Annotated in this window: 76 protein-coding genes and 1 tRNA gene (1 of these 77 running past the window's edge); 33 read left to right on the forward strand and 44 right to left on the reverse strand. The window is 40.4% G+C overall.

Going from position 1 to position 115343, the window contains the following annotated elements:
- Positions 1-363: 363 nt before the first annotated feature.
- The 12 genes from WJR50_RS16135 to WJR50_RS16190 form a co-directional block, all read right to left on the reverse strand.
- Positions 364-516 carry a hypothetical protein gene (locus tag WJR50_RS16135; RefSeq protein ID WP_341294341.1) on the reverse strand — a complete coding sequence of 51 codons (153 nt, stop codon included), beginning with the start codon at positions 514-516 and terminating at the stop codon, positions 364-366.
- A 1552-nt stretch (positions 517-2068) separates the two neighbouring features.
- Positions 2069-3061: a DUF6371 domain-containing protein gene (locus WJR50_RS16140; protein ID WP_341294342.1), complete on the reverse strand. Its 993-nt coding sequence runs from the start codon at positions 3059-3061 to the stop codon at positions 2069-2071.
- 85 nt (positions 3062-3146) lie between these two features.
- Complete coding sequence (locus tag WJR50_RS16145; RefSeq protein ID WP_341294343.1) at positions 3147-4697, reverse strand: YfjI family protein; 1551 nt, start codon at positions 4695-4697, stop codon at positions 3147-3149.
- Between the two features lie 179 nt (positions 4698-4876).
- Positions 4877-5149 (reverse strand): helix-turn-helix domain-containing protein, encoded by a 273-nt coding sequence (locus tag WJR50_RS16150; RefSeq protein WP_341294344.1) that lies wholly within the window; start codon positions 5147-5149, stop codon positions 4877-4879.
- A gap of 248 nt (positions 5150-5397) precedes the next feature.
- Positions 5398-6672, reverse strand: a complete 1275-nt coding sequence (locus WJR50_RS16155; protein ID WP_341294345.1) for a site-specific integrase — start codon at positions 6670-6672, stop codon at positions 5398-5400.
- A gap of 336 nt (positions 6673-7008) precedes the next feature.
- Positions 7009-8127, reverse strand: coding sequence for an ABC transporter permease (locus WJR50_RS16160; protein ID WP_341294346.1), 1119 nt, complete (start codon positions 8125-8127; stop codon positions 7009-7011).
- A complete protein-coding gene (locus tag WJR50_RS16165; RefSeq protein ID WP_341294347.1) occupies positions 8124-9236 on the reverse strand; it encodes an ABC transporter permease in 1113 nt (370 codons plus the stop codon). Before WJR50_RS16165 ends, WJR50_RS16160 begins: the two co-directional genes overlap by 4 nt.
- Positions 9233-9961 carry an ABC transporter ATP-binding protein gene (locus WJR50_RS16170; RefSeq protein ID WP_341294348.1) on the reverse strand — a complete coding sequence of 243 codons (729 nt, stop codon included), beginning with the start codon at positions 9959-9961 and terminating at the stop codon, positions 9233-9235. The genes WJR50_RS16165 and WJR50_RS16170 overlap by 4 nt, the downstream gene beginning before the upstream one ends.
- Positions 9958-10878 (reverse strand): ABC transporter ATP-binding protein, encoded by a 921-nt coding sequence (locus tag WJR50_RS16175; RefSeq protein WP_341294349.1) that lies wholly within the window; start codon positions 10876-10878, stop codon positions 9958-9960. The genes WJR50_RS16170 and WJR50_RS16175 overlap by 4 nt, the downstream gene beginning before the upstream one ends.
- Positions 10875-11774 (reverse strand): HlyD family secretion protein, encoded by a 900-nt coding sequence (locus WJR50_RS16180; RefSeq protein ID WP_341294350.1) that lies wholly within the window; start codon positions 11772-11774, stop codon positions 10875-10877. The genes WJR50_RS16175 and WJR50_RS16180 overlap by 4 nt, the downstream gene beginning before the upstream one ends.
- A complete protein-coding gene (locus WJR50_RS16185) occupies positions 11774-13036 on the reverse strand; it encodes a TolC family protein (protein ID WP_341294351.1) in 1263 nt (420 codons plus the stop codon). Before WJR50_RS16185 ends, WJR50_RS16180 begins: the two co-directional genes overlap by 1 nt.
- Before the next feature lie 73 nt (positions 13037-13109).
- Positions 13110-13718 (reverse strand): TetR/AcrR family transcriptional regulator, encoded by a 609-nt coding sequence (locus WJR50_RS16190; protein WP_341294352.1) that lies wholly within the window; start codon positions 13716-13718, stop codon positions 13110-13112.
- Between the two features lie 231 nt (positions 13719-13949).
- On the opposite strand from WJR50_RS16190, the gene WJR50_RS16195 reads away from it, so the two are divergent.
- A complete protein-coding gene (locus WJR50_RS16195) occupies positions 13950-15479 on the forward strand; it encodes a GH3 family acyl-acid amido synthetase (RefSeq protein WP_341294353.1) in 1530 nt (509 codons plus the stop codon).
- A 3-nt stretch (positions 15480-15482) separates the two neighbouring features.
- Here WJR50_RS16195 and WJR50_RS16200 read toward each other — a convergent pair whose 3' ends face one another.
- The 3 genes from WJR50_RS16200 to WJR50_RS16210 form a co-directional block, all read right to left on the reverse strand.
- The gene (locus WJR50_RS16200; RefSeq protein ID WP_341294354.1) at positions 15483-16214 is read right to left on the reverse strand and encodes a hypothetical protein; all 732 of its coding nucleotides are present in this window, start codon (positions 16212-16214) and stop codon (positions 15483-15485) included.
- Positions 16215-16463: 249 nt separating this feature from the next.
- Positions 16464-40769, reverse strand: coding sequence for a malectin domain-containing carbohydrate-binding protein (locus WJR50_RS16205; RefSeq protein WP_341294355.1), 24306 nt, complete (start codon positions 40767-40769; stop codon positions 16464-16466).
- Between the two features lie 976 nt (positions 40770-41745).
- Positions 41746-43209, reverse strand: a complete 1464-nt coding sequence (locus tag WJR50_RS16210) for a sulfatase family protein (RefSeq protein WP_341294356.1) — start codon at positions 43207-43209, stop codon at positions 41746-41748.
- Between the two features lie 439 nt (positions 43210-43648).
- Between WJR50_RS16210 and WJR50_RS16215 the strand changes: the two genes are divergently transcribed.
- The 3 genes from WJR50_RS16215 (at position 43649) to WJR50_RS16225 (ending at position 46307) form a co-directional block, all read left to right on the forward strand.
- Positions 43649-44368 (forward strand): EcsC family protein, encoded by a 720-nt coding sequence (locus WJR50_RS16215; RefSeq protein ID WP_341294457.1) that lies wholly within the window; start codon positions 43649-43651, stop codon positions 44366-44368.
- Between the two features lie 636 nt (positions 44369-45004).
- Positions 45005-45619, forward strand: a complete 615-nt coding sequence (locus tag WJR50_RS16220) for a hypothetical protein (protein WP_341294357.1) — start codon at positions 45005-45007, stop codon at positions 45617-45619.
- Positions 45606-46307, forward strand: coding sequence for a DUF2490 domain-containing protein (locus tag WJR50_RS16225; protein WP_341294358.1), 702 nt, complete (start codon positions 45606-45608; stop codon positions 46305-46307). The genes WJR50_RS16220 and WJR50_RS16225 overlap by 14 nt, the downstream gene beginning before the upstream one ends.
- Positions 46308-47153: 846 nt before the next feature.
- Here WJR50_RS16225 and WJR50_RS16230 read toward each other — a convergent pair.
- From WJR50_RS16230 to porW, 13 genes are all read right to left on the reverse strand, one after another.
- Positions 47154-49574 carry a TonB-dependent receptor gene (locus tag WJR50_RS16230; protein ID WP_341294359.1) on the reverse strand — a complete coding sequence of 807 codons (2421 nt, stop codon included), beginning with the start codon at positions 49572-49574 and terminating at the stop codon, positions 47154-47156.
- 176 nt (positions 49575-49750) lie between these two features.
- The gene (locus WJR50_RS16235) at positions 49751-52504 is read right to left on the reverse strand and encodes a glycosyl hydrolase (protein ID WP_341294360.1); all 2754 of its coding nucleotides are present in this window, start codon (positions 52502-52504) and stop codon (positions 49751-49753) included.
- 2 nt (positions 52505-52506) lie between these two features.
- The gene (locus WJR50_RS16240; protein WP_341294361.1) at positions 52507-53310 is read right to left on the reverse strand and encodes a dienelactone hydrolase family protein; all 804 of its coding nucleotides are present in this window, start codon (positions 53308-53310) and stop codon (positions 52507-52509) included.
- 84 nt (positions 53311-53394) lie between these two features.
- Positions 53395-53679, reverse strand: a complete 285-nt coding sequence (locus WJR50_RS16245) for a hypothetical protein (protein ID WP_341294362.1) — start codon at positions 53677-53679, stop codon at positions 53395-53397.
- 37 nt (positions 53680-53716) lie between these two features.
- Entirely contained in the window at positions 53717-53920 is a 204-nt protein-coding gene (locus tag WJR50_RS16250; RefSeq protein ID WP_341294363.1) for a hypothetical protein, read from the reverse strand.
- Between the two features lie 75 nt (positions 53921-53995).
- Positions 53996-55726 (reverse strand): tetratricopeptide repeat protein, encoded by a 1731-nt coding sequence (locus WJR50_RS16255; protein WP_341294364.1) that lies wholly within the window; start codon positions 55724-55726, stop codon positions 53996-53998.
- A 47-nt stretch (positions 55727-55773) separates the two neighbouring features.
- The gene (locus tag WJR50_RS16260; RefSeq protein ID WP_341294365.1) at positions 55774-56754 is read right to left on the reverse strand and encodes an ATP-grasp domain-containing protein; all 981 of its coding nucleotides are present in this window, start codon (positions 56752-56754) and stop codon (positions 55774-55776) included.
- 103 nt (positions 56755-56857) lie between these two features.
- Positions 56858-57598, reverse strand: coding sequence for an NRDE family protein (locus tag WJR50_RS16265; RefSeq protein ID WP_341294366.1), 741 nt, complete (start codon positions 57596-57598; stop codon positions 56858-56860).
- Positions 57586-58089 carry a hypothetical protein gene (locus tag WJR50_RS16270; protein WP_341294367.1) on the reverse strand — a complete coding sequence of 168 codons (504 nt, stop codon included), beginning with the start codon at positions 58087-58089 and terminating at the stop codon, positions 57586-57588. Before WJR50_RS16270 ends, WJR50_RS16265 begins: the two co-directional genes overlap by 13 nt.
- A 130-nt stretch (positions 58090-58219) precedes the next feature.
- Positions 58220-58525, reverse strand: coding sequence for a hypothetical protein (locus tag WJR50_RS16275; protein WP_341294368.1), 306 nt, complete (start codon positions 58523-58525; stop codon positions 58220-58222).
- A gap of 4 nt (positions 58526-58529) precedes the next feature.
- A complete protein-coding gene (locus tag WJR50_RS16280; RefSeq protein WP_341294369.1) occupies positions 58530-59111 on the reverse strand; it encodes an RNA polymerase sigma factor in 582 nt (193 codons plus the stop codon).
- A gap of 188 nt (positions 59112-59299) precedes the next feature.
- Entirely contained in the window at positions 59300-61669 is a 2370-nt protein-coding gene (locus WJR50_RS16285; RefSeq protein WP_341294370.1) for a penicillin-binding protein 1A, read from the reverse strand.
- 100 nt (positions 61670-61769) lie between these two features.
- Positions 61770-64382 carry a type IX secretion system periplasmic lipoprotein PorW/SprE gene (porW, locus tag WJR50_RS16290; protein ID WP_341294371.1) on the reverse strand — a complete coding sequence of 871 codons (2613 nt, stop codon included), beginning with the start codon at positions 64380-64382 and terminating at the stop codon, positions 61770-61772.
- Positions 64383-64636: 254 nt separating this feature from the next.
- Here porW and WJR50_RS16295 point away from each other — a divergent pair, with 254 nt between their 5' ends.
- From WJR50_RS16295 to WJR50_RS16350, 12 genes are all read left to right on the forward strand, one after another.
- Entirely contained in the window at positions 64637-65377 is a 741-nt protein-coding gene (locus WJR50_RS16295; protein ID WP_341294372.1) for a M23 family metallopeptidase, read from the forward strand.
- Positions 65378-65386: 9 nt separating this feature from the next.
- Positions 65387-65869, forward strand: a complete 483-nt coding sequence (locus tag WJR50_RS16300) for a bactofilin family protein (protein WP_341294373.1) — start codon at positions 65387-65389, stop codon at positions 65867-65869.
- Positions 65787-66053, forward strand: a complete 267-nt coding sequence (locus WJR50_RS16305) for an AtpZ/AtpI family protein (RefSeq protein ID WP_341294374.1) — start codon at positions 65787-65789, stop codon at positions 66051-66053. Before WJR50_RS16300 ends, WJR50_RS16305 begins: the two co-directional genes overlap by 83 nt.
- A complete protein-coding gene (locus WJR50_RS16310) occupies positions 66054-66485 on the forward strand; it encodes a hypothetical protein (RefSeq protein WP_341294375.1) in 432 nt (143 codons plus the stop codon).
- Positions 66454-67566, forward strand: coding sequence for a F0F1 ATP synthase subunit A (gene atpB, locus WJR50_RS16315; RefSeq protein ID WP_341294376.1), 1113 nt, complete (start codon positions 66454-66456; stop codon positions 67564-67566). Before WJR50_RS16310 ends, atpB begins: the two co-directional genes overlap by 32 nt.
- A 43-nt stretch (positions 67567-67609) precedes the next feature.
- Positions 67610-67870 carry an ATP synthase F0 subunit C gene (atpE, locus tag WJR50_RS16320; RefSeq protein WP_341294377.1) on the forward strand — a complete coding sequence of 87 codons (261 nt, stop codon included), beginning with the start codon at positions 67610-67612 and terminating at the stop codon, positions 67868-67870.
- 91 nt (positions 67871-67961) lie between these two features.
- On the forward strand, positions 67962-68456 hold the full coding sequence (locus tag WJR50_RS16325; protein ID WP_341294378.1) for a F0F1 ATP synthase subunit B: 495 nt from the start codon (positions 67962-67964) through the stop codon (positions 68454-68456).
- Between the two features lie 37 nt (positions 68457-68493).
- Positions 68494-69051 (forward strand): ATP synthase F1 subunit delta, encoded by a 558-nt coding sequence (gene atpH / locus WJR50_RS16330; protein ID WP_341294379.1) that lies wholly within the window; start codon positions 68494-68496, stop codon positions 69049-69051.
- Between the two features lie 35 nt (positions 69052-69086).
- Positions 69087-70667: a F0F1 ATP synthase subunit alpha gene (gene atpA / locus WJR50_RS16335; RefSeq protein WP_341294380.1), complete on the forward strand. Its 1581-nt coding sequence runs from the start codon at positions 69087-69089 to the stop codon at positions 70665-70667.
- A gap of 63 nt (positions 70668-70730) precedes the next feature.
- Positions 70731-71621, forward strand: coding sequence for an ATP synthase F1 subunit gamma (atpG, locus tag WJR50_RS16340; RefSeq protein ID WP_341294381.1), 891 nt, complete (start codon positions 70731-70733; stop codon positions 71619-71621).
- Positions 71622-71814: 193 nt separating this feature from the next.
- Positions 71815-72651 (forward strand): hypothetical protein, encoded by an 837-nt coding sequence (locus tag WJR50_RS16345; RefSeq protein ID WP_341294382.1) that lies wholly within the window; start codon positions 71815-71817, stop codon positions 72649-72651.
- Positions 72652-73311 carry a class I SAM-dependent methyltransferase gene (locus WJR50_RS16350; protein WP_341294383.1) on the forward strand — a complete coding sequence of 220 codons (660 nt, stop codon included), beginning with the start codon at positions 72652-72654 and terminating at the stop codon, positions 73309-73311.
- On the opposite strand, the gene fbp is transcribed toward WJR50_RS16350, so the two are convergent.
- The 3 genes from fbp to WJR50_RS16365 form a co-directional block, all read right to left on the reverse strand.
- Positions 73286-74293, reverse strand: a complete 1008-nt coding sequence (gene fbp / locus WJR50_RS16355; RefSeq protein WP_341294384.1) for a class 1 fructose-bisphosphatase — start codon at positions 74291-74293, stop codon at positions 73286-73288. The two genes, WJR50_RS16350 and fbp, sit on opposite strands and share 26 nt — an antisense overlap.
- Before the next feature lie 45 nt (positions 74294-74338).
- The gene (locus WJR50_RS16360) at positions 74339-74818 is read right to left on the reverse strand and encodes a low molecular weight protein-tyrosine-phosphatase (RefSeq protein ID WP_341294385.1); all 480 of its coding nucleotides are present in this window, start codon (positions 74816-74818) and stop codon (positions 74339-74341) included.
- A 516-nt stretch (positions 74819-75334) separates the two neighbouring features.
- Positions 75335-77131: an acyl-CoA dehydrogenase FadE gene (locus WJR50_RS16365; protein ID WP_341294386.1), complete on the reverse strand. Its 1797-nt coding sequence runs from the start codon at positions 77129-77131 to the stop codon at positions 75335-75337.
- A 258-nt stretch (positions 77132-77389) separates the two neighbouring features.
- On the opposite strand from WJR50_RS16365, the gene WJR50_RS16370 reads away from it, so the two are divergent.
- A complete protein-coding gene (locus WJR50_RS16370; protein WP_341294387.1) occupies positions 77390-78316 on the forward strand; it encodes a formate/nitrite transporter family protein in 927 nt (308 codons plus the stop codon).
- 36 nt (positions 78317-78352) lie between these two features.
- On the opposite strand, the gene WJR50_RS16375 is transcribed toward WJR50_RS16370, so the two are convergent.
- Both WJR50_RS16375 and WJR50_RS16380 read right to left on the reverse strand, forming a co-directional pair.
- Positions 78353-80788, reverse strand: coding sequence for a PspC domain-containing protein (locus tag WJR50_RS16375; protein ID WP_341294388.1), 2436 nt, complete (start codon positions 80786-80788; stop codon positions 78353-78355).
- 12 nt (positions 80789-80800) lie between these two features.
- Positions 80801-81145 (reverse strand): PadR family transcriptional regulator, encoded by a 345-nt coding sequence (locus WJR50_RS16380; protein ID WP_341294389.1) that lies wholly within the window; start codon positions 81143-81145, stop codon positions 80801-80803.
- A 359-nt stretch (positions 81146-81504) separates the two neighbouring features.
- On the opposite strand from WJR50_RS16380, the gene WJR50_RS16385 reads away from it, so the two are divergent.
- Positions 81505-82104 carry a pyridoxamine 5'-phosphate oxidase family protein gene (locus WJR50_RS16385; protein ID WP_341294390.1) on the forward strand — a complete coding sequence of 200 codons (600 nt, stop codon included), beginning with the start codon at positions 81505-81507 and terminating at the stop codon, positions 82102-82104.
- Between the two features lie 125 nt (positions 82105-82229).
- Here WJR50_RS16385 and WJR50_RS16390 read toward each other — a convergent pair whose 3' ends face one another.
- Positions 82230-82397, reverse strand: coding sequence for a hypothetical protein (locus WJR50_RS16390; protein ID WP_341294391.1), 168 nt, complete (start codon positions 82395-82397; stop codon positions 82230-82232).
- Positions 82398-82643: 246 nt separating this feature from the next.
- Here WJR50_RS16390 and WJR50_RS16395 point away from each other — a divergent pair, with 246 nt between their 5' ends.
- The 9 genes from WJR50_RS16395 (at position 82644) to WJR50_RS16435 (ending at position 91748) form a co-directional block, all read left to right on the forward strand.
- On the forward strand, positions 82644-84476 hold the full coding sequence (locus tag WJR50_RS16395; protein WP_341294392.1) for an ABC transporter ATP-binding protein: 1833 nt from the start codon (positions 82644-82646) through the stop codon (positions 84474-84476).
- A 73-nt stretch (positions 84477-84549) separates the two neighbouring features.
- Positions 84550-84900: a hypothetical protein gene (locus WJR50_RS16400; RefSeq protein WP_341294393.1), complete on the forward strand. Its 351-nt coding sequence runs from the start codon at positions 84550-84552 to the stop codon at positions 84898-84900.
- Positions 84901-85479: a D-sedoheptulose 7-phosphate isomerase gene (lpcA, locus tag WJR50_RS16405; RefSeq protein ID WP_341294394.1), complete on the forward strand. Its 579-nt coding sequence runs from the start codon at positions 84901-84903 to the stop codon at positions 85477-85479.
- Between the two features lie 98 nt (positions 85480-85577).
- Positions 85578-87140 carry a YifB family Mg chelatase-like AAA ATPase gene (locus WJR50_RS16410; RefSeq protein ID WP_341294395.1) on the forward strand — a complete coding sequence of 521 codons (1563 nt, stop codon included), beginning with the start codon at positions 85578-85580 and terminating at the stop codon, positions 87138-87140.
- A gap of 132 nt (positions 87141-87272) precedes the next feature.
- Positions 87273-88322, forward strand: a complete 1050-nt coding sequence (locus tag WJR50_RS16415) for an oxidoreductase (RefSeq protein WP_341294396.1) — start codon at positions 87273-87275, stop codon at positions 88320-88322.
- A gap of 53 nt (positions 88323-88375) precedes the next feature.
- Positions 88376-88915 (forward strand): PepSY domain-containing protein, encoded by a 540-nt coding sequence (locus WJR50_RS16420; RefSeq protein WP_341294397.1) that lies wholly within the window; start codon positions 88376-88378, stop codon positions 88913-88915.
- A gap of 51 nt (positions 88916-88966) precedes the next feature.
- Entirely contained in the window at positions 88967-89521 is a 555-nt protein-coding gene (locus tag WJR50_RS16425) for an SPOR domain-containing protein (RefSeq protein ID WP_341294398.1), read from the forward strand.
- A 26-nt stretch (positions 89522-89547) separates the two neighbouring features.
- Positions 89548-90744 (forward strand): M20 metallopeptidase family protein, encoded by a 1197-nt coding sequence (locus WJR50_RS16430; protein ID WP_341294399.1) that lies wholly within the window; start codon positions 89548-89550, stop codon positions 90742-90744.
- Positions 90745-91583: 839 nt separating this feature from the next.
- Positions 91584-91748: a hypothetical protein gene (locus WJR50_RS16435; RefSeq protein WP_341294400.1), complete on the forward strand. Its 165-nt coding sequence runs from the start codon at positions 91584-91586 to the stop codon at positions 91746-91748.
- Between the two features lie 37 nt (positions 91749-91785).
- Here the strand turns inward: WJR50_RS16435 and WJR50_RS16440 are convergent, their stop codons facing one another.
- Positions 91786-92940 (reverse strand): hypothetical protein, encoded by a 1155-nt coding sequence (locus tag WJR50_RS16440; protein WP_341294401.1) that lies wholly within the window; start codon positions 92938-92940, stop codon positions 91786-91788.
- 284 nt (positions 92941-93224) lie between these two features.
- Here WJR50_RS16440 and WJR50_RS16445 point away from each other — a divergent pair, with 284 nt between their 5' ends.
- Positions 93225-94463 (forward strand): M16 family metallopeptidase, encoded by a 1239-nt coding sequence (locus tag WJR50_RS16445; RefSeq protein ID WP_341294402.1) that lies wholly within the window; start codon positions 93225-93227, stop codon positions 94461-94463.
- A 6-nt stretch (positions 94464-94469) separates the two neighbouring features.
- On the opposite strand, the gene WJR50_RS16450 is transcribed toward WJR50_RS16445, so the two are convergent.
- Together WJR50_RS16450 and WJR50_RS16455 are read right to left on the reverse strand one after the other, a co-directional pair.
- Positions 94470-95225, reverse strand: a complete 756-nt coding sequence (locus WJR50_RS16450; RefSeq protein WP_341294403.1) for a class I SAM-dependent methyltransferase — start codon at positions 95223-95225, stop codon at positions 94470-94472.
- Positions 95222-95554: an MGMT family protein gene (locus WJR50_RS16455; protein WP_341294404.1), complete on the reverse strand. Its 333-nt coding sequence runs from the start codon at positions 95552-95554 to the stop codon at positions 95222-95224. The genes WJR50_RS16450 and WJR50_RS16455 overlap by 4 nt, the downstream gene beginning before the upstream one ends.
- Positions 95555-95660: 106 nt before the next feature.
- Here WJR50_RS16455 and WJR50_RS16460 point away from each other — a divergent pair, with 106 nt between their 5' ends.
- From WJR50_RS16460 to WJR50_RS16470, 3 genes are all read left to right on the forward strand, one after another.
- Positions 95661-96245, forward strand: a complete 585-nt coding sequence (locus tag WJR50_RS16460; RefSeq protein WP_341294405.1) for a C40 family peptidase — start codon at positions 95661-95663, stop codon at positions 96243-96245.
- Positions 96246-96301: 56 nt separating this feature from the next.
- Positions 96302-96375: transfer RNA gene (locus WJR50_RS16465), tRNA-Ala, on the forward strand.
- Between the two features lie 550 nt (positions 96376-96925).
- Positions 96926-100426 carry a PAS domain S-box protein gene (locus tag WJR50_RS16470; RefSeq protein ID WP_341294406.1) on the forward strand — a complete coding sequence of 1167 codons (3501 nt, stop codon included), beginning with the start codon at positions 96926-96928 and terminating at the stop codon, positions 100424-100426.
- 129 nt (positions 100427-100555) lie between these two features.
- Here the strand turns inward: WJR50_RS16470 and WJR50_RS16475 are convergent, their stop codons facing one another.
- The 5 genes from WJR50_RS16475 to WJR50_RS16495 form a co-directional block, all read right to left on the reverse strand.
- On the reverse strand, positions 100556-101989 hold the full coding sequence (locus WJR50_RS16475) for a TolC family protein (RefSeq protein WP_341294407.1): 1434 nt from the start codon (positions 101987-101989) through the stop codon (positions 100556-100558).
- 76 nt (positions 101990-102065) lie between these two features.
- Positions 102066-103478, reverse strand: a complete 1413-nt coding sequence (locus tag WJR50_RS16480) for an HlyD family secretion protein (protein ID WP_341294408.1) — start codon at positions 103476-103478, stop codon at positions 102066-102068.
- Positions 103468-105615, reverse strand: a complete 2148-nt coding sequence (locus tag WJR50_RS16485; RefSeq protein WP_341294409.1) for a peptidase domain-containing ABC transporter — start codon at positions 105613-105615, stop codon at positions 103468-103470. Before WJR50_RS16485 ends, WJR50_RS16480 begins: the two co-directional genes overlap by 11 nt.
- Before the next feature lie 384 nt (positions 105616-105999).
- Positions 106000-106809, reverse strand: a complete 810-nt coding sequence (locus WJR50_RS16490; protein ID WP_341294410.1) for a putative phage abortive infection protein — start codon at positions 106807-106809, stop codon at positions 106000-106002.
- Positions 106810-107014: 205 nt separating this feature from the next.
- Complete coding sequence (locus tag WJR50_RS16495; RefSeq protein WP_341294411.1) at positions 107015-109681, reverse strand: cation-translocating P-type ATPase; 2667 nt, start codon at positions 109679-109681, stop codon at positions 107015-107017.
- A 277-nt stretch (positions 109682-109958) separates the two neighbouring features.
- Here WJR50_RS16495 and WJR50_RS16500 point away from each other — a divergent pair, with 277 nt between their 5' ends.
- Positions 109959-110222, forward strand: coding sequence for a hypothetical protein (locus WJR50_RS16500; protein ID WP_341294412.1), 264 nt, complete (start codon positions 109959-109961; stop codon positions 110220-110222).
- A gap of 1180 nt (positions 110223-111402) precedes the next feature.
- The gene (locus WJR50_RS16505; RefSeq protein WP_341294413.1) at positions 111403-112842 is read left to right on the forward strand and encodes a hypothetical protein; all 1440 of its coding nucleotides are present in this window, start codon (positions 111403-111405) and stop codon (positions 112840-112842) included.
- A gap of 434 nt (positions 112843-113276) precedes the next feature.
- Here WJR50_RS16505 and WJR50_RS16510 read toward each other — a convergent pair whose 3' ends face one another.
- Positions 113277-113690 (reverse strand): response regulator, encoded by a 414-nt coding sequence (locus WJR50_RS16510; protein WP_277481532.1) that lies wholly within the window; start codon positions 113688-113690, stop codon positions 113277-113279.
- 300 nt (positions 113691-113990) lie between these two features.
- Positions 113991-115343, reverse strand: the 3' portion of a protein-coding gene (locus WJR50_RS16515; protein ID WP_341294414.1) for a S1C family serine protease. 126 nt of this gene lie beyond the right edge of the window; 1353 of the gene's 1479 nt are visible here — the last part of the coding sequence; its start codon lies beyond the right edge, outside the window; its stop codon occupies positions 113991-113993.

Genomic DNA, 115343 nt, shown 5'->3' on the forward strand with positions numbered 1-115343 from the left:
CAGAACAGTACGGACAAAATTTGAATCAACTTCAAAAAGCTGCTTAACTTTTTGTCCAGTTTTTTATTGCAAGTTCAAGCTCATCCACAACACAGATAGCATACTCCACCAAAAGAAGGATTAAGACATGTTTACAAGAGCAGTTGAGCAATCGCATGTTATCACCGATCTAATGTTCCATCATAAAAAGGATTAAGACTCCCTTCATCGTGGTAGTGATTTAAGGGTTTAACAAAACCATATAGCGAACTCCATCATAAGAAGGATTAAGACAATTCGGTTATTACCAGATAGTATGCCCATTTTCTCACCGATAGCATACTCCACCAAAAGAAGGATTAAGGCAGTGTGTAAGATGGATAATTATTTTTCTTCTTCAGTCACCGATAGCATACTCCATCCACCAAAAGAAGGATTAAGACTATACATTGCGTCCTCCTGATGGATCAACACGATCAGGCATAGATAGCATACTCCGCCAAAAGAAGGATCACTAGCATGGTAATAAGTGAGCACATTGAGGTCTCGCTATATTCCCGTAACTTTATGTTCGCTATCTTTACGGGAATTCACGCAATAGTTGCAGGACGTTTATTTAGAAATTACTCCATCAAAAGAAGGATTAAGACCCTGAAAATAATTTTCCTCTTCATCTTCATACCAGTCACCGATAGCATACTCCACCAAAAGAAGGATTAAGACTACTCAATCTCAATCTTATAGTGATAATCTGTACTCACCGATAGCATACTCCACCAAAAGAAGGATTAAGACTAGGTTCATGCTCAATTTTAAGTTGTTTAAATACATCACCGATAGCATACTCCACCAAAAGAAGGATTAAGACGGGAATCTGTTTGAGCGAACGTTACTGATCATGTACACCGATAGCATACTCCACCAAAAGAAGGATCACTAGCATGGATGTGAGCAAATGTATCACGCAATATTTCCGTAACTTTAGGTTCGCAGCATTTACGGTAATTCACAGAAAAATTACGGGACATTTATTGATGAAGAACTCCTCCAAAAGAAGGATTAAGACACATTATCTTTGCTCAGCCCTTCATGGAATTGCACACCAAGAGCATACTCCACCAAAAGAAGGATTAAGACTTAAAAAAAGTAGTGCCAGTGTTGAAATGAAAATCACCGATAGCATACTCCACCAAAAGAAGGATTAAGACGCAGTGGCCGGGATGTATTTAGTTTTTTGGGTCATTCACCGATAGCTTACTCCATCAAAAGAAGGATTTCTAGTAGTATAATAATTAAGCAAAATGCAGTCACGCTAAATGCCCGTAACTTTAGGTTCACAGTATCTCGGACCTTCACGCAATGATTACGGGACCGTTTATTAATGAAAAAAATCTACCAAAAGAAGGATTAAGACTCCTGTACTAAATCTTTACAGTATTCAGTATCAAACACCGATAGCATACTCCACCATAAGAAGGATTAAGACCCTATGTTTATTTCCTTAGCGTCAGGTGTTTGGATTCACCGATAACGTTCTCCATAAAAAGAAGGATCACTAGCATGGTAATAAGTGAGCAAAATGAGGTCACGCTACATTCCCGTAACTTTAGGTTCGCAGCATCTCAGAAATTCACGAAATGATTATGGGACGTTTGTTGATAATAAATTCTACCAAAAGAAGGATTAAGACTTTACTTTCTTCTGCACACCAATAAGGAATTCTCTGGCACCAAGAGCATACTCCACCAAAAGAAGGGTTACTATGAGGTTAATAAGTGAGCAAAATGAGGTCACGCTACATTCCCGTAACTTTAGGTTCGCAGCATCTCGTAAATTCACGCAATGATTACTGGGCGTTTATTAATAAAAAATTCCACCAAAAGAAGGATTAAGAATCAAAAAGCATGTTCGCAAAGTATGTCTCATTGTAGCCATACAAGATTCCATCAAAAGAAGGCTTACTATTCGGGTAGAATCTGAGCACAATGCAGTCACGCTAGATCCCCGTAGCTTTAAGTTCGCAGCATTTACGTTGCTTCACGCAACAGTTCCGTGACTTTCTATTACGTACATTAGGGATAATAATTCTTCAATCCCAGTCATCTGGATACCCCAGTTCATTCAGCACATTTCCAAACGTTTTGTCTATAGGTAATTGGTCCAGCAAATGGTCTGCTATATCGGACCCATCATTTATTTCCGCTTTATAGTCAGAAACTGTAGTTTGAATATTGTACTTTTGATTCACCTCCTGAGAAATATGAGTCCACCTCTTTCTTGCTTTCTCTTCCAAATCTGGGAAAAATACTACCTTTCTATTTTGAAGAACTTTACATTTCTCTTCATTTAAAAGAGTTTCTCCACCAGTAGCCAGCCAAATAATGTCTCTGAAAAAATAGCTTGCTATCATAGCAGTCTTTTCTCCTTCCACAATAGCAATTTTTGTATCGTCATCAACTTGAGATAACAAATGCTGGCCAAATAAACACTGTTTTAACTGATAATTGTCAGGACGGTATAGTGAATGAACAAAGTTGAAATGGTATTTACTTCTACGCCCAGAGTCAGGATCGTGGAGCATGATTTTACCAGTACGTATCAGGCCATTCTCATCTACCTGCCAAAAAATGTTTGCCCCTGGCCATTGACGAGAAGTTCCCAAATGATACATATTTGCTATTTTAGAAGCCCAACAATTACCAAATTTGTGCTCCAAAAACAGATAAAAGTAATTATGCTCATAATACTTTAATGTAGCCTTAAATTTATCATGTGGGATAGTTGAAAAAGGTGGTGTATTTATACTTGAAGCATGTATTTTTTTAGGTGGAGCAATGTTATGATTCTTTACAGTATCATAACTTTCATTTTCATATAGAGATTTGAAATAATTACTATCGGGTTTGTTGAAATAGCCACAATTGTTCTCACGGTCACATTTTCCAAACTCATATGGCAAATACTCCATTGTATCAAAGTTGTAGTATCGCACATATCTTTTTTTTCTACAGTGAGGTGAGGGACACTTCCATTTTTTAGGTTTATGGCTTCCAAGACGTTTATCTAATGCAATATTTAACATGCTATGATACTCAAGATAATATTTATTATAGTAGGGTTATTGCATGCTATAAAACCCACAAAATAATTTTATAGGTTTTATAGGTTCAATTATGAGATATATTGTAAATCTTGGGATTGATACGGTAAACTTTGTTCCTTGGCCTACCAGGTCCTTTTGCTTCGGAGATTTTTTTTTCAATAATCCAATCATGCTGCTCTAGAATTGTAAGAGCCTCCCTAACTTCATTAAGTTGTCTAAGGCTACTCCATTTCTTCTGCATAATAATATTACGATTAAACTCGCCAGTCAGCTTTTTTTGCAACAACATTTTAGCAAGTTTTTTAACACTATTTTTTGTAGGATTGCCTGCCAATTCGTAAATCCTGGCTGCATGTGTTTCAAGCACATCACACCATTGAATAGCTAGTTCAGTAGCTTTTTTTGATATGCCTTCTTCAGACTTACCACCATCCGCTAAGTCCAATAAATGAAATATTAATGCCAATGAGGGAACCAGACTACGGTATTTATTCAGATGTTCTCTTAGTAAGGTAGGAATCTCAGCGTTATGAATTTTACTCATAAGACTTTCATAAAATTTAATATACAGAAGTTGAGCATCAGCACTGTAATGAAAGTGGACATAATCATTCTTTGGTTCTTTAATCCCAAAGTGTAATAAGCTGTCACTTGCTAGTTTTTCAACAATCTGAACTGCATTTTTCAACGCAATTCTATCTGGAGATTTATCAACATATTTTTGTTGTACAGAATTATCAGGATAAACTAGTAGCTGAAATCTTTGAGTTAAACCATCATTCTTTGTAGATATATTCTGTATCAAATAATTTATAAGTTTATCCGGTTGTATCCCTCCTGAAATTGACAGGCAATTATTGGGAATTAAAGTAGATCCTCTTTGAATTCTATCTATTAGAAAAGGGCTATCTCCACTCCAACCTTCTAAAAAAAAAGAACGGGCTTGTTCATTACCTTCCTTATCTAACAAGCTTAATAGGCTAGCGATCTCATCCCTAAAAAGTAAAACCCCATTTGGGTTTTCAGTTAAAATATCAGCTAGCTTTTCTGGGGTCACATCATTAACTTGATATCTCTTTAATACAGGCTTTTCAGGTTTATTTCTAAGAGCTTCTTCTAATGCCTTTACAGACTCATTACTCTTATTTTTCTTAATTTCAGTTTTTAGGTTTTTAATAAGCGCAGAATGGGCTTCATTGGCAGCTTCATAAGATACTAGATTTGATTGATAAATTTCACGGGATGAATTTTGTAAATACTGTAAAGGTTGTAGTGTAAGTTTTAAACAAGAGGTCTTATTGGAGGAAGGAGGAGCGACTATCCCTCCCCAAAGATTTGGAGTTACAGCCCAATCATCTTTCTCTTTTGGCATGACTCTGATTTTTGCACCTATCACTGATCCAAGCATACAAATTGCAGAAACTGCGACAAAGTCCAAAGGAACACAAAGCCTTTGAGAAATATCTTTCATCCAGGCTCTAATAGGAAGTGGTAACATAGATTCTGTAAATGATTTAACAGGTAAAAGTGGTGACTCAACTGGTACAGGATCTGGGTAAAGTGCTTCATCAGACAGGTTAGAAAAACTATCTGATATTTTTCTTAATATGGACATGTTTTATTATAGTTTGATACTGGCAATAGAATACTGAGTCAAAGCCCTCATTTTGACTCTGGTTGCTATTGTTTGCATTCCTTCATTACCTAATGGGAAGAAAGCTTACCGCAAGTTTAGATTAGATTATAATTTTTGCGTCGGGGGAATTATGAACTTGTTGCTATAGTCTAATTCCCTTAGGTTTTTCTTTTTTTTGCTTTTATAGCATCTAATACATCTTTCTTTGAAAAAAAGACCCTATGCCCGATTTTAGAATATTCAATAACTCCTCTTTGCATCCAAGAATTTAGGGTACCTAATGATATTTCCAGCAAGCTGGCAACCTCTTCCCTATTGAGAATTTTGTCTTCTTTATCTTCAGATAATACCCCTATCTTATTTTGATTTAACTCTTTTAAACAATCCATTAACTGCTGCTTTGTAGTAATTATTAACATTCTGTCTTCCATAATTATTTTTTATTTAATGTTAGATTCAAGTAAGAAGGATGCTAATTAAAGGTCAAATCCATTTGGGATTATACTGGATCATTTGGGATTAATTGGGATTATCCGTGATTAATCGTAAAATACAATTTCACTTATTTGAATAAAGCTTCCACTTAGAAAATTCATTCAAATAACCCTGGTTAGAAATCAATGGGTTGTAAAAAAGTCTACTTGAATGGAGACATGATTTTGGATGCTATTTACTTTAGTTATACTATCTCAGGCTTATATTTAAGCCACACATCATTAATAGCTTTAGCCTTATCTTTCTCACCTATTTTTAAGTATCTTTTAAAATTTCTATAATCTTTATGGCCTGTTATAGACATGAGTATTTCAGTTCTAACCCCTCCTAAATAATGGATAGTTACAAATGTTTTCCTCCCTACATGTGAGGTGATTAATTCATATTTATTGTAAAGCAGTTCTACCCTTTTTGACCCGCTATTTCTTGTAATAATAATTGGCTCATTTAACTCTGCCATTTGAGCTAGTTCTTTTAAATATGTGTTAAATTTCTGAGCGCTAATTGGATACATATTTCCTTCCAAAAACTCTTTAATAACTTTTTTAGCAGGAGGTGAAATTGGTATTTTTAGCCTATCATTAGTTTTTATAGTAGTAAGATTAATTAGAATTGCATCTTCGTTAATATTATCAGGCTTTAAATTTACGATATCTGAATAGCGTAAAGATGTGTAGCATTCTAATAGAAATAAATTTCTAACATTATTAAGTTTTTTATTTCCAGATAAATCTAACTCTTCAAAAGCTTCAATTTCTTCAATATCTAAGTGAATAATCTCAACATCATCTTCTTTTACTTTAAATTTCTTATAGTTTTTGTTGATAGTTAACTCTTTCTCGGTAGCATAATTCATAAAAGCTCTGAGCCGTACTAAATAACTCTCAATTGTATTATTGGCTAATCCAATTTTTTTATCAGGAATATTAATGATATGATCATCTTTTGTCAGATAATCTGGATGGCTTATCAAATGAGTAATATAATTATCAAAAAAAACATCATTTAAACTTTCAAAAGTAATTTTGTAACCAGTACTCTTTTGAAATTTTTTAAGGGAATTGTATGTGGTATAATGCTTCTTTATTGAACTTTCCTTACTCGTATTTTTCTTAGATTCAATAAATTTTTTGTATTCTGTAAAGAAGTCCAATTTTTCAATTGGCTTAGTAGCCTTTATAATATCATCTTTAGTGAAAACGGTTCTATTTATTTTAGCTTTTCTATGAGCCTTCCTCACCTCTTTTTCAATATTCTCTAAGCGTTTATTCAAATCCTCATAAAATTCTTCAGTAGATATTTTCTCTTTAACTCTTTGTTTTTTGTTATCCCAATTTGATGGTTCAATTGTCTCCCCTATTGGTACCTTAATTCTTTTCCCTTCAAAATGATAATACAGTAAAATTCGTGTTTCTTTTTTGGAGTTCGGCTTATCCAAGTACCAATTTAGCTTTGCCATATACAGGACAGTTTTCAGGACAGTTTTTCTATTTTTATTTGATTTTACTTAATCTTCATTGCTTCAAAAATAAGCTTAATGTTCAGTATATCAAATATTTACATTTAAGTAAATTCAAGTGAAAATAATGTTTGTTCTCCCGCTCCTGGTACATTTAAAGCTGGTCAATATGACCAGCTTTTTTTGTTTACATCCTGTGAACATTAGGTCGTGCCGGTCAACTGGGCAGCATTCCGTTGGAGTGGCGATTCACTCCCACTCCTGGCACTTAAAAAGCCCGTAAATTAAATTTTCTGGGTTTTTAGTGCACTTTATTTCACAATTGTGGATCTGAAATCAGGCAGTGGTCTTCCGATAGTTCCAGATGGCCAGCAGATTAATACCTATTGCATAAAGGGCAATGATGCCGAAAAGATGGGCTACATCAGTGAAAGTACTGCCCTTCAGCAATACCATCCGCATGATCTTGACGAAATAAGCTACCGGATTAAATCGCGTAATCATTTGTGCCCAGTCGGGCATATTTTCTATAGGCGTAAATAGTCCGCTCATCAAGATAAAAATTACCAGAAAAAACCAGGAGACAAACATGGCCTGCTGCTGGGTGTCGGTAATGGTAGAAACAAACATGCCCATGCCTAAAACCAATACCAGATAAATGCTGGCGAACAAATAAATCAAACCCAGGCTGCCTTCAAAACTGATCTGAAAATGATAGTGGGCAATAAGCAGTCCTATGCTAAGTTCTACCAAGGCGATAATGAGAAATGGCAGCAGCTTACCAACAATGAACTGGTATTTTTTGATAGTGGTCACATTCAGTTGCTCAATCGTTCCTATCTCTTTTTCCCGAACGATGTTCATGGCCGACAGGAAAACGGCAATCATGGTGACCAGAAGTACCAGTATGCCCGGCACCATAAAGGTCTGGTAGTTCAACTCAGGATTATACCAATTGCTGCTTTCAACTCTGATTACTGCGCTATTGAACTGCCTACTCTTAAGAGTTTCAGCACCTACATTTTGATTATAATCCTGTAAGACTGTACTGATATAGGAATTAGCTAATCCAGCTTTGGTCCCGTTGATCGCGTTGATCAGAAGCTGAACTGGGGCCTGTTTTTGTTTGTACAAATTCTTTTCAAACTCAGGAGGAATATTGAGCAGCACATCGGCCTGATCGTAATCCAAAGCCTGATAGCCTTCTTCCAGATTTTCTGAGCTGCCTGTTAGCTGAAAATAGTCGGAGCCTTGCAGTTTACCCAGAAGCTGTCCCGAAGCCTGACTTTTGTCATGGTCTACTACAAATACTTTGATATTCTTGATTTCAAAGTTTGCTGCATAAGACAGCAGGAATATCTGCACCACCGGCATCACAAAAAGTATCGGCAGTAAGCTGCGATTACGAAAAATCTGCAGAAATTCTTTTTGTATCAGAAAAAATATCTTTCTCATGACTGACTGAGTCTGACGTTGAACTTAAGAATACTTAACGCTAACAGAAATAGCGTCATCCCTGTCAATACTGCTGTCTCAAAAATTACCGAAGCTAAACCTGTCCCCTTCAACATCACATTTCTGATAATGATGATGAACCACTTGGCAGGAATAATATTACTTATCCACTGTAGTGGGATCGGCATACTCTCAATGGGGAAAATAAAACCCGACAGAATGATGGTAGGCAGCATCAAACCCATGAGTGAAAAAAGGAGAGCGGTCTGTTGAGTCTCAGCAATGGTAGAGATCAGGATGCCAAGCGACAGTGACAATACAATGTAGAGAAAGATCTCCGCGATCAGTAAACCCAGGTTTCCCTCAAGCGGCATTCCAAAAATCGTAGCGCCTATGATGAGTATAGTAGCTGCATTGATTAGTGCCAATACGATATAAGGAATTGACTTACCCAGAATGATGACTGCCGGACGTAAAGGTGAAACCAACAGTAGCTCCATGGTACCGGATTCCTTTTCCCGCGCAATGGTAATAGAAGTCATCATTGCACCAATCAGCAGCAGAATGACTGTAATGAGGCCGGGAACAAACATATAAGTCCCTTCCAACTCAGGATTGTACAGCATACGCAAATCCGGTTGAACTTGAATGATACCAGCCTTATTCTGCATCTGGCTCAACTGATAATCCTGCACAATAGCACGCACATAGCTTGTGAGTGTAGAGGCGGTGTTGGGATCAGTCGCATCGGCAATCAATTGAAGGTTACTGCTACCATTTTTCAGCAGCTTTTTCTGAAAATTATGTTCAAAAATAATGACCAGCTTAATATCCCCTTTCTTAAAAGCCTCCTCAATCTGTGCTTCAGAATGTAATATGCTACTAAGCCGGAAATAACCTGAAGCTAAAAGCTTATCCGTGATTTGCCGCGTAGCACTATCCTTGGATTTATCTAGAATGGCTATGTCCGCATTTCGGATTTCATTGGTGATGGAAAACCCAAAAAGAATAATCTGGATAATTGGCATTCCAAACAGAATGGTCAGGGTACGCCCATCCCGGAATATATGATAAAACTCTTTCTTGACGAAGGACAAAAATCTTTTCATGGTCGGGCAAGTTGTATGAAAACATCGTTCATGCTCTCGGCATGGAATTGCTTCTTCAACTGATTAGGTGTATCCAAAGCTTCTATTTTTCCGGCCACCATCATGGAAATGCGATCGCAATATTCCGCTTCATCCATGTAGTGGGTAGTGATAAAAATGGTAACCCCCTCATCAGCAGCTTCATAAATCATCTCCCAGAATTGTCGGCGGGTGATAGGATCAACACCACTGGTGGGTTCATCCAGAAAAATGATCTGGGGACTGTGCAGGGCAGCTACTGAGAAAGCTAATCTTTGTTTCCACCCAAGCGGTAAAGCTTTTACCAGTTGCTTGCGCATTTCAAATAGTTGTAACTTATGTACAAGACTACTACTCTTCTCTTTGATCTGCTTTCGGGAAAGCCCGTAAATCCCTCCGTAAAAACGGATGTTTTCCTCAATAGTCAGGTCTTCGTACAAACTGAACTTCTGGCTCATATAACCAATGTTCTGCTTGATTTTCTCCGACTCCTGATATACATTAAAGCCTGCCACTTTAGCTTCACCTTCCGAAGGACTAAGCAGCCCCGTAAGCATTCGCATGGCGGTAGTTTTACCCGCGCCATTGGCTCCTAGAAAGCCAAAAATTTCTCCTCTTTTCACCTCAAAACTGATCTGGTCTACCGCCTTAAAACTTCCGAAGTGGCGGCTCAGCTTGTGGGCTTCGATAACAAATTGAGCATTCATGAGCCTTGCGTTTCTTCGGTGGTCATCAGTTCCATGAAACGGTCTTCCACAGTAGCCTGTATCGGATTAATTACCAGACGATGATGTCCCAACTCCTTCAGATACGATTTCAGGGATTCCAATATATGCTTCTGCTTAAGCGTAAGGTGAATATATTCTCCGAAAGCATAAGCTGAAGAAGTTTCCGGGTAGGCTCGCAAATTATTGAGCAGTTTGTACATACTTTGATCAGAACTTACTGCCCACAGAGGTTTACTAAAGGTTTTTCTAATCTTATCCGGCTCATCTACTGTCATAATTTTGCCTTTCTGTATCAGCGCCACTCTTTCACACAGGCTTGCTTCATCCATATAGGGAGTGGATACCAGCAGGGTGATACCTTCGCTTTTAAGCTTACGCAGCATTTCCCACAATTCTTTGCGGGACACTGGATCTATACCGGTAGTAGGTTCGTCCATAAAAAGTACTTTCGGACGGTGTATCAGTGCGCAGGAGAGGGCGAGTTTCTGCTTCATCCCTCCCGACAAAGCACCTGCTTTACGATCTTTAAAAGGCTCAATCTGGCTGTAGATATCTTGGATCAGTGCATAATTTTCCTGAATGCTGCTGCCAAAAACAGTAGCAAAAAATTCCAGATTTTCCTGCACACTCAGATCAGGGTACAGAGAAAATCGTCCGGGCATATAGCCTACATGTTGTCTGATTTTGCGATAGTCTTCTACCACATCCCAGCCAGCAACCTTCGCCTTTCCATTGTCAGCCAGCAGTAAAGTGGTGAGGATGCGGAAAAGTGTGGTTTTGCCTGCACCATCAGGACCTATCAAACCAAATAGCTCTCCTTCTTTGATATCCAGATTCACTTCACTCAGCGCCTGCACATCACCGAAATTTTTGGAAATTTGCTCTGTCTGTATCATGATTCGGCTTCATTTGGATTGAATAATACTTCGCCGGGCATACCGATTTTCAGGCGACCATCATTTTTGACCCGCACTTTTATCGCATATACCAGGTCTACCCTTTCTTCCTTCGTTTGAATAATTTTGGGGGTAAACTCCGCCTCGTCCGATACCCAGCTAAGGGTGCCTCGCAAACGATGAAAACTGTCTGCATCCTGATCAATAAGCACCTCTACTTCCTGACCAATTTTCACATCATCTAACTGGCTACCACTGATGTAGGCTCTCAGCTCCAGATAGTCCAGATCGGCCATGCGTAGCAGAGGCGTCCCTACATTGACCATCTCATGCGCTTCGGCCAGTTTCACCAGTATAGTACCATGAAGGGGAGCATCCACGCGAGCATCTTTGATTTGCTCGTCTAGCTGAGTAATGCGGGATTCCATGGTTTCTATTTCAGCAGCCAACGGTCCAAATTCAGTACGGGCGGAAGCTATTTGTCTTTCCAATACTTCCAGACGGTTTTGCAGATCGTCTACCTGCTTGGTAGTTGCGGCTCCTTCTTCAGCCAGAATCTGAAAGCGTTTCAGTTCGCCGGCAGCGTTTTCCCTCTCTTCCTGCAATACATCAAGGCGGGAGGATACTCCCGGCTGACGGGCTTTGATGGCATTGATACCTGCCTTGAGTTCCTGCTTTTTCAGGTGCAGTTGTGTGGTGTCAAGCTGCGCAATGAATTGACCTTCATAAAATTCCTCTCCTTCTCTTGCATCAAAATTCATTATTTTACCAGCCACCTCAGCAGACAACGTCACTTCAGTAGCTTCAAAATTTCCGTAAGCATCGGCCACATCTGAGTCCTGCTGACAAGCAGTAAACAGTAGGGCAAGGGTGAGTATGGTCATCGGTGTTTTCATCAGTAAAGTCCTTTTTCGGTGAGATAGGCAACTTTTGCCTGAATTAATTGAATGTAGTGCAAACTATGGTTGAGTCGGGCTTTTTGTTCTTCATGTACATCATCCAGATAATCTGTCGGTGTAATGATGCCCTGATCCAACTGACGGGAAGCATATTGTCTGATCTGTTGCATCATGCTGATGATTTCTTCATCCTGCTCCAGCAATTGCTGGTACCGGCTCATGTCAGCCTCCTGTTGTTCCAGTTGAATGCGGATATTTCTTTCCAGGTTTTCCTCCTCAGTGCTGAGAATCTGCTGCTGCAAGCTCACTTCTTCCCGCTTTCTTTTGATGCTTCCCCAGTCCATAAATTTCCATTGCAGCCTGACACCCGCCTGATAATAAGGGCTGGTGTTGATCTCAAAAAAGTTGAGCGGATTAGGATATCCAAAACCACCCTGAGCAAAAGCCGAAAGCATGGGCTTATTCTCTGTACTTATCAGCTGAGATTGTGCCCCAAGGTTTTGGGATTGCAAAGCCAGAAGTTCAAGTTCAGGACGATCAATATTGGTATTGGCAATACTAACTTCAGGCGTACGTAAAGCTGTGGCTTCTGTGATTTCAAATCCGGTCAGTGTGCTAAGGGTGTGCAATGCGGCATTTTCCCGGGCAGTCAGTTCAGCCAATTGCTGTTCCAGCCTGGCAATTTTGGAACGCAGTCGCAATGCATCGGCAGGCAAGGCTACTCCTCCCCTAAGTCCAGCTTCAACAGTTTTTAGCTTATCCTGAAGTAAATCTCTGGTGCCCAGCAAAATTTCTTCAGACTGTCGGGCAAGCAGTATGGAAAAATAGCTCTGCTGCACCATAGGTTTGAGCTGCTGAATATTTACCTCCTGTTGCTGCATGTCAATTGCAAGCTGCTGTTCTTCCAGCAATTGGCGAGCAGCTCTGCCTCCACCACTATAGATCGGCTGATTGATATCCAGTGATACCTGCCAGCGCTCCTTGGGGAGTTCAGGAAGTTCAGCTCCTGGCATACTTAGCGGAAACTGAATCACGTCCGACTGATAAGTAGCCTGTCCGTTTAAGTTGAGCTTGGGCAGGTAATCCGCCTGTATGTTTTCTCTGCGAAGCTGACTTACCTGCTGTAGCAATTCCTGTTGCTTGAGCAGTGGAAAATGAGCGATCGCTTCATCCTGACAGGCCTTCAGGCTAAGCGTATCAGCCATTTGGGCTATACCTGAATGCGTATACAAGAGTAAAATGAATAGGCCATATTTCATGGTATTGGCTATTAAATTGAAAATCCGATTTTTCTATTTTACCTAAATGGGTAAATTATGGGTAAAAAAAATTTCAGGGCCGCAAAGCGCTTTTGACAAAATCTGCTACCAGCACTTTTCGCTCCTTTATCAACTTCTGAAATTCAGAGTTATCTACATCCAGCAGTACCTGTATCATTGGTCGGGCAAGAAAAGGAAACAGACAAAGCCCTATGATATTCATAATCACCTGCTTAGGGTGAAATGGTTTGATATTTCCCTGATCTATTTCGTATTGTATAGCCTCCAGAAATGCCTGAATATTTGGCCTTCGTTTATTGGTAAGTACTCTGTTGATAAACTCATCAGGATGACGGTTGAGCTCATTGATGACAAATAGCGGCAGATGCGGATGCTTGATCAGCATGCCCATATAAGCATCTACCATCAGATCAATTTTATTATCCAGGCTCTGCTGAGTAGTAAGTATGGTGTTCAGGCGGTTAACCATCAAATCAAAGGCTTTGCTGAAAACTGCCTCAAAAAGTTTGTCTTTGGTCTTAAAATAATAGTGCAACAAACCTTTGTTGATTTCAGCCCGATCAGCAATTTCCTGCATGCGTGCTCCGCTAAATCCTTTTTGATGGAATATCTCTTCTGCAGCGTAAAGTATTTTGTCTTCCGTGTTAAAATCTTCAGTCATTTTTTACCTGTTTGGGTAATTCATATTATACTACACGTAAGAAAGCTGATTGTGTTACCCATATGGGTAAATTTTTTTTATGATATATGATAATTTAAGATTTCTAAAATGTGCCGTATTTTTCTATAAGTATATAAGGATAAAAATACTTCTAAACCCGGAGTACGTTTTGACGTTATCTATATGCAAATACCATTTTTTTTAACTAGAACCTATCATAAATTTTTAGCTATGGCCATACTTGGCAATATCATTAAATCCGCTCTGGAACTGACGGATAAGGTAGTTCCTGAGTCTTCACCAGTAGAAGAACAACAAGAAGTGCTACAGCAGCTTCTGAAAAAAGCAAAGAATACTGCTTTTGGAAAATACTATAATTTTGCCTCACTTCTGAACGAAAAAAAAATACCTGAGGCATTTGCAGCTACTGTTCCCTATCACGACTATAACCAAATCTTTGAAGAGTGGTGGCAAAGGCAGTTAGAAGGAGGTGAAGACATCACCTGGCCAGGAAAACCCAATTATTATGCGCTGAGCTCTGGTACCACCGGTGATAGCGCTAAAAGAATTCCTATCACCGATGATATGCTGGATGCGATTCGTAAAACGGGAGTGGCACAGGTACTAGCCCTTTCTAATTTTGATCTACCTCCCGATTTCTTTGAAAAAGAAGTGATGATGCTGGGCAGTTCTACCGACCTTGGTCATAATGGTGATCATCTGGAAGGAGAAATCAGTGGAATCTCCGCCAGTAATATACCCTCATGGTTCAGAGGCTATTATCGCCCCGGACCTGATATTTCCGCGCTGGAAGATTGGGATGAAAGAGTAGAGCAGATTGCCAAAAATGCCAAAGATTGGGACATCGGAGCGTTGAGCGGTATACCTTCCTGGAATGAGCTAATGCTAAAGAAGATCATTGAATATCATAACTTAAATCATATCCATGAAATCTGGCCCAGCTTGAGCGTATTTACTTCTGGCGGTGTAGCGTTTGAGCCTTATCGCAAAAGTTTTGAAGCGCTCCTTGGCCATCCAATCACCATCATTGATACTTATCTGACTTCAGAAGGTTTCATCGCTTTTCAGTCTCGCCCTAATGAACATATGGCCATGAAACTTTCTACCAGCAATGGTATTTACTTTGAATTTGTGCCGTTTAAAGACGAACACATAGATGAAAATGGAGCTATCGTTCAGGGCACCAAAGCTTTGACGCTGGATGAGGTAGAAGAAGGGGTAGATTACGCCCTTATTATTTCAACCGTATCAGGAGCATGGCGATATATGATAGGTGATACCGTGCAATTTACCAATAAAGAAAGAGCCGAAATTATCATTTCTGGCCGCACCAAGCATTTTCTGAACGTGGTAGGTTCTCAGCTTTCTGTACTGAAAATGAATGATGCCATTAAGCACCTGGAAGAAAAGTTTGATATAGGAATTCCCGAATTCACCGTCGCTGCGGTACGCCCTGAGAACGACTATATCCACCATTGGTATCTGGGCATTGATGGCGATGGACAAACTGACGAACAAGTACTGGCTAAGGCATTGGATGATCGACTGAGAAGCGTAAATAAAAACTATAATGTAGCAAGGGACAAAGCCCTGAAAGATGTCAAAGTTACGGTAGTCTCTCCCGGTGCTTTTTATCAGTGGAATGATAAGCAAAAGAAAAAAGGGGGGCAGGTGAAAATGCCAAGAGTGATGAAAGAAGAAGAATTCCAGGAATGGAAAGAGTTTACCAGCAAGCTCTAATTGCTACAACTCGTCATCTTCTATTTCATCTTCAATCGGTAGAAAACTATCATCTGCATCAATAATTTCCATTACCTCTTCAGGCGACATATACAGTCGCCTGATTCTTTCTTTATAAGCGAGAGGTATCTGGGCATGGTCCAGAATAAAATGCTTGGTGCTGAGTATTTCACTACCAAGATGATGGTTGATTGCGTACAGGTCTGCTCTCTGCTCTGCTTTCATCAGATATTTTTCTGAGGTCATATAGCCGATACCAAAACGTAGGAGGGCAAATCCACTTCTATTCTTATAATCCATGATATGCCCCAGCTCATGTCCAAACCAACCTACCAAAGCATCGGTAGGCAGTTCTTCAATAGGTATAGATTTATTTTTTAGTTTAAGGGCCGGTGTGATTTTAACTATATACCTTCTCTTTTTCTTACCCTGGAAAATGCCGTACCACTTGGGTTGAGCCTGCATAAAGGATTTGATAATATCTTTGCGAAATACAAAATCTATGGGAGTCTCGGCAAGTTCAGGATAATGTGATAAAGCCTCAATCACTTCTTTCCTGATAATTTCCGGTATGTTTTTGTTTTGTGTAAAGTCTAATGAGTCAGAATTAACAAATTTATCTGAAAATAGACCGTTTGTAGGCTTGAATGTTTTAGTTTCATCTTCTTTTCCATAAATAACTAACCAACTTACAGAGCATATCAGTAAAGAAACAAGCACTAGGCTTCGTCGCATAAAGTTTTAATAATTCTTGGAGAATGTTTACAACAAAGTATCAACTCTTTTTGAGCCCTGAATTGTTTCAACCGAGCTCACACATTTCTAATCCAACTTCTCAGAATTTGTAAAGTAGTAAGTAGTGCTATATCAACCAAACATGTTTTCTACCACTTCTATACGCAGGTTGCCGCTCTCTTCTTAACAGAAAAAAAAGTAGCTACTACAGAGTAATAGCTACTTTCAAATTTACTATTTAGTCCAACCTTATTGCTTCATGATTTTTCTGTCTATAATAAATTCATCATGTGTTATTCTTAAGATATAAGCTTCACTCGCTAAGGCAGAAAGGTCAATCTCAATATAATCTTCACCATTCATCAGCACATTTTCATTTACAATGGTAGAACCCGTAACAGTTGCGATCAGGATGTTGACTTCTCCATAAACTGATTGATTGAACTTAACATTCAGATAATCAATAACCGGGTTGGGATAAGTGCTTACACTAACTGTAGTCGCTTCTACACTCTCTACCAAATCGGCCTCTGTCAACACCAGTCCCTTATCACCACCAGCTATTTTCAGTGCAGCTACTTCATTTGCAAAACAAGCATTGACAGCAGCTCCTCCTAATCCATCTGGCTGTATACCACTGGTATTTAAGTAAAGTTTATCAAGTTGAGTACCATCTTCTCTGTAGGCAAACTCTATGGTATTTGCGCCATTATTGAGATTAAATGGTGCACCTGTTACATCATTCCAGGCAAAATTGTTACTGATCGTAATTCCCTGCCACCATTGTATCCAGTTTCCTCCATTTATTCTTACCCAGAAAGAATCGTTTCCACTGGAAGTAGCTTTTACTCTGGCAAAAAGGTAGTAGGCTCCAGTTTGCTGTACACTAAAGTTGTACTTCAGTATAGCTTGCTGACCTGTAGGAGCAGCGGTTAAACTATTTCCTGAAAGTTTTACAACATAAGCATTTCCAGAAGCTATATCATCAGCCACTACGTTCCACTGGCTACCCAACTCACTTGCGCACTCAGCTTCCAGCCAAACCTCTTCAGGACTAAGAACCGGAGGTTCGTCACAGAATGTATTCACCTCTACATTAGAAAATTGAGCTGAAGCTAATGAATTGTTATCATGTGCTGTTAGCGCCAAACCTATCAGTACATTGCTTTGCATACCAATTTCTACGCTGCCCAGTACTGCCCACTGCTGAGAAGTATTTTCGCGGTAGTAGCCAGTGAAGACCGAACCTTCTCTAACTATCCGTAACCACTCAGGAGCACTACCCGCAGTATTTGAGAAGGACATAGTACTACCTGTATTGACCCTGTACTGGAAGTTTACACCTTGTCCGGGAGTCACTATCATCATAGCATGTTTAGCGTTTGCAGCAGTACTTTCTCTAATCATTACCCCTGCTTTAGCCCAGCTGTTAACCCCTGCCAAATCACTCACCTGAACTATGATTTCTCCATCACAAGCTAAAGGCTGGTATACGTATCGGAACTGGTCGAAAGTACCCCAGATATCACTACCTGAAGCGGTTACCTCAAATCCACCGGCAGCATAACATGCTTCTCCGCTACTGTTTCCACTTCCTATGTAGGTAGAATTCCAGGCAGAAGGTAGTGGTCCACAATCAGGCGCTTCTTCTACAGTGACGACCACTACATCAGTTGCTGTACCTCCGTCATCATCAGTAACAGTAAGCAGTAAAGTGTGAATACCTGCTGGCAGATTTACTGTAGGGTTCACACCCGTAGCAAGCTGCACCCCGCCTTCTGTCCATACATAACTTTCAATGCTACCATCACTATCTGAAGAAGCACTACCATCTAATTGAACTGTAGCAAAGCCGTTTTCCGCTGCCACTACCAGCTGATCAGGACCTGCTGAGGCTACCGGCGATTCGTTGCTGGTGGTCAATCCAAGTACCTCTATTGCTGCCACAGTAGGTCTATTGACAGAAGCGTCCATCAGTATGGTCAAGACTCCATCTGTAACTTCAACATTCTCAAACTCTAATACCAGGAACTTCTGCTGAGTGGCACCTGGTCCAACACCTTCGGCAAACAAATCCAGATCATTTTGAACCAGATTACCTTCAATAGTAATGTCAAATATTCGCTGTCCTAGCTGTACAGCAGGTCCGTTGTATCCGTAGTACAGTTCAGCATGATGCGTACGGATAGTATAAGTACCGTTTGGCACAGCGATGTTGTAGATGAGTATACCACCATTTGCCTCCGAACCTCTCTCTGTTTGATAAAGCGCAGGCGCATTCAAATTACTGTTCTGGTACGTATGGTTGCTATTGTGGTATGCAGGATTGATACTTGCATCAGCTGTGAAGGGGTCTCCATTAAAGTTCAGAGTAGGTCCTCCGGCATTGATGCGTATCGCACTGATTACATCCGGGGCTTCTTCTACAGTGATGACCACTACATCGGTAGCTGTACCTCCGTCATCATCAGTAACAGTAAGCAGTAAAGTGTGAATACCGGCTGGCAGGTTTACTGTAGGGTTCACTCCTGTAGCAAGCTGCACACCTCCTTCTGTCCAAACATAACTCTCAATGCTGCCATCACTATCGGATGAGGCGCTACCATCTAATTGTACAGCAGCAAAGCCATTTTCTCCTGCTACCACTTCCTGATTAGCTCCTGCTGAGGCTACCGGTAATTCATTGCTGGCTGTCAATCCAAGTACCTCTATCGCTGACAGTTTTGGCTGGTTTACTGACGCGCTAAAGTTTAAGTTTAAGGTTCCATCCGTAACTTCTATTTCTACTTCTTTCACCACCGCTGTCATGCTTCCTACATCAGCGATGATATCATAACTGCTAAGTCCCGGAACAGCATTTCCTTCTGCACTCACACTAAATACCCGCTTGCCAGCACCTCCGGCACCACCATTGGTAGCTCCAAAGTATATCTCTGCAAAATGTAGCCTCACCAAATAGGTCCCGGTAGTTACAGGTATGTTGTAGGCGAAACTTTGCAAATTCTGCAATGTGCTGCGTTCTGTCAGATATAGCTCATCAGAACTTGTACCTGCAATGTTGGTAATATTAGTATTGGAATATGACTTACCATTACCACTAAAATACTGGTCAGCTACAAAAGTTTCTCCATAAGCATTTACCTGCCCGCCACCCGCATTGATACGAATAGCAGAGAATACATCGGGTGCTTCCTCTACAGTGATGGTTACTTCATCAGTAGCAGTAGCTCCATCGTTGTCTGTTACTGTTAAAGTAAGCTCATGGACTCCTGCTCCAAACTCTAGCTGAGTGACAGCATTCGCACCATTATATAGCACTGTACCACCTTCATTCCAACTGTAATTTACAATCTCTCCATCTGTGTCGCTGGAAGCACTACCGTCAAGCCTAACGCTTAATTCTGCAAACCCGGAAGTAGGATCAGCACTTGCTACGGCAGTAGGTGGCTCATTCGGTTCAACATACTCTATTACCTCAATACCACCTATACTTGGACGGTTTGTACCTCCCTCGCTCGTAGCTGATGTAAAGAAGATATTGAGTATTCCATCATTTACGGTAACAGGGTTTTGAGGTGCAAAAACTACTCCCGTAGCAGAAGCATTGCCTGCTTCAGCATAAATGTTATAGTTGTCAAGCACCTTGACACCTTCAATGAAAACATCAAACAAACGAGGGCTACCATTTCCTATGGAAGCACCACCAGGAGTTCCAAACCAAATTTCAGCCATATGCAGTGCAATCAGATACTGGTTAGATTCTCCAGATACAGGAATAGCATAAGAGAAACTTCCATTGTTACTGTCAGCACTTCTTTCTGTCTGATATACTGTTCCGTTAAGGTTAGTAATATCTGTTCTATTGGAAGTTTTGTTGCTTCCTGCAAAGTACTGATCAGCCTGAAAATCCTTACCATCCATCGTAATCGCTGGACCACCAGCATTAATTCGGATAGCAGTTACATCAGAACCACATCCTTCGTCTACCACTCCGTTACAATTATTATCCAAGCCATCACAGATCTCAGGAGCTCCGGGATAGATATTTGGATTACCATCATTACAATCTACTTCATTGGTAAATCCATCACCATCTGCATCTATCGGTCCTCCGTCAGGATTAACGTTGATACTGAAGTTGCGACTGAATGTATTGTTCGCTGCCTGACCATCGTTCAGGGTCAATACAACTTGTGCTGTACCACTTAAATTAGATACAGGTGTGTAGGTTAAATCGCCGGTTTCCACATTTACTACTGGCTGTCCTGTAGAAGTAAACAGCTCGGGAGCATTAGTCACTAAACTAAAGCTTAAGGGTTGTTCTACCTCATCATCACCATCATCAATATTGAAGGCCCAACCGAATACGGTTTGCTCCTCCAGACTTGTATTAGTGGTAGCATTAGCCGACAGGTCAAAGAATGGCTCGTCATTGACCGGCGTAACTGAAATTGTGACGGTAGCTAACTCTGAGTTTTCATATCCATCATTTACCAGGAAGGTAAAGCTATCCGGCCCATTTTCTGATACATCATTCAGTTCAGCATCAGGTGTATAGGTTAAGTCAGGAGCTTCGCCGCTTAAAGTTCCATAAGATGGAACATCAAGGATGGTGTAGCTTAGCTCATTATTATCAGCATCAATGCCACCCAGACTAATGTTGATTGGTGTATCTTCCTCAGTAGACAAGCTCTGAGCTGTAGCCACAGGTGAGAGGTTAGCAACACCCGTAAGCGTTATCAGCAGAGGCTCTTCTGAATAATCATTATTCACCACTAAAGTAGCCTCTTTGTCTCCTGATGTCATAGGCACAAAGTTTACAGTAATACTGGTTGACTCTCCACTAGTAAGCTGTGTCTCAATGCCTGTTTGGTCAATTTCAAAGTCAGCCGCATCTTCCCCGGTAATTTGTAAAGAAGAGATGTTCACAGTAGGATACCCAGGCTCACCAATATTGGTAATACTAATTGTCTCAGCACTGCTGGTTTCAGTCTCTATGATGCCATATTCAACACTCTCAGGAGTTGAAGCAAGCAGCTGAGGTACTGCACCCGCTACATTTAAAGTAAAGGTTTCGCTAGCATCCAAACCGTTATAATCGGTGATGGTCACTGCTATTTCATAGCTAGCCTCAGCATTGAACGGAGGTGTCCCACTCAGCATGCCTGTATTCTTGTCAAGTACCAGCCAATCCGGCAGAGCCTCCAGAGTCTGATTTACATTAGCAGTGTACATGATTTTGTTTCCAGGATACCCATTGTCAAAGAAAGCAGAAAGATCATATGAGAATGCCTGATTTACCGTTGCTACTGCATCATCAATAGGTAAGGCAAATGGCACTGCTTCCGGACGAATATTGATAAAGTAGAATGTATTATCATTCCAGTCACAGTTTGCCGAACCGGCACCACAACCATTTCCGATGAAATCCTGCAACACTATATATTCATTAGGGATTATGTTGCCATTATGGTCTATCGCTCTATACACTCTCACACCTAGCAGAGTAGCATTATTCTTACCTGAGGTAGTTTCTCCAGAGACATTGATTCGGAAAGGCTGATTGATAGTATTGGCAGCATCAAAATTAATGTTTCCACTATTATCTGCTTTGCGAGGCAGTAGTGTCTGATACCAAAACTGATTGTGATTAAAATTAATACCTCCCACTGTACCTGATCCATTTACCTCCACAAACTGAGCCCCATTTGAACCTGGACCACCATGTAAAGCTGACAACTGTATACCTATCACTGGTTTGCTAGGATCTGCCTGCACGAATGTGGTAGAAAGTATCATGTCTCCTTCGTAACCCCCATCAATGTTTTCTGGTAGTGGAAAGTTTGAACTGGGGTTGGTTGTAGGAGAGGCTGTTACTTCTCCTTCATCATTTACATAACTCAGCATACTGGTCTGGAAACCGAAAGCATTAAACACTTCCTGTGCAGTGATCTCGTCTCCTCCTTCTGGCTGAGGTGAATAGGCTCCATGGAGGGTAGCGCTCACATCCTGTGCATTATCAGCATTGGTAATGAATGAGATGGGCTGCACAAAGATACCATTATTACCGTTGCCGGTAGTTCCAATGAAAGTCAGGTTGATATCACGGAACTCTCCCGGAGCAATGGTAATGGGTAGTTCCACAGAAGCTTCTCCATCCGGCAAGATTTCATATTCAAACTCCGTAGGAACAGGAATTACAATCTCAGTGATGGTCATTGCACCTGTTCCTTCGTTTTTCAACCTCATTACGTTGGAGTCATGTACCAGCGCCTGCCCAGGGTCGCCCAAACGATGGAAAGTATAATAATCGTTTGCGGGAAAACCACGATTGGTACCTGGTACTTTCGTCATGTTCTCGATCGCCAAGAGCGCTCCGCTGGCAGCCTCAACTGTAAAGCTAAAAGTTTTCTCTGCTACATTCCCATTATTATCTTCTGCGATAACTACCAAAGTATGCTCCCCTACTTCATCTACTACTACGGCTTCGCTATAAGTTTGTGCACCCTGGCTGTCAAGATTGTACGTCAGACTGGCAATGCCTCCGCTTTTGCTATTGTCTGCTGCCTGAAGGCTAATGCTTACGCCTCCTCTGTACACATTTTCTTCAGGTGAGTAGCCTTCAAATTCTGCCAAAATTGTAGGAGGCAATATGCTTTCATCCACAGGAGACAGTCTTACATAATTGACTTTAGTATTGCTACCCCCTGTCCCCTGCGTTAACACAAGTATCCCGTCTGTCACTTCAACGATTTCTGTGCCTTCAGCGGTATGAGTTCCCAGTGGCCCATTTACTTCTTCATCAAAAGTTACAACGGTTACTCCATTTACTTCTACCTCATGCATGCTATCATCATCAGTACCCGGGTCACCCACACTTACATTTACATAGTAGAGTCCGTTGGGCAGTTCTATCATCCAGTCGCGAGGAGGATACTGTAAAGGAGAATTCAGATGGTTAATGATATTAAGAGTATTTTCTAAAGCACTCACACCATTGATTTGTCTGTTTCTGGTATTTGCAGTAGCATCAGCAGGAGTGGTAGTGCCTGGCTCAACCCAACCGAAAGATAGAGGCTGCCCGCCTACAGTTTTTGTACCAAACGGCAAGCCAATATCATCAACATACCCTTCAGGAGAAGTGACAGAGCCATCCTGGAAGTTGAACTGATAGGTCCATACAATTTCTTCTGTCACAGAAAGGTTAATCTCCATACTGGCTCCAACATACCCCGGAGCAGATGCAATAACAGTTGCTGAATAATTACCCTCTGTTAAGCCAGTTACATTTACATTAAACGCCATAGGTGAGCCTATAGTCACTTCATCGGGCAGTACCACCCAGTCCTCTGAAGCTGTCAAGGTCACATTATCTCCAGCAATTCCACTGTTAGCACTCAGGGTTGCTGTTTGGGCCAAAGCCTCTCCTTCTGTGCCTACTATAAAGTTCAGTGAAGCAGGATTTAAGGTCAGTAGCAAAGAACCTTCTTCGTAAGGTTTCACATTGCTCAGTACAAACATATAATCCTGATAATCTCCGTTAGAAGCATCTTCAAAACATACCAGATAGCTATTGGCTATTACGTTTCCTTCTCTATCCTTCACAGGATAAATACGGGCTCGGTGTGCAACACCACCGGTATTGATTGCATCTTCGGTATAGTTGAACCTTTCAAATGACTTTGACTCTACATAGATTCCAAAGAATGCTCCCTGTGGATTGAATTCGGTAGTACCGCTACTAACTGCTGGATACAAAGTCTGTGCCTCGCTAATGCCGTCAGCAAGAATACCTACTTCATGAGTGGTTACAGAACCTTCTATATTCGTATACCATCCAAAGGGAAGCTCCTCTGCAGGAGAATAGCGACCTACTGGAGCTATAGAAATATTACCCGCCCCTGCTTTTACAAAAAGTGGCGCAATCACTTCTTCTCCTTCAGGAGCAGGGTCGGTACCATTGGCCAAACTTGTCCAACCAACGTTGATACCGATTCCTAAAGCATCTACAACTGCCTGCAAAGGTGGTTCCTGACTGCCCTCAAAACCTGACTTTTTCAAAGCGTGCAGCCCAACACTTATACTTTCATTTTCATCATCATTGCTTTCCAGTAACAGGCTGGCTTCCTGGTAGCCCAGATCATTCTGGTTAAGATCGGGCTGATAAGTAATGGTATAGACTGTAGATTCACCAGGCTGTAATGTTATTGTACCTGCTCCACTCAGGCTAAACTGACTGGCAAAAAGCCCACCAATGCTAATACTATTGATTGACAGGTCGGCAGTCCCTTGATTGGTCACAGTCAACTCCTGCTCATCTGTCTGACTACCTTCAGTATTCACGGTAGTTTCAAAGATAAGCTCACTAGGTTCTACTTTGAGCTGCGCTACCGGAGTGGCCTGATCATCCGCCCGTAAAAGAATCAATTGTTGGTTTAGGTTACCATCTCTGTCGTACTGGGCCATGTAGATATTACCAGTATTTACGTCTTCTACTATCTCCAGGGGATCGTCTAAGCCTTGCAAACCTGGTACATCCTCATAAGCCTGTATTACGTCACCACTATTATTACCAGGCTGCAACACAATGATATCATCCTGACCACTGAAACGAGTTACCAATAGCAGTCCTTTCATCGCTCCACCGAAGGCATTACTCTTATACTCTATGGCTCCGTTTGGTGACTTGTTTTTTCCAAAGTCAAATGCAGGCTCTATATAAGCAGGATCTGGCCCCAGGTTATCCGGATACTTGGCCACATCTGTATAAGAGCTTTCCTGCTGTCCTGGTAATCCACTGTACGCTATACCTCCATGGTTAAGTATAAACTCTCCGCGTAGTGGATTGGGGTGCCCATGATAACTTCCCTTAAACGATTTGAACAACCAGTCTTTCTGCGTTTCTCCACCTATTACGCCCGGTATAGTAGTGTCTGTAAAAAGTGTGCCATCAGGACGACGTACCGGAGCATAGTCGGCTGAAGCAGGTGTATTAGGGGAATTACTGTTATTCCCAGCCGTTCCATTGGTAGGTACATATAGCCACCCATTGGTATGCCAAACGAGGTCATATGCATTCCTCACTCCGGTAGAGAAAATGGTCAATGGAGAGTTGATGGCATAGGGATTATAAGTACCATCTGACATCGTTATGCTATTAGCAGGAGCATTATTGATTACACTGATATTATCAGTAGTATAAGCATCTAGCGGCCAGCTATTTTCATCCAACAAATCCAGATCTAGTTTCAGTACTGCACCGGCAAGTAAGCGTTCAGGACGGAATCCCCAGGCAGGATCAATCTCTCCACCTGCTGTATTACTTCCCTGGCTGAGGTAGATATCTCCTTCAGGGCCAAAAATAATGCTGTTGGTCAGGTGATCTTTGAGTGAGCGAGGAAGGTGAATTACAACATCCTTTACAGTAGAAAGATCAGGACCACTCAATTGGGTGATCATACCATCCCACTCGGGTCCATCTGATAAAGTAAGGGCACTGTGGGTAACATAAGCAATCAGGTTATCGGCAGTTGCCTCAGGAGCAAAAGTTAAACCTATTATTAAACGATCGTTATTATCACGTGCACCAGCAGTTGGATGAGGAGCTCCATTGAGCTCAGGGGTAAGGATTTCCAGGTTAGAAAGCGAACCATCCGCATTGATATCCCAACGTTTGATCACCTCGCTGGTAGTACTACCATAAAGTTTACCATCTGGGCCGATTACTAGGCTGGAAAAACGATCTTCTATACCTTCTCCCAAAGCTGTCCCTTTCACCTGCGTAAAGCTTACACCTGCCAGGTCAGCGGGTGGATTGGTATCATCGTCGGTACCGGTAGTAAAGCCTGACTCAAAAGTTAAAAAGGTCAGACGGTCATTCAAATCACCAATAAGGTTAGCTTCTACTCCATCTATACGGAAAATATAATCTGACAGCGGATCCAGACGATCTATAGGTGTAAGAATAATAGCATCTCCTCCTCCGGTATCATTCACGTTGGCAGCTACTTCTACCTGATCATTAGGCCCATTGTCTTTGATCAATTTTACATTGCCGCTCAGGGTAGTTTTATCCAGTTCGTATCCATCTGGTGTTAACAATCCTACTACGATCTGGAAGCTGTTGAGCGCAACTCCGGTAGCCCCATCAGCAGGATTTACACCTGTAAAATAGGGTTCAGTAACCTCCTCAGGAGTGATGCTAAAGTCTTCAAAACTGTAGACTACCGGTACATTCGCATCTTCTCTACGCTTGGAAGCAAATATACCTCCGAAGCTCACCTCCTGCCCGTCTACATTCGCGCCATTGATTAGGCTGGCATATAAGGGCATGGTTCCCATTTCCACTTCACTTCCATTGTTAAGCGTGTAAAAAGCGGTGAGCGTAAGTTCCGCAGGATTAATCAGCAAGCGTAACTTCACTTCGCTGCTATGCAGTCCGGTGATAGCTTCAATCATGATCTGAGTCTCATCCGGAGAAAGTCCGTTTTCCTCTGATCGTAACTCAATAGTACTATTGTTACGAACGACTAACTTCACATAGTTATCCTCATCGGTACCAAACCATAAACCGGCCTGCTCAAAATTATTGGTGCCATCCGAGTACGGATTGATGATAGTAGTCTCAAGGTTAAAGCTTCCACTGTTAGCATTGAAACCAACACCCAGTGTATTGATTTGCGAATTCACTTCATCACTAAATCCTTCACCACTTCCATTTCGGGCAAAAGCTAAACCTTTTGCTGCATCTATCTGTAGAGTTCCTGAAGAAAGGCTTAGACGTGATGGTTCTAAACCAGGTACCTGTGGGTTACTAATTGTGCCATCTGCTGTCAACCTTGCAGAAGGTGCATCAACCATTGTAAAACCTGTATTCTCAATACCTCCTTCAACTCCAGTAAAATTCAGCGTAAAGGGCAAAGTCTGCACGATTTCTTCGCAGGCCAGCGTACTGATAGGCGAACAGATTACTACGGGCTCATTCTCTGCTCCTATTACTTCTATCGCTGAGATGATCGCATTGTTTACAATTGAAGTGAAATCAATATTCAAAGTACCATCAGTGACTGTGATGTTCTCAAAAGTACGGATGATAGCTGTTCCCGGAGTTACAACCTCAGCATTCAGGTCAAAGTCAGCTAATGCACCCTGACCATTTTCTATATTCACGTTGAATACTCGGTTACCTGTTCCTCCCTGGGCTTCTCCAGTGGTTCCGGGTACACCAAAGTAGGGTTCTACGAAATAAAGTTTAACCGTTAAAGGCTCATCAGATTCAACTGGAATCTGGTAGCCAAAAGGTAATCCAAAATCACCTGTACCTGCCTGAGCAAATCTATACTCTAAGAATAAGGGGTCCTCTTCGGTGCCTTGTACATCAAATGATTTGGAAGATATCTCAGAAGAGCCTGTCAGGTACTGATTATCCAGTTGCCAGGTGTTATTCTGGCTGTCTGTATATGCTAACGTTCCCCCTGCATTAATCCGAGTCGTTTCAGCTACCGGAGGGGTAGAGTCTGCCGGTCTGATGTTACGAGCAATAATAACTACATCCTGATAATCAAAACCTGAAACATGCTCCTCAGTAGCGATGATGTACGCATTCTGCTCTCCTGGCAAAGGATATACTCTTATATGGTGTGGAATGGCACCTGAAAAAGTATTGAGGGCATCCTCACTGTAAAGTGTTCTGTTGTTGAAGAATGGCCAATAGTTATAAAAACCAAATGATTCCAAACCAGGATCAAAGCTTAGGTTACCACTTATTTGTGGATTGAGCGTTTGTCCATTTCCAGAAACACTATTTTGAACAGTAAACAGTTCATTTAGGGAGCTCGCCTGTCCTGAACCGTACCAGCCAAAGCCAACAATTGGATTATTATTTTCAGGTCCGTAGACTGATAACACCTCCAAAGTCACAGGCGCATCGGTAGCACGCTCAAACATTTGCATGCTCACTTCATCTCCCAGTAAACTGTTGTATGTTAAACCATTCGCCAGATTGATTTGATTAGTGGCTGGATTTTGATCTCCTACGTTCACTGCTATTCCGTATGTATCCAGTATCCATTGTAATGAAGGTTCGTTACTGCCACCTGTACCTTGCTTGCCCAAACCACTTAAGCTTGTCTGCTTACTTTCAGCATCTGTTCCTGTTACTTCTACACTTGCAAACTTAGGACCGTTACTAGTCGGGTTAAAAGTTACTTTTATACTTGCAGAAGCTCCCGGTGCTAATGATGCAGGCAAAGTACTTTGATCAACGACAAATTCTGAAGCATCAGTGCCCGTCAGATTTATATTGATATTGTTAAGCTCTGCATTCCCATTGTTGGAAATGAACACGGTAAAGTCCTCCCCTGCTCCGCTACCTACTATTCCATCTGTCACTATTTTTTCAGGACTCAGGGCAATTACTGCTCTGGGTGCAGCCTGGTTGCTTGGCTTGATCAATGTGATTCTGTTTGCACTATATTCTGACACATAGATATTTCCGGTATTAACATCTTCCACCAGGTCCAGTGGACCGCTCAAATTGGTGAAGCCTGGAATTCCTACTTTGGAAGTACCAATATCTCCATTAGTACCATCTGGAACTAAGGCAATAATATCACTTCCTCCGCTATAGCGCACTACCAACATACTACCTGTCAGATTACCATTTTCAGCATTGCTTCTGTACTCAATTACACCATTGGGTGATTTGTTAAACTCAAAGTCAAAAGCAGCGCCACGATAATTGGGATCAGGTTGCACCCCATTGTATACCGCATCATCAGTGTCTGCATCTCCTCTGTTTAATACAAATTCTCCGCGTAAAGGATTAGGATGGCCATAGTAACCGATAGAAGCATTAGGGTCAATTCTAAACAACCAGTCACGTTGTACCTTATTTCCGTTAACCGCAGGAATCTGAGGGTAAATGCTGTGGTCATAAAAGGTACCATCCGGACGACGCGTTCCATCAATGGAAGCAGGAGAATTTGCTCCGGCTGCCGTACCATTAGTAGGTACATATAACTGGCCATTGCTATGCCATACCAGGTCATAGGCATTACGAACCCCTGTAGCATAAAGCGTGAGAGGGGCATCTATATGGTAAGGATTGTACATTCCATCCAGAGTAGGTGAGTTTACATCCACACTATTGATTGCCTGAGCACTCATGGTAGTCATCGCATCAAGAGGCCATTCAGATGCCGGAAGTTTATCCAGATCAAGTCTCAACACTGCTGCGGAAAGAAGTCTTTCCAGACGATTACCCCATGCATTATCAGGGGCACCACCGGCACTGTTACTACCCTGGTTGAAATACAGCACATTGGGTTCACCAGGTTTGAAGGCAATGCTATTGGTGAGGTGATCTTTTTTAGACCGAGGTAAGTTGGTTACAATAAGTTCTTCTACTTCAAGGTTTTGACCGCTCAACCTGGAAATTTTACCATCCCATTCAGGAGCATTGTTAAGTCCACCGGAACAATGGGATATATAAGCAATCAGATTTTCTGCTGTTGCATCCGGGTCAAACGTAAAACCAACAGCTGACCTTGCTCCATATTTTTGAATCAGTACATCAAATATTTCCTCATTGGAAAGGGTTCCGTCCGCTTCAATGGTCCAGCGATGAACTTCTCCCCCTATAGCTAATCCATAGAATTTGCCATCAGGACCTATGGTAAGTGAGGTATAACCTGCACCTGAAGCTACTGTTCCTGCTTTGGTGAAAGCCACCTGATCAAGATCTCCACCGCCCACTGAGGAACCTGATCCGGTGGTAAAAGTAGAGGAGAAAGCTTCAAAAGCTACGCCCGTCAAATCGGTAACACCGTTAATTTCAAACCTATAGGTAGTATTCGCTTCTAGTGGTATTGCGGGGGTAAGGTTGATTGCATCACCTCCGCCGGTTCCTCCCACATTGGCAGGTATCTCGGTGTCGTCAGCATCCTTGAAAAGTTTTACAGTACTATTCGTAATAGAGGTATTGTCCACCCCATAGTTACCTATTTCATTGGCATTCGGCAGATATAAATCATTTGCTGAAATATTGGTATTTAGCGCTATATTACTTGAACCATCCGCAGGAATGACACTGAGTACACGAGGAATTAGTGAGCCACCACCCAAAGATTCTATCAGAACCGTATTGATTTTTGTATTGGTTCCTCCTGCAGCGTCTAAGGTTAATGCACCATCCTCTACACTCACTATTATAGTTACTGTTTCATATTCTTTAGCTGCCGAACCCTGGAATTGACTGATAGCGCTCACCCCTTCTATATTGATGGAATGTTGGCTATCGTATCCATTGGTACTACCAGGCTCATCACCTACGGTAACTGTTATCTGGTATTCACCATTGGGTACTCCAATTTCCCAGATACCCTCAGTAGGATTACCACTGCTTCCACCCGTGTCGCCATATTGCATGTGGATGATAGTATTCAGTAATAAATCTATACCAACACGCTCACGGTTACGGCCATTGGTAGTCAGATCCAGTCCGGTTTGACCATCAACTGTCAACCAACCGTAATCGTAACCTTCCGGTGTCATTTTCATGCCATACGGTTGCCCATCATCTTTCAGATATCCTTCAGGTGCTTCAGTAGCAGTATTTGAGAAGTTGATGTTTACTGCAAAAGCAGGAGGACTAACTTCTGTAACCCTAAGGTTTATAGATAATTGAGCATCCTGATAACCATCTGCTGAAGCAGTGACTAATGCATTGTAAGTGCCTACTGATAAAGAAGCAGCATCTACGCCAAACTCAAGATTACCAAGTTCCTCTGCCGGAAGTACTATCCAATCTTCGGAAGCATTAAATGTAATGGCAGGTGTACCTTCACTGGAAAATAATTCAGCGGTTTGAGAAGTAGCGATCTCTCCTTCCTCAACACTAAAGTTAAGTGAAGAAGGAGAAAAACTAAGTTGTGGCCCTGCATTATACTCGGTAATAATAACCGAACTGATTTTCGTATTTCTTGCTGATGGATCATCAGCGTCAATGGTCAGCTTTCCATCAGTAACTTCTACGATTGCACTGCCACTGGTGAAACGCGAAGCATCTCCAGCTGCTGCGTCATGATTTACAGCATATAAATTAATGGCAGTTGATCCTTCTACATTAATATGATGAATAGGGGCCTCTGCTGGATCACCATCCTGATTAGGATCTCCTACACTTACATTGACCTGATAGAAACCATTCGGCACCTCTATTTCCCAAACCCCTTCATTGGCACGGTTTCCTGTCCATGCAGCTACATCATTGCCCTGCATATGCACTAAGGTATTTTGCAATATGGTGAGACCCGCAATATTGCGATTCCTTCCAACTCCATTTGAAGGAGTGGTTAAATCAATAGGTAAACCATCGGATAGTTTTATCCAGCCGTAGGTCATCCCATCACCTTTGTCGCCATAAGCTTGTCCAAAATCTTTGAGATAACCAGCAGGTGGTGTAGTAGCTTCATCCTGGAAGTTAACCTGTATTACCAAGGGTTCAATAGTAGACGTTGTTACTTCCAGGGTCACAAGTAACTCACCTGAAACATAACCCTCTGCGATAGCAAATACTGAGGTAGAATAGACATCAGGTACCAAACCTTCGGCATCAATTCCAAAGCTTAAATTTCCTACAGAAGGATTCTCAGGTAGAATAAGCCAGTCAGCTTCCGGATCTTCACTCAGAATAATCATTGGCTCTCCTTCACTTGCAGACAGAGTAGTCTCTAAAGCCACTGTATTTCCTCCTTCTTCTACGCTAAACTCTAATGTTGATGGGGCAAAGGTCAGCATAGGTTCTACTAGAGATTCAACACCAAAGTCATCAAAACTGGCAGTAAACTGAGTGCCATTTCTGTGGGTAGCAAAAATTCCAGCAAAGCTCACTCCTTCTACATCTGTAAGGACTCGTCCGCTGAAATAGCCGGCAGGTACAGATAATGTTCCCAATTCATTTCTTACTCCTGCATTAATGGTGTAGAAAGCTGTTACTTCATTAGTATTGGGATTCACTTCTAATTCCAAAAGCACATCAGCACCTGAAACCCCAGTATCTTCAGCCAACAATTGATTTTCATCTTCTGAGACTCCCCCGCTCTCAACTCTTAGCTCAATATTATCATCTATAACTGCTACTTTTACAAAGTTATCTTCATCTGTTCCATACCACAAGCCTGCCTGCGCCGAGCCTGTACCGGTTGTAATACCTTTTAAGGTTGTGCTAATGCGGAATGTACCTAGAAGAGTTTGTAAACCGACCCCCAGAGTATTGACCTGATTATTATTGTTTGAACTGTTAGGAGGATCTAAGTACGCTATACCAGCCTGTGAAAGTATTTCAAGTTGTCCCGTTTCTGCATTCACTGATAGTAAAGAAGGTTCATAACCATTTACTTCAGGATTACTTATGGCAACATCTCCATCTCTTCTTGCCTCAGAATGTTCTAATACCATGGTAAAACCAGTTCCTATTCCATTTCCATCCTGCATTTGGCCGGCATCTGCATCAAAATCCAGATTTAGTGGTAGGGTAACAGGTATATCCTCGCAAGCTAATGTACTGATAGGACTACAAGGTTCAACTTCTTCTTCCACCACTATTTCAAATACATCACTTACCGCTTCAGTACCATCACTGGCTGTCACTTTTACCATCCAAGTTCCTACTTCAGTAGAAGTACCACTAAATGCTCCTTCAGCAAAAGTTAGCCACGCTGGTAAATCAGTATCATCCTCCAAGCTGGCTGTTAAAGTTACTTCACTTTCTACATCTGCAAATGTATTTTCTGGTATGGTATACTCAAACGAAGTACCTACTGTAACTGACTGATCCGGAACCATATTCACTACTACCGGCACATCATTTACCTCAGTTACATTGAAGGTAAATGTATAAGCAGACTCACTAAAGTTTTTGCCATCACTTACACTATAGTTGAATGAAGCATAGCTATCTCCATTAGCATTTGGTTCAGGCGTAAATGACAGATTAGGAATTTCTTCAGTCAGAATGACTGTCTCTTCCGTTATTTCAATATCATTGAATGTAAAGCTGCCTGCATTTATTGGGCTAACGGTTATTTCAGTCAGATTGTCTTCTGCATCTTCGTCATTAAAAATGAAATCTGTAGAGACAAATTCGTAAGCTAAATCTTCATCAATTGTAACAGTAACATCTTCCGATGTAGGATAGGCATTGAGTGTATTTTTTACAGTAAAAGTAAATACATCAGTAACCCAAAGTCCCCCCTCATCTGTTGCAATAAGTTCAACGGTATGCGCACCAAGATCTTCATCAGCAGGGTTTGCAATGATAAGTTCACCAAAAACCAAGGCCACCCAGTCAGGGCTTCCACTTCCCAGACTAAGTTCCAGCTCATCACCATCAACATCCGTAAAGGTTTCAACAGGTACCTCTAAAGAAGTATATTCATTTACAAGAATATCTATATTACCCAGAGAAACAGCCACTTCGGGAGCATCATTTTGAGCTATCACATTGATGCTAATGGTACTGAACTCACTAAAGTTTTTACCATCACTTACTGCAAAGCTAAAGCTTGCATAAGTCACTCCATTTGCATTTGCCTCCGGCATGAAGGATAATAGGCCAATGTTCTCCAGCTCTATTTCAGTCTCTTCTGCTATTGCGATGCCATCATACAATAAGCTCCCGGCTGTAGGCTGATTCACTTGTATGGCTGCCAAAGCATCCCCTTCATCTGCATCGTTGAAAGGAAAATCTTCGGACGTAAATGTTAAGGCTACATCTTCATCTGTTTCCAGTGTGTTTTCCGAAGTGAGTGGCAGGTTATTTTCAGAAATAAATTCCTCTATATTGATTACTACTTCAGTAGTAGCAAACGCTACTGGTTCACCATTGTCTGTTACATTTATAGTTAATGTGTATACAGGAGTTGTGGCAAAATCTAATACTCCTGCCACAGTAATGGTACCCTCATTGTTGATGGCAAAAACCTCATTAATATTACCTTCGGTGATGGTATAGGTTAGCGTTTGTCCTTCATTAGTATCCTCAGCAACTACAGTTCCTACTTCATCATCAATATTGGCCTTCTCAGAAATATTGAACTCAAAAGGTGCATTAACAAATACCGGTGGTATATTAGGCTCTTGATATTCTATAATCTCAATCGCCTGAACGATTCCATTATTTACTGATGCCAAAAACTGAATATTCAGTTCATTGTCAGTTACATCTACCGTAATAGTTTCTACTGCTACTACTCCTTTACCATAGCTAGCTACCAGATCTATGTCATCAATTTCTGTTTCACCCTCTGCAAGTACATCAAAAACCCTAGAGCCTGATGTGCTGAAGAAGTTTTCTGCCATATGTAAGGCTACGGTATAAGTACCATTAGCGATAGGAAAATTATAGCCAAAGTCAGTTCCAAACCGACGAGGAATATATAGGTCAGCATCTCCTCCTACCAGCTCATACTCTCCGTTACTTACCGTAGTTGACGCATTTTCTACAAGATAGGCAATGTTCTCTGCAACATAGATATCACCATCTTTATTGTATTCATTACCTCCTACATTGATGCGGTAAGGTATCGCGATGGCAGGCGCAGCTGTTACATTTAGATTCGCATCTAATACAACAGGAGTAAAACCAACTGCTGTTGTGATCACCTGACTGCTAAGGTTATCTCCTGGGGCTAAAGAAGCAGCATCAATAAAAAATTCGTAATTACCTACCGAAGGCACTTCAGGTAAGCTTAACCACCCTCCATCAGTTTCAGGGCTGATGATCATGCCCACTGTCGGGGTACCTGAACTTGCGCTTAATATTGAGGTTGCTGTAATTGATTCTCCACTTGACACGTTTATATCTAATGGTGAAGGATCAAAACTAAAAGTAGCGATTGATACTGGAGCTTGTGTAGTCTCGGTAATCTCTACATAATTGATTTTAGAGTTGATGCCTCCGAGTGCGTTAATCGTAAGTGCTCCATCACTCACTTCTACAATTAGAGTATTATTGGCTAGCCTAGCATAATTACTTCCCTCAGGTACATGGGTAGAGATAATAGTAACTCCTTCTACATTAAAAGTATGAACTTCCGGATCCTGTCCTGTACTATAATCTCCTGCACCAACTTTAATTTCATATACTCCATTGGGTATTTCTAACTCCCAATATACCTCAGTACCTCTTGCCTGTCCAGCCCAGCTACCAATATGATTGCCTTGAACATGAACAAGTGTTCCTTCTATTTTCTGTTGATCTGTTGCACTTGCATAAGTAGTGCTTCCCAGCCGGTTACGACCGCTACCATTCTGTGGAGTAGTAATATCATGGGGTAAATTATCGGATACTTTTTTCCAGCCATAGGTAAAATTATTTCCTTTGGCTCCGAATGCTTGTCCAAAATCTTTGAGATAGCCTGCAGGCGGAGTAGTAGCCTCATCCTGGAAGTTAACCTTAACAGACAAAGGTTCTATAAATTCAGTAATGTTAATAATAATTTCAGCCTCTGCACTAACCACTCCATCATTAGCTGCCACATTTAGTGTATAAGTAGAATTCGCATCAAAATCCAATAACGCTGCTACTGTTATTTTTCCATCTTCATCTATAGCAAATACTTCATCTGTATTTCCGGAAAGGATGCTAAATGTAAGGTCATCTTCATCAGCATCGCTTGCATCCACCTGACCTACAAGATCACCGATCTGGGCATTTTCCTGTATCTCAAAAGTAGCGGCAGTAATAGAAGGCGGAGTATTGATAATTTCAACTTCATCTCCCTCAATCTGAAATGCATCTACTCTGGCGCCACCGTTTATTGAAGCAGTATATAAACCTACTGCTGTTAGCTGGCCTAAGGGTACGTCATTTGTCGGAGAATTTCCTACTGACAATCCACTGCCAGGGATAAAATTCAGCTCTTTCCATGCATCTGTAGAGGTAGAAAATAATACAGTCTTCAATTCGGCATCAGTAGTAAAATTAGCAGCTCCTGCGATTGATGTATTGGTTTTACCATCATTGTGAACATACCAAACATCATCAACTCTAATAACTAAATGTGTAGTGTTTGCATTGGATGCATGTCCCTGGTACCAAGAAAACTGTAAATTCTCGTAATTAGCTAAGTTAAGATTAAATTCTTCTGTAAAAGCTAACCATCGGTCAGATCCCATATTCGCAAAAAGGAAGCCTTGCGTCTGTTCAAGCGTGGCTCCGGCATTTATATTATCAAGATTGACTGGCTTTCCGTCAAAACCTGAAATAGCAGCTTTAGGCTGAGGATCTTCCCTGCCAAACAAAGTAATGATATTTGCATTTGTACCTTCATAGTTTTCCCATCCTGCGTTTGTGACCGGGTCTAGAGGTTCTGGTACATTATTGTCAGGATTCACTTCAGTATTATTGTTTCCAAAGACTTCCCGATAAAGTACTCTATCAGAAATTACTGGGGCGGAAGTAATTTGCAATTGAAAATCATCAAATACAGAAGCATCATTTTGATCGGTGGCAGTAATAATAATAGGATATATACCCTCCTCACTTAGGCCTTCACTTGCACTAAAATTTAATGTGTTGGCAGCAGGATTAAAGCTCAACCAGGTAGGCAGGGGTTGCCCTCCTTCTAGTTGGGCAGTATATGCGAGAGTTTCATTGTCTATTTCGCCAAAAATATCACTAAAACTAAAACTAAAAGCTGTACCTGCCTCAAAAGGCCCCTGATCAGTCAACGTACTAAGCAGAAAAGGAGGGTTATTTCCAACCTTCACCACTTCATTATATGTTGTACTTAAGCGTATGGCCTGAAATATTCCACTGCTATTTGCATTACTAGCTGATGTGCCAGCAAACAAACGTACAAATTCAACACTTGTATTATTGGCAGAGTGACTTCCTACAGGATTCCAGCTTACTTCTCCTTCATCTAATGATGGATCTAGTGCTGCAGAATAATTTATAAGGTTCCCATCCCATACTGCTTTTATAACCCACTGATGTCCTATTCCTGTACTTACATCCACCGAATAATCATTAGGTGCACTAGAACTGTTTACTAATGCAACAGCTGCTTTTAGCTGATTATCATCATTAAGAATACGAAGGCGTACTGATTCCGTATTGCCTAAATCTCCGTCCTTACTGAGTTCAATAAATGAACGAAATCCCTCTCCACTTAGCAGGTTACTAAAATCTTCAACCAGAAAATCAACAGCATAATAGAAAGGTACATCCTTTTGAATCTGATACGGCTGATCAAAGTAATTATCATCTCCGCCAGAATTATAATTATAAGCAGCATTGCCACTCCCGCGAGTAAATATTGCTCCTTTTTGATTGGAAAAACGATCAGGAATTTTACCAGCCTGGCTAATAATAGTTGCAGATCCACCATTTCCACCTCCAGGAACCCATAATGAAGCAACTTCTAATTCTCCCTCAGCATAGTCAAATTCTTCTATCAAAGAAAAGCTACTGCTATATACATTGAGTATTAAGTTGGTACTATTACTAAGCTCTTCGCTATCTGTGGCGGTAATTTTTATTTCGTATACACCAGATACAGTAGTTCCTTCTAATGCAGTAAAGGTACGACTTAATTCGTTGAAGCTTAACCAGGATGGTAATTCGCTATCATCCGATAGTGAAGCACTATAGAATAATTCATTTCCATCCTCTAAATCCTCAAAAGTATTCTCTGGAAAAGTATAATTTAAGGCAGCACCTTCCTCCAAAATTAATGGTTCATCTATTGGGTTTAAAACAACTGGTGCCTGATTTTCAGTTATGCGGCTAACCGAGAAGTTATCAAAAGAATAATTTAAAGCATTATCTCCATTTCTGTGTGTTGCAAAAAGGCCAGTGAAGGTGACATTTTGACTAAATTTTCCTTCTTGATCAGTACCAGTCAGGATAGAAGTTGGAACTGTAAGTGTACCCAGTGACTCCTCTGGTTGACCATCAATTGCATAGAACGCTTCTACAGTACTGCTAAGAGGATCTATATACATTCTTAATGTTACAGTACTACCTGAAACATTAGGTACACTTGTTTGTAGCTGGTCGTCATTAACCGACAGTGCATTGATTTCTCTACGTAGCGCAATTTCATTACCGTTTGAAGTTGAAACCAGTACTAATTTGAAGAAATTGTCTTCATTTAGGCCAAACCATAAACCTGCTTGTTCTGATTTACCACTTCCACTTGGTGGATTTACAAGTGTAGTTTCTATATTCAGAGGCTCTGTAATACTGGCTAAACCTATTCCTAAAGTATTTACCTGTGAGTTAGTATTATTACTTTGTGTTGGATTAAGATAAGCAATGCCTGCTGTTGTAGCAATGGTTAATCTTCCAGAACTTAAACTCAAATTTGATGGCTCATAGCCTGGCACATTGCTGTCAGAAGGGTTAAATAATGGAGCCGATGGAGGATCTATCATGGTAAAACCTATCACATTCCCGTTACTATCTTCCAACCCATTAGCGGTTGTACCATCAAAGTTTAAGTTATAGGGTAAGCTTGTGTCTTCTACTACTACATCATCACAAGCCAGAGGAGAAAGTTCCAGACATCCTGTAAAGGGTTCTAAAGAACCTTGACTAATTTGAAATTCATCTGAGGCGGTGTTTCCATTCCAGTCGGTCGCAGTGACTACAATACTTACAGCTTCTGACAAGTCTCCTATCTGAGGGTTTCCTGTAAAATTTTGGTCAAGAGGTTCAAAAACCAGCCATTCTGGTAAGTTATTTCCATTGCTTAGCGTTGCCTGATAAGTCAGATGGTCATTTGGATCGTCTGTAAAGGCATTGGAAGGAAGTTGAAAAGTAAATGTTCCTCCTTCAGCAAATTCCAGGTCTAGTAGCGGGTTTGCGACTGAAGGTGCATTAGTAGGATCTGGTAACGTGCCTCCCTGGTGCCCTACTGACGTTTCCCAGATTTCATAGCGTGCTGAAAGATTATTGACGATGGTTGGATAATTACTGGATAAGTCGTTAAGCTCAGTAGGGTCTTCATCTATATTGTAAAGACTCCAGCTTCCATTGGCAGCGTTGGATTGAATTTTCCATTTTCCATATCTTACTGCTCTCTCCCCACTATATTCCCAAAACAACTCTCTATCTTCTACTTGATTTGGATCATCAAAAATTTGTGCAAAGCTTTCTCCTGCTAGAGGTTTAATTACATTTCCATTATAATTTGTGGGATAAGCATTGGTAGATCCTGTTGCCTCAAGCACAGTTGGCATGATATCCTTGACATGCCCTATCTGATCTGTAAGCGCTCCACTAACTTGTATACCATCTGGCCAATGTACAATAAGAGGTGTCGCAATTCCTCCTTCCTCTGTCTCATTTTTATGTTTTCTAAAGGGTGTATTAGATGCATTTGACCACTCTTTCAGATAAGATAAATATGAGCCTTGCTCTCCAATCACTTTACTATCATCATGATTATTCCTTCCTGACACATCTTCATCACTACCTCCGTTATCCGACATAAACATGATAAGGGTATTATCAAATTGGCTAGTGCTTTTTAGATAATTCACAAGCTTTCCGATAGCCTTATCCATTCTGGCTACCTGAGCAGCATAAACCTGCATACGGCGGACATAATCTGCTTTATCCAGATCATCATCATCAACACCATTATCATCCGGAATATTAACCCAGGATGTGCCATCTCTGGAGCTAAGTTGTGTTCCAGAGGCTATTATCCCTTCATTAATCATTCCCTGTAGCCTAGCCTCTCTAATATTATCCCATCCCTGATTGTAAACTCCATCATATTCTGCTATATCTTCTTCATAAGCATGAAGAGGCCAATGGGGAGCTGTAAAAGACAAATAAAGGAAGAAAGGATCCGTTGCTCTATCGCTTTTGTGTTCATCCAAAAAATCTATAGCAAAATCTGTAGTAGCGTCTGTCATGTAAAAACCTGTACGGCCATGACGTAACTGAACTTCCGAGGTATAGTCTGTGGCTGGGTTCCATGACTGATTACCCAATGCCATTTCTCTACCATTCTCAGTAAGCAGTTCGTAATAGCTGTTTGCACCACTGATTAAACCCCAATAGTTATCAAAACCTCTTTCCGTAGGCCAATGGGCAGAATTTTCACCGACATGCCATTTACCTGACATATATGTTCCATACCCCTCACTTTTCAATACTTCAGCAATAGTAACTGTCTGTGGCGAGAGATAGCCTAAGTATGCTGAAGAGTTACCTGAACCTGAGGTAGTCAAATTTTCCATGCCTGCTGCATGGGGATATTGCCCGGTTAACAATGAAGCCCGGGTAGGACTACATTTAGCAGTATTATAAAATCTCCTGAATTTGATTCCATTATCTGCAAGTGCATCCAGGTTAGGTGTTTGAATTTCACTACCGTAAGCACTTAAATCTGAAAAACCCATGTCATCAGCTAAAATGACAATTACATTAGGTTTTTGAGCAAAGCTCGGTGTTGTACCTAAAAGCACAAACAAGCATAAGACAAGCACATTCAGAGAGCGAAACTTTGATGGTAAAGAGGTTTGGGGCCACATAGTACTATTAGTGTATTTGCTGATGAAAAGAGATAGCGATAGGGTTATCAAGAATTTTTATCTATAAACTCTATAGTGTTTATAGTTTAATTTTCATACGTATATATATTATTTGTAAAAGCTTATTAAACTCTTACTAATCCATTAGGAGTACTTAAACGTTACAATAGCTTTGGGCTGTGTATGCATCAAAAGAGCTGCATTCATATGAAATACCAAAGCCAGTTCACTCAGTACTGGGCGAATACATAGAGGAGTGCAAACGCTTACAATCTTGACAAGCGAATGATGTAGTGGTGATAGGAACTTGGGAAAAATCAATTAACATCAAGCATCTATTGGATGAACTTAAGGACTGTTTCTTTTCAGTTAAGTAAAGGCTAATCATAGAGGTAGTTAAGTATAATATCATGTAATATTCATAACAAATATTAAGAAGCAACATGTACTATAAGATTACTTCAAAAAAATATTTGTTTATGTACAATGATAGTTATTAATGAATAATTTATCAATATTTTTTTGTGAAATAATTATATTTATAAACAACTTCTAAATACCCTCAATATATCAAAAGTTGTTTAAATTTTATTTTTTAAGCTTTTTATTATAATATTTTCATTAATAACTTAATAATACCGGTATAAACCATGTACTTTTTATGCTATTTTTTAAAAAATTTTATTGCGTAATTTTTGACCAAATCAGTAATTAATTAAAATTTAAAAAAATCATCAGGCAGAACTCGTAAATAGTAAAGACAACAACACATAAGTATTACATACTCTAAATTGCATATAAACACTTAAGTAGTATTAAATCTATCAGAAATGATCCAGTTAGGAGGAATGTAAAGAGCTGGAGCGCATACAAAGTTTGGAATATTATTCTAATGCATGAGCTGGTAAGACCAGGAGCTAACGGTATAAATAATTGATTGAATCAAAATAAAGATATCAATAAGTCTTCTTCAGGTTTATTCACTTTGCATTCTCATATATTTATCCAATGCTTGTGCCAATAAATCTGCTTTCTCAGGATTTTGCGCGTATACATTATTCGTCTGCCCCAAATCATTGTTGAGGTTGTACAGTTGGGGCTCTCCTTCTGCCGGATAACCTTCGGGACGTGGATAGCCTGCTGAAAAGCCTCCCGAACCAGGTCCATTAATATAAACCCAATCTCCTAGTCGCATGGCATACAGACCGTAAACTGATTGTACCAGAAGATCGTCTCTTAAAGCTGATTCGGAAGGTTGCTCATCCATCAAAATGGGTAAGAAACTATAGCTGTCTTCGGCAATACTGCTCTGATCAAGGGAAACATCCAGGAGATCTGCCATTGTAGCCATCATATCGGTAAAGCAGATGAGCTGATCGCTACTCGTGTTGGCCGGAATATGTCCCTTCCAACGGGCCACGAAAGGCATGCGGTGCCCTCCCTCATAAGCATCTCCTTTCATGCCATTCAGGGGGCCAACTGAACTGTGATCGTACTGCGTTACGTCCTCGGGAAACCATACCGGACCATTGTCGCTACTGAAGAAGACGAGTGTTTCTTCATCTAAACCTGCTTCTTCCAGATAAGACAGGATACTGCCTACACTTTGGTCTACCTGATAGACAAAATCTCCATACATCCCTACTTCCGTACTGCCCCGATACTCTTCCAGTGGTAACCAGGGGGTATGCGGTGCCGGTAAGGCAATATATAGGAAGAATGGCTGATCCGATTGCTGCTGATGGTTTTCCAGAAAGGTAATGCTCTTGTCTCGCAAATGGGACAGGACCTCTTCGTGCTTAAAGTTAGGGGCTATCTTCCCTCCTCTCCAGAAGGCTCCCTGTATCGGACTTACATCCGGGGAATTATTGTCTCCGATTGAATCAGTAGGCAAAGCAACTACCTGATCGTTCTCAATATAATAGTATGGTGGGATGTCCAATGAAGCAGGAATGCCATAAAAATAGTCAAAGCCACGATCTACCGGGCCGGAACTGAGCGTTCCCGAGGGTGCGGGGTCTTTTTCGTTTTCTCCCATACCCAGATGCCACTTTCCAATGCAGGCGGTGGTATAACCCTGTTGCTGTAACATGCTTCCCAGCGTCATTCTGTCTCCCTCTATCCAGGAACCGTTGAAAACTCCGCTTCTTCTGATTGGATAACGACCGGTAATAAGGCCGTAACGTGAAGGTACGCATACCGCAGCCGGCGCATGAGCATCGGTGAAGAGCATTCCCTCCTCTACAAGTTGATTAATGGCAGGCGTAGGTATTTTGGAGTCCGGATTGAAAGCGGAGATATCTCCATAACCCATGTCATCTACCAATATAAATACAATATTAGGCGGCTTTTCTTCTGTGCTTTGCGTTTCCTGTGTGTTTGACTGACAGCCGATGATTGATATGAGGAATAGAATGCCGAGGTAGAGAGATCTGGTCATTATGGCGATGCTTGAGGTTTAGGTTGTATATCAAATAAAAGCATTTCCTGCTTAGCACGCCACCTAATCAGCATATTTAGCGGATAAAATGAAGAAACCTGATAAGTTGGTTCTGCTTCAAAGCTTAGCATTCTAAGAAATTGATTAAACTATCCTCCCAACTTTACCACTGCTTATTAAATTATGGAAAATTTTTGTTCTGTAGTTTGAACCTCTGTATTCCGATTTGATTTACAAAAAGACTAAAGTCGGGCTTTTGGTTTCAGAACTATGTAATACCAAATACCGTTTTAATGATTACAACATTAATCCTATTTACATGAACCTTACCCAAACTAAAGTAAATGATAACCTGGCTGGGGCAGAGCATTTGAAGGAATCTCCCAAGCAGGAGGAGCCATATATCTGGCGTTACCTCCGTACTTATGAAGGTAAAGCCATGTCGGAGCTTGTCATATGGGAAGAAAAGATGCAGAAGGCTCCCACCCTGGTTAACCGACTGTCTAAAGGCATACAGCATAAAATCAATACCATCATTCCTGACAGAATTCACCGGGCGGTGACCCTGGCCATCAAGCAGATGGTACGCTCCATACTGTTCGGCTCGGAGTTTACCACCAAAAGACCCTTTACCGGCCTGAGTTTTCAACAGCGGGAAATGAAAGCCATGCGTTGCATTAACATTTACAACCGACTGGCCGCTACCGAAGGGGGAATTACCGGAGCGGGGGGCTTCCTGATGTCATTGGCTGACTTTCCGCTTTTTCTCAGCCTCAAGATGAAGATGCTGCACGAAATCGCGGCCATTTATGGCTACGATGTGAGGGACTATCGCGAGCGTTTGTACCTCCTGAAAATTTTTCAGCTTGCTTTTTCCAGTCAGCAACAGCGCAACCTGGTGTTTGATGAGCTTAAGGACTGGGATGAGTACAGCAAAACTTTGCCCTACGACATCCATGCTTTTGACTGGCGTACGTTTCAACTGGAATACCGCGATTATCTGGACCTGGCCAAACTGGCGCAGATGATTCCCGGCATAGGCGCGGCCGTAGGTATAGTGGTCAATTACCGCCTGACCAAACAACTGGGCAAAACAGCCATGAACGCCTACCGTATGCGCTGGAGAGCTTCACAGAGAATGGAAACCATCAAAATTTAAAGGCTTAGGGGCCGTACTGAGGTTAAAAATACGACTGGCAGATTCTTATAGAGAATAGTTCTTTATGTTAAAGTACCTTCGGAACATCATCAATGATGTTCTTACAATTACCTGCACATCAGTATTGTATGTTCATCGGTGATTCGTATAAATATTGAAGAGACTGCTCCGCAAAGTAGAGAGATCAAAGCCTGGAGGGCTTTGCATTGCCTTTGATAGGCTGACTTTCTACTGAGCAAAGATGCCTGATATCATGACCCGGCAATGGGGTGGTCTTCACTCCCTCCGCTGTAAGTTAATAGCATGATGCTTTATCGTTTAGCAGTGTACTACTAGGTTAATGTTTTGTAAAAACACAAAGCGGAGCGTAAAAACCCCTGCATATCAATGACACCGGGGATTCCCTTCTGATCCTAATACTCCAGTTCCCTCTTCACAAAGTCATTGCGGCAGGAATCATAGACTTTATGAAAGTCATTTGGCCGACAGTATGGTCAAGATTCCTCGGCCTGTGGCAAAGTAATGACCGTCAAAGCGATAGAATTGATCATATTACATTCTCCATCTCATTTTCAATATGAAATTTTTCTGAGACAGAAACCGTATCCATCTTTAAGCGTTACATCTACAAAACTTATGAAGCAAGCTATGAAGTTCAGTACATCTTCATTCCTATATATCATGACTCTGGTGCTATTTGTAAGCCAGGCCCACTCCCAGAAGGTCAAGCAGGAGTACGAAAAAGACATCAAAGAGGAGGAAGTTCCCGCTAAGATTCTGGAACTGATCAAGCCTATGCTGGAAGAGTCGCGTCGCATAAAGTATTATGAGGAGTACGATGGGGAGAAAACCGGCTATGAAATTAAAATGCTGTGGCGAGACAGACAACTCAGCGTGGAGTTTTATGCTGATGGCCGACTGATGGATATTGAAGAGCTTATTTCTTTTAGAGAGATGGAAGAAGAAGCCCGCGAAGAGATTGCCGAGTACTTTAAAGAAGAATTTGAGAAGTATAAAATCCAGCGTTTGCAGCGGCAGTATACTCCCGAAGAGGAGGAAGAAGAAGATGAAGAACTACTGGAAGACTTCATGGAAGATGATCGCGAGGATCTGACCATTCGCTATGAAATAGTGGCCCGGGTAAAGGGTAATGAGATGTATGGCGAATATGAATTTTTGTTTGATGATGAAGGTGAACTGATAGATGTACAAAAGATAGAAAGAAGATCGCTTGATAATGTCTTATACTAAGCTTGCCTGTATCACAAGTCTGCTCTTATTAAGTGTATCAGTTTCGCAAAAGGGCTTTGCGCAGTCTGCCATTCGCTGGGAGCCGGAATTTTCTTATACCTGGGAGGCTTTTCAGCACTGGTCATTCAACACCAGCCTTACCGGACGCAATGTATGGATGGATAGAGCGGATGAAGGACAAGAGACTTATGACTGGCAGTTCATGGAAGGCCAGTTTTTTACCAATTATGAGTTTTTTGACGGTAGCGAACTGGGCGGAGGATATAAATACAGAATGATTGCCCCCTTCAACGATGAGTTTTCGGGCTACGAACACCGCCTGATGCAGCAGTATGCCTTCGTTTCTTTTGTAGGTGCCCGCAGGGTGGCCCATCGCTTCCGCATGGAGCAGCGTATCCGCAATACCGGAACCAGCAACCGTATTCGTTACCGGCTTAGCTACGACTTTCCTACCAACGGGCAGCAGCTTGACCCCGGTGAGACCTACCTTATCTTCTCCGAAGAGGTGCTCTGGGAGTTCAACGCCTATGAAAACGAGCTGGACAATCGTCTTTACCTCGGTATAGGCTGGTTTTTCACTGATAAACGTAAGCTGGAAGCAGGCATACAGTATCGTCTGGAGGCCCTTAATATGGGAAGTCCTGATAGTATCTTCCATTTCATCACTTCCTACTACCTGAACCAGTAAAAAGAAGGTCCATATGTACCAAATTTTACAATTCTGCAGATTGAATAAGCCTTCATTTGCTGAAAAAAAGTAAAATTCTGTACAGAAAAGGCTTAATACATTACATGAAAGCCCTGATATTGAGCAAAACAGGGCTTATTCATTACATATTAATGTTGACGGAGGGCAGATTAGAGTTAAAATATAAAAAATCAAAGGCGTTATTGCACGAAATACCCTTAAATCATTAAATATCAAAGGTGTTATTGCACAGAAAAGGGAAATATTGACTCTCAGTAATACCTCTAGTATACAGATATACCTTCGTTTATGCTCCGACTTAGTCCCTGCTATACAGATAAATGTTAGTCTGTTCGCTGGAAGAAATGCCGGAACATTTAAAAGTTGTGCGCTCGGATTACGCTATTTTACATAAAATTTAAAAAATTATATTTCACGGTATAAATATGAAGTAATGTGGTATATAAAGCGCAAATGCTTAGCCTTTATCATCAGGCAGTTGCAGAAATATCATTAATGATATGCCAGAGCAATACCTGGCGCATGTTCAAGGTCATTAAAGTAAGCTTTTTTATACCCTCGCTTCCGATCTATGACTGAAGTGGAAGCATTAATCCAAGTCTCAGAATTAAATGTATCCGAAAGCGTATGTTTTATTCTTTCTAATGCTTAAAAAAAGAAAATGATAGCTACTCCTTCTAAATCATTTGCCTGCATGAGACGCTGGCAAGGGATAACGCGTAGAATAGTCATCATTATACCAGCAGTATGAGTGGGAAGCAAAACAAAAAAGGTCAGCTCTATAGGAACTGACCTTTTCGTATATTAAACAATCGGATTATGAAATCAGAAATCCATATCATTTCCACCGCCATCGTAGCCGCCGCCACCTCCGCCACGCATGCTTTTGTTAATATCATTGAGACGATAAGTAAATGATAAAGTAATCTGACGCTGGGCCCACTGAAATTCAGTCTCTTCGTACAAAGTATCGGTAATCGTTTCGTACCTGAACCTTCTGCTGTTCAATACATCCCTTACACTAAGGGAAAGTGTACCCTTCTTCTGGAAAACGTCTTTGGTAGCACCGAGGTCAAATGAGTAATAAGCTTTTCTCCTACCTTGAGTGGTGACCTCAGGAGCACGGTAGAAACCGCTGAACTGTACTTCAAATAATTTGGGCACTTGCCACTTGGAAGTAAAGCGTCCGCTGGCAGTATAAGTATCAGCAAAAAGCTCCTCACCTCTAAATTCACCTTCCGTAATAGAACGGTAAAAATTAAAGTTGGCATTCACATTCCACCAGGAAAATAAATCTTTAGATCCGTTCAACTCGAAGCCGAAAGCATCCTGGGTACTCAGGTTTTGAGGACGTGTATAGGTGATCACTAGGCTATCCACCGTTTCCGTCCATCTTACACGTTCTACCACATCATCAGTAAAACGATAATAAGCGCCAAAATAGATGTTACCGGTAGGATAATTATACAAATAACCCAACTCATAACTGTCGGTAAACTCCGGATCAAGATCAGGGTTACCCGTACGGATGTTACGCGCATCGGTAAAGCTGGAGAAAGGATTCAGTTCTCTGAAGCCAGGACGATTAATCCTACGGCTATAGCTTGCCTGAAGGGAGTTTGCCTTACTCAACGAGTAGGTAAGGAAAGCACTGGGGAACAAATTGATGTAATCCTTATCATTTTTCTCGTCAGTCTGTATCAAATGGGTAGTAATATCGGTAGCCTCAGCCCTTAAACCTCCCTGGTATGACCATTTGCCGGTTTTATTGCTCAGAATAGCGTAGCCAGCATAAATATTCTCGTCATAATTAAACGTATTGGTGAAACCGGGAAGGTTAACCCAGTCGCCAGACTCCTCCTGTTCCTCTACAATATAGGCATTATCAATCTGACGCAGTGTATTACGAACACCTGTTTCAAATTTGGCATTTTCCAGGAAAGGATAAACATAATCTGCCTGTATCAGCCACTGGCGTTCATTCTCATCGTTGAGTGAGCGTTGCGTAAGTGAAGGAACCATCTCCTCAAAACCCTCAAACTCATTCTGATCTGCATCTTCAACCTCTCCACTTTGCCTGAATTGTACATTGGCGGTAAGTTCTCTGCCCTTTTTCTTGTAGGTACGCTTGTAATAAAGCTCGTACTCCTGATTTTCTTCATCTTCATGTTCTCTGTCGGTACGCAGCGTACGCTGAATTAGGTCATTATCCATGGTAAAATCGCGGTACCAGGTATCCGTATTGTTATTCTGATCCGATACATTATATAGTGCGGATGCAGTAAGGGTGTTATACTCGTTGAAAATAAAGTCCGTACCTATTCTGATGTTGTTGGAAAGTCCGCCCCGCACCCGGTCGTTCTCCCGGCGGGTAATATAGGAGGTATCGGCTCCGGTAAACTCCTGATAAGAGCTTCCCATCCCCGGAGATTTACGGTAGTTGACTCCGTAATTGACGAAGAAGTTCATCATGCTCTGGCGATAGTTCAGGTTAATGGAAGCACCATAGTTATCGGGAGTTCCCACGTTCGCAGTAAAGGAACCATTAAGTCCAGCCTGCTTTTTCTTTTTCAACACGATGTTGATGATACCGGCAGAACCTTCAGCATCATAGCGAGCCGAGGGGTTAGTCACTACTTCTACTCTTTCAATCACATCACCATTGAGGGTACGCAATCCATCAGTATTGCCGATGCCGATAAGACCAGAGGGTTTGCCATCCACCAGTATTCTCACGTTACCACTGCCTCTCAAACTTACATTTCCCTCCACATCCACGGTGACAGAAGGGAGGTTATCCAGTATTTCAGAAGCGTTACGCCCGGTATTGCTCAGATCCTGCGCTACATTAAAAACTCTCTTATCCAGTTCAAGTTGCATCTGCTCTCTCTCGCCTTCTACCACCACCTCTGCGAGGGTGGCAGCATTCTCAGCAAGCGATATGGTACCCAGATCTTTGTTGCCATTACCTAGCTGTACATCACTGACTACCTTAGTATCGTAAGATACAAACTGGATTTTGACCATATAAAGTCCGGGCTGGGCATCTATGGCAAATTTTCCTTCACTGTCAGTATATCCTCCGGTGATCAGGGTGGAATCCGCACCCTGCAATAGACTCACGGTAGTAAACTCAAGGGGAGTACCGGATGCAGCATCCAACACCTGTCCGCTCACAATGCCCTGGGCTAATACCAGTTGGGAACTCAATAGACAGAGGAACAATGAGAGTAAGTTTTTAAGCATGTCAGAAATTAAGGTTTTAATGAGGTTTCGCTAGTTCTATATGATTATTAGAACGAGCGAAATAAACTTATTCCCTTACTTTCTCAGGCATACTAGACCAACACAAAGGAGTATTAGACTAAAACCCCTTTTCTATGAAAATTTGTTTACAATAATCTATGAACATTAAGAGCTTGTTAATGAAAGTACTGTATTTTTTGCAGTGTCACAGGTCCTATAATACCTGATTTGACGTGTTCCCAGACCGATGCATCAAAGGGACTGTACGTAATATCTACGATATTAATGTCATAAAATTTCTTCCATTCCACGCCCCGCCGGTCAATATCCCTCATTCGGTTGGCAGAAAGATTTTGTACAATCAGTTCCAAAGTATTATCCTCCTTCATAAGCTCCTTAGGCAGGATAATCTGATACGGCAAAGCCCAGACAAATCCTACTTCCTCACCGTTGAGGATCACCTGAGCGCTTTCACGCAGCTCTTCAAACTGCAAAAGATAGGCATCTACGGAATCCTGCCCGGCAGGCTGGGAAAAATTAAGCGTATAGCGGGCTTTTCCACTGAAATACTGCAAGCTGCTATCCGGCAGGCTGGTCCATGAGGTCAAAGTATCCATAGTGAAATTCGTTTGATTGAGCAGCTCAGTATTGCCGGAGATAAATTCTAGCTCCCACTCATCCGGTAAGTCTACTGTTCCTTTTGCTGCTTTATAAGGATAGATAGTTTCGCTGTTCAGCGGCTGATCGTAGGTAAACAGCATGCATGATGCACCGGGAGGAAGCTGGAGATAGATCTGTGTCTGACCATCTACTGTGGTATGATCAACTTTTCCTCTCTCACCGCTTTTAGGGTCAAAGATTTCTACTGCCTGGCTCTCAACAGACAAGCGAATGGGGCCTTCAGTAAACTCATTACTCAGATTAGAGACAAAATACAGTCGGCCCCGCTCATGCTGTTTGCGTATGAAGCTCAAACCCTGCTGCTTCATACTTTCCGGTTTTAAAAAAGGCAAACCTGAAAGTGCTTCATGCCCCTCTAACAGCTGAACACTGGAATTTTGCTGCAATTCCTCATTGAGCTGCGCCAGACTATCTTCCTGCTGTTCATATTCGTGATAACCTGCCACATAGGAAGGCAGTTTTCCCATGAAAATGACCGGCACTCCGCTTGCTGCCAGTTCATTGAGTTTCCGCAAACTTTCCAGCGGCATATAATCAGTTGGAGGCACAAGGATGCTTTGATATTCTGCTCCATCTTCCTGCAATTTTACTCCTTCACCTTCCTGGCTTAAGCCGCTTAACTGTCGGTCGGAGAGATAATCAAAGGTATAGCCATCGGCATAAAGCTGTTCTGCCAGTTCTCCTACCCCTGAGGCTGAGAACCAATCTTCATAATGGTGCACATCCAGTTGCAGCAGCCATCTTCCTTCATTTTTGGTCCAGAGATCATGTATGGGGAAGTACAGCAGCATATCATTATCAGCAGAAGTGGATTGTAAATACCGCTGACAATTGCTGATATAACTATTCAACTGAGGCAGTTCCTCCCAGAAGTGGGAACTACGGCCAAAATTGGTAGAAGCATAGAACAGCCAACCGGGAAAGCCTGCACTTTCGGGCGAATAAGCCATGCCATGATAAAAGATATGATTGATTCCGGCAGTAAAAAGCTCATCTATCTGCGGTTTGACCTGCGAAAGCGAAACTTTGAAGTGATTACCGAGCCAGGTGGCCGTCTCCGAACTTACCAGAGGCTTGCCCATCAGGTGAGCAGGTGATGAAGCAAATTTCATCATTAGTGGACTAGGCTTACCAAAGCGTTCTTCTTCAAAATCTTTATCAATTCTAAGTCCGGGAATCTCAAACTTACTGGTTCCGAATGATTCCGTCTCAGGAATGGCAGACAGTCCGTACAAATCCAGTATGTTACCCGGTGATCCGTGGGCCTGATTACGGGTAAGCCTGCCTTTTTCATCACTCCACGAAGTCCAAAGGCTGGTAAAGTTTTCAAAAAGCAGGTCGGATATGGTTTGGCGTAGATCGTGCAATACTCGGCCATGCTGCTGATGCGCAGTATCCTGTAAGATGGGCAATACATTCATCAGCGAATAGCCTCTCATGCGCTCAAATTTCTCTGCAAAGTCAGTAGACCAGTTGGCACCGTACACTTCGTAGGAGTCGTGATAAAAGGAACGGGGTGGAGAAGTAGAGATTAAATCTGATAAGAGGGAATCATGGTGTTGGAGATAAGCATTAACGGCGGTGGAATCAAAATAATCCATGACCAGACCTTCACCACCGGGCGCGGCACGCTTCACCTTTTGTCCGGTAATAGATGTACCCAGCAACAATAGCTTCCAGTCCCCCTCAGGCACTTCCTGATCAACTACATCTTCTTCAATAGTACTGATAACGATTTGCTCACCGGCCTCATTCACCGCCAATGCTGTTTCAATGCCTCTCAGCTTATGTGTAGAAAGAATAGAATCCGTGCGGAATGCGATCTGATCGGTTTGTGGGAAATCATAAGTAATCATTTCTGCGCGTTTGGCAGCATTAGCTTCGCTGACCTGTGGCCCTCCAAAAGGCCAGCCGGTTCCTAAGGTAAGATCTACTCCCAAGCCCAGAGAGTCCGCTGTCTGAATCGCATGTTCCACTGCGTTTAGCCACTTATCACCTAAATAAGGAAGGAAATTTTCTTCTTCTCCTTTTACTCCGTAAATAGGAATAATATGTACACCTCCCATTCCGGCCTGTTGAAAGTCTACCAACTGATCAGTAATGTCCGCTTCGTTTGCGGCACTTCCCATCCACCACCAGTAGGTCCAGGGTTTGGAGGTTTGAGAGGCTTCAATATGTAAAGGTTCTACTTTTTGCTGACATGCAAATACGAAAAGGAATGGCCATAGCCATAGCAAATACTGCTTCATGCTTACTGATACTGACTTAATATGTTTTTAACTCTTTCCATTGATTTTTCTTTGGCTTTTTTGCTTGCCTCATCTCCCTGAGGATCATCACCACTGCGCATATAGGCATGCCCTGCTCCTTCATAGATCTCATACTCATAAGTATTATTCGCTTTCTCCATCATTTGGGCAGTACTTTCCAGTGTAGCATTGACACGCTGATCATTCTGTCCATAAAAGCCATACACTGGAACAGTGATCTGCTCAATGGCACTATAATCATCCGGTGCGGTACCATAAAAAGGCATAGCCACTACGATCTGATCACTATTCGTAGCAAAACGAAAGGTTTGTGAACCTCCCCAGCAAAAGCCCATCACAGCTACTTTACCGTTGGAGGCAGGAACATCGGCAATATAATCTCTTACTGCTTTCAGATCTTGCGTAACCTGCTCAGGATCTAGTTGATAAATTGCATCACGGGCGGCATCAGAGCTGGCAAAGTCAGTAGTTTTCTCATTTTCTTCACTAAAACCTGAAAGCAGATCGGGAGCGATGGCAATATAGCCTGCAGCAGCCATTTGGTCGGCAAAGCTTCTCACCCAGTCGGTAAGGCCACGATTTTCATGGATAACGATGACCGTCAGTGCATCTTCAGCGCTTTCAGGATAAGCGACAAAGCTGTGCACCACACGATCTCCGGAAGGCACTTCCACCCATTCGTGATGGCGGGGTGAGTCTTCTAACTGTTGCAAAGCAAAATCCTGAGCATGTAAGCCCAGGCTCAGCATCATCAAAATGCAGAGGGGGAAAAGTAGCTTTCTCATAAGTAGTTTAGGTTAATAAGCTTGTGCCAATGCTGCCAAGGTAAGCAATTCAGAAGAATTAAGGAAGGAGGTTACACTAAGGTGCTAAGTTGTGAATTTAACTTCTAGCTCAAAATGCTCCTCATCGTCATTTCCAAAATAGATGCGGTACTTGACATGGGTATTGGGCTGAAAGTTGGCCTGGTCAACATAAGGAGAACGCACATTTTTTGCTATAGTTTGCCAGTCTCCCTCATTGACACTTCGTGTTATGGTAACGGCCTCCTGGCAAAGTTTTTCAAAGTGCAGCTTAGGTTGGTTATATTCATCTAAGCTCAAATGAGCACGCTCATGATGTCCTTCAGGAATATGATTTTTGGTCTCTGTCATATTTTTTAAAGCAGAAACCTCAGAAATTGTTATGCTGTCAATCCAAAACGAGAATCTGGGAGAGCATGTCTCTATTTTTGACACTATCATCTTCCGCCTCTTTTTCTTCATCTTCCATCATATCATCATCCATCATATAATCGCGACTATCATCATTTTCGCTATCCTCAGTATTCTGATTTGTAGGTGAGCATGCCAATGTAAAGACCATGATCAAGCAGGACCATAATAATTTTTTCATACCTCTAAAATTTAGGTTGAAAAATAATTTATTCAACACAAACTTAAGCGAGGCCAGCTTGAAAATGTTTCAGGCTCAGTTGAGCTTCATACCAGTAGGCAGGCATTGGTTAAAGGATAGCCGCTGGTCCATAGGTACCTGCACCGGAGTTGGGAGATAAGCCGAGGCTTTATCCTCCTGATCAGGATTTAGGGCAAGGTACTGTTCCGCTTCAGGAATTTCTGCCTGATTGGGATCTGCGTTTTCCCAGTTTTCCAGAAACTGCTGATAGTACTGAAATGCAGTAGCACGATCGTTCATCATTTCGGCTGCTCTTGCCATTCCCAACACAGAAGCACTGCGCTTGGGTGTACGTTCTAAGGCAATTCCAAAACTTTCCATGGCTTGATGCGCTTCACCCATTTCCAGCAAAACCTCTCCATAAAGCTCATGAATTGGTTTGACTACATCAGGAGGACCTGTTGGTGGGTTCATACTTTCTTCCAGAGCCATTCCTTCTTCAAATAGTTTTTGGCTGGCAGCCGTATTGCCTTGAGCAAACTGAAGATAGCCATTTAATGCCTTTTCATTGATTTCACAAAGCTTCACATGATAAGCATCACCTTTATCCTGCAAAAGCTGTTTAACCGTAGCCATATGTTGTAAAGCTTCATTAGCAGCCTGCCACTCTTTCAAATGTACTGCGCTAAGTCCTGAAGCTAACATCTGGCTGCAACGCACATACAAGCCTCTACCCCCACGATCTTCTGTTTCAGGCGCAGGAAGTACCTGCCAATTCTCTGAATTAACGATATAATTTGCCTGCATCAGCGGCATATAATAATCCGCAGCACCACTTTCTACCTCAGCCATAGCATCTTTGATCTGCTGGAGATTCTGCTTAGATTTTTCAAACTGTCCACTCTGCTCGTAACCGTAAGACATCCAGGCGAGGCTGTGGTAGTCCCAGTCGGCGATGGTCAGGTCTTTTCTTTCTACCCACTTCTGAGAAGCAGCGAAGGCATCAATGTTAGAATTGATTACTTCATCCCATAAGCCCAGTTGCACAAAAATATGGGATGGCATGTGTAAAGCGTGATTGGATTCAGGAGCAATTCTGGCGTAGGTATAGGCAGCATCCAGGGCCATGGGCGCATGTAAAGGATCGTCCAGGGCATGTATAAGATAATGTACTGCACCAGGGTGCTGGTCATTTTTTGCCAGTATTTTCTGAACTACTGCAGCGGCCTGCATACGTTCTTTCTCGCCACCCTGATTATTTCTCAACACACCTAAAAGAGAAAGCGCATAAAAGGAAGCCACCTCATGATCTTCAGGATACTTTTCATAAAACTGCTTCATAAACTGCATGTAGGCACGATCTCTGGCGAGTTTATCTTCCTCTTCACTATACAAAATATCAAGGGATTGTAAGTACATTTTTTCTTTCTCTGAGGAAGCCAGAGCCAGTCTTTCTTCGGAAGAAGGGGCAAGCTGATTTAACACTTCCAGCGCGGCTGCTTTGTCCTGGTTTTGCCAGAATGTACGGTTATGGCTCATCGCCTCCCCCCAGTGGGCCATAACAAAGTCAGGATCTACTTCCCTGGCTTTCTGAAAAGCTTCCAGTGCTTCAGGATACCAGAAATTATGCAGGGCAGCTACGCCACGCATAAAATGGGGCCTGGCTTCCTCTCTACCCTCCACTTCAAAACTAATTTTTCCTAAAGCAGATGTATCTGAATCAGGAGCAGCAGCCTGCTTTTCCTGTCCGGAAGGCTGGCAGGCAAAAACAAATAATATTATCAAACAGCTCAGGTAGCGTAGCATATCAACCAAAGTTTAGGTAAGTAGAATTGAATCTCACTTCAAAATAATTAACTTTTATTGATATTACCAGTAGGTAGTCTTTGTTTTCTTGAATTATCCTTTAAAGAATTCCTTAATTTTTGGTGCATAACTAATTTTTTTAGGAGTTGAGCGAAGGGCATATATCCTATCCCTCTCCGGTGATTAGCCACACTCACCTCATACAGCCTTTGCCAATGTCTGAATAAATCATAATAAGCACGAAAGAGCGGCATGTTAGGATCATAGATATGGGCCGGTTCAGAATTGGCTCCATTCAATTCAATAATTTTGATATTTCTTCCGGCATAAAGATCATGCAAGTTGGGTACTTTGAGATCAAAACGGCCAAAATAGAAACCATCTATCTGCCAACTGATATGGTCAATTACCCGAATTAGTTTTTGGTTGATCAGCACATTGGCGTTCAGAAAGGTAGCTCCTTTGCAATGATTGCCGATCTCAACCAACGGAACAACTTCATCTTTTGGAATTACCGTGTGGAGCCTGTCCTGAAATTTTTCTTTCAACAATTTGAGATTTAGCACTGCTCTCTGATCACTGACAATCAGTTCTTCAAGTGTAGACTTACCATTACCGATAAGCTGAGGAAGTTCTTTTTGTACTACAGATGAAATATTTCCTATCCGCTCATGAGGAAAGCGATAGTATAGTATGCCTAACTCTACCGGAGCATCCACATATTCCTGCAAAATGAAGCGTTGGTCAATATGACGATAATCCTCTATGTAGTTGAGGATGTCTTCTTCCTGTTTTAGTTTGGCTACACCAAATCCCCTTTCACCTCTGTCGGGCTTGAAAATTACGGGGAAATGCAATTCATGAAGCCTCATCACTGCCAGTACATTTTCCAGGCTTAGATCACCCCGTTTTATAAAGCAAGTCTGGGGAAGGTACTGGGGAGGAATAAGCTGATATACTTCAGATTTTGGATAATCCACAAAGCCTCCTGTATCCATCGCCGGATTGGCAGCGGAAAAAAAGCTCAATGAACGTGCTTTAAAAGACAAATAAAGCCAGTAGAAATAAACTGGTAAATAAAACAAATAAAACGGCCAGAACTCCCACTTCCAAAGCCGAATTAACCTGACTTTAAGTTTTATCCACAAAACTTTTCAGCTTTAGAATTTTAGATACTCTTTGGTGGGACAGTAAATTATAATATTCCATTTCTGCTTCATTCATACAGACTTCTACACAGGTAAGGCTGATGGTCTGTAAGCCACCACTCCTGGTCATTTTGAAGTCTACAGTAGGGTCACCTTCTCCTCCGTACAAATGAAAATCTTGGATATTTTGCGCTGTTAAGGAATTACCAGAATTTAACCAGTTCTCAAACCACTGTGCTCTTTTGGCCCGCATCTGCTCATTGTATAATGTTACCGATGACCAGATATGAGGCAGAGCACTGTCTGACTGAGTGTGCGAAAGCTTATGTCCATCCCAGCGTATTTCGTGCAGTGATCTTTCGCCTGAAGTATTTGACACTTTTACCAAAGTAAAAGGCTCTATATTTTCAAAATCATAAGTTTCCAGAAAGTCCGATACATTTTCAAAATCAAAAGACTCTACGATTACTCTTCCTCTGCTTTTGCGGTAGGGAGGCTTGCGTTCATGATTGACAAAAGCGCCATTCAACAGACAAGCGGCTTCTCCGGTTTCGGCAGCCAAAATCCAGGTTCCTCCTCCCTGTGGATCCAAAGGCATCAAAAGTTTGCCGCTTTTGCTATGACTTGATGAAGGAAAAATAGCCCTCTCCCGCTCAGTACTTTCATCACGGTTAGAAGTAAAAAGAAAACCTTCAGCAGTAGGCAAATAGGTTAATGTACACATGAATTGTGAAATCGTATTGTTGATGCTGCAACACCAAAATTATCAGGAAGGTTTATGGAAGACGAAAACGAGCGAAGAGCAATTTTGATAATGGCCATATGGTGTACCGCATGTTCCATACAATACAAAAGCTCCCGATTAGTATTGCTATCAATACAAACCTCATCATCTACTAATTTAACGGCAATGGATTTAATGCCAAATAAGTCTTCCTTTATTTTTCTGATTGTATTGAGCGTATAGGTAGGGGATTGCTCAAGTGTTTTATTTCTTTTTCGCCTACTATAGCATATTTGACCTTCATGTAGCCCCTTTAATAAACACTGATAAAACTCAATACTATGCCGGGTATGCTGGGCAACTGTGGATTGATTTAATATGTCTAATGGCCTAATGTAATCATCCTCATTCATTTGCATTAACATGTTTTCCAGTTGAATAAGAACTGAAAGGTTAGCCTTCAACAGGCTTTCTAGGCTATTGTGTTCCATCAATTTTTTGACTTTGGTAAGAAGTAAAAGATACATGAATATTACTCCCTTTTCTCAACTTGGCGCTTTAAATTTATCTGAAGCAAATCTTATTTCTGTCAGCAATATGACAATGGACCTTCAGCAATACCTATAAAATATTAAGATAAATGACCAATGCAACAAGCCCACCTACTGCAAGTGCGCTGATAAGAATGATAGCCCAGAGTGGTAAACTTGATTTTTTAGGCTGATCGGAAAGAATCAATTGTTCTTTAAGTTGCTTTAAGAAGTAAAATTCTATGCCTTGTAGCACATCTCTATGCATATGCACTGCCTGAGCAAGCTCAGCATGCTCACGCATACGCTGTTCAAACTCAAGACGTTCACTTTCCTTCATCTCTTCATTTACATAGCGGTCAATCTGGTCTCTATGGTTTCCCTTGGTATCGCTCATTTTTTTAGTCTCCATAAAATTCATCCCCACTGTACTGATTTCTCAGCTTATGTTTCAGCGTAGTCAGGCAACGTAACTTTTGCGTTTTGGCTACATTTTCATTTTTATAATCCATGGCCTTGGCTATGGCTCCCATACTAAACCCTTTGAAGTAAAACAACTTAAGAATTGTCTTACAGGGTTCACCTATTGTTTCCATAAGGTTTGCTACGAAGTGTTGCCTGTCACTGGTGGCGAAATTGTCTAAAGGCTCAGCATGCAGATTTTCAATCATCCAATCCTCATCCTTGTCAAGTACAGACTCTCTCTGAAGTTTTTTGCGCAAAATATTTTTCCCAATCGCAAATAAGTAGGTCTTCAGCGAACTGGTCAGAGTCTCTAGCTTGCCCCTGGTGATGTTGTGATGTAAACAGATTACAGCATCCTGAAAGGCATCTGCTGCGGTAGGTTCATCTGCTTGGTAGGTAGACTGTGCCCATTGAATGAAGCCATTACGATGGGCCTGATAAACTGCCACAATACTTTCTTCGTTTCCTGACTTAATCTGATCTACAATCTGCTGATCTTCGGTGTTGGTTTCTTGCACAACGATACGTTTGCTTTTGGAGAAACAAGTTTACTGCAAAGTGTAAACTCTATTTTTACTTTATACTATTTTTTTTTGCAGATGTAATTAATAATAATTTACCCAAAAAATCAGTATAGGAACTCTTTTTCTGCACAAAAAAACCACCTCTAGCAAGGTGGTTTAATTTACTTTGTAATTAAAACTATTTAAAAGATGCTTTCTTCATCCAGTTGTTCTACAGGTTCATCTACCATAAGTGAATCAGGTTCTTCCCCAAATATATCTGATTTATACTTTTCGCAGTCTATTTCAATAGAAATGCCTCCTGCAGGTCTTTCAAAAGGTCCTTTTTCGTAATCCAGCCTCTCATCTGCATATATACTCTTCATGTATTCCACCCATATAGGCATTGCCATACGTGCCCCTTGGCCTAGTGCCAGGGTACTAAAATGGACACTTCGGCTGTCGCCACCTACCCAAACTCCAGATACCAGATCTTTGGTGACTCCCATAAACCAGCCGTCGGAATAATTTTGTGTAGTACCAGTCTTAGCTCCTACTTCATTCCCTTCTCTGATCTCTCTGGCAATTCCCTGGCCGGTGCCTCCTTCTTCTTCGGTAGCGCCTCTCAGCATATACAGCATTAAGTAGGCCGTTTCTTCGCTCAGTGCTTCACGTGTATTTACTGGATTGTCGTAAATGGTATTACCCTCTTTATCTTCTATACGGGTAATAAATACAGGTTCTGTCCAGGTACCGTGATTGACAAAAGTGCTGTAAGCTCCTACCATTTCGTGTACAGAAACATCGCCTCCACCTCCTAATGCCAGTGCAGGAACCGCCTCTATATTACTATTAATTCCTAAACGCTTGGCATATTCCACTACTGTCTCTGGTCCTATACGCTTCATTACGAAGGCGGTAATAGAATTTTTAGATTGGGCCATTGCCTGACGGATCGTCATACGCTCTCCGGAATATCCGCCAGTTGCATTCTGGGGAGTCCAGGTATCCTCTTCTCCATCAGTATACACAGAAAATGTAACCGGTGCATCTACCACTTCATAGCAAGGTGAATAACCATTATCGATGGCTGCGGCATACACAAATGGCTTAAATGTAGAACCAGGTTGCCTTTTACCCTGCATCACATGATCATACTTGAAATGTTTATGATTGATTCCTCCTACCCAGGCTTTGATATGTCCGTTATGAGGATCCATGGACATAAAACCAGAATGTAGAAAACTCTGGTAATATTTGATGGAATCAAGGGGGCTCATCACCGTGTCTACTTCATTATTTTCAGCATTCCAGTTAAATACTGTCATATCAATTGCTGTATTCATGACAATATCTATGGAGTCGTTGCCTTTACCATATTTTTCTTCTAGGCCTTGATAACGCTCAGAACGCTTGGCCAGCATGGGGATGAAGCCTTTTAGCACCTTACCTTCTTCATCTCTCCAGGGTTCTCCTTTTTCTTTCCAGTGCTCATTGAATAACTCTTGCTGGTACTTCATATGGGTTTTTACAGCATTTTCGGCATGCTCCTGCATCCGGCTATCAATGGTAGTATAAATTCTTAATCCATCTTCATAAAGATCATAGCCATGCTCCCTGGTCCACCTCAGCAGCCAGTTTTGTACTACTGTACGAAAATAAGTAGCCAGTCCTTCATTATGGCTATCTACATTAAAATCCAAGACAATCGGCAAGTCGGTAAGTGAATCGTACTCCTGACCAGTAATAAAATCATTCTTATACATCTGGTTGATCACCACATTTCTTCTGCGCTTGGAGTTTTCCGGATTTCTGGCAGGATTGTAATAAGTTGCAGCCTTGAGCATACCTACAATGGTAGCTGATTCCTCTACAGTAAGATCATGGGGATGCTTATTGAAAAAGGTTTTGGCCGCGACTTTGATACCAAAAGAATTACTACTGAATGAAGCAGTATTGAGATACATTGCCAGAATTTCTTTTTTAGTGTAATACTTCTCCAGCTTTACAGCTACCAGCCACTCCTTTGTTTTGATAATGAGTATACGCAAACCAGGAATTTGCATCAAAGGCCCTTCATTTTCACCAGTTCTCGTTTTGTAGAGGTTTTTCGCAGTTTGCTGAGAAAGTGTACTACCTCCTCCTTCCAAGCCACTGGCTCCAAAGGTCACTACATTTTTAAATACCCCCCAACCTACACGTGCCAAACCGATTAAGTCTATACCACTATGCTCGGAAAAACGAATATCTTCGGTTGCTACCAGTGCATTTACGAGATTAGGTGACAATTCCTCGTAAGTTACCGGGCTACGGTTTTCACGATAGTATTTTCCCAAAAGAATATTGTCCGAAGAATAAAGTTCAGAGGAAAGATCGCTTTTGGGGTTTTCAAGGGCTTCAAGACTAGGGAGTCCACCATATAAACCTAAAAAATCTACACTCACAGTGTAAATATATAGTGGGAATCCTACCAGAAAAGCTACGAAAGCTATCCATATCCCCCTTACAATCCATTTGTAAAGCTTAGTGTGGCCATTATTCTGGCCTTGTTGTTTGCTCGTAGTATCAGACATTGTGGTGTTGAGCTATTTGACAGTAAATCAGGTAAATATTGTTATTCTTCTTTGAAACAAAAATCAGACAAAATTGAATCCAAAAAAGTAGACCTCAAAATTACATGTAATGCTTTTGAAAAAAACGAAGATATTCGTCAACATCTTGGGTTTGAAGTAAGATGTTCAAATTGTCTTCAGTTATGACAAAGCTCTCTCCAACTTCGTTCCTTTGCCCTGCTGACAGCTGCTCTACCGGACTTTCCTCTCCGATAAATGCATTATAGTAAGCTTTGGCACTTTCCATATCTTCAAATTTTTCCACAATTATCATCACCTTACCTCCTTCCAACACCAGGTTGGCCACTGTAAGATTTTTATCTTCAAATTGATGGCTATTAAATGCATTAATGGCTTTGGGCAAATCAGTGGAAATTTTCTGGACATTATTGTAGAGAATAATAAACGAATGCTGACGGTCAAATCGCTCTCGGTAATTAGCTCCTCTGCGCTTTGCTTCTTCTTCCTTAAAAGTTCGTGATTTTTCCAAAAGCTGTTCTGCATAAGTATACAGATCACTCTCAGGATATTCATCAATAAAGTTTTGCAAACCAAGCTGATACTGATAAAAATCTTCAGTCTTACCAGTAATAAGTATATTCAAAAGCTTCATATTATCCGTAAAATCATTATCTGAAAACGCCTTAAGGCTGGCACTGATCATCTGCTTGGCTTCTTCGTATTTGCCATCGTCATAAAGCTCGTAAGCCGTTTTATAAATCTTTTTTAGTTTTTCACTTGCCAGGTTACTTTCTTCACGGTAATTGGGATTTTCAAGGATTTTAGCATAAATACTTTCCGGATAATTTTGAAGTAATTGGTTTTTGTATTTTACATAAGTTTCATCATCCATTTCTTTGTACAATAGGTAAAGCTCATACAATACTTCAGGTTCGTATTCAGTCTCAGGGAAACGCGCCAACATGGTTTCAAAAGTTTCAATAGCATTATGCTTTTCTTCCAGATCAAAATTGTAAATACCTCCCAAATTGTAATAAGCTTCTTCAATGCTTACAAGAGCTTCCTGTTGAGCTTCATCAGTAAAAGGAATAGCTGCATAAAGTTGCTGCTTTCTGCTATCCGCAGTATTTTCAGTTACCGGACTCTGACTGGGGATATTTTCTGCCGCCTCAATTGCCTCTACATTGTCCTGAGCAAAGTTCTCATCTATAGTTTTTTCTGATCTTCTCCAGTTATCTTCCAGTTTGCGATCGCCCCATCGTCTAATAAACTCTGTGCGCCCGATACTGATGGCTGTAGGAGTATAGAAGTACCAGCCCTCACTACTGGCAGCCTGATTAGGCTCTGCCCCCTGCATGAATGGTGACTGAACCTGCTGAAAACTATTATTTCTTACAGTCCGACTTCTACGCTTACTCTCTCTTTCTTGCTCTGCAAGAAGACGATCTTCTTCAGCTATCAACTCATCCAGATAAGTATTCAGCTCAAGCGAGTCCATTTGAGCCAAAGCCAGCAGGCTATCCTGCTCTTGGATGGTAGTGAGTTGCTTTACAAAGTTATCCAGTACCTCCTGCCTCTCAGCTATCTGCTCGTATTCTTCTTCATCCTGAGGCAGCACAGTCATCGTACTGTCGTAGTATAACTTGGCTTGTTGATAATCTTTTTTATCGCCATAGTAGATTCTACCTAAAGCAAGATAGGCATAGGCTTTCTGCCTGTTATTATTAATACTAGCCTGTATAGACTCATTGTAAAACTGCATGGCTTCTTCAAGATTACCCTGTTTCTGCTCAAAAGAGGCCATTTCGTAGTAGATTTTATCCTGATACTCAAGATTTTTCTTGTCTTTGAGAAGTTTTTTGAAATACTTACGAATTTTACGGGTATCGTTCTCTTTGGTGAGATCATACACCTGAGCCATGTTCAGACGAGCATAAAAATACAATTCATATTCTGGATTACTTCTCAGCACCTCTTCATAATTTTGATAGGCCTGGGCATCAAAACCTAAATCTTGATAAAGTTGTCCGATGATAAAATAAGTACGGGCTCGCCCTTCATCATTATTTAAAAGAGGAGCAGCTAGTAAGAGGTTACCTACCATCGTACTATAATTTTCATTGAGTTGTGCCAGATGAGCACGTGTAAGATAAAGCTTTGCTTTATTGGCATCATTCAGCTTTTCTTTCTTAAGAAAGTCAGAAACAGCAATTGCATTATTTTGCTCTTGTGCCTCAATAAAAGTACGCATGAGATGAATCAAAGCTCGGTGGCGAGCATCATCGTCCTTACTTTCTGTATTTACATATTTGAAGGTCTTGATAGCGTCTTCATAGTTCTGCTTATACATTCGGCAGAGGCCTACCAATATATAGCTATCATCTGCCCATCGGCTGTTGGGATGGCGTTCAATAGCAATGGAGGCTTTCTTTAAGCAGTCTTCCACCTGCTTATCCAAACTGCTGATCAGAGCAGTGTCAACCTTTGGGTAAATTTCCAGAATGTCATTGAAGTTGTTTTCCTGACTTTCCAGTATAGCTGCCTGGATTTCATCCATACGCATATTTGCGTAAAACAAGGCATTGTATCTGGCAGTTGTATTATGGTAAACGCTTGCCACCATCCCACTTTTCTGGGGTGCACAGGCGGTTAAGCCACAAAGCAACATAGTCCACCAAAGAATGTAATATTTGGAAAAAACTTTTACCTTCAAATGATTAATATTTAGATTTATATTAAAGCTCACTACTTACTCGTGATAGCGTATGCTACTCAATTAGTCTAATATTTTTTAATGCTTACTTTTGTCCTGTCGGGGAATTTAATTATAATACTTTGAAGTCAAGGAAAACATTTTCAAATCGGTTAACAACCAGATATCTACTCATCGTTCGGAATGAGGAAGACTTTGCTGAGAAAACAACATTCACATTTACTTACGCAAAGTTAGCCCTTTTCATTGTATCTGTGAGTATAATAATGCTGATTGGTAGTTTATTTTTAGTAAATACCTTACTAGAGCAGTGGTTTGACCCAAGATACGCTCAAGCTGAGTCTAACAGAAAGCTTATTGAGTTGTCTATGGCGGTAGACTCACTTGAACAGGAAGTACAAAATAAGCAAAACTTTATCGCTTCTTTTCAGCAGGTTGTAAGAGGAGACTCTATCACCGATAATGAACAGTTTTATATTGAAAACTCTGGTGATAGAATTGTAGACAATAGCCCCGAACGTAATAATGAGATCTCAAATGTAGATTCTCAGTTCAGACAGGAGTTTGAAGAAGACGGGGTTGAATTGCTTACTGTAAATGCTAACAATGCATCTAGTCAGTTGGATGAGTTGTTTTTCTTTACACCGATTACCGGTATTATATCTTCCTCCTATAATCCTAAACAGAGTCATTATGGGGTAGATATTGTTTCTAAGAAGAATGAGCCTATAAAATCGGTAGCCGATGGCACAGTGATTTTAGCTTCCTGGACACAGGACGCTGGCTATGTAATCGCTGTGCAACATCGCAGTAATGTTATTTCTGTATATAAACATAACTCCAGTTTGCTAAAAAAATCTGGTGATTTTATAAATGCAGGCGATGTAATTGCTATTATTGGAAATACGGGAGAACTTACCTCAGGACCACATTTACATTTTGAACTTTGGTACAATGGGAATCCTGTAGACCCTGAAGAGTTTGTATCATTTTAATTTATTTACATGACAATGTTCAGTAACAATCAAAAAGAGAAGGTAAAGACAGAAGAAGCCACTACCTCAACAAGTAACATAGGAAAAGGCACTTCGGTAGAAGGAGACCTGGCCACAGTAGGAAACATTCGTATTGATGGCGATGTAAAAGGAAACGTTACCTGTAAATCAAAAATTGTCTTAGGGCAATCTTCATACGTAGAAGGCACAGTACTTGCACAAAACGGCGAGATCGGTGGAGAAATACAGGGTTCTATTGAAATTTCTGAATTACTCGTTTTAAGGCCTACTGCTGTCATTCATGGCGATATTGTCACCAACAAGTTAGTTGTGGAATCCGGAGCAACTTTCAATGGATCATGCCGTATGGGTGTCTCAGTAAATGAAATCAACTTTGACGATGAGCCAGATGAATTCCAATCAGAATCAGAAGACGAGCCAGAAGAAGACATCAAGTCAAGCTCCAAAGAAAAAGAATCAAGATCAATTTAAGACCTATGTAAAGTACTCAGGCTTAGCATTTCAAATGGTAGCTGTCTTGGGAGTAGCTGTATGGGGGGGTATGAAATTGGATGATACTATGGGCAATGGTTTTCCGTTATTTACGATTATCTTTGCCCTAATTGCCTTTTCTGGCTCTCTAATTATCACTATCCGAAGCTTACCTAAAGAGTAAATGCTAAAGAAAAAGAAAATTAATTCCTGGCTGGCATTATTTTTATTTGCCACAGTCCTTACTATTGTTGCCTCCCTTGCTCAAATCATCTTTCCCAACCTCATCTATCAAGGGGTTTATTTTATTATTCTTTTTTTCCTTCTCTTAACACTTTTTACTCATTACATCACCTTGATGGGCTTGAAGCATGCCCCTGACAAGTTTGCACTCGTTTACCTGGGTACTATGACTTTCCGTCTTCTCATGAGCATAGGAATTATTTTAATAGTGCTACTTCAGGAGATTCCTGAGAAAATCAATTTTGTGATACATTTCGCCATTGTGTATTTAGCATTTTTAATTTTTGAAATATATGCCTTATTAACTACCTTGCGCTCAAATTTTCAAACGAGGGCAGAAAATGCGGATAAAAAGCAAGAAAAAATACCGTAAGTTATTCTTAATCAGCTACATATTTTCAATAATTAGTGCGCTATCGCTCAATACAGTACATGCTGCAGAGGTAGAGCCTGATCCTGAAACTGAAGGACCTACTGAATTTATCTTTCACCATATTGCCGATTCTTACGATTGGCACTTTGCAACCATAGGCCATACCCATGTCACGCTTCCTCTTCCTATCATCCTTTATTCTGAGGACAGAGGATTAGAAATATTTATGTCTTCTAATTTTTTAGATGAAGACCATAACTATACACCATATAAAGGATATGCATTAGAAGATGACGGTTCGCACCTTGTATCTGTGGAAGGACACACTTTTTACGACTTCTCTCTTACTAAGAATGTAGCAGCGATGATGCTAAGTGTAATTGTGATGTTGATCATCTTTCCTGCCGCTGCATCCAGATACAAGAAAAAGCCTGCTACTGCTCCCCAGGGCATACAGGCTTTCATTGAACCAGTAGTGATATTTATCCGTGATGAAGTGGCTATCCCCGCAATAGGTGAACACAAGTACCAGAGGTTTATGCCCTATTTGCTTACTGTTTTCTTCTTCATACTGATAAATAATCTTCTGGGACTGCTCCCCGGTGCTGCCAACGTAACTGGTAATATTTCCATTACACTAACTTTAGCATTATTCACTTTCATCATTACTCAGTTCAGCGGAAATAAAGACTACTGGAAGCACGTGTTCAATACACCCGGTGTACCCTGGTGGCTGCTTCCTATCATGATTCCTGTTGAGATTATTGGTTTGTTTACCAAGCCATTTTCACTGATGGTAAGGCTTTTTGCCAACATCACTGCTGGTCACATCATTATTCTCAGCATTATCGGATTGATTTTCATTTTTGAAAGCATTGCAGTTGGCCCAGTGAGTATTCTTTTTGCTTCTGTGATGAACTTTCTTGAACTGTTAGTGGCTTTGTTACAGGCTTTTGTATTTACATTACTTTCAGCCATATATTTTGGAGGTGCAGTAGAAGAGCACCATCATGAAGAAGGAAAAGCGCTGGAGGATGAGAATAGTCATGCGCCTTTGCAGTCTGATTCTGCAATGGTATAAATTAGCTTTCATTTGTTTCATTCATATAAATAGTTAAACTCTTATGTTGTTAGCTTTATTATTACAAGCTGCTACCGAAGCGGTTTCCGGATTAGGAACCATGGGAGCAGGTCTTGGTGCCGGAATAGTTGCATTAGGCGCTGGTCTTGGTATCGGAAAAATTGGTGGTTCTGCTATGGAAGCCATCGCTCGCCAGCCTGAGGCTAGCGGACGTATTCAGACAGCTATGATTATCGTAGCTGCACTGATTGAAGGTGTTGCTCTCTTTGGAGTAATTATCTGTCTGATCATAGCTACTGCGTAACGCAAACTTAAAACCGGCTCTCAGCATTAGGCTTTGAGCCGGTTCTTTGATGAAACAAATTATTACTATTCACTATTTAATATAAACCTTAATGGATTTACTTACTCCAGATTTTGGACTGATAGTCTGGCAGATCCTTATCTTCCTGGTTGTACTTTTTGTACTATCTAAATTTGCTTGGAGACCTATCATTAACGGACTAAACGAGCGTGAAAACAGTATCAATGAGTCTTTACTTTCTGCTGAAAAAGCCAGAAACGAAATGGCTGAATTGAAAGCTGATAACGAAAAACTACTTGCCGAAGCGCGGAAAGAAAGAGATAATATCTTAAAAGATGCTACCGCTGCAGCCAACAAACTTCGTGAAGAAGCAAAGGAACAAGCTGCGCAGGAGGGAGCTCGTATTATCGCTGATGCTAAAGCTTCTATTGAAACTCAAAAAAATGCTGCTCTTGCTGAAGTAAAGGATCAGGTTGCTCAGCTCTCCGTACAGATTGCTGAAAAAATCCTGCGCGAAAAACTTAGTGATGATAAAGCACAAAAAGAATACGTATCAAAACTGGTTAATGACTTAAATGTTAATTAACAAATCTGTTTAGCTAAGATAAACCGGACTTTCATTTATGGTTAATACTAGAGTAGCATCCCGCTATGCGAAGTCGCTTTTGGATCTGGCAGTAGAGAAGAAAGTATTAAAAGATGTCTATCAGGATATGGTTTTTTTCCTGGAAACCTGTAAATCCAACCGTGATTTTGTTTTGATGCTTAGAAACCCTATAATCGGTCACGAGAAAAAAAAGATGGTGCTTTATGCCCTCTTTAAAAATAAATTTAACCCTGCTACGCTGGCTTTATTTGATATCATTACCCGCAAAAACAGGGAAAGTTATCTTCCGGCTATCGCCGAATCATTTGAGATACAGTATCGTCAGCATCAGGGCATAGTGAAAGCAAATGTCACTACTCCGATGCCCCTTAATGATGTTTTGAGGAAAAAATTCATAGACATGGTAGCTTCTCAAACAGGAAAGAAAATAGAGCTTGAAGAGAAAGTAGACCCTTCAATTATTGGTGGGTATGTACTCAAAATTGGTGACCAACAGATAGATAACTCTGTTAAAGCAAAACTGAAAACACTTTCGTACGATTTTTCGGACGATAGTTACGTAAAATCAATCTAAACTGAATTTTACTTTAATCTAAAACCTGATATATAATGGCAGAAGTAAGACCTGATGAGGTTTCAGCAATATTAAGAGAACAGCTTTCTAATTTCAAAACAGAAGCTGAACTCGAAGAAGTAGGTACTGTGCTCCAAGTAGGTGATGGTGTAGCACGTATTTACGGCCTCACCCAAGCACAATCTGGTGAGCTTTTAGAATTTGAAAATGGCCTCAATGCTCTTGTACTAAACCTGGAAGAAGATAATGTGGGTGCGGTACTCTTGGGCGAGCAAGGAGATATCAAAGAAGGTGATACTGTAAAGCGTACTAAGCGTATTGCCTCCATAAAAGTTGGTGATGGACTTGCAGGCCGTGTAGTGAATACCCTGGGTGAACCCATTGATGGTAAAGGTCCGATACAAGGAGAGGTTTATGAGCTTCCTATTGAGAGAAGAGCCCCTGGTGTGATCTACCGTCAACCGGTAAATGAACCTCTACAGACGGGAATTAAGGCGATTGACTCCATGATTCCTATTGGAAGAGGGCAACGAGAACTGATTATTGGGGATCGTCAGACTGGAAAAACTGCCGTGGCGCTGGATACCATTATCAACCAAAAAGAATTTTATGAAAAAGGTGAACCAGTCTACTGTATCTATGTAGCTTGCGGTCAAAAGGCTTCTACCGTTGCAGGAGTGGTTTCTGCACTTGAGAAGCATGGAGCTATGGCTTATACCACTGTAGTTTCTGCCTCTGCATCTGACCCTGCTCCAATGCAGTTTTTTGCACCTTTTACTGGAGCCGTTATCGGTGAGTATTTCCGCGATACCGGAAGACCAGCTCTGGTGATCTATGATGACCTTTCAAAACAAGCAGTTGCTTATCGGGAGGTTTCCTTATTACTTCGCAGACCTCCCGGACGTGAAGCTTATCCCGGAGATGTTTTTTACCTGCACTCTCGCCTGCTGGAAAGAGCAGCTAAGCTGAATGCTAATACTGAGATCGTGAAGCAGATGAATGACTTGCCGGAAGTAATCAAGCCTCTGGTAAAAGGTGGCGGTTCTTTGACTGCCTTACCTATCATTGAAACTCAGGCAGGTGACGTTTCTGCGTATATTCCAACCAACGTAATTTCAATTACTGACGGACAGATCTTCCTGGAAACTGGTTTGTTTAATGCTGGTTTACGTCCTGCCATTAACGTAGGTATCTCAGTATCTCGTGTGGGTGGGTCGGCTCAGATAAAGTCAATGAAAAAAGTAGCTGGTACGCTTAAGCTTGACCAGGCCCAGTTCCGTGAATTGGAGGCATTTGCTAAATTTGGTTCTGACCTTGATGCCGCAACGCAGCTTACCATTGACAGAGGTAGAAGAAACCAGCAAATTCTTAAGCAACCTCAATTTTCTCCGCTTTCGGTGGAAGAGCAGGTAGCAATTATCTTCGCTTCTACCAAAGGACACATGGATAAGGTAGCTATAGATAAGGTTAAAGCATTTGAAACTGACTATCTCAACCAGTTGAAAGCACAGCATCGTGATACACTGGATGCATTAGCTGCAGGTAAATTTGACGATAGCATTACAGATGTACTTAAGAAAGTAGCTACTGAGCTTGCTCCGAACTATCAGGAATAGAATAATTATTGCAGAGCTATACTATAATCATAGCTCTGCTTCATAGATTCACAATAAAAAAACATGCCGAGCTTAAAAGCAGTCAAAAGCCGAATAGCATCTGTAAAATCAACGCAGCAGATTACCAAAGCTATGAAAATGGTAGCTGCATCTAAGCTGCGTAGAGCACAGGATCGCCTGTTACAGATGCGTCCATATGCAGTAAAACTCACCAAAATCCTTAATAATGTTTCTTCTAACCTGAGTGAAGAAAACGTGAGCGAGTATGCAAAAAGCAGAGAAGTCAAAAATGTTGTTTTTGTTGTATTCACTTCAGATAAAGGACTTTGTGGAGCATTCAATACCAGCCTCTTCCGCTACCTAAGGCAGCTAATTTCAAATGAATATAGTACCTATGAGCGTAATAATCGTCTAAAAATCATGACAGTGGGAACCAAGGGAAGAGATTATTATAAGCGTAGAGGGCTAGAAATGATAGATGAGTATGCTGACCTTTTTAGTGAGCAAACTTTTGAAAATGTTCGTAATGCAGCCGAAGCAGTGATGAAAATGTATAAGGAAGAAAAAGTAGATAAAGTTATACTTGTCTATAATACTTTCAAAAATGTGGCAACACAGATTGTTACAAACGAACAGTTTTTACCTGTGCAATCATCCACTGAAGATAATGAAGAAAATACTAATGAAAATAGTATTGACTACATATATGAACCTTCTGAAGAATATATTGTGGAAGAGCTCATTCCTCAGTCTTTAAAAATACAGTTTTATAAAGCTTATCTGGAATCTGCTGCTTCTGAACAAGGAGCCAGGATGACAGCTATGGATCAGGCGACAGATAATGCAGGGGAATTACTGAAACAATTGAAGCTTACTTACAACCGTACACGTCAGGCAGCCATTACTAAAGAGATACTGGAAATCGTGGCAGGTGCAGATGCCCTGGAAAGCTAGTCAATGAACATAAATTATATTAATGAAAGCCCTTTTCAGGGCTTTTTTTGTTAGAAGAAGGTGTACAAACCACTGAATCTAATAGTAGAAAATAGCGTGCCCCTGTTATTTTGAAGGATCTGCCAAACTAAAATTCTTATCAGTATTTTATTGGTCATTCTCGTACAACGGATTGTGGATTTAAATTAATTAAATGATAAAAAAGGCGCTAAGATTAGCAAGAACACTCAGCCTGGATATCGTTTTAGGAGCAGTAGTTGGTAGTATGTTTATAGCTGACTATTTACAAGTATATCTTCCTACTTTAAGCCTATGTGCGTTAGCAATGAGTGTATGGCTTATCTATACGACAGATCACCTTTCTGATGCTTATAAAATACCTCATACAGCTCATACTTTCCGTCATCAATTCCATCAAAAACATTTTAAAACCTTAAGCCAACTTTTATTTATCGTCGCAACAGTAGGCATAATACTATTGACACAGCTGCCAATCAATCTAATATTGTGGGGAGGAGGAGTTTTAAGCCTGGTAGGCTTATATTTTTTATCTATTCGCTGGATGAACTTACAAAACGTATTGCACAAAGAGTTTGTCATTGCTGTATTGTATAGTATAGGTGTATTTCTCGCTCCAATTTATATGAGTGGCCTAACTACTTCTCCAACAATCTGGCTCCTTTTTATCCAATATATCTTACTTGCTTTATGCAATCTTTTAATTTTCTCTTGGTACGAAAAAGAGTTGGATCAATTGGATTTTCATATTTCATATGCTACTGCCGTAGGAGATAAAACTTCGGTCAAATCAATTCTTACTTGTATATGGCTTCTTTATTTTATTACTGGAGCGGGAGTATGGTTGTATCATTCTGATGTTCAGTTTCTCATTACTCAATGTATTATCTTATGCATGGTGATTACTTTACATTGCATTTTTCTTTTCCCTTCTTACTTTCGTCAGTACGAAATGTATAGATCAATAGCAGATGCTGTCTTTCTTTATCCTATCCTTTATTTAATCCTGTAAATGCGATTATTTACATTCCAGCATATTGCACCCTACTATGATTTGTTCGCCCAACTTGTTTTTGGTAACACCCTTGACAAAGCTCAAAAACATTTTTTCTCCCTTATTCCTCAAGGAAGTAGTATACTCATAATTGGCGGAGGGAGTGGCAGAATACTGCCTTACTTACTCAAAAACGTACGCCCTAAAAAAATTACTTACGTTGAGGCATCTTCTAACATGCTGAAAATAGCCAAAAGAAAGTCCAGAAAGATATTAAAGAATAGTCAAAATAACATAGAACTAACTTTCATTCATGGTACTGAGGATAACATTTCAGCGGTACAGAAATATGACGTATTGATGACTTTTTTTCTTTTTGACATTTACCCTACTCACCAAGCGAGAAAACTAGCTAATAAGCTTTCGGACTATCTCAAGCCATCAGGAAGTTGGCTATTCGCAGATTTTTGCTTAGAAGGACAAGGATTCCAACTTATTTGGAAGCATATAATGCTTAAGCTGATGTATTCATTTTTCAGACTGGTAAGTAATCTACAAAATCAATCTTTACCAGATTATAAATCAATCTTCAAAGAATTACACTATTTTCCTGTGGAGCAGCAATTTTTCTATCGCAGATTTATCGTAAGCATTATTTATCGGAAACTGCTTTCTTAACACGCTTTAATACTTCATCTACCATGACTGGTGATCCAATATATAGAGGAGTTCGTTGATGAAATGTTTGGGGGTGAATGTCTAAAATTCTCTCACTCCCATTACATGCCTTACCTCCAGCCTGCTCAGCGATAAAGGCTAATGCATTACATTCATATAGTAAGCGAAGTTTACCATCAGGATTTTTTTGAGTAGCAGGATAAAGGTAGATGCCACCCTTTAATAAATTACGATGAAAGTCTCCTACCAATGAGCCAATATAGCGTGCTGAGTACTTTTTGCGTTTACAATCTTCTATATAGTGTATAATATTACTGTCATAATCGTCATAATAGCCTTCATTGATAGAAAATATTTGTCCGTCATTTGGAATCGACATGTTACGATGAGATAGAAAAAACTCACCCAATGATGGGTCATAAGTAAAACCATTCACCTTATTTCCGGTAGTATAAACCAACATCGTTGAGGAGCCGTAAAGTAGGTACCCGGCAGCTACCTGAGCACTTCCTGCCTGTAACACATCGTCAACAGTAGCCTTTGAACCTATAGGAGATTTACGGCGATAAATGGAGAATATAGTACCAATGGAAACATTTACGTCAATATTTGACGATCCATCCAAGGGATCTATGGCTACCAGATACTTTGAGTCTGGATTAAGATGAACGATCTCCTCATTCTCTTCTGAAACTATGGCACAAACCTCTCCCCCATTCTTCAAAGCCCTGGTAAAACGAATATCTGCTACAACATCTAGTTTTTGTTGGTTCTCTCCCTGTACATTAGTTTCACCAAAATCACCAAGTATGTTTCCTAAGCCTGCCCGGTTAATTTCTTTGTTTAAAATTTTACCTGCCAGAGCAATATCTCTCAAAAGCTGTGAAAGTTCTCCCGAAGCGTAAGGAAAATCTTCCTGATTTCTTTTGATAAATCTGTCTAGGGTAGTACCTACCGGAAGTCCAAGCTTACTTGTTGTCATGATAAGATAATTTTACAATGAATCGTCAATACTCACTCAGCACTCTCATATTTGATGTTCTTTTCTTATATAATCTAGTAAATTTTGAGAGCTTTCGTGCAAAATATTGTAAACTTCAGTAAACCCATCCTGCCCACTCCAGTACGGGTCTGGTACATTTAAATTTGCAGGATTATCTTCAAACTCTCTCATCAGGAATACTCGGTATTTCTTAGGAGCTTTAGCATTTTCCAGTTTTAAAATATTTTTCCTATTTTCTTCATCCATAGCAATGATGTAGTTAAAATCATCAAAATCTTTGGTTAAGAATTGCCTTCCTTTATGATCAAGCGATAAACCTTTGGCAACTACTATATCCATTGTGCGACTATCTGGAGGCTCACCAATGTGGTAGTCTGAAGTACCTGCCGAATCACAGCGGATTTTATCTTGAAGGTTATTATCCTTAAGTAGTTGGTTGAATACTGCCTCAGCCATAGGTGAACGGCAAATGTTTCCCAGGCAGACAAATAAAACATTGATCATATCTGACAGACTATTTTGTAAAATCAGAAGTTAGGTGAGTTAATACTAAAATGCCAATACTCTTCCTTTTTAAGTACACATTTTGGTAATAGTAATGCACTGAAAAAAAATATAAAAATCATTACTCATTAAAAAAAAGATGTATGTCTAATGAAATAATAAATGTATGTGAAATAATATTTTGCATTTAAAATAAACGCAAAACACTCAATTTCAATTGATTACGAAAAAAGTATTGAAACATTTTATTTTTTTTGAGGTGAGGGGTTACCTTTCTTATACATCTAGTATATATAGATACATAACACAAATTGTTTTTATTCATACACCTGTTTACAGTAAGAAAACCTTCTTTAAATAAAGAAGGTTTTTCTTTTTAAAACCTTACTTTTTGCAGCACGTTATTATATATGCTAAGATCACTATTTAATTAGTATAATATTAAGTTTTATTGTCCTCCAATAAAAAAGCCAACCCAAAATTGGGTTGGCCTTTCTTTTTATTCTCAACTCAGTATTAGAAAGCGTACCTATTTTTTTCAATAAGAAAATCAGCAATTGATCTTCTTAATTCTTTTACATTGTAGAGATCCATTTTAGTAAATCGCTTAAGTCCCATAAGCATTACTCTCTGCTCATCTCCTTTGGCAAAAGATGCAATAGCTTCTTTTCCGCTACTATTAATTTTATCAACTGCCATGTACAGATACAACTGTGCCATTTTGATCTGTTCCTGACAAGCTTCTTCTCCTCTGATACTTACAAGCTTTTCCGTTCGCAGAAGGGTAGATTCAGCAGCATAAATCTCAATCATCATATCTGCGATGTTCATGAGAATTTCCTGCTCATCATCTAACTTTGTTCCAAAGTCCTGAGCAGCTTTTCCTGCCACCATAAGAACAGATTTTTTCAGATTTTTGAGTACATCTTTTTCTTTTGCGAACATTCCTGATAAATCTTTGGCACTAAAATCAGGCACAGAAGTCAACTCCTTACCTACGGCCATAGCTGGTCCAAGTAAATTAATCTCTCCTTTAAAAGCCCGTTTCAATGTCATACCTACCAGCAACATCCGGTTGATCTCATTGGTCCCTTCATAAATTCTTGAAATTCTTGCATCACGATAAGCTCTTTCCATGGGAGCTTCTGCTGAGAAGCCCATACCTCCATAAATCTGAACGCCTTCGTCTACACAGTAATCCAAAATTTCCGAACCATGCACTTTCATCATTGCACACTCAATTGCAAATTGTTCCACTCCTTTCAACTTAGCTTCAGACTCTGGCATTCCTTCATCTATAAGGGCTTGTATACGGTCTTCAATATCCTGACCAGCCCGATAGTCAGCAGATTCTGTAGCATATATCAAAGTAGCCATGTTGGCCAGTTTCTGCTTTATCGCACCAAAATTTGAAATGGAAACACCAAACTGCTTGCGTTCATTGGCATATCTTACAGAGTCAGTTACCACCTGCTTACAACCTCCAATTACTCCGGCTCCTAGCTTTATTCTTCCTATGTTTAGAATGTTTACTGCAATCTTAAACCCATTGCCTCGTTCGGAAAGCATATTTTCAACCGGCACCATAGTATCATTAAAGAAAACCTGACGGGTAGAAGAACCTTTAATCCCCAGCTTTTTTTCTTCTTCGTTCATCGTAATACCGCCAAAAGATTTCTCCACAATGAAGGCTGACAGATATTTATCATCCTCAATACGGGCAAAAACAATAAAAAGATCAGCAAAGCCGGCATTTGAGATCCACATCTTCTGGCCGGTTATTTTGTAGTGCTTACCGTCTTCTGAAAGAACCGCTTTGGTTTTACCAGAATTGGCATCCGATCCTGCGTCAGGTTCTGTCAAACAGTAACAGGCTTTCCATTCTCCACTTGCCAGTAATGGTAGATACTTTTGTTTTTGTTCTTCTGTACCGTAGTATAATATAGGTAAGGTTCCTATGCCTGTGTGGGCTCCATAAGCAGTAGAGAAAGATCCAGCCGAGCCTATAACATCGGCAATCAACATGGAGGTATTGAAGCTCATTCCTAATCCGCCGTATTCTTCAGGGATAGAGATTCCCAGTAAGCCCAGTTCTCCGGCTTTGTCTAGGAGCGACGGCATAAAACCTGGCTCCATACTATCCATTCGTTCTACATTGGGGGTGATTTCTTTATTGACAAAATCAAGCGTGGCATCTGCCATCATCCTTTGTTCTTCACTAAACTCTTCAGGAATGAAGACATCTTTGGCTTCAGTATCTTTGATCAAAAACTCTCCGCCATTTATGGCTTGTTTTTTTGCAAGTGTATCCATGAGTAGCTGTATTTATCTTTTAATTTTTTACTGTACAAAATGCATACTAATTTGTTATGCATACATAACAAATATAGTAATTTGTATAATAAATAGTATGCATGCATAACATTTTTTTTAAAATAAAACATCATTTCAACATAGATGCGTTCCTTTCAATATTATTTTTACCTGTTGCCTAACTTTTCATTCTTTTAGAGTTATATAGAGACAAAATAGAAAAGTAACGATTACTCAAACTTATTTTAAATAAGTCAGATGGCACATGACCCTGAAATACTTGAAAAACAAAGAAGCGTAGTGGAAAGCCAAGCTGCGCTGGCACGTAAACATGTCAATAACTATAATGGTAAGGACGAGATAGAAAACCTTGATAAGCTCAAAGACGGTGGAGAAATTCTGAAGGAACAAATTCAGATGGCTTTGACAGAATACAGGCGTCATAACAAAGCATTGTTTTTCTCATCCTTTTCTGGTGGCTTAGAAATTGGTTTTAGTCTTTTTTTGATGGGTGCGCTATACACCATGTTTAGTGATACCATGGAAAAACCAAGTCTGGAGATAGCGCTAGCTTTTGCCTATCCTATTGGGTTTATCTTTGTAATACTTGGCCGCTCCGAATTATTTACCGAGCATACAAATTTGGCAGTACTTCCTGTCCTGAATGGATCGGTACGGATTGTTAACCTCTTGGAGCTTTGGGGAATTATATTTATCGGAAACCTAATTGGCGGGTATCTATTTAGCTTAATCCTGGCTCAGATGGGCCCCGCCATGGGAGTAGTAAGTAAAGAAAGCCTTTATTACTTTGCTGATAAAATGGTGCAGTATGACTGGCTGATCACACTGGGTAGCGCTATGTTTGCAGGCTGGTTGATGGGGCTATTGTCCTGGCTGGTGACTTCTTCTAAGGATACCATTAGTCGCATACTGGTGATAATTCTGGTAACTACAGTAATCGGAATTGGCGGGCTTCATCACTCCATTGTGGGTTCTATAGAGGTATTTGCCGGTATGATAGTAGATGAAAGAATTACTATTGTAGATTATCTGCATTTCCAGACTTTTGCCACGCTTGGCAATATATTGGGAGGAACTGTATTCGTAGCAATAGTCAAATACAGCCATTTGGGTAACACAAATCTAATCAGTGAGCGCTTCATGAAAAGCAAAACCGGAAACTAAGTTTTCCGGTTTGACAGTTCAGATAAGCTATTGGATTTATTCAATTGGTGAAACTTTATTCTCATTGCCATTGGTCACGTTAAGATCCGGATTACCACTATACTCAATACGACTAGAGTCATCGGGGTCAACATTCAGTTCGCCTCTTACATTCATTTTGGCTTTTGAGGCACCACTGCTTTCTACACTGGCATCATCAATCTCCATTTCCAACGCATCCAAACGTGCAGCACCACTCAAGTTTGCGTCTATTTGTTGAGCTTTTCCATAAAGTTTCAAGCCAGATGCCCCTCGCATGTTGAGCGAAATACTCTGTACCTCAGCCTCTACAAATGCCTCACTTGAACCCGCCATATCCAGGCTTAGATTATCTGACTTAAAATCACTTACATTCACCTGGGCATTGGCATTCAATCGTAAAGCACTCAAAGTAGGCATTGTCAATGTAACAGCTATCCTTTCCTTATCATCACTGGTAAAAGCTTTTCCATAATTAAACTCCAGAGTGCTATTTCTGGTACTCACTTCCACATCTTCCACTGCATCTTCATCTCCGGTGAGGGTCAGGCTATAAGCAGAATCCTGTCTCACTTCTACCCTGAATGGCCCGGCAACGTTCAAAATTTCAAAATTACTCACTTCAAGGGTTTTAGAGAAACCTCCAGAAACCCCAGACTGAGGAATGCTATCAATTTCGTCGTCCATATTTTCACGCTCTTCGCAGGTAATACATTCCAGACCTTCTTCAGTGAATATAAAAGTGTTGTCTCTCACATCTGAAATACTGTAACCATCACGATAAAGTGTATTTCGGAGGATCAGATTCAGTTCACGGTCAATGATGAAAGGATGCTGGTAGGGAATATAAAGCGTTATATCAACCTCCTGATCTCTGAATTTAGCTCCTTCGTTAAAAGTAAAGACTGGTGGAAAACTGATTGTGGAATCTTCTACTTCTACCTTATAAGAAACCATTTGCGCATATTCAATTGCTGTTTTACGATTTCTTCCTCTGGCTTCAAACTCTGTTTGCAGTTCAAACCCATTTTCCTCATGTCCGCGTAGCATCAGACGCGGTCTGGCAAAGTCATCGCTTTCAGGATAATCACCCAAAGTGAGTACTGCTGTAGAACCATCAAGTGTGATATTTTCATTGGTAGTATACCTTCCTTCTTCTCTAAAATCCATCACAATCTGAGGTATTGTTACACTTAAACCGACCATCGCAACGAACCAAAGTCCAAAAGCACTCCACCATACTGTAGAACTAATGAGTTTCCTCTTCACGATTACTGCAATACCACCTATGATTATCCCCACTGCTGGAATGAATATGGCAATAAATCCAAAAACAGAAGCCGTCGCTGGTACACTTTCCTGAAGAAGTCGTAATGGAAATTCGCCATCAATCACAGGGTCAAATGAAGACAAGCCCAGTAAAATTCCACCTGATACTAATAAGCCAAATAAGAAAGCCCCTCCTATCAAAATCAGTAACAAGCCCAAAAGTACTCTTGCGAGATCTCCAAGTCCGTTAAGAATAGGCCCCAGGGCCCTGCCTAAAGCGTTAATCACGATGGCAATAAGACGGAAAGGAAACAAAATGATTTTCATGAGCAGGCTTTCCTCTCCATTCTCATCTACACTAAAGTTTTTTTTTATACTAGACTCAATATTGGTCAGCGTAACCGGCTCGCCTTTCATTTGCATCTTGTCTGTAAGTGTTTTAGCCTCTGGAGTAATAATCCAGAGGATAACGTAAATCAGCAATCCGGTACCTCCCAAGAATATACTGAGGACAAATAAGAGGCGTATCACCGTCGGGTCTGAACCAAAGTAGGCGGCTATACCTCCTGAGACTCCTCCTATCACCTTGTCATCGGGATTACGAAAGAGCTTTTTAACCTTCGCGTTTTGACTTAGTGAACTGTTACCCGGCAGTACTATCCAGAGTACAATGTAGGTTACTAAAGTAATGGTACCGAAAGAAGCAAAAGCATCTGCGAAGAAGAAGATCAAAAAAACCAGTCTTATCCAGAGCGGATCGGTTTTAAAGTAATGTGCGATTCCTGCAGCAACTCCTCCCAATACTTTACGCTCAGTGTCTCGGTACAGACGCTTACGTCCGTAGGTTTCCTCCTCTGCATCAGCATGAGCCTCATCTGCGGAGGTATAGGTTCTGTATGAAGTTTCTTCTTCCATACCTTCTGCGGCAGCGAAGTCTTCTACATTACCCATGGTTTTGATAACCCCCTCAACATCTTCGCGGGTGATTACCTGTTTGCTATTACTTAACTTGGAAAGAAAAATCTCTGCGATTCTGCTTTCTATATCATCAGTGATTTCTTTGCTGTCCTCATATGTAGAAAAATAGCGGCTTATGGATTCCAGATAGTTCTTTAACAGCTCATAGCCGTCTTCCTCCACATGAAAGATGATACCACTTATGTTTATACTGATATTCTTTTTCATGTCAGACTTCTTTTACGATTTCTTTTGGTGTGAATTGGAAATAATTTGGTTAGTAGAGGCTACCAACTGCTGCCAGGTATTACCCAGCTCATCCAGGAACTCCTGCCCCTTATTGGTCAATTTATAATATTTGCGTGGTGGTCCTGATGTTGATTCTACCCAATGATAGTCAACCAGGCCCGCTTTGCGTAACCTTGTCAGCAGTGGATAGAGCGTGCCTTCCACTACCATTATTTTGGCCGATGTGAGCTCCTCCAGCATATCTGATGCGTACACCTCCCCCCGGGAGATAATGTGTAGGATGCAGTATTCCAGAATACCTTTCCGCATCTGCACCTGTGTGTTCTCAATTTTCATGTTTCAATTTTCAATTGATTTTCAGCGAGATCGCCTTTGCGTCTGCGTGCTTATGCAGCCTGAGACTGACCCAGGAGGCCAGTTCAGGTGATGCACTTGGGTTAACATTGTATTCATGTACAAATGTATTATATAGTACTATGTTATACAAGGTATCTTACAGATTTGTTACACTCAAACTATAAAAAATTACTATTAAATATTTAATGTGCTGATAATCAGCCATATACATAGAAATATTTTTATAAAAAACTGATGATATTTTAAAATCTACCCCATCTCTTTCTTAGTGCTTATAAAATTGTGATACCATCATACTTAAACATTTTTCCATTCTGGTGATTTACCTCATAAAAAATATGATTGAGAAGGAAAGTACTTTAGAGGAGATACTAGCACATGTTTGGGGTACTCTTGCCAGAGGAGGCGCTGACGCTAAACATGCATTTCATTTCCCGGTGCTTGCAACCTGTACCAATAATGAAGTAAGGCAGAGAACACTGGTGTTAAGAGAAACTGATATTCAAAAGCGTCAGCTAATATGCTTTTCGGACGTACGTACACAAAAAGTGAGTGATATAAAAGTAAATAACAATGTCAACTGGCTTTTTTATGATCATCAGCACAAAGAACAGGTTAGGGCAAGCGCTAGAAGTACGATCCACCATATGGATGAGCTGAGCGATAAATATTGGAAAAATATTCCTCCTAAAAACCGTGGAGATTACCTGGGCCCTAAGGCTCCGGGATCAATAGAAAACCATTACTCTGCAAATTTACCAGAAGATTTTTTAGATGGGCCTACAGAAAAAAACACAGCAGTTGGAAGAGAAAACTTCTGTGTAATAGTGAGTGAAGTAAATAAGCTTGATTTTCTGAAGCTTATGAAAGGAGGCCATTTGAGAACACTCTTTACCTGGAACAGCAATAACTGGGAGAAAAACTGGCTAGCCCCTTAATTTCAAAGAAATAATCTTTGATAAACAATCAATCCCAACTCCATTAAAAGAAAGATAAAAAGTAGGGTAGTGCCAAATCCTTTCGTGGTAAGGCACTTAAGGAAACTTTATAACAATCTGTAAAGTTAAGCCTTCTCTTTTTTATCCTTAGTTTCTTCATGTTCTTCTTCTTCACTGTCTTCTTTCATGACAGTCATAACATGAGAAGTAACCAGTGCAGCGACTAAACCTAGTAGACCTGCAACAATCCAGGTAAATAATGATAATCCTTCCGTTCCGAATGAGTCAAACATGTGATATGGATATGTCAGTATGTTAAATAATAAACGCAATTAATTGCCGGGGCAAAATACGGCTGCAATTTTAACCATTTAAGCTTACTTTGACAATGGAATCCCTACTTTTTTAGCACATTTTGTGTTAGGGGATTGGGATACAATATTGCTAAAGTTATGACGACATCAATTACTAACGTAACTTTGCAGGCTTCAAGCCGATTTCTGCATCAATAGGGTAATTGCTTTGATGACACAACAAGTATGAAAACATATCTTCGCATTCTATCATTCGCCAGACCTTACGGCGAATATATACCTCAGTATCTGATCTTTACAACTTTGTCAATCATTTTTGGATTGATCAACTTCGCCATGTTGATTCCCTTACTGGATATTTTATTCAACGAAGGAGGGAATTATGTGCAAGCCGAACTCAGCAGGCCTGAATTTGCTCTAAACTTTGAATATGTTAAATCGGTTTTTTATTTCTACTTTTCTCAAACCATAGAAGAATTTGGGAAAGTAGGTGCACTGGCATTCATCTGTGGAGTAGCAGTAGTTTCAGTCTTTCTTACCAACCTTTTCAGATATGTTTCCGGGGTAACGCTTGCAAAAATCAGGGCCAGAGTAATCAGAAAACTACGCAACCGGATTTTTGACCAGGTAAGCCGCTTACACCTGGGCTACTTTTCCAATGAACGTAAAGGTGATGTGATGTCGCGGATTACCAATGATGTGCAGGAAGTAGAAGCTTCTGTGGTAAATACATTGAAGGTTGTTTTTCGTGATCCGGCCATGATCATTGGCTATTTTACTGTGCTCTTTTTTATGTCTTTTAAGCTTACCATTTTCACATTAATCGTCATGCCGATCTCCGGAATTATTATTTCGGAGATTACCAAACGGCTGAAGAGGAAAGCTACGCAAAGTCAGGAGTCTCTAGGACGCATTGTAAATATACTGGACGAAACTCTTTCGGGTATGCGTATTATTAAAGCTTTTAATGCGCGTGATTGGGTAGGTGAGAAATTTGGTCAGGAGGTTAACAAATACGCAAGAATCAATGTATCTATGGCTCGCCGTCAGGAGTTGGCTTCTCCCCTCTCGGAGTTTATGGGTATTTTTGTAGTGACCGGCATATTATTATATGGTGGTATATTGGTGCTCAATGATAATTCTGAACTCACTGCCAGCCAGTTTATTACCTACATTATCTTTTTCTCTCAAATCCTGTCTCCCGCCAAATCTATCAGTAATGCAGTCAGTAGTATACAGCGTGGTTTGGCTTCAGGAGAAAGAATCTTCAAAACCATTGATACTTTGCCTCAGATTGAAGATAAAGCTGATGCCGTAGCTCTGGAGAGCTTCAATAAAGAAATTACTTTTGAGCATGTTAGTTTCGCATATGAAAATGAACTCGTGCTGAAAGATATTAACCTGAACATTCAAAAAGGTAAAACCGTCGCCATTGTTGGGCCTTCCGGAGGAGGAAAATCAACCATTGCCGACCTTATCCCCCGCTTTTATGACCCGCTTGAGGGTAAAATTTATATTGATGGCATTGACCTGAAGGACGCACAAACTGATTCAGTTCGCAAACTGATGGGAATCGTTACCCAGGAATCTATTCTCTTCAATGATACCATTTACAATAATATCGCCTTTGGCAAACCTGAGGCTAGCGAAGAAGAAGTAATGCGGGCCGCAAAAATTGCCAACGCCCATGATTTTATTATGAATGCACCCCAGCAGTATGAAACCATCATTGGTGAGCGGGGCACCAAACTTTCCGGTGGGCAGAGACAGCGACTCAGCATCGCCCGTGCGGTATTGAAAAACCCTCCTATTCTGATTCTGGACGAAGCCACATCTGCATTAGATTCAGAATCAGAAAAACTAGTACAGGAGGCGCTTACTAACCTGATGAAAAACAGGACCTCAATCGTGATTGCTCACCGCCTGAGTACCATTCAGCATGCGGATGAAATCGTTGTAGTACAACAGGGACGAATCATTGAACAGGGTAAACATAATGAACTGGTAGAAATGGGAGGCTTGTATTATAAACTTACTGAAATGCAGACTGTATCTTAATTAAAAAACAATTAATCCCTTTTTAACTGTTTTGTAAATGAGTATTTTTTGATAAATCTAATACCATAACGCTATGAAACCTTTTAAACTCACGTTATTTTTACTTTTACTTCTTTACCACGCTGTTTTCGTAGGAATCGCTATCAATAACAGTTGGGAGTGGGTTAGCACTAACTTGCAAACCGTACAGTGGATTACCATTGCTGGCCTGGTACTTTTCCTGATTCTTTTACTGATTACTATTCTTGAACGTCAAAACTATCAGCGAAGAATTCACCGACTGGAAGCGGAAAAAGATAACATCAAAGCCAAGGTATACGACATGCAACGTCGTAATGAAGAAATTGATGACTCGATTAAATCATTTGAACAGTCGGTAGAAGGCAAAAATAAACCTAAAAACGAGGATAAAGATAAAGAATAAGTGCAATCTCTAGAAATCATCAGAACAGAACTGGAAGAAGCCAGCCGTGTATTAGATAACTTTTTACAAGACCCTCAAAATATATCGCTCATTGAAGAAGGAGCGTCCCTTTTTGCAGAAACAATTAAGAATGGTGGTAAGATTATTAGCTGTGGTAACGGAGGTTCTCACTGCGATGCCATGCATTTTGCAGAAGAACTTAGCGGTCGCTATCGCGAAAACCGCCCTGCATTACCAGCACTTGCTATTTCTGACCCCAGCCATCTCTCCTGCGTAGGCAATGATTTTGGATACGATTATGTATTTTCCCGCTTTCTTGAAGGTTTAGGTAAAGAAGGTGATGCTCTCTTAGCCATCAGCACGAGTGGCAACTCAAAAAATGTAATTGAGGCCGTTCAGATGGCAAAAGAGAAAAAGATGAAAGTCGTTGCTCTTACCGGAAAAGATGGTGGAAAGTTAGGTCCTCTCGCCGACATTGAAATCAGAGTTCCTCACCAGGGTTTTGCAGATCGGGTACAGGAAATCCACATAAAGGTAATCCACATTCTCATCTTGCTAATTGAGAAACAAGTATTATAAAATTAGTGCTTATCCTACATTGGAATGTAAAGTCAGCATAATGCTTTGCTGTTTACCTTCAGTCCCATTTATTTCAGAGAAAAATCAGAGCAGATCTCATGTTAGCAAAAACTTATGGTAGTGCAGTATATGGTGTGGATGCTTATATGATCACCATAGAAGTTAGCGTAGGACAAGGAACCAAGTTTTTTATGGTGGGACTGCCCGACAGCGCTGTGAAAGAGAGTGAGCAGCGAGTAGAAGCAGCCATCAAGCATGCGGGATACAGTATGCCCCGCATCAAAACAGTGGTCAACCTTGCACCTGCCGATATACGCAAAGAAGGCTCTGCGTATGATTTACCCATCGCACTTGGCATCCTGGCTGCTTCAGGCCAGATTGAATCTCCCGATTTAGGAAAATACATGATCATGGGTGAACTCTCACTTGATGGCATTCTCAGACCCGTAAGAGGAGCGCTTCCCATGGCCATTGAAGCCAGAAAAAACAACTTCAAGGGCATGATTATGCCTAAAGAAAACGCCAGCGAAGCTGCAATTGTAAATAATCTGGATGTAATTGGTGTAGAGACGATCAGCGAAGCCATTGATTTTCTGGAAGGAAATCAGACTATTGCTCCCCACTGGCACGAAACCCGAGATATCTTCTTTCAGGAGTTGGATAATTTTGACGTAGACTTTGCTGATGTACAGGGACAAGAAAGTATCAAAAGAGCCTTGGAGATTGCTGCTGCTGGTTCGCACAATGTCATTATGGTAGGTCCTCCTGGTTCTGGAAAAACCATGCTGGCCAGAAGGCTTCCTACTATTCTACCTCCCTTAAGCCTGCATGAAGCTCTGGAAACCACCAAAATTCACTCAGTAGCCGGTAAGCTTCCTACCAATACTTCACTTATTGCACAACGTCCTTTTTGTGCCCCCCACCACACCATCAGCGATGCAGCATTAGTGGGTGGAGGAAACATTCCCCAGCCAGGCCAAATTTCACTGGCTCATAACGGAATATTATTTTTGGATGAACTTCCAGAATTTAAAAGATCCGTTTTGGAAGTAATGAGACAACCGCTGGAAGAAAGGGCGGTCACTATAGCACGAGCAAAAGGAACAGTCGCTTTTCCTGCCAATTTTATGCTCATTGCCAGTATGAATCCTAGTCCATCAGGCGAGTTTTATGATCCGGGTAGTAGTCATCCGGATTCACCATCGGCTGTACAACGATACCTGGGTAAAATCAGCGGCCCTTTACTGGACCGCATTGACATTCATGTGGAAGTGAACCCTGTCTCCTTTGATGAAATGACCGCCAACCGTAAGCAGGAAAACAGTGCGAGCATAAGAGAAAGGGTAATTGCTGCCCGTAAAATGCAGCAGGATAGATTTGAAAATATCCGGCAAAATGGTAAGCTTTCCGAACAGGTTTATTCTAACGCCATGATGCCTTCTCAGCTAGTTAAGGAGGTTTGCCAGATCAACCAGGCAGGAAAAACGCTGTTAAAAACAGCTATGGAAAGGCTTAATTTATCTGCCCGCGCTTATGATCGCATTCTCAAAGTTTCCCGTACCATCGCCGATTTGGCGGCATCCGAAAACATAGAGATTGAGCACCTGGCGGAGGCTATTCAATACCGTAGCCTGGACCGAGAAGGCTGGTTTGGACATTAAGTTTTTTTGGTATTTTAGCTCTGAGTGTTATAGTTGAAATTTCTAGCTAACCATAAAATTATTGCACGATGGCACTTAGAATAATTCAATAGAAAAAAGGAGACCCAATTTTTTTAGATATATCATCATCTCATGACTCAACCTAACATAAGAGCAGGCATTATTGCTTATGGAAACATTGCTCAAAAATATCATGCACCTCTTTTAAATGCACTTCCCGGATTTGAATTAGTGAAAGTGCTGGAAAGAAATCGGAATCAGGCCGAAAAAGATTATCCCCATGTACAGACAGTACGCACATTGGAAGAATTGTTAGAAGATGCAACTATAGATTTGGTCGTCATTACTACACCCAATCAATTCCATTTTGCCCAGGCCAAAGCTGCCTTGGAAGCTGGCAAGCATGTAGTCCTGGAAAAGCCTTTTACCGTGAGTACTATGGAAGCTGAAATGCTTCTGCAAATTGCTCAGACGGAAGGGAAACTACTGAGCGTTTTCCATAATCGCCGTTGGGATGGAGATTTCAAAACTGTTCAAAAAATTATTAATTCAGGAGTATTGGGTGAGATTGTGGAATTTGAGTCCCGTTTTGATCGTTTTATCAATTACCAGAGAGAAAATTACTGGCGAGAACAGGATATTCCCGGTGCCGGAGTGCTGTACGATCTTGGTCCCCACCTTATTGATCAGGCACTACAACTTTTTGGAAAACCGCTTCAATTATTTGCTGACATCCGTAAGCAGCGAAAAGACAGCCTGACCGACGATTACTTTGACATTGTGCTTTATTATGATCAGTTCAAAGTCAGATTAAAAGCTGGAAACCTGGTAAAAGAATTACAGCCACGTTTTATCATTCATGGCACGCAAGGCTCATATGTAAAATATGGACTGGATGTACAGAGACTTACCCCAATTACTGCGGAAAGCCTCAGCTCACCTCAATGGGGAAAAGAACCAAGTGAACATTGGGGAACAATAAATACACACTTTAAAGGACTGAATTTTAAAGGGAAAGTAGAAACAATGGCTGGTAGCTATCACAGCTATTATGAGGATATTTATAAAGCTATTATACAGAACCGCCCCGCAGCTGTCAGTGCACAGGATGGATTGGATACTATTGAACTGATAGAGCTTGCTCAACAAAGTCATCAAAAGATGGCAGTCTTATCGTTATAATTTTGCTTATTAGCCCATATTTTGGGTTTTTTGAACATATGAGCTTTTTGGATGTGCACAAGATAGCAGTCAGCTTACGAAAGTATCGCCAGTGGCACCGGTGGATTGGGATTAGTATTACTATTCTCCTTTTGTTCAGCAGTTTTACTGGAATATTACTTGCCTGGAAAAAAGATATATCGCTCTTACAACCTCCCACTCAAAAGAGCAGTATTCAGTCATCAGCCAGTTGGCTTTCTATCAATGAAATTGCTCAACGGGCAGAAAACGCGCTATTAAACCATGTGCAGTTAGCAGAAGTAAGTATTGATAGAATGGATGTACGTCCTGACAAGGGAATTGTGAAGGTAAATTTTGTACAAGGTTACTGGGAAGTGCAGGTTGATGGATATAATGGCGAAATTTTATCTATTGCCCGTCGGCATTCTGACTGGATAGAGCAAATACATGATGGCTCAATTATCAGTGACTTATTCAAGCTTTTATCTATGAATGTGCTAGGTATTGGTTTACTTATTCTTATGGCTTCAGGTATATGGCTGTGGTTCGGACCTAAAAAAATTCGTAAAATGAAAAAAAGACAGCAAGCATGAACAATATGTTATATTTTTGTCTTGATTAAACATATGAACATTGATCCAATTATGAACCGTATATTCACTTTTCTGACCACTTTGATATTTTTAGGAATATGCTTTACTGCTTGTTCTCCCTCCAAAACTATCGGTACTCAGCGGGATGATGTGTATAATGAAAATATTGAAAGTCTACGCGTAAATTATGCTGACTCTCTGGAAAAAGTTATAGAGAATTCTGACCAGGTCAGTACTACCATAACTTCACCGGAAACACCCTCACTGAGTGCTAATATCAATACGCAATATGACATTAATGACTCGCTAAATTATTTTTTGGCTGAGGTTACTGACCGTAATGCCGAAAACAACTCATATCAGGGATATACTGTGCAGGTGTATACTGGAAACAGTAGAGAAAAGGCAAATGATGCAAAAAATATGGTTTATAGTATTTTACCAGAGGCCAGTCCCACTATCACTTTTGACCCTCCAAACTATAAAGTAAAAGTAGGAGAATTTGTGGATCGCCTGGAGGCACAACCTACTTATTCTGCACTCAAAGGCAATTTTCCAGTAGTACTTATTGTTCCTGAAAGATTTCGTATCAACAAAGAAAACTAGTTACTGCTGTTCCCTTTTACCTCACTATGGATATCAAAGAAAAAATAAAATCTTTAGCTCAGGAGTACGCTCCTGAAATTGTAAAAATAAGAAGACATCTCCACGCTCACCCTGAGTTATCTTTTCAGGAATATGAAACTGCAAAATATGTAGCCGAAAGACTTAAATCTTTTGGTATCACCCCAACCGAAGGAGTTGCAGAGACAGGTCTTACCGCACTTATTGAAGGCAAAAACCCTCAAAAAAAAGTAATCGCATTAAGGGCAGATATGGATGCATTGCCCATAGAGGAAACCAATGAGGTACCTTATAAGTCTACAAAGAGTGGCGTAATGCATGCCTGTGGACATGACGTACATACTTCCTCTCTTTTAGGTACAGCTCAAGTGCTAAATCAACTCAAAGAACATTTTGAAGGGAGTGTAAAGCTAATTTTTCAACCTGGAGAAGAGAAGATACCCGGTGGCGCTTCGCTTATGATCAAAGATGGAGCCTTGGAATCCCCTAAACCAGACCATATTTTCGGTCAGCATGTACTTCCGCACTTGCCCGCTGGAAAAGTGGGGTTTCGTGAAGGGATGTATATGGCCAGTGCAGATGAGATATACTTCACTGTAAAAGGCAAAGGTGGCCATGCTGCCATGCCGGAAAAAAATATTGACCCTGTACTTATTACTTCACATATTATTGTTGCTCTTCAGCAGATTGTAAGCCGGCATGCCAGTCCTAAAATGCCCACCGTTTTATCTTTTGGAAGAGTAGAAGCGGACGGGGCTACCAATGTAATTCCTAACGAAGTAAAAGTAGAAGGAACATTTCGCACCATGGATGAAGAGTGGCGGGCCAAAGCACATCATAGAATGCGCGCTATTGCTGAAAGTCTGGCAGAAGGTATGGGTGGAAGTTGCGAGTTTGAAATTAGAAAAGGTTATCCATTTCTAAAGAACAGCCCTGAGCTTACACAAAGAGCACGAAACTATGCAATTGATTTTTTAGGAAATGAGAATGTGGTGGATCTTGATCTGTGGATGGCAGCTGAGGATTTCTCTTACTATACCCAGGTAGCCGATGCATGTTTTTATCGGCTAGGTACAGGCAATGAAGCCAGGGGCATTACTTCTTCAGTACATACCCCCACTTTCGATATTGATGAGGATGCTCTAAAAACTGGCGTGAGTCTTATGAGTTGGATTACCATACAGGAACTCATGCGCCAAGAATAAACTGTAATGAGATTGCCAATAACAAGTAAATAACAAATAGTAGCCAGTAAAATGGCCTCGCTTTCTTTTTTGACTTACCAAAAATGTAATTGTCTAATCCGAATTTGAAACGACTTTCATATGGTGTTTTCATGGTTCTAATCTTTTAAATAAATTTCAAAAAAAGCAGTGATATATTCATATGCATATCATTTGAAAACTTACAAACACTACCTATCTCACAGATATTTTTTTTCTTATAAGCCAGCATGATAATACCAAAACTTGAATTTTAAGGAGAAAAGTAAATCGAATATAAGCAATTTTCATGTAAATTTCCTCAGCCTTCTAGTCCCAATCATCCGATCCAACTTTTTTTTCAAGGGATTTGACAAAAAAATAGGTACTGTAACAAGCATTTTTGTCAAGAAAAAAAGTCCTTGAGCTAATCAGACTAAACACCAGGTGATTTGTTTGTACTTTTTAGATAGAAATAAATTTCTTTGAGGGTAAAAAATTGTATATGAGTAAAATTATATATAATATTACATTAATCATATAAAATAACTAATTGAAGATTTTAAGCTAAATATAGTTATTTGAAAAATAGCAAATTAGTGACAGTCTGCTCCAATGATAGTACTGTCGTGTAACTTAAAAAAAATGAGGAAGCCTAATATTTACGAATTAAACCAGCTTATCAACGAATTAGCTAATATTCGGATTGCATACGACTCACATATTTCGCGAGCTATAAAAGCTATAGAGCTTTTTGAAGAGTTGAAAAACCATTCTACTAATCTAGTTATGCAAGGTTGAAGCTTTCAACTTTTTGCAATAGGTCTCTTAAAAAAAAGTTTATGGAAGAAAAAATCCCGACTGCTGAAGTCAAGCTAATTAATGTTCAAGCCTTCAAAGAAACCCATGGACTTTACATTAACGGGCACTTGTGTCATCTAGGTACAGAAGCAGAATGTACTTTTATGAAGCTCTCAGTTCTTGGTGAAGGGAGAGTAAATGTTTGATATTAATAATTGATTTTATAAAACATTTTTATTTTACTTATTCAATAAGCTGGATAAGCTGGTCTCTAAATTGTGGATTTACTGAGGTTGCGATAATTACAGAAATGATCAATCCAATCGTTGCCAGTCCTAAATCTTTACCTATCATCACAAATGCCTGTTTGATTCTCTTCTTTTTGGATTTGCTTTTTGCTTTTTCTCTTATCCTAAAACCTAGTTCTCTTCCCCCCAGAAGTCCGATAAACACCCAAGTAGTACTCATAGGAATAACACTAACAAATAGCTTATAAACCAAAATAAGAGCATAGACAAAATCAATGATAGTGGCAGAACGAATGTCTCTTACTTCACTTTTTTCATTTACAATATCCTGAATTTTATCTCCTTTCAGGTAAAAAATAAGTCCTAGTCCTAGAAAAACAACTGAGGCAAAACCAATAAATTGAAAAGTATCTAATGTCCTTGGAAGGTAAATCGCGATATTTGCTGCATCTTGCATGATCCATACTGACCATAAAGTTCCGCTGGTAATCCACTGTGCAGCAACCCACCATTGAGCGGGCTTTCCTTTAAAGTACTTAGCAGTCAAACGACTTATAGCTAACCATACGATTAGTCCTAAAGCAAAAGCCATAAAATAGGCATTTATACTTTTGCCAATCACCGAACCCACAGCTCCAGGGCTAACTGCAAAGCTGCTTAGCAGAAGAAAAGTGGTAGAAACCGGCATCCTGAGCCGAGTCAATACTAATAGAAATATAGGCGCAGCAATCTGAAGAAATGCAAACTCATCCGGCTGAGGAAATGCCAATGTTCCATTGTCGTCAGTAGCTTGAAGTCTACCGTAGGTTACGTCACCGTTGTTTACTACCCACCCAATGGTAACAGTAAGTAAAAAAATACCGCCAATATATAGCCATAAAATGTACCATTTACGGTCAGCATTGGAAGCAATGAAAGTACCGATAGTTTGAATACTATCGTTAGACACGGCGGAGTAAGCTGCTAATACAAACCCAAACCACATAGCTACTCCGGTAAAAGGGTAAATTACACCTGCTATTAAAAATAAGAAAGCAGTGATTATGATGAACTTCTTTTCTTCCTTGAAGATATCAAAAAGCTGATAAATGAGCTCTCTGAATTGATTTGAGTTGATCTTCTTATTTTTATTCTTTTTTGTCTTAGGCATTATTTCAGCTATCAGATAGGACGATAATGTATTTAACTTTGCTTTTACTCTTTCTAGCTACAATCTCATAATTTCGGTACGCAGCAATTGGTGTAACACCGTACGTAATATTCAGCACGCAAAGTTAAAAAGACCCGTTAAAGGATTGGTAATCTTAGTATTATATTTATGTTAACTTTATAGACTGCACTTTAGTAGAAATCTTGTAAAATAGTTTCTAAATACCTTCCAATAAGTAAGGAGAGTGTTAATTTTGAGTGAAATATTTAGAACAATATACGTTAATGATTGACTATCAGAATTTTGTACTGGATAATGGGCTGAAAGTTTATGTACATCAAGACATTACCCTACCCACCGCTACAGTTAACTTATTGTATGATGTAGGTTCGCGTGATGAGGATGAAAATAAAACTGGTTTTGCACACTTGTTTGAACATTTGATGTTTGGTGGCTCAATCAATATACCTTCTTTTGACGAACCTCTTCAACTTGTAGGAGGTGAAAATAATGCATTTACCAGTCCTGATATTACCAATTATTATGTGAGTCTCCCATCAGATAACCTGGAAACTGCTTTCTGGCTTGAATCTGATCGTATGCTAAGCCTCTCTTTTGATCCAAAAGTCCTGGAAGTTCAACGTAAAGTTGTGATAGAGGAATATAAGCAGCAATACCTCAACCAACCCTACGGTGATGCTTATATGAAGCTGAAAGCATTGGCTTATAAAGTTCATCCGTATCGCTGGGCTACCATAGGTAAGGATATTCATCATATAGAAAATGCAAGTATGGAAGACGTTAAGCATTTCTTCCATAAGTTTTACATCCCTAACAATGCCATTCTGGTAGTTTCAGGAAACGTTGTTTTTGATGATGTGCGTAGATTGGCTGAAAAATGGTTTGGACCAATTCCTGCAGGAGTAAGGTATAAACGTAATTTACCCCAAGAGCCAGTTCAGAAGGAAGCTCGTGTAAAACATATAGAAGCAGATGTACCTTTAGATGCTATCTATAAAGCATACCACGTACCCGGCCGGCTAAATCAGCATTATTATACTGCTGACCTGTTGAGTGATGTATTAGGGAGGGGAAAATCATCTAGATTACATCAGGAATTAGTAAATAAGCGTCGTCTTTTTAGCAATATCAATGCTTATATAAGTGGCTCAATTGATCCAGGAACTCTTAATATTCATGGTAAATTAAGTAAAGACGTTAGCTTTCAGGAAGCAGAAGAAGGCATTGAGGAAGTAATTAAGACTGTGATAGAAGCCCCACTGGAGCAAGAAGAACTGCAAAAAGTAAAAAATCAGGCAGAAGCTTCTATAGTATTTTCTGAAATGGAACTTCTTAACCGCTCCATGAACCTTGCATATGCTGCTCTACTAGGTAATCCTGACCTTGTCAATCAAGAATCAGAACTTATTCAAAATGTATCAGCAGAGAGTATTCAGCAAATAGCTAAAACTCACCTTGTGCAGGAAAATAGCAATACTGTCTACTACCATGCAAAACATTAAGAGTGGTTATGGTTTACCAAAAAACATGAGATGCTGTTTTGGTAAAACCTGCTTGTTTTCTATCAATTGCAGCCCGACCGCTTCCATTTCTTTTACAGCCTGAGCTTCAGTCATCTTATGTCTGGGTTTAATCATAATACTCGGATCTTCTGCTTTGTATTCGGCCAGCACTACTTTTCCATCAGGAGTAAGAGAGGCCACTATATCTTGCATCATTTCCCGAGGGTGAGAAAATTCATGATAAGCATCTACCATAAGTACCAAATCAACGCTGTTCTTGGGTAATGAGGGGTCTTCAACCGTTCCCAATATGGGCTCAATATTAGATACTTGCAGTTCTTTCATTTTAGAACGAATCATGTTCAACATCTCTGATTGAATGTCTACTGCCAACACTTTTCCCTTGGGAACTAAAGGGCTGATTCTGAAAGAAAAATATCCTGTACCTGCTCCGATATCAGCTACTATATTATCTTCCTCAAGTTCAAGTGCCTGAATTAACAAATCAGTTCTTTCTTCCTCTTTTCTATCTTCTCTTTCAAGCCAAGAAGCTCCTCTATGCCCCATCACCTGTGCTATATCCCTGCCCATGTAGTATTTTCCGGTTCCATCATCACTACTAGGTTCATGGTATTCATAAAATTTGTCTGATGAGCCAGTAGTTGGGCTTTTATCTTCTACCTGACCACAAGATATATGTGAAATGAGTAAGAAAAGCAGACACATTATATCTAACTGGAAAACTGATTTGAGCTTTTTCATAATAACTCTACCGTTGGATCCCAAAAAAGTTTTGCAAAGTCTTGCACCTGATCTTTTTCTACTTTTACACCTTCTTTTTCCAGCATCTTTTGCATGGTGTCGGGAGAGCCAAAATGATGTTTACCCGTAAGAAGCCCCTGTCGGTTTACTACTCGGTGGGCAGGTATATCAGGATATATATGAGCGTTATTCATTGCCCATCCCACCATTCGGGCGCTGCCTTTAGCCCCAAGATAATTTGCTATCGCACCATAGCTGGTTACTCTTCCCTGGGGTATAAGTTTCACCACTTCGTATACATTCTCAAAAAAATTAGATTTATCGCTCATCTTAACCATTTAAACTGCTCACATGAAGATCAAAAAATAATTAAAATAAACCTTTCAAGCTAAGCGTTTGGTTGAGGAGATAAAAGATACATTATATATTTGTTAAATGATTGCACCTAAGATCAAAACCTTCGTAACTAACCATAGCTATCTTATTGCTATCTTATGCATCTCTATTTTGACAGCTTGTGCCAGTAACAAGAAAGTTGCTGACAAAAGAAGCAGACCTTCTTATCATAAAAACGAAAGAGCATATCCTATAGAGGAGAATCATAGAAATAGAGTAGCTGCTGAAAGTACTTCCCCAGTGGAAAAAGTAATTGCTACAGCCCGTTCTTATACCGGTGTTCCTTACCGATGGGGTGGGACTACCAGAGCAGGTATGGATTGCTCAGGTCTATTGATGACGTGTTTTCAGGCAGCAGATCTTAATCTTCCCCGGACTACAGCAGAACAGATAAAAGTTGGTAAAGGTATAAGACTTTATGACCTGCAACCTGGTGATCTGGTCTTTTTTGCGGCAAAGAAAAGTAACCCTAACAAAGTTACCCATGTGGGTATGGTAACAGAAGTAAAGGACAAACACGACGTCCGATTTATTCATGCTTCTACCAAGCTTGGTGTAGTAGAAAATAACATTTATACTGATTATTATAGAAGAATCTTTATCAAAGCAAGACGTCCGTTTTGAGTTTTCAGATTTTTACCTAATTTTGCTGACCGTTCTTAAAGGGAACAGATATTTTTGGGGAATTAGCTCAGCTGGCTAGAGCGCTTGCATGGCATGCAAGAGGTCACCGGTTCGACTCCGGTATTCTCCACACTGATTATCAAGGTGTTACAATCAATTTTGTAACACCTTTTATTTTTGGGTAAAACTATTCTTTAGTTTGAACCAAAATATGACTGTGGATAAAAAGCAACCCAAGGCTTAAGTATCATTAATTCCAGCACACCCTGGAAAGAGTTGTTGTAATTGGACAGTCAGAATCATTCCCCACACTATGCTAATTGCGTTTTCCACAAAAATTAACCAGGATACGAGGTGATATCAGGAAGTATTGAATTTGCTCACGTGTGATCTTAAAGACACTTTATAGAGAGTAACATAAAAGGTGAGCCTTTAGACAAATTTGGTTATGTTTAGGTAGTGTTTTACCCACTCTGAACTGTACCCATCAAACTCCTTCCATTTTATACATTTTTCAACTTTATTGAGTAATTTCAATCTTATTGATAGAATAAGTATAACCAGGAAAACTGCAGTATACACTTTAAAATCTATCGTTCATACTTTTCAAGCTAAAGTAAAGCATTGTTTCCTTAAGCTCAGAGGCTTTAATTTTTTAACAAACCCTAATATGAATAAACATGAGTGGCAGTGAAAGTTTATCCTGGGAGAAGTTCAGTAATATCTTCTTTAATCTTTCCGGTTATTATTGGGTAGTCAACTCATCTTTTCATCTTCTTGCTATCAGTGAATCTTATCTCGCCCTTTTGAACAAAAGTAAAAGCAGCATCATATCCCAAAAAGTCTTTACTGCGTATGATGAAGCGTTAAGCAAGCAGCTTTTTGGTAAGCATGACCAACTGCATAAGATATTGTCAGAGGTAATTAAGAGTGGTCAAACATACAATTTCAGTGAGATCAAAGTCATAAACCAATCACAAAAGGCTGAAACAGGATTTAAAATCATTTTCAAACCAGTTTTGAATAATAAGCAAGAGGTTGAATATGTCATTCACCAGTTAGAGGAAGTAGATTATGCTATCCATAGAAAAACCTCTGTCACTAACTTGGAAGATGGATTTAAGGCAGCAGTCAAAAATTCTTTGTTCATTCCTGCCCAGATAGATAGAGAGCTGCGTTACCAATGGATTTATAATCCGCACCCTGATTTTAACTCCTCATCTGTCATTGGTAAGAGAGATGATGAATTAGATCAATCAGAGGGAGCAAAAGAACTGCTTGATTTTAAAAGGCAGGTGCTGGAATCAGAGACAGGAAACAAAAAAGAAATCAAATTTAAGCGCAGTGACGGAGAACGTTATTACGACTTTGTGCTGGAACCCTTGAGAGATTCTGAAGGAAAAGTGATAGGGCTTTCCAGTGTGGCATTTGACATTACTGAGCGGAAATTGGCTGAACTCTCCTCCCAGATCAATGAGCTACAGTACCGGGCTTTTTTTGAAAATACTGGTGTAGGAGCTGCCCAGATCAATCCTCAATTTGAGTTTATCAGAGTTAATGACAGATTCTGCCAGATGACAGCATACAGCAGAGAGGAGCTACTGTCTATGACTCCTTTTGATTTGGACCATCCTGAGGATAAAACTAAAGATGAGAAAAACCTGATAAATTTGTTTGCCAAAGGCAATGATGTCTATAGAGTAGAAAAAAGATACATCAGAAAAGACGGTGCAGTCATATGGGTACATGTAACAGTCTCTTTAATTAAAGATACCGAGGGAAAGCCTATCTGCACCACTGCTATTATCGAAGATATAAGTGGAAGAAAAGAGGCCGAACGTAAGGAGAAAGAAAATGGAGAAAAGTACCATTCACTCTTTACCAGCATTGATGAAGCTTTTACCCTTTGCCAAATCATTGTTGATCAAGAAGGCAAGCCCATTGATTATCAAATCCTGGAAGCAAATCCTGCTTTTGAAAAATTGACAGGAATAAGTTGTGAGGAAGCTTTGAGCAAAACCGCTCGTGAACTGGTGCCTGATATAGAAGACTGGTGGATAGAAACTTACGGTAAAGTAGCCCTGCAGGAAGAGCCGGTTCGCCTGGAAAATAAAGTAGGGCCTATGAATCAGTGGTTCTCTGTTTATGCTTTCCCAAGAGGTGGAGGTAAGTTTGCAGCTATCTTTACCGATATCACTGAGAGGAAGCTTATGGAGGAGTCACTGAGAGATAGTGAAGAAAGAAGAAGGCTGGCAGTAGAAGCAGCAGGTGTAGCGGACTGGTATTACTATCCAGAAGAAGAATCTTTTCAGTTCTCAGAGCATGCCAAACGACTTTTTGCGCTTTCTGATTCTGTTGCATATCCTCTTGATTATATAATTAAAAGGATTCATCCCTTTGACAGAGAAAAGGTTAGCGCATCTTTAAAAGCAGCATTAGATCCCTGTGGTGATGGAGGCTTTGACATAGATTTCCGACTCATGCGCCAGGACAATCAGTACTACTATTTTGAAGCCAGGGGTGCTACTGATTTTGTGAAAACTTCAGGTAAAGTTATACCTCAGGTTTTAAGAGGAGCTATTATAGACATTACAGAACGAAAGCAAATAGAAGTTGAGCTGAAACTGGCGAAAGAAGAAGCTGAAAAAGCCGCAAGAGCAAAAGAAGAATTTCTGGCTCATATGAGTCATGAGATTCGTACTCCTCTTAATGCAGTAGTAGGAATTGCTAATTTGTTGAACCAGCAAGACGCTCTCCCCTCTCAGGAAAAAAACATAGAAGCTTTGAAGTTTGCTTCTGAGAATTTAATGTCTTTAGTAAATGATATTCTGGATTTCAGTAAAATCAAGTCTGGCAAAGTCAAACTCAATAAGCAGCATATCAATTTAAAACAGTTTTTATCAGGACTGGAGCAGACATATTATCAAAGAGCAGAGGAGTATGGAAACACATTGTCTTTTCAGTTAGATGATAATATACCTCAACAGATTTATGCTGATAAGCTAAAACTTTCCCAAGTTTTACATAACCTGATCGGCAATGCCTTAAAGTTTACCAGAGGAGGGAAAGTAGTAGTAGAGGTACATCTGCACAAAAGAAAAGATAGACAGTTGTGGTTGTACTTTTCAATTACAGATACCGGCAGCGGTATTCCTGCGGATCAGCTTAAAAGTATCTTTGACGAATTTAGTCAGGTAAATAAAGGCAACCATGTACAAGAAGGAGGCACTGGATTAGGACTGGCCATTACTAAACTTTTGTTAGAACTGATGGGCAGTGACATTCAAGTAGAGAGCAAAGAAGGGGAAGGTTCAAAATTCTTTTTTGTTTTACCCACAAAGCAGGGTAAAGTTGAACATAACTTCAATGATATAAACAAAGCAGAAGCTACTACTACTCCTGACTTCTCAGAGATTCTTTTAGTAGAAGATGTGGCCATTAATAGAATGGTCATTAAACAGTTTTTGCAGGATTGGTGGGATTTAAAACCTGACGAAGCCAGTAATGGAAAAGAAGCCCTTGAAATGGTTCGGCAAAATAAGTACGACCTTATTCTGATGGATGTCAGAATGCCCGTGATGGATGGTTATGAAGCCACCCAACATATCCGTAACCTCTCCCAACCTGCTAAGCAGGCAATTCCCATCATCGCCATTACTGCCGATACTGTGGAGCAATTTCAGAAGCATACACATGCTGGTCTATTTACAGATGTAGTAACAAAACCTTTTGATCCTGATCAGCTCAGAGAAGCCATATCTGCCTCTATTGCAAATAGAAAAGTAACAAGAAAGTCTTCTGGAAAGGAAGCTATTGATAGCAATGAACAGACGTATCAATATCCTAATTTTTCAAAAGCAGAAGAACCCTTTGAAGACTCAAAAAACCAAAAGAAGAAGTTCTATAAAATGGCGTTGAATTCATTAAATACCTTCAAAAAAGAGTTTTTTACAGCCTTTGAGCGAAGTGAGATAGAAAAACTGAAAGACCTCATGCATAAAGAAAGATTACTCTTGAATATGTTTGAGCTGGATGGTTTTTATCATCTTATGTATGATGCAAGACAGCAATTAGAAAAAGAGATACCGCCCAATGAGCTTCAGGCCGAACAAGAAAGAATTAGCCAGTATTTAGAAGAAATTATTAATAGAGTAAAGAAACGTTCAGATGAATTGAGATAGTGAGGGATCACTTCAATGAGTTGCGTAAAATTTAATATAATAATATATTTTAAGTCATTAAATTTACATTTGGGCGATTCTTTTCTCCTTTTGTTTATGTTTTTGGATAAAGCTTATCAATATTATTTCTTATTCCTGTAAACTCATTTCAAGACTTCCTGCTGTCCATTGCAGATAATATTTGTTCTTGGCATACTTCGCCCTTAGTTCTGCGAGCTTAATCTGGCTGTCTACCAGGCTCGTTTCACGTTTGTTGATCAAAAATAGCGTTCCGATACCCTGCTCATATCTTTCCACTTCTGCTTCGCGCAATATCAGATAATTCCTCACTTTTCCTGCCTGAAACGCGATCTGTTCTTCCAGCGACTGCCAATCGTTAAAGGCGGCTTCCACCTCGGCAAGGATTTCCTGATTGGTATATAAAAGGTCGTAATTTGCTTCCTGAATCTTAGCTTCATACAAATTTCTCTGACCTCTTACTTTCCTCAGAAACAGGGGTTGTACTAAGCTAATGCCTATCTTATGGTTGTCGTCTATAAACTGAGGGTCATATACCTCCGGAGCTGCAAAACCAGTTTGAAGGACGTTGATATTTAGTTTTATTTTGGGCAGAAAAAGATCCTGATAGTATCTTCGCTGGATTTCCATCTGCCGGATTTTTAAGTCTATTTTCTCTAGCTCGGGATGATTTTCAGAAGCCAGGGTCTGCAACTGATTCAGGGAATCTCTTTGGATGGACTCTATCTCCCACCCTTCCGTGGAAGGAATGACATTTTCCGGTATTTCCAGCGGTTCCAGGTTTTCTGTCCACAGATAGGTAGAGAGCTGTAGGGAGGCATTATTGAAGGCCAGACTGGCTTTCTCATAGGCTACTGCAAAATCCTGTACCAGAATTTCCGCTTCTACGGTATCTACCGCTGGTGCGGCTCCCTCCGAAGCTTTTTCTCTGGTAGCCGACAGACGAAATTCAGCAAAATTTAAGCCTTCCTGATTGTATCTCAACAGTTCGTATGCCAGCGTCCAATCCCAGTATTGTTTGACCGCTTCCAGTAAAAATTTATTGATGGTTTTTACGCGCTCTGCCTCGGCCAAATCTTCTAACAAACGAGCCTGCCGGAGCGTTGCCCTTCTTTCGTCTATGATCAGCCCCTGACCTAGGGGGATAGAAAGTCCTACCGACGTCAATCCCTGAGGAGTGGTAAGATCTTCAGGGTTGATATTAGGTCCGCCATTATTTTCGTAACCGGCAAGGATATCTATGCCATACCAGAGGGGAATTCTCAAAGTATTTTCCCAAATACTGAAGTAGTTGTTACCTTTAAAACTTTTTCGGTAATACTTACTTTCCAGCACTGGATCAAAAGCGCTTCTGGCGATTCTGATTTCCTGCCTGGCCGATTCAGATAATAGCCCCGTCTGCTTGACAATAGGGTGGTTAGCCACCACCAGTTGCAAGTATTCCCTGAACGCCAGGACATTCACTGTATCCTGGCTAAGCGCAGTTTTGGGAGAGAAAAAGATAGATAAAACTGAAAAAATAAAAATTAGCCTTTTTATCATCATGCGTATAAAAAGCTTATTTGAAAAAATGAATACTTCTGTATAAACAGCCAAAATTGGCTTTTCTGTGTATATGCCATTATTTTGGTTTGATCTTTTTGAGGAATTTCAACTCTTTCTCAAAAGTTTCTTCCTCCGTAAGTACACCAGTATACTCTGGCGGAAAACCGTTCAGATTTCGCCATATTTCGTACCAGATAGGCACATCTCGGAGCATCATCCAGCCTAATGCGCCTGCCCTGACATTTAGTTGCTCAGGCCATTCTTTACCTTCGGATTCAGGAACCACCAGCACCCTAAATTTTCCTTTATCATTAGCTACATTATTAATTACCGCGATGCGGCCTCCAAAGGTACCATAGCCTGTGTCAGGCCAGCCGGAAAATACTACAGCAGGCCAACCCTCAAACTGCAGTCGCACCGGTGTTCCCACTTCTATAAGGGGCACATCAATAGGGTCAATAAAAAGGGAAACAGCCAGATCAGGATTAGTGGGCAGTATGCTTACCACAGCTTCACCTACTTTCACCGTTTCTCCAATCCCGGATACCATGGCATTAACCACATGAGCATCCTGTGGAGCCACTATATTTAAAAAACCTTTTCTTTCCTGTACACTGGCAAACTTATTCCTCAGTTTAAAGATTTCACTTTCTATATCTGCAATATAAGCCAGGGTAGAACTCACTTCCGCTTTAGCCTTAGCTATTTTGTCCATGTATTCTGCCTTTAAAGAATTCAGCTCAATACGTGCATTGGTCAAGTCTCTTCGGGCAATGGATAATTTATTTTCAGCGGAGACAAATTTTTGTAGTGTTTGCTGTAACTTGAGTCGGTAATTTTCCCTTTCCTGTTTGGAAGCCAGACCATCCTCATAAAGATTATCGTAGCGCTGCGCCTGCTCTTTGGCTACTTCATAGGCAGTTTCGGCAGCAGAATAATCGGCAAGCTCTATTTCTACCTTTTCTTCAAATTGCAGGACTTTATTTTCGGCTTTTTCCAGGCTCAGTTGTAACGCATCTTTCAGAGCAGCTATTCTGTTATCCAGGGCATCAGCTTTAGCATGGGTGGCTTCCAGCGCATCGGTTTTGGCCTCTAACTGCTCTTCCAGACGGGCAAGAATCTCCGGATCCAGATATTCATCCTTCACTTCAGATAGTTGTACAATGGTATCTCCCTTTTCCACCATTTCTCCTTCATTGACATACCACTCCTCTACTCTGCCGGCAATGGTAGCATGAATCGTCTGGGGTCTGCTCCCCGGTTTAAAGGTGGTAACATAGCCATATGAGCGTATATTTTGGGTCCAGGGCAGGAACAGTGTAATAATGCCTAGTCCCAGTAATCCGTAGCTCCAGTAAGCCAAAGTCCGAGGTAGACTGGAAGGCTTAAGTATTTTCGCACTGAAATACCCGCTGGAAGGAGACGATTGTTCATCCTCTTGTCCATCACCGTTTTTTGACGTAAATAGTTTCTTGTTTTTAATTTTCATCTACCAGTTCTTTTACTGCATCCTCATTCGTTATTGACTGATAATCACCCTGATATACCAAGTGTCCCTTTTGTAAAAAGAAGTTGTTATCACATTTTTTTAACACGACCGGATCATTGGATAAAATGATCACTGTCCATGACTGCTCATTATTCAGCAGGCGATCAAGCAGTTCGTTTTTCTCTTTTTTCTCATTTCCCAATAGTTTATCGCTAAGTATCAAAAGCCGGGGGTGGCTGACAATGCTTCTGGCCAGCAGGATTTTGTGCGTTATATTTTCAGGCAGACGCAGGCTTCCGGCTATAATTTCAGTATTCAACCCATCGGGTAAGCCTCCGATAAACTCAGAAAGGCCCACAAATTCCAGCACCCAAAGCAGATCATCCTTACTGATTTCCTGCCTTCCGAGCGTGATATTCTCAAGTATGCTGGCATGAAAAACCTCATCATCATAAAGGTTATTTGAAATAGAATTATGAAGACTGGCTTTATTGATATCTTTCAACGACAGTCCATCGTAAAAAATACCTCCTTCATAATCTTCCAGCAGTCCCAGCAGCACATGCAGAAGGGTGGTCTTGCCTGCATTATTGAAACCTGAGACAGATACCTTTTCAGAGGGGGCGATATCCAGATCTATTCCCTTGAGACTGTAGGTATTGCTTCCCGGATATTTATATTTGAGATCTTTTGTACTGATGGAGACACCTTTTTTCTCAGCAGAAGAATCAAAATCAAACCCTGTCAGGTGTTCCATAGGTAGGGTAGTGACCTGCTCCAACTTGACTGAACTTGTGAGCAAATCGTATACTTTATCCAGTTTGCTGATTACTTTTTCTACAGCGCTCATGATCAGTATGATGACAATTTCTGAAGCAACAAACTGACCTATGTTGATTTCGTTGTTTACTACCAGTATCGTTCCCAGTATCAGTAAAGCTGCGGTGATGATCGTTTTGAAGCCTACAAAGCTGAAATACTGTATCATCAGTATCTTAAAATGTTTTTTCCGGGATTTGGTATAATCCGCCACCAGTAGGTCGGTCTTCTCCACTGCCAGATTAGTATTACCTGACATCTTAAAAGTGATCAGCGTGCGGGCTACTTCTTCCAGCCAGAAAGCCAGCTTATACTTATACTTGGATTCTTTCAGACTGGTATTCAATCCATTACCTCCGGAGAAATACACAATGAGTGCCAGTACAAAGACCAGGATAAGGCCAAAAAAGATAAAATAAGGGTGGTAAAACGAAAGCAGCACCAGCCCGAAAAATATCTGAATAACAGCAGATGTCATGTCAATCAGTATATTGGATATACCCTTCTGTACTGTAAGAATGTCAAAGAAACGGTTGATCAGTTCCGGAGGATAAAACTTGAGAATATGCTCAATCTTTATCTTCGGAATTCTGTCAGCAATGTTGAATGCGGTTTTAGCAAACAGACGCTGCTGAATGTGCTCAACGATAGAAAGTTGCATCACCTGTATTCCACCGGTAACCAGCAGACCCAGCAGAACAAAAATGATCAATACGATTACTGAAGTAGCAACAATTCCACTGTTGATAAAATTGATGATGCTCTGTATACCCAGGGGCAGGGATAAACTAATAAGTCCACCTAGAATGGCATACAGATAGATATACCAGATAGACTTTTTTTCTGAGGAAATCAGCCGAAGAAAACTCTTCAATGCACTTTTGGAAGGCTCAGTTTTATCGGCTACAATTTCTTTATTTGAGATACAAACCAAGGTAATTATCTGCCCTGCTTCGTTGGTTAGCAAATCGGGTATGGAATGCTCATCCGCATAATACTCAGTGGTATCATCCCGATATATACGAATATCCTTTTTCTCTTTTTTGAGAATTAAAGGGTGTATACCTGTATTGTCTTTGGTAAATACCAGGATAGGAATGGGATTTTCCAGTAGCTCATCCAACTGCTTCCTGCTTAGGTAATGACTAATATAAACCAAACCTAAACCACGCCCCATTGATTTAAGCTTGCCTACAAACTCGGAATGTGTAAGACTTTTTTCACTGTAAAAGTTAGGATCAGTTAAGCTCGACTGCTGATCCAGCTCATAAAGCTCAAGAAAACATTTATTTACAAAAAATAGCTGATGGATATTCATTCATCATTGCTTTAAAAAATAAGGATACATCTGCCTGGAGTTTTTAAAAAAAGTGCCAGAAGTATAGGCACCGTCAACTCCAAAAAAAAATACATTTAGTACGTTGGCTTTCTCATTAAACCTATACTTTATGTTATTGTTAAAAGCTAACAGTTTTTATACGCTGGATGAGTTGCCAAACCATTAAAAAAACTCTACATTTTACTATTCCTAAAAAGCCCCTTTCTCATACATTTTTTGCAGGTAAAGTAGTATAAAAAATGCTTTATTTACCATCAGATAAAATTGTTTAAATGTTGGTCAGTTTGTTGTTAGTCATTTACTAAGCTTTATTTATTACTTTGAATAGGGTCATGTCGCTATTACAATTATTAAAGCTAGAAACTAAACATTGCGATAGATATCTCTGAAAATACCATCAAAAGCACTGTTAGCATATGCATCAAGAAATTGATATTGATCATAAAGAGCTTTTTGTCTTTTTATATCTTGCCGTGCAATAAGCATAAAGAACAATAATGTTCTTTCACTTACAGACATCTGCGTTTTTAAGATGTTAACGTAGAGCAACTTTTCTTCTTTGCCTATAAGTTCTGATGCATCTACTAATTGTACGATAGAGAACAAATTATTAAGATAATGTAACAAGGAGTTTTCTATTTCTTTATTATAACTCTCTAGGGTATGTTGCACTATCGTAAATCTTTGATTCTGAATTTGGAGAGGGGAAAATTGAGAGGAAACATTGTCTTTTCTTAGCATTTCCAACCGTTTATCAATACTTTCTATAATCTTTGCAGAAATCATATGCAGATATACCCTGGTCTCAACACTTTCATGATTGCTGGAAATGGTGTGGCCATCCAATAAGTCATCATTTAGCCTTAATAGCTGGAAAAAGGTATTTTCAAAACGTTGTAACCTGAAGGTTTCATTTTGCTTGATAAATTCCTGACGGGTTAAATCCAACTCTTCTCGTTGCTGTAAGATGGTATAGATCAGGCCAGCGAAAGCCAGTCCTGAAAAAAGAGAATTGATCATACCAAACATATCACCAAAAGTACCCGGGGAATCAGGAAGACTGCCATAAAAAAAAGTGATGGCTAAACCTGATGAAGCCCATAGTGCGATTACTAATGAAGCTGTGATGATGAATGGTTTATATTTGTTTTTAGTTTTTTTTTGCTTTTGCATTCTTTCCAGATAATTTCTTTATGGATAATAACTACCTGTACCAAGTTGACATCTATGTTCTCTTCAAAGTATATCCTGATCTAGTAGCGTAATTTTGTTTTTGGACTAGTATTAAAAATACATTGCCAATGCCGGGAGAAACAGGGATAATTTGCTACTCACCGGCTGATAGTCTTTAATCGTGAGGCAAATTGATGTCTCTTATTTAGCGATTCAGTTTTCTTTCTATGAACAACACGAGGAAGAAAATGATACTACCTGCTCCCATAGAAATCAGTAGGTTTTCAATGGAAAGAGGGACCAGCCCAAAGAATGTTTCCATAAAAGGAAGATAAATAACCCCTAATTGTAAAACTATGGTTAAAGCTAACACCAAAGCCATCAGGCGATTGGTATGAAGGGCAAAAGGCGAGTGCGCCGATGAGCGTAATGCCAAAGCCTGGAAGATTTGCGCAAAACCAATGGTAGCAAAGATCATGGTTTGCCAGGTCATATCTTCAGGATTCTGGGGATCAAAGTAAAATAAGGCCAGCCCCAGCGATACCAAAGCAATAGCCGCACCTACAATGCCCAGTTGATAATAATCTTTCCGATCTAAGGCTCCTTTGCTGGGTGATCTGGGTGGCCTGCGCATTGTATTTTCTTCGGCTGGTTCGGTACCCAATCCCAAACCTAAGAGTCCGTCGGTCAGTAAATTGAGCCACAGCAGTTGCAGAGGCTGCAGGGCGATAGTCATACCAAACAAGGGAGCTACGAGCATCACCAACACCTTACCGATGTTGCCTGCCAGAGAGAACTTAATGAACCTGCGCAGGTTATCAAAGATCACCCTACCTTCTTCCACCGCTGCCACGATGGTTGAAAAATTGTCATCCAGCAACACCATATCGGCTGCCTCTTTAGCAACGTCTGTACCAGTAATACCCATGGCCACGCCAATGTCGGCTTTTTTCAGGGCGGGCGAATCATTCACTCCATCGCCAGTCATAGCCACTACCTCACCTCTCTGCTGAAGGGCATGTACGATTTTTAATTTGTCTTCCGGTGACACTCTTGCGTAAACTGAAGTCTTCTCTGCCAAAGCAATCAGTTCTTTTTCATTGATTTTTTGCAATTGTTCTCCGGATATCGCTTCTGCCTTCTGATCAAATTGAAGCTCTCTGCCGATCGCAGCTGCAGTCAGAGGATGATCTCCTGTGATCATTACTGGCCTGATGCCGGCTATTTTACAATTTTCCACGGCATCTTTTACTTCCAGTCGAGGCGGGTCCATCAGTCCGGCCAGTCCTACAAAAGTAAGGTTCTGCTCCAGGTCGGAGGGCTTTTTTTCAGAGCTGAGCAGGCGAAAAGCGAAGCCTAGTACTCTGATTCCATTCTGAGCCATCCGGGTATTAGCGTTCAGTATCCTTTCTTTCCATGCCTCATCCAACGGCTTTTGTTCACCATTCTCCCAAATATGACTTGAAATATTCAGAAGCGCATCTGCTGCTCCTTTGGTACACACTAAATATGTGTTTCCATCTACTGGCTGAAGATACTCCGGCAGAGAAGCTTTGACCTCATGAACGGTAGACATTCTTTTCCGACTGCTGTCAAAAGGCTGTTCATCAATGCGAGGGAGATGATGATGTAAATCTTCTTTGTAAATTCCCCTTTGCGCTGCTGCCAAAAGCAAAGCTGTCTCAGTGGGGTCACCCATTACCTTTTTTTGATTTGTATCACCGGAAGCCTGTTCCAAAGTAGCATCATTGCATAATACTGACACGGCCAAAGCAAAATCCAACAAAGGTTCTACCTGCTTATCCACTTTGGGTTGAGTATCAAAATCCAAGGTATGCTCCGGCAGGTCTATCACAGTGACGGTCATCTTATTTTGTGTAAGCGTACCGGTCTTATCTGAGCAGATAACAGTCACGGAGCCCAGCGTCTCTACAGCAGGGAGCTTTCTGATCAGGGCATTGCGTTTGAGCATTCTTTGTCCTCCCAGCGCCAGGGTAATAGTTACTACCGCAGGCAGACCTTCAGGAACCACAGCCACTGCCACGCTGACCGCGGTCAAAAACATATCGGCCAGTTCTTCACCTAACCACAGCCCTACTCCCATAATCACCAGGGCAGCCACTACACCAATCAGGGCAAGCAACTTACCCAGCTTATCCAGTTTATCCTGTAAAGGTGTCTTTTTGCTCTCAACCGTACTGATCAGGTTCGCAATCTTGCCCAACTCTGTCTGCATACCGGTGGCTACTGCTACGCCCGAGCCCCTGCCATTCATGACGATGGTACCCATATATGCCATGTTCTTACGATCTCCCAGAGGGACTTCTTCACTTTCAATGGGCTGGTTTACTTTATCCACGGGTTCCGATTCTCCTGTCAAAGCAGCTTCCTGAATTTTTATATTGAATGAGTTTAGGATTCTGAGGTCACAGGGTATTACATTACCAGCCTCAATTTCTACAATATCTCCGGGTACAAGGTCTTTGGCAGAAATTTCCTGTATGGAACCTCCTCTTCTTACCCTGACCATAGGAACCACCATCCTATTTAGGGCTGCCATCGCTTTTTCTGCCCGATATTCCTGAAAAAAACCCAAAAAACCGAACAGTAATACGATAGCCATGATAGCAATACCTTCGGTGGTTTTGCCAAGAAAAAAGGATAATACTGCAGCCGCTATCAGAATCAGGACCATGGTTTCGGTAAACTGATGGAAAAGCATCTTCAGTGGATGTTTTCTACCACTTTCCTCCAGACGGTTAGGGCCATATTGCTGTAAACGTTTCTTGGCCTCAGTGTCATCAATTCCTGTATCGGTGGTGTTAAGTTTGCTTAGAACTTCTCTTACTTGTTGGGTGTGCCAGTGAGTCATTTACAAAAAATATAAAAGTGGATAAAAAAATCTTTGTTTTGCTTACCATCTAATTTAAGTAATATACCTTCTTCAAAATTGTTTTTCTGCTTTGCAAATGAACATTTTAACCACATATATAATCTATACTTGCTCAGTTTGAAAAATGGCTTTATTTCATAATACACGTTGTCGTTTACCTCCGAATTCTGGTTGTTCAAAGATTATTTTTTCTAAAGCTATATTTTAATATCACATTGATTAAGAAGATAGTTGACTTCAACAAATTGTCATTCTCATGACTTATAGTGCTTATAATAAATATGATGCTTTAGACTTTGCTTTGGATGAGTATTTTCAGCAATGGGTATATTTCCCTGATATGGGTAACCGTTACTTCTGGGATGATTTTTTAGAAAAAAACCCTCATAAAAAACAGGAAGTAACTGAAGCGAAAAAGCTAATAGAACTCATGGATTTTAAAAAAGAAACAGGCCATGAGATGCCGAACTTTGATAAGTTGTTAAAAAGAATAAAAGCTACAATGAAACATTATAAGTAGCGAAGGGGAAATAGGCTAATAAAGACATGTCTTATTGATTTTACTTGTCTTTTCCAAAAAATGAACTTGGCTGTTATACAACTCATATTCTGCAATTCCTAAATACAGCCCACGTTAAAAATTGTGCTCAATATTCAATGACATTTCGGCTTCACTCTATTTATAGACTATGATTACGAGTAATTCTTCAACCTATGAACCTTACAATGGGTTTTATAGCAAATTTTATTTTGAAATCTGCCTCATCTCTCAGTTCTCCGATTTCTAAGACCTTTTTGAACTTTGTATGAGAAGGACATAGCATTTCATTGTAACTATTAACCAGGGGTAAATACCATTTATTACCATCTAACTTTGATAAAAGGAGATTCTTATCTACTGAGCATTTTACAGTCATGCATTGATTTGATCAGAAAAAATCAGATGCGTATACAAAGCTTATCCATCCTAGCATCTTCATACACACTTATAACCGTCACTAGAGGTCTGATTAAGTACTGCTGTAGTATCTCGTAAGATATTGGTGTTTTTCACATAATAATTGTTTAAAGTCTGACCTCATTGGCGTATTCAACTATTTAATCAGCAAAGGTGAGTATTTACTATTTGCTTCATATTCTAATACTTACCCATCAAGTTTACCATCTACCGCAACTTCCTTAAAACTAGCTTGACAAGCTCAGATATGACTTTTTTTTGCAAATCACAGGAGAAAGTATTTGAATAAATTTTTAGCTATACATAAGAAAAGTACAATCAAACCAAGAGTCTAAAACCTCTGTTTTCAGCCTAGATATATCACAAGTAATATATGGGTTTAACACAAACTAAAAACAGCACTTCATTATACTTATTAGTATATTCACCACCTCTTCTAGCTAAATAATGAGCACAAAATGTAATTGTAATCACGAAATATTACACGCACAATGTTTCTCCCTTAATGACGTATTTTCCACACTTTTATTAGAATTGTATTATAAAAATCAAGTAAAATGATAAAATAAATAATTAACTAGTTTTAAGTTATTATCAATAAATTAAACATTGTATAAATTATTACTTCCAGTCTGCCATAAAAAATTCGTACCAAAATGGCCTGATTGCTAGAAATAGCAAAATTTACTTATAATTGTTTAGTCAAATCTCTTAGCAAGAACTACAACTTAATATTATACAAATGGCTAAGCTTAAAAACATTATTAGACAGCTTTCTGACTCAGATTACATTTCTATTCATGAGTCGTTGATGGAAAACAGTGCTGAAAAATCGGCTCACCTCCTTAAAGCAATGCGAGAAAGGTCTTTATCTGATAACAAGATTATGGATGAACTAGGTGTAAATACTAACGCATATTACACTTTACGTTCTCGTCTTAATCAAAAGATAGAAGAATACCTACTCCAGCAGATGGAGAACCCTCGCACTGATCTTATCAAGAAAGTAGCAAATATCAATGAAGTAATTTTTACTAAAAAGAAGGCTATAGCCATCGCTACTTTAAAGAAGATTGAAAAAGAACTTCTTGATTATGATCTTCCCAGTGAACTTACCGTGGTTTATAAGACACTTCGTAAGTTACATATCAATACCCCTGATCACTTTACTTACTCTCAGCTATATAATAAGCACGTAGCTTATATGCTGGCGGTAGATAAAGCTGAGGAGATGCTTTCTCAGTATTTCAAGAAATATGGTGAATATTCACTTTCTCGTGAAGAGACCGGTAAACTTGAACTCAACCTGTTGGCTGAAGAAATGAACAATCTGTGCAATTTATATGAATCGCACCGACTCTATGTTTATCAAAGCTGTCTGAATGTTTTTCACCGTCTTTTCGTAGCCGAAGAAATTCATGAGAGTAGTGATAAAGAACCTATTGAAGATATTCTGGATAAGGTTCATAACATCCTCAACTCTTATTATCTTGATTCTATTTACCATCACCTGCAGCTTACTTACGAATTACTGCGTCTGGAATATTATAACCATTACAAAGTGTACCGTAAGGCCGAAGATTACTATGAAGAAGTAAACGATGCGACTTCTACCTTGCTGACAAACTATAGCTTACATACATATCCTGCTCAATATCTGATCAGTAAGCTAGAACGTGCAATCCGCGTAGGCGAAGAAGAAACACTTTATGAAGAAAATGAGCTGCTGTTTCATGATTTTGAGTGTGACTTTGATGACATCCCTAAATATGTTACTTACGTGGTTTACCGTTCGCTCTCTTGCTTCTATGTACAAAAATATAGTGAAGCTGCCCGTTGGATCAATAATCTTTTGAACGAAACCAGTCTTAAGAAGTATCCTTACGCTCAGTTGGAAGTAAAAGCAATCCTTGCTTTGCAATACTGCCTGATGAATGATTATGATTTGTTCAATCAGCTTACCAACAGTATTCAGCGTCAGGTTAGAATTCTCGGAAAAGAGAATAGCGAATCAATTGTGATCTTTACAAAGATACTTAAGATCTCTGTATCTGATGTTAAACGAGATAAGTATAACAAAATTAAGGCATTGGTAGAAAAATTCAATCGCTTTGAGATGGTGAACTTTGCCCCTACCAAGCTTGTAAAAATGGATGAGGCTTTCATCAATCGTCTATGCTAAGTATCAATATTTAAGTTGAAGTTAACCCCGAAGCTCAAACTTCGGGGTTTTTTATGCCCTTTATTTTAAAGTACGTTATACCATTATCAAACAATGGTAACTTCAATCATTGACCAACAGCCAATAAGCCAGAAACTTTTGGTCAACTCCTTTCTTCTTAGGTGATATAATACTGCAGGCATCTACTTATTCAGCAGAAAGGTTGAGGGCTTCTGCCCTATCTGATACTGAATGATTACTCCTCACATGGATGGATCTTATCTTTATCAGATATATTCTTATTAAATCATTGCTTAAGCTTATAAGACTGTAAACATACTTCAAAGCTGCACTTAATAAAAGTAGAAGACCTTGCTAAAGAGTAGGAAGGGCAAAAAAAACCACACCAAATGTTTGGTGTGGAAAAAAAAAACGAATACGAAACTAGAATTATATTAAACGGCTAATTTCTCTAAGTTCTTCTGGGTCAATGGTTTGTTGATATACTGCTTAACACAAGCATATTTATGTGACTTATTGACATCCTGAGGATTGATTGAAGAAGTCAACATTACAATGCTACAATGCTCTTTAGTCTCGTCAGCTAGTTTGTCAAACTCATCTAAAAACTGAAAGCCATCCATTAAAGGCATATCAATGTCCAGAAAGATTACTTCAGGGAGAACTGTCTTTCCGTTTTCTCCTAATTTTTCAATGTTTTTCAAAAACTCAATTGCACTTTTAGCACCTGAGTGAGTATAAATGTGGTCGCTGATATTAGCAGCTTCTATCATTTTTTGATTGATGAGATTATCAATTTCATTGTCATCAATCAACATTACAGCGCGATGTTTCTTATCTTCTGACATATGCTTCGCTAACTTTTGTGGCTTAAAATTTATTAATGGATATGTTAAATACGAATTAATTAGAGTTAATGCAAAAAAGCATATTCATGCTATTTCACTGTTCATTTATGATGCAAGTTATAAGATTTTTGCAAAAAAAATCTAGCAATTCCAGAATATACTTACTTTCATTTTTTTTAACTATTGCTTTTTTTTATATAATTTATTTAATATATCTATGCTTAAGTCCTGAATAAATGTAATAGTAGCAAAAAAAAAGCACCTTTGAAGGTGCTTTTCTAGTAAGTTATTATGCCAAATTTACCAACCGTATCCATAGAATGCACGATCTCCATCAGGAGAAATTCCTTCAATCAGGATACCTCCACTCTTATCTTGCATGACTTCATTTAACTGCTCAGCGCTCATAATTCTTTCATGGTCAATAGATGTAATGATAAATCCTTCTTCAAGGCCTGCGTCAGCCCATTTCCCTTCACCTAAATCTACTATCTGTGCTCCTCCGTCAATTTCTAATTCTTCTAACACATCCGCCGGAGGTGTAATAAATACTGAGCCTTCCATCTTAACTTCTTCCTGCCGCTTCACTACTTCTGTGTCCCCCATGGTATTCTTCAGAGTGGCATAAACTTTACTCAATTCACCATCTCTATAATAAGTAACCTTTACCTGGTCACCGGGACGATTTCTGGCTACCATTTCCTGTAGTTCAGCTACATTGGCTATTTTTTTTCCATCAATCTCCATAATAACATCTCCAGGCTGTATGCCCGCTTCAGAAGCTGCACTCTCTTCAGCTACTCCTTGAATATACACCCCTTCTACCATTCCCAAACCTTCTTCCTGGGCCAAACGGGCATCAACATTGACAATAGAAACCCCTAACAAAGCGCGTTGTACTGCTCCAAATTCAATCAGGTCATTCATCACTTTACGTACCAGTGAGACAGGTACGGCAAAAGAATAACCCGCATAAGAACCGGTAGGAGTAGCAATTGCGGTATTGATACCTATTAATTCTCCCCTTAGGTTAACCAGCGCGCCTCCGCTGTTTCCTTGATTAACAGCAGCATCAGTTTGAATGAATGCTTCAATCTGGCGATTATTCCTATCATGAAGTATGTTAATATTACGTGCTTTAGCACTTACAATACCTGCAGTAACGGTAGAGGTAAGTGTACCGAAAGGGTTACCAATGGCCAACACCCATTCGCCAATACTCATGTCATCAGAATCTCCAAAATCAACATAGGGTAGGTTATCATCATCCACTTTAATAAGTGCCAAATCAGTGGTAGGATCTACTCCGATAATTTCAGCAGTATACATCCGGTTATCGTCTAGGGTAACCTCTACTTTATCAGCATCTTCAATAACATGATTATTCGTTACAATATATCCATCCTGAGATATGATAACACCTGAACCAGAAGAACGGGAAGGACCTCTTCTCTCTCTACGTTCACGGTCACCAAAATAGTCTTGATAAAGCTCTTCTAAAGGGTTAGAAAAACCTGAGCCCTGGCCAGATCCATTATAGGTGGAACGAATGAATACTACTCCTGGCTTTACTCTTTCAGCAGCGTACACAAAGTTGATTCCATCGGGCACTGCAAATAAAGTATCTGAGAGGTATTTTGAAAGCTGTACGTT

This window comes from Catalinimonas locisalis (genome assembly GCF_038039535.1).
GTDB lineage: Bacteria > Bacteroidota > Bacteroidia > Cytophagales > Cyclobacteriaceae > Catalinimonas.

Bases quoted from the DNA above. Each gene is read 5' to 3' on its own strand.
- WJR50_RS16170 (WP_341294348.1), bottom strand. From the start codon at position 9,961: ATGAATGCTCAATTTGTTATCGAAGCCCACAAGCTGAGCCGCCACTTC.
- WJR50_RS16270 (WP_341294367.1), bottom strand. From the start codon at position 58,089: ATGGAACACAATAGCCTAGAAAGCCTGTTGAAGGCTAACCTTTCAGTT.
- WJR50_RS16285 (WP_341294370.1), bottom strand. From the start codon at position 61,669: ATGTCTGATACTACGAGCAAACAACAAGGCCAGAATAATGGCCACACT.
- WJR50_RS16425 (WP_341294398.1), top strand. From the start codon at position 88,967: ATGAACCGTATATTCACTTTTCTGACCACTTTGATATTTTTAGGAATA.
- WJR50_RS16230 (WP_341294359.1), bottom strand. From the start codon at position 49,574: ATGCTTAAAAACTTACTCTCATTGTTCCTCTGTCTATTGAGTTCCCAA.
- WJR50_RS16305 (WP_341294374.1), top strand. From the start codon at position 65,787: ATGAATTCCAATCAGAATCAGAAGACGAGCCAGAAGAAGACATCAAGT.
- WJR50_RS16275 (WP_341294368.1), bottom strand. From the start codon at position 58,525: ATGAGCGATACCAAGGGAAACCATAGAGACCAGATTGACCGCTATGTA.
- WJR50_RS16145 (WP_341294343.1), bottom strand. From the start codon at position 4,697: ATGTCCATATTAAGAAAAATATCAGATAGTTTTTCTAACCTGTCTGAT.
- atpA (WP_341294380.1), top strand. From the start codon at position 69,087: ATGGCAGAAGTAAGACCTGATGAGGTTTCAGCAATATTAAGAGAACAG.
- WJR50_RS16240 (WP_341294361.1), bottom strand. From the start codon at position 53,310: ATGAGAAAGCTACTTTTCCCCCTCTGCATTTTGATGATGCTGAGCCTG.
- atpH (WP_341294379.1), top strand. From the start codon at position 68,494: ATGGTTAATACTAGAGTAGCATCCCGCTATGCGAAGTCGCTTTTGGAT.
- WJR50_RS16215 (WP_341294457.1), top strand. From the start codon at position 43,649: ATGTCGGAGCTTGTCATATGGGAAGAAAAGATGCAGAAGGCTCCCACC.
- WJR50_RS16165 (WP_341294347.1), bottom strand. From the start codon at position 9,236: ATGAAAAGATTTTTGTCCTTCGTCAAGAAAGAGTTTTATCATATATTC.
- WJR50_RS16360 (WP_341294385.1), bottom strand. From the start codon at position 74,818: ATGATCAATGTTTTATTTGTCTGCCTGGGAAACATTTGCCGTTCACCT.
- WJR50_RS16505 (WP_341294413.1), top strand. From the start codon at position 111,403: ATGGCTAAGCTTAAAAACATTATTAGACAGCTTTCTGACTCAGATTAC.
- WJR50_RS16325 (WP_341294378.1), top strand. From the start codon at position 67,962: ATGGATTTACTTACTCCAGATTTTGGACTGATAGTCTGGCAGATCCTT.
- WJR50_RS16410 (WP_341294395.1), top strand. From the start codon at position 85,578: ATGTTAGCAAAAACTTATGGTAGTGCAGTATATGGTGTGGATGCTTAT.
- WJR50_RS16455 (WP_341294404.1), bottom strand. From the start codon at position 95,554: ATGAGCGATAAATCTAATTTTTTTGAGAATGTATACGAAGTGGTGAAA.
- WJR50_RS16385 (WP_341294390.1), top strand. From the start codon at position 81,505: ATGATTGAGAAGGAAAGTACTTTAGAGGAGATACTAGCACATGTTTGG.
- WJR50_RS16180 (WP_341294350.1), bottom strand. From the start codon at position 11,774: ATGAAAACACCGATGACCATACTCACCCTTGCCCTACTGTTTACTGCT.
- WJR50_RS16205 (WP_341294355.1), bottom strand. From the start codon at position 40,769: ATGTGGCCCCAAACCTCTTTACCATCAAAGTTTCGCTCTCTGAATGTG.
- atpE (WP_341294377.1), top strand. From the start codon at position 67,610: ATGTTGTTAGCTTTATTATTACAAGCTGCTACCGAAGCGGTTTCCGGA.
- WJR50_RS16415 (WP_341294396.1), top strand. From the start codon at position 87,273: ATGACTCAACCTAACATAAGAGCAGGCATTATTGCTTATGGAAACATT.
- WJR50_RS16490 (WP_341294410.1), bottom strand. From the start codon at position 106,809: ATGCAAAAGCAAAAAAAAACTAAAAACAAATATAAACCATTCATCATC.
- WJR50_RS16485 (WP_341294409.1), bottom strand. From the start codon at position 105,615: ATGAATATCCATCAGCTATTTTTTGTAAATAAATGTTTTCTTGAGCTT.
- WJR50_RS16470 (WP_341294406.1), top strand. From the start codon at position 96,926: ATGAGTGGCAGTGAAAGTTTATCCTGGGAGAAGTTCAGTAATATCTTC.
- WJR50_RS16160 (WP_341294346.1), bottom strand. From the start codon at position 8,127: ATGAGAAAGATATTTTTTCTGATACAAAAAGAATTTCTGCAGATTTTT.
- WJR50_RS16460 (WP_341294405.1), top strand. From the start codon at position 95,661: ATGATTGCACCTAAGATCAAAACCTTCGTAACTAACCATAGCTATCTT.
- WJR50_RS16185 (WP_341294351.1), bottom strand. From the start codon at position 13,036: ATGAAATATGGCCTATTCATTTTACTCTTGTATACGCATTCAGGTATA.
- WJR50_RS16375 (WP_341294388.1), bottom strand. From the start codon at position 80,788: ATGAAAAAGAATATCAGTATAAACATAAGTGGTATCATCTTTCATGTG.
- WJR50_RS16150 (WP_341294344.1), bottom strand. From the start codon at position 5,149: ATGGAAGACAGAATGTTAATAATTACTACAAAGCAGCAGTTAATGGAT.
- WJR50_RS16300 (WP_341294373.1), top strand. From the start codon at position 65,387: ATGACAATGTTCAGTAACAATCAAAAAGAGAAGGTAAAGACAGAAGAA.
- WJR50_RS16500 (WP_341294412.1), top strand. From the start codon at position 109,959: ATGACTTATAGTGCTTATAATAAATATGATGCTTTAGACTTTGCTTTG.
- WJR50_RS16395 (WP_341294392.1), top strand. From the start codon at position 82,644: ATGAAAACATATCTTCGCATTCTATCATTCGCCAGACCTTACGGCGAA.
- WJR50_RS16390 (WP_341294391.1), bottom strand. From the start codon at position 82,397: ATGTTTGACTCATTCGGAACGGAAGGATTATCATTATTTACCTGGATT.
- WJR50_RS16175 (WP_341294349.1), bottom strand. From the start codon at position 10,878: ATGATACAGACAGAGCAAATTTCCAAAAATTTCGGTGATGTGCAGGCG.
- WJR50_RS16475 (WP_341294407.1), bottom strand. From the start codon at position 101,989: ATGATGATAAAAAGGCTAATTTTTATTTTTTCAGTTTTATCTATCTTT.
- WJR50_RS16250 (WP_341294363.1), bottom strand. From the start codon at position 53,920: ATGAAAAAATTATTATGGTCCTGCTTGATCATGGTCTTTACATTGGCA.
- WJR50_RS16350 (WP_341294383.1), top strand. From the start codon at position 72,652: ATGCGATTATTTACATTCCAGCATATTGCACCCTACTATGATTTGTTC.
- WJR50_RS16440 (WP_341294401.1), bottom strand. From the start codon at position 92,940: ATGCCTAAGACAAAAAAGAATAAAAATAAGAAGATCAACTCAAATCAA.
- WJR50_RS16365 (WP_341294386.1), bottom strand. From the start codon at position 77,131: ATGGATACACTTGCAAAAAAACAAGCCATAAATGGCGGAGAGTTTTTG.
- WJR50_RS16445 (WP_341294402.1), top strand. From the start codon at position 93,225: ATGATTGACTATCAGAATTTTGTACTGGATAATGGGCTGAAAGTTTAT.
- WJR50_RS16495 (WP_341294411.1), bottom strand. From the start codon at position 109,681: ATGACTCACTGGCACACCCAACAAGTAAGAGAAGTTCTAAGCAAACTT.
- WJR50_RS16380 (WP_341294389.1), bottom strand. From the start codon at position 81,145: ATGAAAATTGAGAACACACAGGTGCAGATGCGGAAAGGTATTCTGGAA.
- WJR50_RS16200 (WP_341294354.1), bottom strand. From the start codon at position 16,214: ATGCGACGAAGCCTAGTGCTTGTTTCTTTACTGATATGCTCTGTAAGT.
- atpB (WP_341294376.1), top strand. From the start codon at position 66,454: ATGCGGATAAAAAGCAAGAAAAAATACCGTAAGTTATTCTTAATCAGC.
- WJR50_RS16195 (WP_341294353.1), top strand. From the start codon at position 13,950: ATGGCCATACTTGGCAATATCATTAAATCCGCTCTGGAACTGACGGAT.
- WJR50_RS16265 (WP_341294366.1), bottom strand. From the start codon at position 57,598: ATGTGTACATTAACCTATTTGCCTACTGCTGAAGGTTTTCTTTTTACT.
- WJR50_RS16400 (WP_341294393.1), top strand. From the start codon at position 84,550: ATGAAACCTTTTAAACTCACGTTATTTTTACTTTTACTTCTTTACCAC.
- WJR50_RS16435 (WP_341294400.1), top strand. From the start codon at position 91,584: ATGGAAGAAAAAATCCCGACTGCTGAAGTCAAGCTAATTAATGTTCAA.
- WJR50_RS16370 (WP_341294387.1), top strand. From the start codon at position 77,390: ATGGCACATGACCCTGAAATACTTGAAAAACAAAGAAGCGTAGTGGAA.
- WJR50_RS16255 (WP_341294364.1), bottom strand. From the start codon at position 55,726: ATGCTACGCTACCTGAGCTGTTTGATAATATTATTTGTTTTTGCCTGC.
- WJR50_RS16430 (WP_341294399.1), top strand. From the start codon at position 89,548: ATGGATATCAAAGAAAAAATAAAATCTTTAGCTCAGGAGTACGCTCCT.
- WJR50_RS16245 (WP_341294362.1), bottom strand. From the start codon at position 53,679: ATGACAGAGACCAAAAATCATATTCCTGAAGGACATCATGAGCGTGCT.
- WJR50_RS16235 (WP_341294360.1), bottom strand. From the start codon at position 52,504: ATGAAGCAGTATTTGCTATGGCTATGGCCATTCCTTTTCGTATTTGCA.
- WJR50_RS16450 (WP_341294403.1), bottom strand. From the start codon at position 95,225: ATGAAAAAGCTCAAATCAGTTTTCCAGTTAGATATAATGTGTCTGCTT.
- atpG (WP_341294381.1), top strand. From the start codon at position 70,731: ATGCCGAGCTTAAAAGCAGTCAAAAGCCGAATAGCATCTGTAAAATCA.
- WJR50_RS16140 (WP_341294342.1), bottom strand. From the start codon at position 3,061: ATGTTAAATATTGCATTAGATAAACGTCTTGGAAGCCATAAACCTAAA.
- WJR50_RS16155 (WP_341294345.1), bottom strand. From the start codon at position 6,672: ATGGCAAAGCTAAATTGGTACTTGGATAAGCCGAACTCCAAAAAAGAA.
- WJR50_RS16345 (WP_341294382.1), top strand. From the start codon at position 71,815: ATGATAAAAAAGGCGCTAAGATTAGCAAGAACACTCAGCCTGGATATC.
- WJR50_RS16220 (WP_341294357.1), top strand. From the start codon at position 45,005: ATGAAGCAAGCTATGAAGTTCAGTACATCTTCATTCCTATATATCATG.
- WJR50_RS16190 (WP_341294352.1), bottom strand. From the start codon at position 13,718: ATGACTGAAGATTTTAACACGGAAGACAAAATACTTTACGCTGCAGAA.
- WJR50_RS16480 (WP_341294408.1), bottom strand. From the start codon at position 103,478: ATGAAAATTAAAAACAAGAAACTATTTACGTCAAAAAACGGTGATGGA.
- WJR50_RS16225 (WP_341294358.1), top strand. From the start codon at position 45,606: ATGTCTTATACTAAGCTTGCCTGTATCACAAGTCTGCTCTTATTAAGT.
- WJR50_RS16310 (WP_341294375.1), top strand. From the start codon at position 66,054: ATGCTAAAGAAAAAGAAAATTAATTCCTGGCTGGCATTATTTTTATTT.
- fbp (WP_341294384.1), bottom strand. From the start codon at position 74,293: ATGACAACAAGTAAGCTTGGACTTCCGGTAGGTACTACCCTAGACAGA.
- WJR50_RS16210 (WP_341294356.1), bottom strand. From the start codon at position 43,209: ATGACCAGATCTCTCTACCTCGGCATTCTATTCCTCATATCAATCATC.
- WJR50_RS16510 (WP_277481532.1), bottom strand. From the start codon at position 113,690: ATGTCAGAAGATAAGAAACATCGCGCTGTAATGTTGATTGATGACAAT.